The sequence below is a fragment of the Pseudidiomarina aquimaris genome, from assembly GCF_003987395.1.
GTDB classification, from domain to species: Bacteria; Pseudomonadota; Gammaproteobacteria; order Enterobacterales; family Alteromonadaceae; genus Pseudidiomarina; species Pseudidiomarina aquimaris.
On sequence record NZ_PIPT01000002.1, the window covers coordinates 57,672 to 173,014 of the forward strand.

Here is a 115,343-nt window from a genome sequence, read left to right on the forward strand (position 1 = left end):
TCGCCAAAGAACGAGAAACCGCGCACTTCGGTCGAGCCAGGCACTGCCAACATCAAGTTAGCTAACGGCCATGTGACTTGCTCTTCGACTAATTGCGGCGCTTGCCCTGGGTACGGGGTCTTTACGATCACTTGGACATCGGACAAATCGGGAATGGCATCGAGCGGTGTACTGCTCATAGCGCGCCAACCAAACCAAGCGGCGAAGAGTGCGGCAATCAGCACCAACATGCGATTGCCGAGACTCCAATCGATAATTTTAGTGAGCATGGGCGCCTCCGCTTGCCGGCTGTTGACCACCCAGGCGACTCGCTTTTAAGCTCGCTTCTGAATCAAGCAGGAACTGCCCTGAGGTGACCACACGCTCACCTTCTTGTAAGCCGTGCATGATTTCCGCTTCATCGCCAACGATTAAGCCAACATGCACATCACGTTGCTCGAAAGTGTTGTCCGCGGTTTGCACCACGACTCGGTTAGTCGAGCCAGTTAAGATAAGACTACTGACCGGAACGGCCAGCACGTCGCGCTTTGGACCACCGTAGAGCTCAACCCGTGCTTGCATACCGACCTGAATTTCCGTTGCATTGACGCGTTGCGGTAATTTAATGCGCACACGCTGGGTTTTCGCCTGCGCATCAAGTTCAGGATAGATATAGTCGATTTCGGTTTCGTAAGCATTGAGGCCCGCTTGTGGCAGGGTGACATCCGCTGGAGCTTGTGGGCGTAGCCAGTCACTGTAGCGCTCTGGTACGTCGGCAATCAGCCATGCGCTCTCATCGCCGGTAATCGTTAAGAGCTCCACTCCAGGTTCTACATACATGCCCTCGGCAACGTTCAGAGCAGTCACAATACCTGATTGTTTGGCATGCACTGGCAAGCGATAGAAGATCTCTTGGCTCTGTTCGAGTTGCGCGATTTGTTCCGCAGTGAAACCCAAGAGCTCTAAGCGCAAACGGCCGTCGCGTAATAAGCGCTTCGCCTGTTGTGCAGAAAGCGAACTTGCCGCATCAAGTGCTTGCAAAAAGTCCTGCTGAGCGACCACTAGCTCTTTGCTGTAGATGCTATACAGAGGGTCGCCTTTAGCGACACGCTGCCCTTCGCTGCGCACAAATAACTGCTCCAACCAACCCGCAGCACGCGTATGGATGTGCCAACGTGCATCATCATTCCATTGCACCGTGGCAAGGGTTGGGAGGTAACGCCACAGGGTCGTGCGCGCAACGGTTGTGGTGGTGATACCCAGATTTTGTTGCATCTGACCGCTAATTTCGACATGAATCTCTATTGTCGGCTTCTGCGGTTCTAAATCCATCCCACAAATCGGACAGGTTCCGGGTTCATCGCGCACAATATGGCTGTGCATCGGACACACGTATTGCACCTGTTCATCGGCATTTTCTTCACCCATCAACTGCTCTTCAGCTGGGGTCTTTTCTGTCATGTCGGTCGTTTCACTGCCATGTTGGCTATGATCATGATCTTGTGCGTGGGCACTTTGTGCGACGACATTAAACGCCAGTAATAGAGCCAACAGGCTCACCATCCATCGAGATAAAAACATACATTACTCCTGCAAAAACAAACTGAGAAAAACGAGATCAGCTGTTCGCAGGCATCGGTGGACGTTCGAGACGGTCTTTGCGGGTAATGAGGTGAGCAAAAGTAGGCAACCAGCGTCGTTGTTCGGGCAGGACACGGGCTGAAGAGTAATTGGGTAGCAAGGCTAGCGCGCTTGCACCACAAAAGTGCTGGCAGTCACCACAACTGCCATCACAGGACATATGTTCAGCCATGGTCGTTGTATGAACCTTGGTTTCTTCACTGTCTTCACAGCAGGCATGATCTGCCGCCATGTCGTTATGTTGCATACTCATTGTTGCCTCGCTCGCAGGCGCAGCCGCAAACGCTGGAGCCACAAGTGGCACCAGCAAAAGCATCAGAATAAGTAAGCGTGTCATAACGTTCATGGCGACAGTCTAACCCATTTCTTACCAGATAGTCACGCGTTCTTCAGGCGGGATGTACATCTCGTCACCTGGTTTTACGTCAAATGCTTCGTAAAACGCTGGAACGTTGACTACGGTTCCGTTCACACGGTAGTACGCTGGCGAGTGTGGGTCGCTGAGTACTTGGTTACGGGTGTACTCGTCACGTTGCTTGGTCTGCCAAACTTGCGCCCAGCCAAGGAATACACGTTGTTCACCGGTAAAGCCATCAAGAACTGGTGACTCTTCACCATTCAACGAGTCTTTGTAAGCTCTGTAAGCAATAGTCAGACCCGCCAAATCACCGATGTTCTCACCAAGAGTCAGCTTGCCGTTCACAAATACACCTTCGATCGGCTCGTAAGTATCGTATTGGGCCGCGAGCATGGCACCGCGCTCGTCAAAGGCTTCGCGGTCGCTATCGGTCCACCAGCTTTGCAAGTTACCGTCACCGTCATACTTTGAACCTTGGTCGTCGAAGCCGTGACCGATCTCGTGACCGATAACCGCACCGATACCACCGTAGTTAACCGCGTCTTCAGCGTTCAAATCAAAGAATGGTGGTTGCAAGATACCTGCTGGGAACACGATCTCGTTACGCACTGGGCTGTAATAGGCGTTCACCGTTTGCGGCGTCATGCCCCAGTCTTCTTCTTTGACTGGCTCACCGATCTTGCTGATATTCTCTTGATAATCGAACTCAGAAGAACGCTTGTAGTTACCCACCAAGTCGTCTTCGGTTACAACCAATGCCGAGTAGTCACGCCACTCGCTTGGGTAGCCAATATACGGAGTAAACTTGCTGAGTTTTTCCAAAGCTTTTTGCTTGGTTTCTTCACTCATCCAGTCGAGTTCTTTGATTGACTCGCCGTACGCTTTGATAAGGTTATCAACCAACGTTTCCATGCGCTGCTTCGCCGCTGGTGGGAAGTATTCAGCAACGTAAAGTTGACCTAGAACTTCGCCCAGGGCACCGTCAGTCGCATCAACACCGCGTTTCCAGCGAGGTTGCTGCTCTGGTGTACCGTTGAGGACTTTACCGTAGAACGCAAAACGGCGGTCGCTGATGTCTTCGCTGAGTGCGCTGGCAAAACCATTCACCAAACGCAGGCTTAAGTAGTGCTGCCACGTTTCCAATGGCACATCAGCAAACATGCTGCCGAAGCTTTCGAAGTACGACGGTTGACGCACCACTGCATCTTGTACGGTAGCAATGCCTGCGGCTTCGGTATATGCGCCAAGGTTGAAGTCGCCCAATAGTTCCTTCACTTCATCCATGGTTTTCTTGTTGTAGGTTTTATCCGCGTTACGGCTTTCAACCCGGCTCCACTGCACTTCGGCAAGCTTGGTTTCAAGCTCAAGTACGGCTTCTGCGGCCGCTTCTGCTTCAGCGTAGTCAACTAAGCCCAAAACATCTTTGATATAAGACTTGTACGCTTCACGGATTTCAACGAATTTTTCTTCGTCTTTCAGGTAGTAGTCGCGATCCGGCAAGCCAAGACCTGATTGGCTCATGTACATGGTATTCACATCTGGATTTTTCGCATCGGCGTACACGTAGAAGCCGAACGGCGAGCTAATACCAAAACGCGCCATTTGCGCAAAGTGCGCCGCCACTTGGTCGTGGTTTTGCAGATTAGCAATTGCAGCGAGGTCTTCAGCAATCGGCTCATAACCCAAGCTATTCAGACGCTCGACGTCCATGTAGCTGTTATAGAAATCACCAATTTTATCTGCGTTTGAACCGGCTTCAGGCGAGCTCTTTGCCGCATTTTCGATGATCGAACGCAGACGTTCTTGGTTTTCATCACGCAGTTCGTTGAATGAACCAATGCGCGAACGGTCCGCAGGGATCTCGGTTTTCTCAACCCAGCCGCCATTCACATAGGTGAACAGGTCGTCTTGTGGACGTACGCTGGTATTGAAGTCTTGCAGGTCGAGGCCTGAAGTGAGCTGTTGCTGTTGTGCTTCGGCCTGTGGTTGCTCAGTTGAGCTGGTTTCAGTGGATTGCTGTGGCGAACACGCCGCTACACCCAGTGCCAAGGCGACACTAAGCGCTAAAGTACTAACTTTACGCATAACTTCCTCTTAACTAATAAGAGCGATGTTTGCTATTCGCTGTTCGCTGTTTGTTTTTCGAACAACAAATAGCAAACAGCAAACAACGCTTTCCGCTTTAATGGCCTATCACGTCTTCGGTGAATAGGTATTCTTTTAATTCTTCGTCAAACTTTTTATCGCGCCGGCGGATCCACTCCAACGTCATTGCCGCATGTTCTTTTTCTTCATCACGGTTGTGAATCAGAATCTTACGCAGCTCATCGTCTTTACAGACATCAATACGTTGGTTGTACCAATCTACGGCTTCCAATTCTTCCATGAGGGAAATGATGGCACGATGCATGTCGCGGGTATCGTCCGACAACAGTTCGTAGGGTTCATGATAACCTTCGTTTGCCATAACTCGCTCCTTTCTTGTGTAAAAAAGTTTTTCTGCGAAGTACCTCTTTACCTTACGGGATGCGGCGTGGTTGTACAACTGCAATGCGCTGCGGGGTAACGAATGATTGCGGCGGTTGGTCGCAAACAAAAACACCGCGAGGCCGAGGCGATCGCGGTGTTCTTTTACCATCGAGGTGATGGCGAGTTAGACCCGTAGTAGAACTACGGGCTACTTTTTCTTGGCTTTTTTGTTCGGTAGGTCAGTGATTGAGCCTTCGAACACTTCTGCTGCCAAGCCTACTGATTCGTGCAGGGTTGGGTGAGCGTGGATGGTCAAGGCGATGTCTTCTGCATCACAGCCCATCTCGATAGCCAAACAGATTTCGCCTAGCAATTCACCAGCGTTTGAACCTACGGTTGCACCGCCGATGATGCGGTTGTTCTTGTCAAACAACAACTTGGTCATACCGTCGGTTGCACCCTGTGCGATAGCACGACCTGAAGCTGACCATGGGAACACCGCTGCTTCGTACTCGATGCCTTGCTCTTTCGCTTCTTTCTCGGTTAAACCTGCCCACGCAACTTCTGGATCAGTGTACGCGATTGAAGGAATAACCTTAGGATCGAAGTAGTGCTTCTTACCAGCGATAACTTCTGCAGCAACGTGGCCTTCATGCACTGCTTTGTGCGCCAGCATTGGTTGGCCAACCAGGTCACCGATAGCGAAGATGTTCTTCACGTTGGTGCGCATTTGCTTGTCGACTTCAATAAAGCCACGGTCGCTTACGTTTACGCCAGCGTTCTCGGCGCCAACTTTACCACCGTTTGGCGCGCGGCCAACAGCGACTAAGATAGCGTCATACTTGACTGGTTTCTCAGGTGCTTTGTCGCCTTCGAAGGTCACGTAGATGCCGTCTTTCTTAGCTTCAACTTTGGCGGCTTTGGTGTTCAACATGATGTTGTCGAACTTGCCTTTGATGCTCTTCATGAACGGCTTGATGATGTCTTTATCGGCCGGTGGAATCAACTGATCCGTCATTTCCACAACGTCGATTTTCGAACCCAATGCGCTATACACACAGCCCATTTCGAGACCGATGATACCGCCGCCCAAAATCAACATACGGTCAGGAACAAAACGCAACTCAAGCGCTGCTGTTGAGTCCCAAACGCGCTCGTCGTCATGCGGTACGAAAGGCAGCTTGATCGACTGAGAACCGGCCGCGATGATCGCGTGCTCAAAGTTGATAACTGTCTCGTTGCCGTCACTATCTTTTACTTTAAGCTGTTTGTCGCTAGCGAATTCACCAGTACCGGTTACGGTTTTGACTTTACGCATTTTCGACATTTGGCCAAGACCACCGGTCAACTGACCGATGACTTTTTCTTTATACTTACGAATCTTGTCGAGGTCGATTTTTGGCTCACCAAAGGCCACGCCTTCGTCGGCCATGTGCTTCGCATCTTCAATGTGCTTGGCAAGGTGCAACAAGGCTTTTGATGGGATACAGCCAACGTTCAAGCACACCCCACCAAGGGTGTTGTAACGCTCAACCAATACGGTTTCCAAACCTAAGTCAGCGGCACGGAAGGCTGCTGAATAACCACCAGGGCCTGCACCGAGTACGACCACTTGGGCATTAATTTCTTTGCTCATGACGACCTCTTACTTTCGTAGAATCTTTGAGAATTCGATTAAAATTCGCGCGGGGCGGATTATAACAGCCCCAGCGCGATTTGTTTAATTTATAGAACCAGTTTGCGAATATCTGACAACACGTTGCACAGATATACACTAAAGCGTGCGGCTACCGCGCCGTCAATGACACGATGGTCGTATGACAAGCTGGTTGGCAACATCAAGCGTGGCTCAAAATCTTTACCGTTCCATTTCGGTTTCATTTCACTTTTCGAAACGCCCAAAATAGCAACGTCAGGTGCATTCACGATTGGCGTAAACGCGGTACCACCAATGCCACCTAGACTCGAGATTGAGAAACACCCACCCTGCATGTCTTGTGACTTCAGTTTGCCGTCACGGGCGCGAGTGCTAACGTCGACCAGCTCTTCTGACAATTCGTAAATGCCCTTTTTGTCGACATCACGAATCACTGGCACTACAAGGCCTCCCGGAGTGTCCACTGCGATACCGATATGAATGTATTTTTTCATGATCAGATGTTCGCCGTCTTCGTGCAGTGACGAATTGAACACTGGGTACTCTTGCAACGCTTTCGCCACCGCTTTCATGATGAACACCAATGGGGTGATCTTCACGCCGTCTTTTTTCTTCGCTTGCAGTTCGTTTTCTTGCTTACGGAACTTCTCAAGCTCGGTAATATCAGCTTCGTCGAACTGCGTAACGTGTGGGATGGTAACCCAGTTACGGTGCAGATTCGGGCCTGAAATCTTTTGAATGCGCGTCAATGGCACTTCTTCGATTTCGCCGAACTTGCTGAAGTCGACTTTTGGCGGTGCAATCACTTGCAAGCCACCAGCGCCCTGTGCAGCGCCTGCCGAAGCCGTTGCTTTTGGACGTGACAATTCGTACTTCACGTATTCCTGCACGTCTTCTTTCAAGATGCGTTCTTTGCGACCTGAGCCTTTGACTTGGTTAAGGTCGACACCGAATTCGCGTGCTAAACGACGTACCGCAGGTGAAGCATAGGCAAGGCCTTCCGCTTTACCTTTTTTGTCCAACGGATGATCCGGTACCGGCGGAGCTTTGCGCTCTCCAGAAGCGGTCACACGCCCCTCGTCGGCTTTCTCCGATTTCGCATCGTCCTCCAGGGCTGCCCCGGAGCGGGCTGCCCTCTCTGCATCGTCGTCAGACGATGCACCGGCGTCAGCCGGAGAAGATCCCGATTCGTCGGATGCATCGGCGCCAGCCGACGAAGATCCTGAAGCGACCTCCAAGGTAATCACCAACGACCCTTCACTAACCTTGTCGCCAACCTTAACTTCAACCGATTTCACGGTGCCGGCTTGCGGGCTTGGCACGTCCATGGTCGCTTTGTCGGTTTCGAGGGTGATCAGGCCATCTTCTTTCTCGATGCTATCGCCTTCATTTACCAATACCTCGATGACGTCAACTTCGCCGTCTTCGCCGATGTCTGGAACTTTGACTTCGATGGTTTTAGTTTCGCCACCGGTGTTGGTGTCGGCATCGTTGTCAGAGTCGGTGTCAGAATCACCATCGGTGTCGGTGGAGGATTCCCCCGTGGTAGAACCACGGGCTACGTCGTCGTCAGACGATGCATCGGCGCCAGCCGACGAAGATCCCGAATCATCAGATCCCGAATCCTCCGCAGCGCTCAGCATCGCAATAAGATCCCCTTCCGAAATCTTGTCGCCTACGCTCACTTTAATTTCATCCACGGTACCGCCAAATGGCGCCGGAATGTCCATCGAGGCTTTGTCGCTTTCAACAGTGATCAAACCGTCTTCGGCTTCAACGCTGTCGCCCTTGCTCACCAGAATTTCGATGACTTCGACTTCGTCGCCGCCGACATCGGGGGCGAGTACTTCTTTTAAATCTGCCATAGTCGTCTGCGCTCCCGTGGTTTATGCGTAAAGTGGATTGATTTTGTCAGCATCGATGTCGAAATCTTTGATGGCTTGAGCCACCACTTTCTTATCGACATCACCCGCTTTTGCCAACTCAGCCAGCGCAGCAACAACAATATACTCAGCGCTAACTTCAAAGTGGCGACGCAAGTTTTCACGGCTATCAGAGCGACCGAAGCCGTCGGTACCCAACACGCGATAAGGCGTCGGTACCCAAGCACGGATTTGATCAGCGTATTGCTTCATGTAATCCGTAGCGGCAACCGTTGGACCTTTCGCTTTCTCAAGCAATTTAGTCACATAGGCCACTTGTTCTTTCTTGGTCGGGTTCAACATGTTGTAACGATCGACGTTTAAGCCGTCGCGCGCCAACTCGTTGAACGACGTTGCACTGTAGACCTTAGCAGTGATGCCGTATTTTTCAGCCAAGATCTCACCTGCAGCGCGAACTTGCTGCAAAATGGTACCCGAACCGAGCAACTGCACCTCGCCTTTCGCTTTCTTCGCTTTATGCGTTTCGAGCTCGTACATACCTTTGATGATGCCCTCTTCGACACCTTCAGGCATTTCTGGCTGCTGGTAGTTCTCGTTCATCACCGTGAGGTAATAGAACACGTTCTCTTGCTCGCCATACATACGGCGCAAACCGTCTTGTACGATAACCGCAACTTCGTAACCGAAAGTCGGGTCGTAGGTAACGCAGTTTGGTACTGTGTTGAACAAGATATGGCTGCTGCCGTCTTGGTGCTGCAGGCCTTCACCGTTCAGCGTTGTACGTCCCGCAGTACCACCGACCAAGAAACCACGTGCTTGGCTGTCGCCTGCGGCCCATACGAGGTCACCCACGCGCTGGAAGCCGAACATTGAATAGTAGATGTAGAACGGAATCATCGGCTCGTTGTTGGTCGAGTAGCTGGTCGCTGCCGCGACCCATGACGCCATCGCGCCGAGCTCATTGATACCTTCTTGCAGTACTTGGCCTTTCTTATCTTCACGATAATAAGCAACTTGGTCCGCATCTTGCGGCTCGTACTTCTGGCCTTGGCTAGAATAGATACCTACCTGACGGAATAAGCCTTCCATACCAAAGGTACGCGCTTCATCAGGAATAATTGGTACGATGCGCTGACCAATCTTCTTGTCTTTCAACAAAGCCGTCAGAACACGAACGAAGGCCATCGTGGTCGAGATCTGACGGTCACCTGAGCCTTTTAACACCGCATCAAACGCTTTTAATGCAGGCATTTCAAGTTCGACATCAGTGTCGGCGCGACGCTTCGGCATGTAACCGCCAAGCGCTTCGCGACGCTCACGCATGTACTTCATTTCGGCACTGTCGTCTGGGAACTTGTAGAACGGAATGTCTTCAAGATCGCTGTCTTTAATTGGAATGTTAAAGCGGTCACGGAAGTGTTTGATCGCGTCCATGTCCATTTTCTTGACCTGGTGGGCAATGTTTTTACCTTCACCAGCAGCACCCATGCCGTAGCCTTTTACAGTCTTAGCAAGGATAACCTGCGGACGACCTTTGGTATTTACCGCTTTGTGATAAGCAGAATAAACCTTGACCGGATCGTGGCCACCGCGATTCAAACGCCAGATATCTTCATCCGACAAGTTGGCAACCATTTCTTTGGTTTCTTCAGTTTTACCGAAGAAGTGTTCACGGGTGTAAGCACCGCCTTTGGCTTTGTAGTTCTGATACTCACCGTCGACGCTGTCCTGCATAATTTGCGCCAGCTTGCCTTCGGTATCACGGTACAGAAGCGGATCCCAGTAACGACCCCAAATGACTTTGATCACTTCCCAGCCCGCACCACGGAAGGTACCTTCGAGCTCTTGGATGATCTTACCGTTACCACGTACCGGGCCATCAAGGCGCTGCAAGTTACAGTTAACGATAAAGGTCAGGTTGTCCAAGCCTTCGCGGGTGGCAAGGCTAATTGCGCCCAGCGTTTCTGGCTCGTCCACCTCACCATCGCCCAAGAACGCGTAAACGCGCTGGTTCGAGCAATCTTTGATGCCGCGGTCAGTCAAATACTTCAGGTAACGTGCTTGGTAAATCGCTTGGATCGGACCTAAGCCCATCGATACCGTTGGGAACTGCCAAAAATCTGGCATTAATTTCGGATGCGGGTACGAGCTAATGCCCTTGCCGTCAACTTCTTGACGGAAGTTATCGAGTTGCTCTTCGCTGATGCGACCTTCGAGGTAAGCACGCGCATAGATACCTGGTGACGCGTGACCTTGAATAAACAAGAAGTCGCCGCCGTCTTGGTCAGTTGGCGCGCGGAAGAAATGGTTGAAACCAATGTCATACAACATTGCTGAAGAAGCAAAGCTAGAGATATGACCGCCGAGCTCAAGCTCTTTCTTCGATGCACGCAGAACCATTGCCAGTGCGTTCCAACGAATCGCCGCACGCACACGCGCTTCCATGCTCTGGTCACCCGGCATAGTCGGCTCTTGGCTCGCTGGAATCGTGTTCAGATATGCCGTGGTTGCGGCATAAGGCAAGTACGCACCACTACGGCGGGCTTTTTCGATCAGTGATTCCAACAGGTAATGGCCACGCTCCGGGCCATCTTCTTCCAGCACGACTTCGAGGGCGTCTAGCCACTCGCGCGTTTCCTGTGGATCAAGATCGTCTTTCAAATGGTCAGTCATACTCTATCCTTACCCAGTTTACGTTCGGCGTAATGACCGCTGAATCCGAGACTGCTCACGATTCGAGGTCAATAACGCGTGTTCAATAAAGGCTAGCAGCTGATGGCAAGTTTCGCGTGCCTGTTCAGGGTCGCCAGCTTTGATCGCAGTCACAATGTGCTGCCGATGTTCGTGAAGTTCTTGCATGACGCCGGGCTTGTGCGCGAGGTCCTGCAAGTTTTGTTGAATATTTTTCTGCAACAGTGGCTGCATACTGCGCACCAAGTGCAAGAGGATCACATTATGCGATGCTTCGCAGATACGCAGGTTAAATTCGGTGAGCGCTTGCGCTTGTGCGGCAAGTTCCGTACCCGGTTCTTGTTTGATGTCGGCAAAGGCCTGTTCAATCCGTTCTAAATCACTCGGAGTTCCGCGCATCGCCGCATAGTATGACGAAATACCTTCGAGCGCGTGACGAAACTCCAACAAATCGAACTGCGATTCAGGGTGCTGTGTGAGCAGATCGAGCAGCGGTTCCGCCACGCGCTGCTGCATATTATCGCAAACGTAAGTGCCGCCGCCTTGACGTCGCTCAAGTAAACCGCGCGCTTCGAGCTTCTGAATCGCTTCGCGCAAACTTGGTCGTGACACCGAAAATTGATGTGCAAGATCCCGCTCCGACGGCAAGCGCGCGCCAGCTTCGAGGGTGCCGTCGACGATCATGCCTTCGATGCGTTGCATGATGACGTCGGACAGCTTGGTCGGTTGTATGCGGTCAAAAGCCATCTAAAAAACCTTAAGAGCGATGTTTGCTGTTCGCTGTTTGCTTTTTGTTTAAACAAAAAGCGAGCGCAGCGAGTGTGCGAACAGCGAATAGCAAACAACGCTTTTGCACTTGGGTCATTGGTCTTACCAAAACTTGTACGGGCATTTTAGACTAAATAACCCAACAACCCAAACTTTTCTTGCTTACAGCCAGCCCGCAATCGTCATAACAGCAAGTAAAACGATAAAGAACAATAAGTTACGCTTCAGCAATGCAACAGTGGTCAGAGCAGTCGAGGTCACATCATCCTCATGCTTCGGGGTGAGGTCTTCCGCCGCATCGGCAACCTTTGCCAACGCTACAAAGTTGTTTTGCGGTGTGTTCCCGACCGAATTCAGCCACACTGGTAACGCCTTACCAAAATTGCCCACCATCAAGAAGCCAAAACTCATGAGTCGCGTTGGCAGCCAATGCAGTACCAACTGCAGCTGCGTCCAAGCTTTATTGCGTGGATGCTTCATGTCACGCAACGTCGCGTAAACGAGGACTCCGAATACACCGAACAATACATAATAAAGCAGCGGCGCGAAGTAAAATCGTAAATGAATCCACAGCAATAACTCATGCACCGGTGCCTCTTCATGACGACCCGCAGCACGACGCAACTGTCGTAACTGTTCAGCGCAAGCTGCCGAATCACCCTCGTTAGCGGCTGCCAAGTAGGCTTTGTAAGCATCGCGTGCGGCGCGGCATTGCATGGTTGCCAATAACGCCAGCACACCTACCACGAACGCAATCAGGAACGAATCAAACAAGGCCACTACAAAGCTAATGATCAGCGCCGGTAGAATCGCCCACACCACTTCACCCAACAAATGTTGGCGCCATTGACTGATTTTCTCTTGGCTATCGCCCCCCATTTGGGTTTTCTTGGTTTGCCACTGCTGCCAACGCAAGACAACGCGACGCCAATGCAAGTTGCGACTCAAGGTCACCGAGCGTTCTAACGAGTAAGCCAACAAAATCGCCAATAATTGCATGTTTTGTTCCTTAAAGTTCCTGAGCTAACAGAGAACGAAAATAATCCCAGTCAAAGGCCGGACCCGGATCGGTCTTACGAACCGGAGCAATATGTTGATGCCCAACAATCCGCTGCGGCGTTAACGCCGGATACTCGTATACCGCTGCCGCAGCCAGTTGTGCAAGTTGTTGATACTGCTCTTTAGTGTAGGGCTCGGTATCGGTTCCCTCAAGTTCGATACCAATGGCGAAGTCATTACAGCGCTTGCGTCCACAATAATGCGACACGCCCGCATGCCATGCACGTAGGTGGAAGGGAACGTACTGCACAATACGGCCGTCACGATGAATCACGCAATGCGCAGATACCTTTAAGCCCTCTAGCACGTCGAAACTCGGATGCGCCTTGGTATCGATGGTGCCCATAAATAGTTGGTCGATATAAGGTAGGCCAAACTCCCCCGCCGGAAGACTGATGCCATGCACCACCAACACACTGATGTCGCGCGGATCAGGCCGCGCATCATGATGCGGTGAGAGTTTTTGCTCTGCTAAGTCGAGCTTGCCAGCTTTAATTTCCAAGCCTTATTCCTTCATCGTTACCAGAAAAACCTAACCAACATTGTCACCCCCAACGCCAGCCATTACAATACGCAGAACATTGGACCACTAACAAAGAGCCACCGCAATGGACACTCGCGTACAACCCGCCCTGCTCGCTGCCGATCGTGAACACATGGTCACCCGCGCCCTTGAAGAAGATTTGAATGGCTTAAGCGGTGACTTAGACATTACCGCCCAGCTGATTCCCGCCGAGCAGCAATCCTACGGCCGCATCATCACCCGCGAAGATGCCGTGATTTGTGGAGTTGCGTGGGTCAACGAAGTGTTCAAGCAACTCGGCAGCGAAGTAGCCCTGCAATGGCACGTGGCCGACGGTGACCGTGTGAGCGCCGATAGTCTGCTGTGCGAATTGCGCGGTCCCGCCCGTGCCATGTTGACCGGTGAGCGCACCGCTTTAAACTTCTTGCAGACTTTGTCGGGCGTAGCCACCACCACCGCGCGCTATGCAAGCGTACTGGAAGGCTCGAATACCAAGCTTCTGGATACCCGCAAAACCCTCCCAGGCCTGCGCACCGCATTGAAGTATGCCGTGGTCTGTGGCGGCGGTAGTAACCATCGCGTCGGCCTCTATGACGCCTACCTGATCAAAGAGAACCACATCATGGCCTGTGGCTCGATTGCCGCAGCTATCACCGCCGCCCGCACTTTGCAACTAGACAAGCCGGTCGAAGTTGAAGTGGAAAACCTCGATGAGTACCAAGAAGCCCTCGCCGCCGGCGCAGATATTATCATGCTAGACAACTTCAGCTATGAGGATATTCATAAGGCCGTTAAAATGAGGTCAAAAAATGTTCGTTTAGAGGTGTCTGGCAATATTACTTTAGAACATTTGGAAAAACTCGTAAGTACTGGAATTGATTACATTTCTTCGGGCGCCTTAACAAAACATGTGCAGGCAATTGACCTTTCTCTTCGAATTTCAGATGCGTGAGTATTGACGATTCCCTTACATCTGCTATGTTTAATCTGCAGTGCGCAAACCGCAGGCGTAGTTGACGCTGCGTTTGGGGAATGCCAGGCATTTGCTTTAAAAGGCAAAGCCGCTGAGAAGCGGTGACGCAAAACCTCCGGTCCAACCCAGAGTCTTTGCAAACGTAAAGATGCTGGCGGATAGCGGGGATGCAGGCTAAAGTCTGGTGGATGGCGTGGCTTTTCGACTTTCTTTACACGGTCGCTAGCGCAACCACAGTCTTTCGGCTAGTGCAGAGTGAATTGTTGTTGGTGTGACAACCAACAAAGGAATGCCACACCTACAACAATAATAATGGAAATTACTTACGTTACTTTCGGGAGATTAGACATGAAAGCGCAAGTACAAAAAGGTTTTACTTTGATCGAATTGATGATCGTTGTTGCGATCATCGGTATTTTGGCGGCCGTCGCCATTCCACTTTACTCAGATTATACGCAGCGTGCTTTGGCTAGTAATGGTATTTCTGCATTAAGCTCCTATAAAACGGCTGTTTCGTTGTGTTATCAGAGAACTGGAAATATAGCTTCTTGTGACGAGAAAGTATTAGATGACCCAGCTACCACTGAAGTGGATGAATCAACTGCGTCAAATATACCTATCGGAATCGTCGAGTCTGATGGCGTGAGTGGTATTAGAACAGCTAATGTTGAAAATGGTATTATCGAAGCAGTCTTGACTGCTCAGAAAGCAGATGGCTCTGGCGATATAACAATTCAACTAGTTCCTACAGCAGGCTCAGGCTCAGTAATCAACTGGGTAATCGAGTGTGATGACTACGCTTTAGAAGAAGGCTCTCGAGTCGATGGTTGTCAAGGAGCAATTGATTCAGCAACTCCAATCGGAACAACAGCTTCGTAAAACAAGTAAAAGGGACAGTCCATTTGTGACTCTCCCTTTTTAACTAACTATCGGTCGCTCATCATGTCAAGTGATACGTAGCGTATAATGCACTTAAAGAAATTAATAAATGCTACACCACTCCCTTGCGGCTCTGTTGCTGCGTGACAGAAGGATTCCTGAAGCGCAACTGAAAAGTTGTAGCGAATACGCATGGGAAACGAAGCTACCTTTTACCAGTGTGCTGCTGGAACGCAAGCAAATTTCACCCCATGAGCTAGCGGCCTTTTGTTACCAAGAGTCCAATTCACCTTGGCTCGATCTTGATAGTTTTAATCCAGAACAAATCCCTCCCCAATTTATCAATGAGCGTTTGATACGCAAAAACCATGCGGTGCCCTTGTATCAGCGTGGCAATGTGCTCTATATCGCGGTGTCCGACCCGACCCGTATTGAAACTCTCGACGAATTCCAATTCCGTACGCGTTTGCAAGCGGAAGCGGTGCTCGTTGAAGAAGACAAGCTACAAAAGCTCATTGATAAGTTGTTGGAGAATGAGAGCTCGATGCTCGGAGTCACCGAGCAAGATGAAAAAGAGCTGCGTGAAATTGATGCTGACGGCGAGGTGCGTGAAGAGCACGGAGCTGTTAATGTCGATGGTAAAAACGATGCCCCCATCGTTATCTATATCAACAAGATGCTGCTCGATGCTATTAAGCGGGGCGCGTCGGATTTACACTTTGAGCCCTATGAGGGTGAATACCGCATTCGTTTTCGTATTGACGGCGTACTCCACGAGATTGCACGGCCACCATTTGCTCTGTCGGCACGTATCGCCGCTCGTTTGAAGGTTATGTCCCAGCTAGATATTGCAGAGCGTCGTTTGCCGCAAGATGGTCGAATCAAACTACGACTGTCGAAAAACAAAGCCATTGATTTTCGGGTAAGTACCTTGCCCACTATGTATGGTGAGAAAATCGTACTGCGGATACTAGACGCTGCTGCAGCTATGATGGGTATCGAGTCTTTGGGTTATGAGCCTGAGCAACAGAAGCTTTATGAAGACGCTTTAACTCGTCCACAAGGTATGATTCTGGTGACAGGTCCCACGGGATCCGGTAAAACGGTTTCGTTGTACACCGGCTTGAATATATTGAACACGCCTGAAGTCAATATTTCCACGGCGGAAGACCCGGTTGAAATTAACCTGACGGGTATCAACCAAGTCCAAATTAATGTTAAAGCGGGTTTAACCTTTGCTGATGCGTTACGTTCATTCTTGCGGCAGGACCCCGATATCGTCATGGTGGGGGAGATCCGTGACCTTGAAACTGCTGAAATTGCCATTAAAGCGGCTCAAACCGGTCACTTGGTGCTCTCGACACTGCATACGAACTCGGCAGCGGAAACGCTAACGCGTCTAATGAACATGGGCGTGCCCTCTTATAATATTGCAAGTTCAGTCACGCTAATAATTGCTCAGCGTTTGGCCCGTAGACTATGTAACGAGTGTAAAGAACCTGAGGACATCCCTAAAGAAGAGCTCCTGCGTCAAGGTTTTACCGAGGAGCAACTCCCTCACTTGAACTTGCAGCAAGCGGTTGGCTGCGACCAGTGCACTGGTGGCTTTAAAGGTCGTACAGGTGTTTACGAGGTTATGCCAGTGACAGAAGCCATCCAAGAACTTATTATGTCGAATGCAGGTTCACTACAAATTGCTAAACAAGCGCGTAAAGAAGGCTATAATTCACTCAGGCAGTCCGCGTTACGTAAGGTCGCTGACGGCACGATTAGCTTGGCGGAGGCGAACCGCGTCACTAACAACTAAGGCTTGGTTCTATGGCTACTGCAGCAAAAAAAATCAAAAAAATAGAAGACTTCAGTGAGTTCCAATGGCAAGGCCTCAATCGTCGTGGCCAGAAAGTTAAAGGTATTATGCGCGGCGACAACGAGAAAGAAGTCCGCGCAAAATTACGTGACCAAGGCATTAACCCGCGCTCGGTGAAGAAAAAGGCCAAGCCACTATTTGGTCACAAGAAAATTAAAGGCGCCGATATTGCGCTGTTTACCCGTCAAATTGCGACAATGCTCGAAGCTGGTGTGCCATTGCTGCAAGCGCTCGAGATGGTTGCCAAAGGTACCGACCATGTGAAGGTGCGCAATTTGATGCTTACCATTGCCGACGATGTCGGTGGTGGTTCACCTCTAGCTGCCTCATTAAGGAAACACCCTGAAGTTTTTGATCCGCTTTATTGCGACCTCGTAGACTCCGGTGAACAGTCGGGCTCGTTAGAAGCTATTTATGATCGGATTGCGACCTATCGCGAAAAATCTGAAGCTCTGAAAGCGAAAATTAAAAAGGCTTTGGTTTACCCTGCTGCTGTTATCGTGGTGGCCATCGTCGTAACCATGATCCTGTTAGTGTACGTCGTCCCGCAATTTGAGAGCGTGTTTAAAGACTTTGGTGCAGAATTACCAGCCATGACACAATTCGTGGTCAATCTCTCTGAACTGGTTCAAGCCTACGCAATCTATATTATCGCAGGTGCAATCTTCGCTGGCTTCTTGTTTGCTCGAGCGATGGTGAAGAGTGAAAAGTTCCGCGACAAAGTGCAGGCTATGTCGCTGCGAATCCCTGTTGTGGGTATGATTCTACACAAAGCAGCCGTGGCCCGCTTTGCTCGGACACTCTCCACCACCTTTGCCGCCGGTGTACCCTTGATAAGCGCACTCGAGTCGGCCGCTGGTGCGTCAGGCAACTCCATCTACCGCGACGCGATTTTCCGCGTACAAAGCGACGTCACCTCGGGTATGCAGATGCATACCGCGATGGTTAACGCTGATGTGTTCCCTACCATGGCCAACCAGATGGTTTATATCGGCGAAGAGTCGGGTTCACTAGACGACATGTTGGCTAAAGTTGCCGACGTGTATGAACGTGAGGTCGACGACTTGGTGGATAACCTCACGGCATTGCTCGAACCGATGATCATGGTAGTCATTGGTATCCTCGTCGGTGGCTTGATTGTCGCCATGTACCTTCCTATCTTCAACCTTGGCGCAGTGGTGGGTTAATGCCTGAACAATTTGCGGAACTGTACTCGTTTTATCCGGCGTACAGCGGGATGACTTTGGCTTTTGGTTTGGTTTTGGGGCTGGTCGTTGGCAGCTTTCTCAATGTAGTAATTGGTCGCTTACCGGTTATGATGCAGCGTCAATGGCAACGCGAGTGTGCAGCTGTCAATGAAGCTCCGGAGCCCGAACATCCAACCTTCAATATTTCTACGCCCGGCTCGCACTGTCCCAAATGCAAACACGCGATAAAATGGTATGACAACATCCCTGTCATCAGCTGGATTTTACTCAGAGCCAAGTGTCGCAACTGTAAAGCGCCGATCTCTATGCGCTATCCGGCAATTGAAATTTTAACGGGTGTTACTTTTGCCTGCCTTGCTTGGTTTTTCGGCGCAAGTTGGCCAACGCTGTTCTACATGGTCTTTGCCGCTCTGCTGATCGTTATGTTTTTCATCGACTATGATCACATGTTACTCCCAGATCAACTCACCTACTTTACCCTGTGGCTTGGCTTGTTTGTAGCCTGGCTAGGCGGCCCAGTCACTTTACCTGACGCCGTGATCGGTGCAATTGCCGGATATCTGTCATTGTGGTCGATTTTCTGGGCGTTTAAGCTTATTACCGGCAAAGAAGGTATGGGCTACGGCGACTTCAAACTACTCGCTGCGTTTGGCGCGTGGGCCGGCTATCAAATGTTGCCGGTGATTGTACTCGCTGCGGCTTTCAGTGGCGCGGTAATCGGCATCACTTTGCAGTTGGTGAAGCGCAAAGAGCAAGGCCAGCCGATCCCCTTTGGCCCGTTTCTTATTTGTGGCGGCGTGATTGCCATGCTCTGGGGTGAGCAGTTGCTCAATTGGTACTGGGGGCTGGTGCGCATCTAATGTGGGTTCTTGGCGTCACTGGCGGTATCGGCTCAGGAAAAACGACGGTAACTGATCTGTTCGCCAGCTACGGTATCAAGGTAGTTGACGCCGATGTGGTGGCGCGCCACATCATGGACCAAGGCAGTCCGGCACTCAAAGCAGTAGAAGAACGCTACGGCACGCAAGCTCTGCAAGCCGATGGCAGTCTCAATCGCGCTTGGTTACGCGAGAAAATCTTCCAAGAGCCGGCCGAAAAAGATTGGCTCAACGCCCTCACCCATCCCTTGATTCGTGAACAGTTAATCGAGCAACTGCAGCAAGCTGATTCGCCTTATGTGATTCTTTCTGCGCCCCTTCTGGTTGAAAACAACCTAACTCGGTTCTGCGATCGGGTGTTAGTGGTGGATGTCAGTCCCGACACTCAGCGTGAACGCACGGCAAAGCGTGATAATGTGAGTGCTGCGCAGGTAGAGCAGATCATCAAGGCGCAGGCGCCCCGCGAGAAGCGACTTGCAGCGGCCGACGATATCATTAACAATGATGGTGCGATCAACGATTTAACGCCGCAAGTAGCTAAGCTTCACCAGCAGTATTTGAACTTGGCGGCAGCGGCAGAAGCCGACCAACGGTCGAAGAGTTAAGATGAGCTACCAGTCAGACCTGTTTCAAGGCGTTGCAACCGCATCAGAAGCCGCTAAGATAGATCCAATGAGCGAAGCAACTGAAGCGATGAACGCGTCTAACACAAGTGACGCGGAACATGCGTACACGATTGATTATGAATACCCACTCCACGAGCGGGTACGTACTTACTTGCGTTTGGAACACCTGAAACAGTTGCTGAAGCCTGAAGCGGAAGTCAACGATAGCAACTACGGCCGCTATTTTGACGCGCTGTTTGCGATTCTTGAGCTGTGCGAACGCAGCGACGTGCGTACCGACGTACAGAAAGATCTCGACCGCCGTCGTGCACAATTACAGGTATGGGCGCAACATCCAGACGTCAATCAAGACCAAGTCCAGGCGCTGAGCCAACGCGTGCAAAAAGCTATTCAAGCGATTCAGCCCATGTCTCGCATTGGTAGTCACCTCAAACAAGACCGTTTACTCAGTGTCACGCGGCAGCGTTTTGGTATGCCTGGCGGCACTTGCAACTTTGATGTCCCCCAATTGCACTATTGGCTACACCAATCGCAAGAGCGCCGCGATGCTGACTGCGAGCGCTGGTGGAACGAATTTAAGGTGTTGTTTGAAGGGCTTGAACTCGAATTAGAATTGTTGCGCGGTCAATCGCAGTACCAGTGGGTCGTCGCTGAAGGTGGCCTGCTGCAAGAGAGTACTGAACCGCTGAGTTTACTGCGTATTCGTGTGCCGGCGAACGTACCTGCCTATCCGGTGATCAGCGGCCATAAACAGCGTTTTAGTATTCGCTTCTTAAGCAACTGCCCGCAGCAGGGTAAAGCTTCGTTCGAAAGTGACGTTGAATTCGAAGTCGCGCTCTGCCCCTAGGATTACGCTGCGCTTCCCAAAAATTGGTCAGCTGACTGAATTCCTTCACGGTTTTGACAGACCTTAAACAAGCCGAATAATTTCTTTGCGGTCGCATTTCCATTTGGCCCTACCATGCGCCGCAATCCAGACTCTTTCATTTGCAGTTCAGCAGCCACTTCACCAAAAGCTTGCGTGCCGTTCAAATAGTCACGTAATAGTGAATTACCAACCACAATGTCATCTTCTAAGTAGGATTCCAGCGCCTCTAGCAACAAAGCTTTGCGATATTCAGGATCCTTACAAAGTTCCATAACTGTATCTTTGAATTCTTTAGTTAGTGGCATGTTGGTCACCTTCGCTCTTGCGAACTTTGTAGTCGGCTAAGTACATTTTCGCTCGCTCAATTACTCTCTGTTGATCAGATTTACTGCTTCCAGCAAACAGAACAATTAGGCTGTCTCCGTCAATCATGTAGTAGACACGATACCCTGGGCCAAAATTGATTCTGCGCTCATACAATCCGCCACTTTGTTTGATGGACTTATGATCGCCAAAGTTTCCAGTCTCCATTTGAGTGAGCGCTTTGGTGACCTTTGCTTGACCTCGCACGTCTTTTAACTTTGCTAGCCAGTCACTAAATGGCGCCTCGCCATTACGAGTCAGATACTCCTTTGCCTTGCGACTCATGACTTGGCTTAATTTCATGCAGAATCCTTTTGCATTATAAAATAACGTTTATGTTATTACAATATTCGGGTGACCTATAAGCGATTGGAAGTATAGCGCTCATTGCATGACGAGGTTTACAGCTGATTTGAGGCACCGAAAGGGTAATGCGTTAATTCTGATACGAGAACCCCATAAAAGCGCAAATCTGCTTCACATTTAGAGTAATGCGTCATAAATGTCGCAACTATAGTGACGTTTTAATTTTGCGGTACGTACTACAACGGGAAAGATACAACCACCGCACAATGTTCGGATTGGACCCCTGGTAAAACCAGAGGCTTACCCGATGTGCGTAACCGCCGACGATGATTTAGCCGTCGACCAGTAGGTCGATGATAGCTTCGTTGGCTTTGGGGAACTGGTAAGCCTGTAGCGCGTAGGCCGGCACCCAGCGCCATTCCTGACCTTCACGCTGGGCGATGTCGCCGGTAAACGAGATAACCCGCCAGACGTCTAATACGACACGTTTATCGCCGTAGTTATGGTGAATGACGGTGAGTGGCGAAGCCGATTGCACAACAATGTTGCATTCTTCGCGCAATTCGCGCACTAAGGCGTCGTAGACAGTTTCGTCGGCTTCAACTTTACCGCCGGGAAACTCCCACTTGTCGCCTTGATGCAGATCTTTGTGACGCTTACTTATGAAGACATCACCGTCAGCGTTTTCAATCACGCCGACGGCGACATGTACGGGATCAGAGCTTGCCATGGCAATGCTTGTACTTCTTACCTGAACCACATGGGCATGGCTCGTTACGGCCAACGCGGGCGCCGGCGGTTGCTGCAGCTGTTGCCCCGGCGGGTCCACTGGCAGCAGCCTCGCCGGCACCGCTGGTGCTCGAGCTTTCATGCTGGAATTGCTGGCGTTGTGCTAAACGCTCGGCCTGTTCACGACGTTTTTGCTCAACGGCTTCAACGTCCTCTTCGGCACGCACGCGCACTTTACTCAGAATGGTGACGACGTCGAGCTTGAGCGCTTCCAGCATATCCGCGAATAACTCAAAGGCTTCACGCTTGTACTCTTGCTTCGGGTTCTTCTGTGCGTGACTACGCAGGTTGATACCTTGGCGCAAGTGGTCCATCTCGGCCAAATGCTCTTTCCAATGGCGGTCAAGGCTCTGCAGCATGATGGCTTTTTCGAATTGGCGTAACACCTCAACGCCCACTTGCTCTTCTTTCGCGGCGTAGGCTTTTTCCAGCTCTTCAATAATACGCTCACGCAAGGTTTCTTCGTGGAGCTTATCGTCTTCATCCAACCACTGCTGAATCGGTAACGGCAAGTCAAACTCAGAGCGCAAACGCTCTTCTAGACCTTCGACGTTCCACATTTCCTCCAGTGATTGCGGCGGGATGTACTCGCTGATCACGCGGTCCATGACATCGCCACGGATGACTTTGATGGTTTCTGATATATCGCCTTCGTCAAGCAACTCATTACGTTGCTCGTACACGACTTTACGCTGATCATTGGCAACATCATCGTATTCAAGCAGGGCTTTACGCACATCGAAGTTACGGCCTTCCACTTTACGCTGGGCGTTTTCGATAGCACGCGTAACCCACGGGTGCTCAATCGCTTCACCGCGTTGCATGCCCAGGCGCTTCATCAGGCCAGCCATACGCTCTGAAGCAAAGATACGCATCAAGCTGTCCTCTAACGACAAATAGAAACGTGACGAGCCAGGGTCACCTTGACGACCTGAACGTCCACGTAGCTGATTATCAATACGACGTGATTCGTGACGCTCGGTACCGATAATATGCAGACCACCGGCCTCAAGCACAGCATCGTGGCGCTTCTGCCACTCTTGTTTCACTTTTTCAATTTGCTCAGGTGTTGGGTCTTGCAGAGCCGCGATTTCTGACTGCAAGTTACCACCTAAAACGATATCGGTACCACGACCGGCCATGTTGGTGGCAATGGTTACCGCGCCAGGTAAACCGGCTTGCGCAACGATGTCTGCCTCTTTGGCGTGGAATTTCGCATTCAACACGTTGTGTGGGATCTTTTTCTTTTTCAAGAAGTTCGACAACAACTCTGAACTTTCAATGGAAATCGTACCGACCAAGACCGGTTGTTTCTTCGCTCGACATTCTTCGATATCGGCAACAATAGCTTCGTATTTTTCTTCCGCGGTGATGTAAATCAAATCCGGACGATCATCACGAATCATTGGACGGTTGGTCGGGATAACCACCGTTTCGAGGCCATAAATAGACTGGAACTCGAATGCTTCGGTGTCCGCGGTACCGGTCATACCGGCAAGCTTGTTGTATAAACGGAAGTAGTTCTGGAAGGTAATCGATGCCAGCGTTTGGTTTTCGTTCTGGATCTTCACGCCTTCTTTGGCTTCCATCGCCTGATGCAAACCTTCCGACCAACGACGGCCCTCCATCGTCCGCCCCGTATGCTCGTCAACGATAACGATTTGGTCGTCTTTAACGATGTAGTCGACGTCTTTGGTAAACAAATGGTGCGCACGTAATGCCGCGTTCACATGATGCAATAAGGCAATGTTTGAGGCTGAATACAAAGAGTCGTCTTCCGCCAACATGCCGCGCTCTTTCAAAATCGCTTCAACGTTTTCTTGGCCGTTTTCGGTCAAGTGCAATTGCTTGGCTTTTTCGTCGATGGTGAAATCACCTTCACCACGCTTCTCTTCGGTATCTTCTTCATCGGCGCGCTTTAACAGCGGCACGATTTCATTCATTTTCATGTACAGCTCTGAGCTGTCTTCGGCGGCACCTGAAATAATCAATGGCGTACGCGCTTCATCGATGAGGATCGAGTCGACCTCATCCACAATTGCGTAGTTGAGCTTCTTCTGCACCCGCTCTTTCGGTGAGAACGCCATGTTATCGCGCAGGTAGTCAAAGCCAAATTCATTGTTGGTACCGTAGGTAATATCCGCCGCGTAAGCCGCTTGTTTGTCTTGGTGTGACATACCCGGAATATTAAACGCCACGGTCATATCGAGGAATTCAAACAGCGGACGGTTGGTTTCAGCATCACGACGCGCGAGGTAGTCATTCACGGTCACGATGTGCACACCGTTGCCAGTTAAGGCATTTAAGTATGCTGGCAAGGTCGCGGTTAAGGTTTTACCTTCACCCGTACGCATCTCGGCGATACGGTTGTCGTTGAGGATCATACCGCCCACTAACTGGACGTCGAAGTGACGCATGTTGAACACCCGCTTACTTGCTTCACGCACGGTAGCGAAGGCTTCAACTAAAACATCATCAAGACTTTGGCCATCGGCAAGACGCTTTTTGAATTCAGCTGTTTTTTGTTTGAGTTCGCTATCGCTGAGGGCTTCAAATTCTGGCTCGAGGGCATTGATGGCCGCTACTTTCTTCTGCATCCCTTTCAGAATGCGGTCGTTACGACTACCAAATACTTTGCGGAATAGACTACCTAACATGTGATTCTATGATCCTGTGGTTAAAATGGCTGTGGGCGCTCAACGCGCCTCACGATAAACATAATGACTCGGGTCTATGTGACGCTCATTGCGCAACACTTCATAATGCACGTGTGGGCCAGTGGAGCGCCCGGTACTTCCCAATTTGGCAATTTGCTGCCCGCGGGTGACGACATCGCCCTCGTTCACCAGCAACTCAGCGCAATGACCATAGCGGGTTTTAAGGCCACCACCGTGGTCGATTTCAATGAGCTTACCGTAACCGTAACGTTCACCTGACCAGGTCACAACGCCCGCACCAGTGGCAAACACTCCGGCATCTTCAGCTAAGTTCGCAAAGTCGATACCGTTATGCATGGTCGGCGAGCCATTAAATGGGTCTTTACGCACACCATAGTGCGAACTAAGCCAACCGCCATCGACCGGCCGCCCGGCGACAAAACTCTCTGCTGAGATATGATGACGCAAGAGCACAGATTCAAGGGTGGTTAGCTGATTTTGTTTGTCTTCAAGTTCGCCGATAAGGCGTTCAAGATCGGCCATAACGTCGGCAGCAGGAATGCTGGGAGCATCGAGTATCGACACTTCCGGGCCACCCATCGCGTATAGTTCTTGGGTATCGGCGTTGAGCGCTTCCATATCAATACTGGTCGACTGCGCAAGACGCTCGCCTAGCAAATCAAGACGACGCAGTTTCGCACGCATTTCACCCATTTGCATGGTCATCGCTGCGAGCTTCTTCTCGGTTTCGGCTTTGATGCCCTGCACCACTTCTGATTGCGCGGCTAATGCGAGCTGCTCGGCACTAATGCGTTCACGTACGTCACGGGTATCGAGGCCACCCCAACTTTGCCATGGTTGCAGCAGCGCCAACAATGCTACGCCGGCAACACCTGCTAACGAAAGCAAACGACGACGGCTGAGGCGTACACCAAATTTCACTTTGGTGCCTCTGTAGAAGACTGTTAAACTCATGCAACCTCTCGTTGCTTTATTCAATACAAAAGATAAGACGATGCCGCGTAAGCGCCCAAAACAACTTGATCAACTACTTGGCAGTCAGCGCTTACAGCAATTTGCTGACTTTACCGAGCAACACCAACGCTGGCAACAGCAAATGCGCGACTGTTTGCAAGAACAGTCGTTGCGCGAGCTTGTGCCACACTGTGAGGTGATTGCGGTTAGCGCACCGTCATTAATTATTAGGGTTTCTTCGGCTGCTATTGGGCAGCGTATAAAAACCGCACAAGGGCGCATTATAACGTATTTTCAAAGTCATGCTACGCCTGCGGTCACGCAGTTGGAAATTAGGGTGCGGCCGAGCCGTCAAGCCAGCACTACGCCAGCGCCACAAGCTGCGGAAAAGCCTACAAGAAATGAATCGGAAACCGTCAGAAAATTACGTGAACAGGCCGCGTTGTGCGAGGAGCCGTTGCGCTCGCAACTTTTAGCTTTGGCGGATAAATATGACGGTAGCCCGTAGTTCTACTACGGGTCTCATCTAAACATTGTGCGTGGGTTGTAGTTACCCCGTAGTAGAACTACGGGCTACGTCAGTTAAGCAACAACTGGGTTCGCGAAAGCAATAGGTGATTCAGCTGCTTCGTCTTCGAAGGTGACGAATTCCCAAGCTTCTTGGTTTTGCAGCACGGCACGCAGTAACTGATTGTTCAGTGCGTGACCCGATTTAAACGCACGCAAGTGACCCAATATGGCATGTCCACCCATATACAAATCACCTACAGCATCCAAAATCTTGTGCTTCACGAACTCATCGTCGTAACGCAAACCGTCGCTATTTAGGATACGGAATTCATCCAGCACTACGGCGTTATCAAAACTACCGCCAAGAGCCAAATTATTGGCGCGCAGCATTTCGATGTCTTTCATGAAACCAAAGGTTCGCGCACGGCTGATGTCTTTCAAAAAGCTCTGCGTACTGAAGTCCATGCTTACCACTTGGTTGGTATCAGCAATCGCCGGGTGGTCGAAGTCGATGGCAAAGTCAATGCGGAAGCCATCGTGGGGTAGTAGTTCCGCCCACTTGTCACCTTCTTCGACACGAACCGCTTCTTTAATGCGGATAAACTTTTTCGCTGCGCCTTGTTCCTCGATGCCCGCATTCTGTAGCAGGTAAATAAAAGGATGCGAGCTACCGTCCATGATTGGAATTTCATGGCTGTTCACTTCAACAATGAGATTATCGATGCCCATGGCCGCGATCGCGGCGAGCAAATGCTCGACAGTCGATACACGCACATTATCATCATTGATCAAACACGTGCACATACGGGTATCGCGCACCAACTCAGCGTCGGCACGAATATCAACCGCAGGTTTCAGATCGACACGGCGGAACACCAGACCGGTATTTACCGGTGCCGGGCGCAGCGTCAATTGAACCTTGTTGCCTTTGTGCAGACCCACACCTGTGGTCGCAATAGGCTGTTTAATTGTGCGTTGTTTCATCATTCGATTTCGTTCTCACTATCTCGTCTGACCAGTTAAAGGCGCAATAGTTTACCGAAAATTCGCAAATTTCGCAATTTTACCTGCGGCTTTACGAATAATTTACCGGCGATTACTTCTATCGAAGCAACCGATTAGTCCACTTGGCGGCGTAAAAACGCTGGAATATCCAAGTAGTCCATATCTTTGTTGCCTTGGCTCTGCGGCTTGACTGCTGGCTTCTCAGCTTGCACTTCGTATTCTTCTTGCTCCACCTCATCCACTTCGGTGTCAAGTACACGTGCGGTTGCTGCGCTTGCGCCATAACCTGAACTGCGACCACTATAGGCCTGCTCACGCGGCTTTTCGCGGCCGTTATTCACCAATGAGATGTCAGGCTTACGTTCTGCGCCAATACCTGTCGCCACGACAGTTACACGCATTTCTTCTGACATTTCAGGGTCGATAACAGTTCCCACAATCACCGTGGCGTTTTCAGCAGCGAAGGCTTTCACTGTGCTACCCACAGTTTCAAACTCATCGATGCTCATATCCAAACCGGCAGTAATGTTAACCAATACGCCGCGCGCACCAGAAAGATCGATGTCTTCCAGCAGCGGACTGTTGATTGCCATTTCGGCAGCTTCTTGCGCACGCTCTTCGCCACGCGCCACGCCGGTACCCATCATCGCAGTACCCATTTCGCGCATAACCGCACGTACGTCAGCAAAGTCGACGTTGATCAAACCGGTACGGGTAATCAAGTCAGCAATACCTTGCACCGCGCCAAGCAGAACATTGTTTGCTGCGCTAAAGGCGTCAAGCAGGCTCGTGCCTTTGCCGAGAACTTTTAGCAGTTTTTCGTTTGGAATGGTGATGAGCGAGTCAACGTAACGCGCCAATTGGGCGATACCTTCGTCAGCGACTGCCATACGCTTGCGACCTTCAAACGGGAACGGTTTGGTAACCACCGCAACGGTCAAAATACCAAGTTCGCGCGCTACTTCAGCAACCACTGGTGCAGCACCGGTACCGGTACCACCGCCCATACCTGCAGCAATGAAGATCATATCGGCACCTTCCAAGTGCTTTTTGATCTCTTCGCGTGATTCTTCAGCAGCTTGGCGACCCACTTCTGGGTTCGCGCCAGCACCAAGACCTTTGGTGATATCGTCGCCCAGTTGAATGGTCACGTGCGCACCGTGATTGCGCAGTGACTGCGCATCAGTGTTGGCTGCTAAGAACTGCACGCCTTCAATTGATTCACTGATCATGTGCTTAACGGCGTTACCGCCACCGCCACCTACACCGATCACTTTAATGACTGCATCGCTGTCAAAATTGTCGAGTACTTCGAATACTTCAGACATGTTGTTTCTCCTTTTACCTGCTTAGTGTACTACCCCAAAAAAGATTTCCAAAGTGTTTGTTTTTATTAAAATTCACCTTTAAACCAGCCTTGCACGCGTTTCCACATTCCAATGACGTTATTATCCCGACCATCGTCCTGTTTCGCTTGCAAGTCTTGTTGGCCGTAACGGAGCAATCCGACGGCCGTGGCGTATGTTGGGTCTTGCACATAGTCACTGAGACCTTGCATGCCCAACGGCTCGCCTAAGCGCACGGGCATCTGAAATATTTCTTCAGCAAATTCAATCGCGCCTTCCATGCGACCACAGCCACCGGTTAACACGATGCCCGCGGCAATTTGCTCATCCAACCCGCTTTGTTTAATCTCGTCACGGATAAGCTCAAACAGCTCGCCATAACGTGGTTCCACAACTTCTGCCAGAATATGCCGTTGCATGACACGTGAGGGGCGGCCACCCACCGACGGTACTTCGATGTTGTCGTCCTTGCTCACCAACTGACACAAAGCACAAGCATATTTGGTCTTAATCTCTTCCGCGTGATTCAGTGGCGTGCGGAAAATTTTCGCGATATCACTGGTCACTTGGTTACCGGCCGCAGGAATCACTGCAGTGTGACGCAGCACGCCACCGGTATAAATACAGATATCAATGGTGCCGGCGCCCATATCGACCAGCGCCACACCTAAGTCTTTTTCGTCTTCGGTTAGCACTGAATAGCTTGATGCTAGAGCCGAGAAAATCAGACGGTCAACGCTTAGGCCGCAACGCTCGACGGCTTTTTCGATATTCTTTGCCATGTCATTAGCACAAGTGACAATGTGTACTTTCGATTCCATGCGCACGCCCGACATGCCAATCGGGCTCTTGATGCTTTCTTGCGAGTCGATAACAAACTCTTGCGGCAATACGTGCAAAATGCGGCGCTCTTGCGCAATCGGCACTGATTTGGCAGCGTGAATCACGCTATCGACATCGTCTTGTGTTACTTCTGCTTCATTGATCGGCACCATGCCGCTCTCGTTTTGGCAGGCAATGTGACGACCCGAAATATTCAAATACACCGAGGCAATGCGGCAATCGGCCATCAGTTCCGCCTCTTCTACCGCGCGCTGAATCGACTGCACCACAAGGTTCAAGTCGTTGACGCCGCCTTTGTCCATACCGCGCGCAGGTGAGGCGCCAACGCCAATGACGCTGATCTCACCGTCAGGCATGACTTCGCCAATAAGGGCGACGATCTTACTCGTGCCGATATCTAAACCAACAACCATGTTTCGTTCTGTTGCTTTTGACATGCCTCTTAACTCTCTTGTTTTTCGTTCTTATTAGGTTCTTTCCAACGCACCGCGACACCCGTGTCATAGCGCAAATCAATCGCATCGATAGGCGCGTCCTTGTGCTCTTCGAGCTCTGGATACAAGTCGATAAAACGTTGTATCCGTTCTAATAATGCTTCGCGCCCTAAGCGCAGCACCGTTCCTTGTGCGAGCGCTAGTTCCACGGAAAAGCGTTCACTTAACTCCAGTTGGGCAACGCTAAAACCATTCAACTGCAATAACTCGTTTAATTCGCGGTATTGCTTCACTGCTTCTGCTACCGCGTGGTCCGGGCCAGCCAAATAAGGCAAGTCGAGGGTAAGCCCTGACTTATCGGCGTAAAACACCTCACCCGCTTGGTTAAGCAATGCATCATCCCGTTGATTCGCATTCCAATGGGCCAAGGGCACCTGCTCAACCACAAACACTTTTAAAATATCGGGCCACTCCTTGCGAATCGATGCTTTCTCGACCCACGGCATGGCCTCCACTTGTGCGCGCAACTCATTCACATCGGCCGAGAAGAAGCTACCCAATGGCATCCCGTTTGCTTCGACCAGTGCCTCACGCACGTCCGTCGGCGTTACATAGCGCAATTCACCTTGCACAACTAACCGCTTCAACGGTACTTCTTGCGCGTCCATTGCCGTGTAATACAACCATCCAATACCGGCAAACGTCCCCGCCACAACAATTAAAAAGAACGTCAGACCCGCCCAAAACTGCCAACTTAAAGCACGCGCCTGTTCCGCCATAGTAAGCCTCACTAACTCACGCTATGGCGCAGTATTTCGACCACTAACTGCTCAAAACTCAATCCAGCTACCTTGGCGGCCATCGGTACCAAGCTTTTCTCGGTCATCCCCGGTACCATATTGGCCTCAAGCAAGCGATAATTGCCTTGCTTATCGCACATCACATCAATGCGTCCCCAGCCTTTACCGCCAAGACTGCGAAATGCTGCTTCGGCTAACTGACGCAGCGCTTTTTCTTCGACTTCCGATAGTCCAGCGGGGCAGTGATACTGGGTATCGTTGGCTTGGTATTTGGCGTCGTAGTCATAAAATTCATGCGTCGTTTCTAAGCGAATCGCTGGCAAGGCAGTCTCACCTAAAATCGCTACGGTATATTCCGGACCACTCAACCAGCTCTCTAAAAGTGCTTCGGCGTCAAATTGATGCGCCAAAGCTACCGCTTTTTCTAGTCCAGCGGCGGAGTCGGCTGAGCTCATACCAATGCTAGAGCCTTCCTGTGCTGGCTTGACCATTACTTTGCCACCAAGCTCGGCCAATAACTTGTCAAAAGCGAGCTGCTCACCACGGCGTACCACGACACTACGAGCCACCGGCAAACCTGCGGCTTGCCACACCTGCTTGGTTTTTACTTTATCCATCGCTAACGCGCACGCTAACACGCCACTTCCGGTGTACGGAACACCCAAATAATGCAAGGCGCCCTGAATCGTGCCATCTTCACCACCACGGCCGTGCAGCACGTTAAATGCGCGAATAAAGCCTTGTTCTTTAAGTTCTGCCAGCGGATTATGCGCAGGATCAAATGGGTGCGCATCCACACCAGCATTACGTAGCGCTTTGGTCACTGCCTGGCCTGAGCGCAATGACACTTCGCGCTCTGCTGAATCACCGCCCAGCAACACCGCGACCTTGCCAAAATCTTGTGCGTTCAAGGCTGCACTCATAGCTGCGCCTCCTTAAACGCCTGACCCGCTTCACGCAATGCGTCAGGCTGTAATTCTGTTGCGGCGAGATCACGTGCAATCGCACCAATATTGCCGGCACCTTGCGCCAACAACATATCGTTCGGTTGCAAGATGTCAGCTAATACCCGCATGAGTTCACCACGGTCGCCCACGTAAATAGGTTCGACTTTGCCGCGCATGCGCAGCGACTTGGCTAGCGCGCGACTGTCTGCACCTTGCACTGGGGCCTCGCCGGCGCTGTAGACATCAAGCAACAACAGCACATCTACTTCCGATAGCACGGAAACGAAATCGTCATACAGATCGCGAGTCCGCGAAAAGCGATGCGGCTGAAACGCCATCACGATACGGTGCTCTGGCCAGCCCGCTCGCGCAGCAGCAATGGTCGCTGCTACTTCGGTTGGGTGATGTCCGTAATCGTCAATCAGCATCACTTCGCCACGCGCATTGTCGCGCTCACTGGCAAAGTTACCGAGCAATTGAAAGCGACGGCCGATACCACCGAACTGCAACAATGCCGCCTGAATGGCCTCATCATCGATGCCTTCGTCAGTCGCTACCGCAATCGCCGCAAGTGCATTCAAAACATTATGACGGCCCGGTAAATTGACCGTTACGGCGAGCGGCTCGTGACCTTTACGATGCACGGTAAAGTGGCTCTGGCCACTGGCTTGACGATAATCACTTGCGCGTACATCAGCATCTTCGCTAAAGCCATAAGTTAATAATTGACGCCCCACACGCGGTAATAATTCGCGCACGACTGGGTCATCGATGCACATTACCGCCAAGCCATAGAACGGCAGGTTGTGCAAAAAGTCGATGTAGGTATCAAGCAGCCGGTTAAAGTCGCCGCCGTAGGTGTCCATGTGGTCCGCTTCAATATTGGTCACCACGGCAACCATGGGCTGCAGATGCAAGAACGACGCATCAGACTCGTCCGCTTCAGCAATCAGATACTTACTCGAACCTAAACGGGCATTACTGCCAGCGCTGTTGAGTAGACCGCCAATCACGAAGGTCGGATCAAGCTCTGCCTCACCAAAGACACTGGCTAAGAGTGAAGTCGTGGTTGTTTTACCGTGCGTACCGGCAACCGCGATGCCGTGTCGGAAGCGCATCAGCTCAGCCAACATCTCCGCACGGCGTACCTGCGGAATAAAGGCTGCTTTAGCCGCCACTAATTCTTCATTGTCGGCTCGAATTGCGGAGCTCACCACAATCACATCGGCACCTTCAACATTCGCTGCCGCATGCCCGATAAACACGGTTGCGCCGAGCTCTTGTAAACGCTTGGTGTTGGCGTTTTCAGCTAGGTCAGAGCCGCTAATTTCGTAGCCTTGGTTAAGCAATACTTCAGCAATGCCACCCATGCCCGCGCCGCCGATGCCGACAAAATGAATACGCCGTACCCGACGCATCTCTGGCACGCTGACCACAGTAAAAGGCGTTGTTGTCATTGTTGCTGCACTCATAACCACTGCTCACATTTTTCTACCACCGCTTGGGTGGCATTGGGCCGCGCGGCTTTTGCTGCCTGCGCGCGCATTTGTTCAAGTTGACGCGGTTGCGCCAACCACTGCTGTAAAATTTCAACTAACGGCGTAATTTCTTGTAATTGCGTTTGCGGTAACACGACCGCGGCACCGACATCAGCCAACTCCCGCGCATTCGCGGTTTGATGGTCGTCGACCGCATGTGGTAACGGTACGAATATGGCCGGCGTCCCAACGACTGCTAACTCGCTTACGGTCAAAGCCCCTGCTCGACAAATAACGATGTCGGCCGTGGCATAGGCTTCATGCATAGCCTCGATAAATTCGACGACTTTAAGTTCCACCACACCGCTGTCGGCATAGGCTTGTTCGACTTCCGCCACCCGGCCCTGCCCACACTGATGTAAAATTTCGAGTTCAGCGCCCCGCGCAAGCTGTTGAATCGCTCGCGGTACGGCTTGGTTCAGCGCCTGTGCGCCTAGGCTGCCACCGACTACTAACAAACGTATTTTGTCATGTGCTTTGCGCTGCGCTGGCTGCGCCCAATCGGCGCGCAACGGATTACCTACCACTTCGGCATTCGGTAACTGCTGTTGTGCGCCGGAAAAACCGACCATCACCTGTTGTGCAAAGCGCGCCAGCATTTTGTTGGTCATCCCAGCAACGGCATTTTGCTCATGTACCAAGAGCGGGATACCGGCAGCTTTCGCCGCCAAGCCTGCTGGGCCACACACATACCCCCCAAAACTCACCACTAACGCGGTTTTATTCGTGCGGTAAACTTTGCGGCACTGTCCAATAGCCTTCATCATCCGCAGCGGCATCACTAGCTTGCGCAACAGTCCATGACCGCGTAAGCCCTGCATGCTTATCTGTTTCAACTCGAAGCCCGCGGCGGGAACCACGCGTGCCTCAAGGCGCTGCTCGGTGGTGCCGAGCCAAGTAATCTGGTATCCGCGTGCGCGCAGCTCTTCGGCTACGGCAAGCGCTGGAAACACATGTCCGCCGGTTCCAGCTGCAGCAATCACGATATGACTCATGTGCGCACCCTCCGACGTCGCGCGCTCGCAGTTTTACCTACCCCACGAGCGACTTTGATGGTTGCCACGCGCACCTCATAATCGATACGCAACAGCAAACCAAGGGCGACACAACTAACCAAAAGGCTGGTGCCACCATAGGAAATCAACGGCAAGGTCAAACCTTTGGTCGGCAGCATCCCCGCTGCAGCACCAATGTTGACCAGGGCCTGAAAGGCAAACCAAATACCGATACCGTAGGCAATAAAAGCGCCAAAGCTCGCATTGGTACGCAATGCGCGGCGGCCAATCCAAAGCGCCCGCAAGACAATCGCAAATACCGCTAAGAGCACACCGATAATGCCCACGAAACCAAGCTCTTCGCCTACCACAGCCATAATAAAGTCAGTATGCGCCTCAGGCAGATACTGGAGTTTTTGAATACTGTTGCCCAAGCCCTGACCTAACCAGTCGCCGCGGCCGAAAGCCATCAGCGATTGCGTCAATTGGTAACCACTACCGAACGGATCTTGCCAAGGATCGAGGAATGAGGTGACCCGTTTCATCCGATACGGCTCTTGGATGATCAATAACGTCAGCACTGCAGCTAACGCAATTAGCATGGCGAAGAATTGCCATAAACGCGCCCCCGCCAAGAACAACATGCCAATGGCAATACTGACCATAACGGCGACCGAGCCAAAATCGGGTTGCATCAGCAGTAGCACAGCGAAAATGGACATCACTGCCAAGGGCTTAATGAATTCGCGCAGATTTTCCTGTACCGAGTTCATGTACCGCTTCAAGTAACTACTCAGGTAAACCAAGAAGCAAAGTTTCGCGACTTCGGCCACTTGCAGCGTCATTGGGCCAACTTTAATCCAACGACGCGCGCCATTTACTTCATGGCCGACAATCAATACCAGCAACAACGCACCCAAGGCTCCAAACAGCAGCGCATAACTCCCTTTCATCCACCAGTCGACGGGGATCTGCACCACGGTCGCCAGCAGGCCAATCCCTAACGCCAGATACATACTGTGACGAATGACAAAATGAAATGGGTTGTCGGTCAGACGTTCAGCAATTGGGAAAGAAGCCGAGCTGACCATCACAAAACCGAACGCCAGCAAGCCAAACGCGAGCCACACCAAAGTTCGGTCGTAGAGTACATGTTCGACTGGCAACCACCAGTCGCGGAGCTTTTCCCAACTGCTGCGCTCGTTACTTTCGGATTGAATACCGAGTTCAAGCTGCTGTTCGCGGCGTTTTGCTAGTTCAGCCATGCGCCACCTCCGCAACTTGTGCTTCGACCGCAGCTTTAAAACGCTCACCACGCTCTTGGTAGTTACTGAACATATCTAAGCTGGCACATGCGGGTGCCAGCAACACCGTGCTTTCAGGTATTGCTTTTGCCGCGGCAACTTGGACCGCTTCGCGTAAGTCTTTGACCGCGGTGACGACCTTGTGGTGCTGCGCGATACGTGCACCATCGCGGCCCAGGACGATTAATTCGTCGACCAGGCGCAACGCGTCTTTGAAAGTGCTAAAGTCGGCACCCTTGCCGTCACCACCAGCGATAAGAATCAACTTCCCTTTAACTAACGGGCGCAACCCTTGTATCGCTGCTTCAGCGGCACCAATATTGGTTGCCTTCGAGTCGTTAACCCAACGCACGCCGGCGGATTCAGCGACGAGTTCACAGCGATGTGGCAAGCCACGAAACTGACGTAGGCACTCTAATACCGGCGCACTGAATTCAATCCCAAGCGAGTGGACAAGTGCCAAGGCCGCTTGGGCATTCAACAGGTTATGCAAGCCGGCAAGCTGAAGCTCGTCGGCGCGCAGTAATTGCTGCCCAGCAAATTCTATCGCAGGCGCTTGCACATCTTCGCTTAAGCCAAACAGGCCCGGACGCTCTTGCTCTGACACATCACTGCCAAAACTGAGCTGCTGTGCTAGCGGCAAGCGTTGCGGTGCGGTGCTGCGCTGCTCACGATTCCAAATACCCTGCCCAGCTTTTTGATAGATACGCTGTTTACTTGCCGCATAGGCCTCGCGGCTGTAATAACGATCCAAGTGGTCGTCGCTAATATTCAGTAACGCACCGGCATGCAACTCAAGGTCGTGCATGGTGTCGAGTTGGAAGCTCGAGAGCTCCAATACATAAACGTCGACGTCGGCGGCCAGAATATCGAGCATCGGCACCCCAATATTACCGCCAACCGCAACCTTTTTACCTGCCGCTGCCAGCAGGTCTCCGGTCAATTGCGTGACCGTTGATTTACCGTTCGAGCCAGTGATACCGAGTACTGGCGCTTTGGCATACTGAGCGAAAATATCCGTGTCGCCGACCAATGGAATTCCTGCATCTCGCGCCATTTGCAGAGCCGGCATTCGCAAATCAAGGCCTGGACTCACCACCAACAGATCGCAGGCCAGCAGCACACCGAGGTCGAGTGACCCACAGTGAAGTTCAATATCGGCGTCAAGTTCAGCTAATTGCGCCGCTTGTGGCGGTGCCTCGCGGGTGTCGAACACTAACGGTTGAATACCTTGCTGTAATAAGAAACGCACACACGACATACCGGACTGGCCGAGACCGACCACGCCGACTAAATCATATGTGTGTAACGCTGCAAGATAGCTCAACTCAACTCCTAACGCTTCTTAGCGCAACTTCAAGGTCGCTAGACCAATCAGCACGAATACCAATGACAGAATCCAGAAGCGCACGATAACCCGTGGCTCTGGCCAACCTTTCAATTCATAGTGATGGTGAATCGGCGCCATACGAAACACGCGTTTGCCGCGCAGCTTGAATGAACCGACCTGCAACATCACCGATACCGTTTCCATTACGAACACACCACCCATAATGAATAAAATCAATTCTTGGCGAACCATCACAGCAATGATGCCAAGCGCAGCACCAAGCGTAAGTGAGCCGACATCGCCCATGAAAACTTGCGCTGGGTAGGTGTTAAACCAAAGAAAGCCTAAACCCGCGCCACAAATGGCGGTACAGACCACCAATAGTTCACCTGAAAGTGGTAAATGCGGAATATTCAAATATTCGGCAAAGTTCACGTTACCCGAGGCATAGGCGAAGATACCTAAAGCGCCAGCGACCATAATGGTCGGTACAATTGCCAAACCATCGAGGCCATCGGTAAGGTTCACGGCGTTGCTGGTTCCCACAACCACAAAGTAGGCCAGCAAGATATAAAGCATGCCCAACTGCGGCATTATGTCCTTAAAGAACGGCACCAGTAGTTGTGTTTCGGCGCCAACCGTAGCGTTGGCATATAAGAAAACCGCCGCGACCGTGGCAATCACTGACTGCCAGAAATATTTCCACTTGGCGGGCAAACCACGCGAATTTTTCTGCACGACCTTGCGGTAATCATCGACAAAGCCCACCAAGCCAAAACCAACCACGACGCCCAGCACGACCTGCACGTAACGGTTGGACAAATCGGCCCAAAGCAAGGTTGAAAGCACAATGGCGGCAATGATCAGTAAGCCACCCATGGTCGGTGTACCTGACTTACTCAAATGACTTTGCGGGCCATCATCACGCACCGCTTGCCCAATTTGTAACCGTTGCAAGTAGCGAATCATGCGTGGCCCCATCCATAAAGCGATGAGCAGCGCGGTAAGCACACTTAAGATGGCGCGCATGGTCAAGTACGACACGACATTAAAGCCGGTCGCAAATTGCGTTAAATACTCAGCAAGCCAAACTAGCATGCTTGGGTTCCTTCTGCGTTTAGGCTTGGATGTAATTCATCGGTACGGGCCTTTAATGCGTCAATCACGCGCTCCATGTGCGCGCTGCGCGAGCCTTTCACCAAAATCGTGATTGGCGTTGCTGCCCGTTGGGTCGTCGCAATAATCTCGTTCACTAGCGCATCGAGGTCGGAAAAATGCTTGCCGCCGCGCCCGTTAAACACTTCACTAGCGCTTTGACTCAATACACCCAAGGTAAATAAGTTGTCGATACCAGCTTGAATCGCATAGGCGCCAATTTCTTCATGATATTGCCGCGCCTGCTCACCCAGCTCGCCCATATCGCCAAGTACCATAATGCGTAAGCCTTGGTACACGCCCAACATATCTAGCGCCGCTTTTACCGAACCGACATTGGCGTTGTAGCTGTCATCAATCAGTTTGATTTCTGTGCTCAATGGCAACACATGCATGCGTCCAGGTACCGGGGTAAGCGCCGCTAAAGCTTGTTGTGCGTCAGCGAGCGGACAACCTACCGCAAGCGCAGCCGCAATGGCTACTAGTGCATTGTCAACGTTGTGTAAACCTGGCAGATTGAGCTTAATTTCAGCGCTTTGCGCCGTACCAGTTAAGGCTTCGTTCAGATGCACTGTGAATGCTGCACAGCCTTGCGCATCGACCTCTACGTCAGTGGCGTAAATTGGCGCAGCCGGATCTTGGCCAAAAGTCAGGTGCTTACAATGGGTGATTTGCTTTTGCCAACAAGGAGCGAACTCCGAGCGAATCGGCGTCAGCGCCAAGCCGTCGGCATTGAGCCCTTTAAAAATCTCAGTCTTGGCGCGGAATACGCCGTGCACGCTGCCGAAGCCCTCAACGTGAGCCGGCGCTACGTTGTTAATAATCGCGACATCTGGCTGGGTTAAGCGCGTGGTGTAACCAATTTCACCTTGATGATTGGCACCGAGTTCAATAATGGCGAGATCGTGTTCTGGCGTAAGCCGCAACAGCGTCAGTGGTACGCCAATGTCGTTATTAAAGTTACCCGCTGTGGCCAGCACATTACCTTGCGTGCGTAAAATAGCCGCCAGCATTTCTTTGACTGTCGTTTTTCCACTACTGCCAGTGATAGCGATGGTTTTGGGCTGCACGCTGGCTTTTACTGCGGCGCCTAGTAAACCTAATGCGTGGCGCGTGTTCTGCACCACAATTTGCGGCACCTGCGCGCCAGGCAACTCCACCTTGCGCTCAACCAGCAACGCCTTGGCGCCTTTGGCGACCGCATCAGCAACAAAGTCATGGGCATCAAAATTGTCACCTTGTAAGGCGATAAACAAGCAACCCTCAGGTAGGTTGCGGGTATCGGTGCTGACCTCGGTGATAGTGCAATTTTCACCGAACAACTGGCCGTCTACTGCGCGACAAATCCACTGCAAATCAGTCTTAATCATGTGCGCCTCCCACAACTGGAGCTGCCATTAATTGCGCCACAATTGCGCGTTCGTCATAAGCGACCCGCTCATGGCCAATGACTTGATAATCTTCATGACCTTTACCGGCCAACACCACCACATCATTCGCTTTGGCACGCTGAAGTGTCTGCTCGACCGCCTCTCGGCGTCCAGCGATGACGCTAATTTTTGCGTCGTCGCGCGGCATGCCAGCGAGAATATCCTGTACTATGTGCGCCGGATCTTCAGTGCGTGGGTTATCGTCAGTGACCACCACGCGATCGGCATTGGCCGCAGCCACTGCGCCCATTTGTGGACGTTTACCGCGGTCACGATCGCCACCACAGCCAAACACACACCAGAGTTGTCCCTGGCAGTGTCGGCGTAATGCCGTGAGGACCTGCTGCAGCGCATCAGGGGTGTGTGCGTAATCAACAATTACTAATGGTTTGCCAGCGCTGTGGAAGGCTTCCATGCGCCCAGGTACAGGCTTTATCTTGCTTGCTGCCGCGCACAGTTCTGGCCATTGCAAACCCAGTTGCGCCGCCGCGACAAGCGCCGCCATTAAGTTATAAACGTTGAACTCGCCAAGCAGCGGTGACGCTACACTGAGCTGCTGTCGCTGGCCATTGATGGGAACCGACAGCTGAAACTTGGTACCGGCATCTTGATACTCAATTGCGTCAGCATAGACACAGTGCTCGTGCTGCTGCGGCTGTAGGCTAAAGCGCCACGCGTCGGGTCGATCAGGCAACCAAGCGTTCAGCGCTGCATCATCAGTATTCAACACTGCCTTGGCGGTCGCTAAGTCGGTAAACAAACGGCGCTTGGCTCCGGCATAGTTCGCCATGGTGCCATGATAATCTAAGTGATCGCGGCTGATGTTCGTTGCCACGCCAACGGCAAAGTTGACCGCTTCAACGCGGCGCTGCACTAATGCGTGTGACGACACTTCCATCGCCACGACTTCGGCACCCTCGCTATACAAAGCAGCCAAACGTTGCTGTACGGCAATCGGGTCGGGGGTGGTGTGGCTTTCTGGTAATAACGCACCGGGGAAGCCACTACCTGTCGTGCCGATCACTCCGGCTTTCATACCGCAGGCTTGTAACAATTCAGCGAGTAAATAGGTCACAGAAGTTTTGCCGTTCGTCCCGGTTACGCCCACCACTTGCATGGCTTTCGATGGCTCGCCGAAAAAGCGACCCGCGAGCGCAGATAACTGTTCTTTGAGATGCGGTACTTCAATGACTGTGGCGCCGTCATGTGTACTCACGCCGTAACCATCCGACTCGGACAAGATTACGCTGGCACCGGCCGCAATCGCCGCGTCAATAAAATCACGCCCATCAACTTGGTAGCCCGGCACTGCCACAAAAGCGTCGCCCGCGGCGACCGTACGGCTATCTAATTTAAGTCCACCGATACTCAAGGTTGGTAAGGTTAGCGGGTAGTCCGGCAACAGCTGCAGTAAGGTCATCATTGTGCACCTCCTGCGAAACCAGCCACACGCAGTTGCGTATCTTCAAGGTGGTCGGGCGGAATATTCAAAGCACGTAAGGCATCGCCAACGATTTCAGCAAAAATGGGTGCCGAAACGGTGCTGCCGTAATAATCATCACCACCCGGTTCATTAACCGTTACCACCACCGCAATACGCGGGTCACTTACCGGCGCTACGCCGGCAAACAAGGTCACGTACTCGTCACCGTAACCACCAGCGACCGCTTTACGTGCAGTACCGGTTTTACCAGCGACGCGATAGCCCGGTACCCGCGCATTTTTCGCACTACCGTCGGCTACCACCTGCTCGAGCATATGTAATACAGCTTCAGCGTTTTCTCGTTTCACCACTTGCGTGCCCGGCATTAAATTGCCTTCCGCGCGACGCTGAATGGTTAACGGACGATAGACGCCGCCGTTTGCGATAACGCTATAGGCTTGCGCTAACTGTAAAGTAGTTGCTGTTAGGCCGTAGCCAAATGAGAGGGTCGCGATTTCGAAGTCTGACCAACGGGTGCGATGCTGGAGCACCCCATAACTTTCTCCAATCATGCCAATTCCTGTGTCGTTGCCAAGGCCGACTGCGGCATAGGTCGCCAGCAGTTGCTCTACGCCTGTGCGTAGCGCAATCTTGGACGACCCCATGTTGGAGGAGTTCTGTAAAATCTCGGTAATGGTTTGCTCACCACGGTTAATCGGATCGCTCACGCGACGTCCGCCGATGCGCATCCAACCGGGGCTCGTATCAATAACCTCGTCTTTGCTGATGGTTCCAGCCTCTAGCCCTGCTAACACAACCAAAGGCTTCATAGTCGAGCCAGGCTCGTAGGCATCCGTGATGGCGCGGTTACGCATACGGTGCGGTTGTAGGTCCGCACGGTTGTTAGGGTTAAAGGACGGGCTGTTGACCATCGCCAGCACTTCGCCAGTGTCAACATCGACAATCACTGCTGAGCCCGAGGTTGCCTGGTGATAGCGCACGGCTTTTTTTAACTCGGCATAGGCCAGTGATTGCAAACGTTGATCAATACTTAGCGTTAATTGTTGTGGTTGTTCGGCGGCAGTGACGCGCACTTCCTCAACAACCCGTCCTTGTGCATCCTTGCGGTACAGCCGCTCTCCCGGCTTCCCTGTAAGAACCTCGTTATAGGCCGCTTCAAGCCCTTCAATGCCACGGCCATCGATATCAGTAAAACCAACCAAGTGGGCAGCGATTTCACCCACTGGGTAGAAACGCCGCGACTCAGTTTTTAAATACACACCTGGAATGCCTAGTTGGCGCACATAGTCGGCAACCGCTGGCGTCACTTTCCGCTCAAGGTAAACAAAGCGACGCGCTGGATCTTCAACGCGTGCCAGCAGTTCATCGACATCGGTGCGGAACACTTCAGCAAGCGCCAGCCAGCGTTCACGATTAGCTAAACCTTGCTTTTCATGGATACGTTTAGGATCAGCCCAAACTGTTTGCACCGGTACACTGACCGCCAACTCACGCCCATGCCGGTCGACGATAGTACCGCGTTGCACTTCGGTCGGATCGACGCGCAGTGAACGCCGATCACCTTCATAAATGAGCTGTTCCGGTTCCACCACTTGAATGTAGGCAGCACGTGCTACCAAGCTGGCAAACACACCAAACACCACAAACAGAGCAAAGTAGAAACGACCTTGCCCTAAGTGCGGCTGCACAACTTTACGATTACCTCGTTTGCGTGGAGTTACTGCCATGGGATCAGCACCTCCTGTTCACCTTCGGGGCGCACCATTCCCAATCGTTGACTTGCGATACGCTCGACGCGGCTGTGCTCAGTCAACGCGGTTTGTTCGATTTGCAAGTGGCGCCATTCAATATCAATTTGGTCGCGTTGCGAAAGTAGGTCATCACGCTCAATCGTCAATAGACGGTTTGCGTGCGCGACATAAATCACTGCAAACGCAGTTGCGATAATGCAGACAAATAGCAACAACACCAGCTTCTGCCGGCGCAGATCGCTAAACAAAACAGTTAATAGGCTAGGTACGCGACTAGTCGTCATAAGCTAACCTCTCTGCCACGCGCAACACCGAACTACGCGCCCGCGGATTGGCACGAATCTCTTCAGCACTGGGCTTGTGTGCTTTTCCTATCAAACGAACCGTTTGCCCGCGATCGATTTGGTCATCACGCAGCGGCAAGCCGGCGGGGATGGGTTTGCCTTTGCTTTGCGCACGCATGAAGCGTTTCACAAGGCGGTCTTCGAGACTGTGGAAGCTGATGACGGCTAAGCGGCCATGGGGCTTGAGCCCACTGACTGCAGCGCTTAACGCCTGTTCTATTTCTTCCAATTCGCCATTCACGTGAATACGAATACCTTGAAAGCTGCGGGTCGCTGGATGTTTGTGTTTGTCTTTAAACGGCACCGCCTTATCGATTAAGTCAGCTAGCTGTTTTGTCGTTTCGAGTGGAACTTCATCACGCTGCTGCACAATCGCTTGCGCAATGCGCCAAGCAAAGCGCTCTTCACCATACTCTCGAAGCACGAAAGCTATTTCGTCAGCACTAGCGCGCTGTAAGAATTCGGTAGCGGTTTCGCCACGACTGGTGTCCATTCGCATGTCCAATGGCCCTTCGCGCATAAAGCTAAAGCCACGTTCGGCGTCATCGAGTTGTGGGGATGAGACACCAAGATCAAATAGGATTCCGTCGATTTTGCCGCGCAATTGCTGCGCATCTAGCACGTCGTCAAGACGCGAAAAGGGCGTGTGGATAATGGTAAAGCGGGGGTCATCTGCCAATGCCTGCGCCGCTGCAATCGCGGTGGGGTCGCGATCCAGTGCGTATAAACGGCCGTCAGCATTCAGTTGCGCCAAAATTGCACGCGAGTGCCCCCCTCTTCCGAAGGTGGCATCGAGATAAATTCCGTCTGGTCTGATGGCAAGAGCCTCAAGCGACTCCTGTAACAGCACCGAGACATGTTGCGGCGCTTTTGTCATTATAATGAGAAGTCTTGTAGTCGTTCACTAAGTGCCAAGTCGTCTTGTTGTTCCGCTGCCATGTCAGTGGCAACCTGCTCGTGCCATGCCGCTTCAGACCAGAGTTCGAACTTATTCAACTGACCGATGATCATGATCTTTTTCTCCAAATCTGCGTGCTGACGCAGGGTTGGAGCGATCAAGATACGGCCATTTTTGTCCATCTGGCAGTCTTCGGCGTGGCCTAGCAACAGGCGCTGGAGACGACGCTCTGCGGGGTTCATGCTGGATAAGGTGGTAAGTTTTTGTTCAATGATTTGCCATTCTGGCAATGGATAAAGCAGTAAACACGGTTGTTTGATATCGATCGTGCAGACCATTTGCCCATCGCAGTCCAGCATAAGGCTCTTGCGATACTTGGTCGGTATCGCCAGGCGGCCTTTATCATCTAGACTTAATGCTGCTGCACCACGAAACATAAAATTTGATCCACTATTACCCACAAATCCCCACAATGTGACAGTCTAGGTGCCGATCTTTCCCACTGTCAAGAAAAAATAGGTAGTTTGCGGTGTGCGACAGGGGTTGACGCATGCGTCAATGTGACAGATGATGCTTTAGCAACAGATAACAAAAATAAAAGCACAAACAATTGGTTAAATTAATCAGCTACTTAACTAAGGGTTCCCAACCGATGACGCCGCGTCAGGCGCGCTTGCGGCTGTTCCGTGACCTTGTTGGATTATTTCTGATTACTGCTGCCATGCTTTTCGCTGTCGCGCTGGTTGTCGCTAATGAACGTAGTCAAACCGTCGAAACCGAAAAGCGCCGTGCATTCGAGCACCTCAGTTCCATGCGCGCGAGCATTGAGCAACGTATCCAAGCGAATGTTTTAGTGATGCGGGCACTTAAACCGGAAATTCTGTGGCAAGATACGCCCGACCGGGAACGCCTGCAAAATGTCATCAACGAATTTTTAAGCTCTGATCTTGATATCAGCCATCTCGCCCTTGCTCCCGATCTGCGCATCAGTTTTATCTACCCAAGCCAAGGCAATGAGCAGTTGATTGGTGTTGATTACCGCGAGATATCCGAACAGTACCATGAGATTCTCCGTGCCATCGCCAGCCAAGACGTACTATTAAGCCGCCCGGTCGATCTACTGCAGGGTGGCAAAGCTTTTATTGCGCGCTTACCGATCTTCCAACCCGATGGAGCTTTTTGGGGGATAGCGTCTCTCGTCATCAACCACGAACACTTATTTAATGCTGTAGAGTTTTACGATCATCCCGAATACCAATTCCTGCTCCAACGCCAAGAGCTTAACGCAACGGCTTCGGCCATCGCAGGTAGTCTCGATGTGTTAAACAGCGATCCGATGACGACGCAACTAAGAGTACCGGGCGATGTTTGGCAACTCTCAGTGGCACCGCGCCACGGTGGTTGGTTACCGCCGCAACATGAGCTCGGTAAAATTTGGCTTATTGGCTCGATGCTAACGGCTGTCATCGTGTTTGCCTTTGCCATTCTTATTTTCACCCAACACCGTTTACGTCGTGCCGTCCATACCATTAGCTTTCAAGCACGGTTCGACCCGCTTACGGAGCTTGCGAACCGTCAGTATTTTCAGCAACAGCTCGAGCGAAAAATTTTGCATGCCCATAAACACGAGCAAAATTTCGCCTTGGTTATGCTCGATCTCGACCATTTGCGCGACATTAATGATGCTCTGGGTCACGACATCGGTGACCGGTTACTGCAACATGTCGCAGAACGGATCCGTAAGGAATTAAACCCCGGTGATTTACTTGCCCGTGTCGGCGGCGACGAGTTCGCGCTGGTTTTGAGTGACCTGGATGGCCCTCATGTTGCGGAAAGTAGCGCCAAAGCGCTCGTTCACTCGCTTATGAATACCGCCGATATTCAGCAAAACCACATTAATATAACCGCCAGTGTTGGGATCTCGATGTTCCCTACCGATGCGGTCGAAGCGCAACAGCTGATCAAATGTGCTGAACTTGCAATGTATGCAGCTAAATCAACCGGTTCGCTGAGCGTTTCTTTCTTCGACGAAGAGTTACGTCGCAGCACCGAGCAGCATATTGCGCTGCACCACGAAATGATCAACGCACTAGATCAAGACCAATTCCACGTCGAATATCAACCCGTCATAGAAACTGCAACAGGGCTCGTTAAACGCTGTGAAGCGTTGATTCGTTGGCAACACCCTGAGCGTGGTGAAATTTCGCCCCGCGAATTTATTCCGATTGCCGAAAAAACCGGCTCGATTATTGCCCTAGGTGAGTTTGTCATGGCGCAGATCCTCGAGGATTGGCGCGTCATGGGTGACGCCGGCTTCGATTTCACTATTGCCATCAACCGCTCGCCACGTGAGTTTAATGATAAAGATGTCGCCATGAATTGGCTGTCTGCCCTCGACGCCAGTGGCATGCCTGCGGATAAATTGATGATTGAGATTACCGAGTCGATGCTGATGCGCAACAAAGAGCGTCAGTTGTTTAATCTTAAGCGCTTGCGAGCAGCGGGTGTGCACCTTGCCATTGACGACTTTGGCACGGGTTATTCAAGTCTGAATTACTTACGCTCCTACCCGATAGATGTGATTAAAATCGATCGTGGCTTCTTACGGGATGTGCCGCATAGCCGTCAGCAGACAGCTCTAGTCGAAGCATTACTGCGCATCGCACATACATTGGATATGGACATTATTGCGGAAGGTGTTGAAACAGCAGCCCAAGCCAATTTCTTAAAAGACAAGGGCTGTCATTTCCAACAAGGCTTTTATTACGGCCACAGCATGCGCTTAGAGACCTTTATTGCCTTCTGTCAGGAGCATAATCGGCGAGTTAGCCGGTAAGCCGGGTTCTGTCGTGGACAATCATTCGTCTAGCCACTGAATCACTTCAGTGTTCAAGCAGTCTACCCGGGTTCAACGCGGGCCGCGCCAAAGAACCCCTATTTGACCTTGCTCCGAGTGGAGTTTACCGTGCCACGAACTGTTACCAGCCGTGCGGTGCGCTCTTACCGCACCCTTTCACCCTTACCTGATCCTGCAAGCAGGCCATCGGCGGTTTGCTCTCTGTTGCACTAGTCGTCGGCTCACGCCGCCCAGACGTTATCTGGCACTCTGCCCTATGGAGCCCGGACTTTCCTCCCCCCATGCGAACATGGGCAGCGATTGTCTGGCTAACTCTGCGGCGCATTCTACGTGTTATCGTGCTCGAGCGCTAGTTGGTACAGCTGATTTTTGCGCAGGCCATGAATTTCAGCTGCGCAGGCAGCCGCTTTTTTTAGAGGCATGTGCGCGCGCAATAATTGCAAGGTGCGCAAACCGGTTTGCACATCAGCTTGCTGCTCTGTTGCAGGTGCGCCACTTAGCATCAGTACAAATTCTCCGCGTTGCTGGTTGGCGTCCGCGTTGACTTGTGCCGCAACTTCCGCAATCGAACCACTCAAGTAGGTTTCGAACTGCTTGGTCAACTCTCGTGCAAGCACCATTTTTCGCTCTGTACCAAAGACCTCTTCGAGATCTTGTAAGGTGGCGACAATACGGTGTGGTGACTCATAAAAAACCAGCGTTCGCGGTTCGGCTACGAGATCCGCTAAAGCCTTCCGACGTTGTTGTGGTTTGGCCGGCAAAAAGCCTTCAAAGGTAAAACGATCGGTGGGTAGGCCAGCGCCTGACAATGCGGTGGTAATCGCGCAAGGGCCAGGTAAGGCAACAACGCGCAACCCTTGTTCACGGCATTGCTGCACCAATACATAACCCGGATCGCTTATCAACGGGGTGCCGGCATCGCTAATTAATGCCAGTGAATCGCCTGCCTGCAGTCTTGTGATAACTGCCTGCGCTCGTTCACGCTCGTTATGCTCATGCAGGGCAAAAACCTCATTATTGATGGCAAACTGCTGCAATAATTTACGGCTATGGCGGGTGTCTTCGGCAGCTATCGCCGCTACCTCAGCTAAAACTTGTTGTGCACGTGGCGACAAATCGCCGAGGTTACCGATCGGTGTTGGCACGATGTATAAAGTACCCGATGCTATCTGCGACATGTTAACCCCTTGTAAGATTTGGCCCGTTGCGTTGTGTCGGTGCGACCCTAGGTTTATAGTATGAGCATGTTCAACCTAGCGAAACGAGTGTAACTGGTGAACCTTGCTATTGTGCCAAAGAAGTTAACTGCCTGCATGCTTGTTTGCATGTTAGCAGCCTGTGCTGCGCCGAATAAACAGCCGCCGTCAACGGTAGAGCAGAATGAACAGCAGCCCGAAGGCGTTAGCCAAACCGAAGTAAAAAGCTCTGCGCGAACGGTTGCTCAGCTGCTCGCTGAGGTCCGCGAAATACCTACAAAGTCAGCGCAGATTGCGTTTCTGCTCGATGAAGCACTCATGCTGCAAGACTCGAACCAATGGCAGACCAGCGCAACCTTACTCAGTGAAATTGCTGCTTATGCAATGCAACTGGGACCAAGTCAACAACGTCGTTTCACGTTTGCGCAAGCGCGCTGGCTCGCCAGTCAAGGTGAATATAAAGCGGCACAAGCCCAGCTCACGCCAATACAGGATAAGCTGGCACAGCAGGAGCGCTTCGCTGCACTCGCTTTATCCCGAGATCTTGCCTGGCAGTTGGGGCAGTTCCAGCAAGCGGCGCAATTGCAGCTCGACTTATTGGCTGCCGACACAAGCACAGAAAGTTCACCTTGGTCTTATTTAAAATATGCACCGAACCCGCAAGAGCTCAGCGCAGCGAGTGAGTTAGCAAAAGGCTGGCTTGCTCTACTTCGCGCTGCACATACACAAGTCGAAGGTAGTGACAGTTCGGCATTGCAAGGGTGGCAACTCCGTTACGGTGATCACCCGGCTGCTGCGGTCGCTGCGCAGTTACGTGAGAATCTGCAACGGCCAGAGGCACAGCGCGCTATGGTGTTGCTACCGTTAAGTGGTCAATACGCTGACCAAGGTCAGGCCGTGCTTGACGGTATCGTGCTCGCGCTTGAAGGACAAAATGATTTCGAAATTCTTGTGCGCGACAGCAACGGCTATGACTTCAGTGCACTGTCCGAAGACCTGCAACGTACACAAGCAACAACCTTGATGGGGCCATTGTTGAAAGACAACTTGGCGAAGGTTAATGCCGCCGCGCTTGGCGAGGTGAAGTGGGTTGCGCTTAACTCTCTAGAGCAGTTTGCAGTACCACCAACACTCTCGTTTGCGCTAGAGCCAGAAACAGAGTATCAGCAAGTGGCGAAAACCTTTGCTACCCGAGGGTATAATCGACCGCTTGTTTTGGCTGCAGACAGTAACCGTGGTAAACAAGCGATTGACAGCTTCCGCCGGGCATTCTTGCAGGCGGTCCCCACCGGTAATGTTGAAAGTGGTCTGTATCGCACCCCCGACGATATGAAAGCGATTGTACAAGAGAAGCTCGGCGTTACCGACAGTGAAGCGCGTATTTGGCAAGTAAAGATTACCGCGGGTAAGATTTTGGTCGACGCTGAAGCACGCAGTCGAGCCGATATTGACGCCATCTTTTTAACTGGCGGCATCGAACAAACGCGACTTTTAAAGCCTTTCATAGACGTCAATATTTCACCATTTATGTCGCCAATTCCTGTCTATGCGACATCTGCGAGCCATATTCGTCGCGACGCACTGAGTGAGAACGATCTGGATAAAGTCCGTTTCACCGAACTCCCCTGGTTATTGCCGGAGCACCCCAGTTACCCACGTTTGCAACGCATTTTGCAGCAACGCTCGCATTGGAACTATGACCTCGCGCGGTTAGCGGCATTCGGCCATGACGCATTGCTGCTGACGCAACACCAGCAGCAACTTAAGAGCTTACCTGGGCGGCAGTTACAAGGACTCACGGGCAACTTACGTTGGGACGACAACCAAGTGCAACGTGAACTTGGCTGGGCTCATTACGACGGCCACCAAGTAAAACCTGTAACGGAGCCCAAGCAAGCCCGTTAAACGATGTAGAGAGGGAACAAGGATGTTACCTAAAGCTACTGGCAACGCAGGTGAAGACCAAGCTGTTGCTTATCTTGAGACTTGCCAATTAAGCCTAGTCGAGCGTAACTTCAGTTGCGATTTAGGTGAAATTGATATCATTATGCGTGATGGCGAACATTGGGTGTTTGTTGAGGTCAAATATCGTAAGAACGAAGATTTTGCCACGGTGGTCGAACAAATTACTGCAGCCCAGTGTCAACGCATTAGACGCTGCGCACAATTTTATTTACTATCGCACAAACTCGACGAGCATCGGACCTATGTCCGTTTTGATGTCGTCGCTATTTGTGAGCAACCTGAGCAATTGCACTGGTTGCCTGATGCTTTTTAAATGAGGATTTATGGAAGAACCGGTCAAGGCTATTTTCACCGAATGCATTCAAACCCAGATTGCCTCAGCGGACCTATTGCAAGAGCCGTTATTGCGCGCCGGCGAACTTCTTGTGGATTCGCTATTACGTGGTCAAAAAGTCTATTGTTGTGGCGAAAGCATGGCTCACGCAAGCGCACGGCATTTTTCCCATATCATGCTGACAGGCTTGCAGTTTGACCGCCCTCCGTTTCCTGTAAATGCACTACACGCCGACTTTGGTGCCAATGAGCATCAAGCTATCTTCGCCCAACAGATCTCAGCAGTCGGTCAGCCTAACGACTTATTAGTGGTTCTCAGTGCAGGAGCACAAGCGCCACGAGTGAGCCGCGCCATGGAAGCGGCCCTGAGCCGCGGCATGTTAATTGTAGCTTTGACCAATGATGCTGACCAAGATGTTGCCGGCCTACTCGGGCCCGATGATGTCGAAATCCGTATCCCATCACGTAACGCTGCTCGAGTAAGTGAACACTTACTGCAACTGGTCAATATGTTGTGCAGCCTTGCCGAACAACAAATCTTTCCGCAGGAGGATGACGCATGAGCACCCATTTAAAACTTGGCTCGCTAGCGATAGCTGCGCTGTTAACCTTGAGCGGCTGCGCTGCAGCAGTTGTCGGGGCGGCGGCGGTAGGCATTTCGTCTGCCACCGATTCGCGCACCGTTGGGACCCAAGTTGATGACCAAGCAATTGAGATCAAGGTTATCAGTTCCCTCAAAGGCGAAGAGCGTCTCGCCAATAGTCGCATTCAAGTCGTTTCTTTCAACCGTTCAGTGCTGCTGATGGGCCAAGCGCAAAACCATGGCCTGGCGGATCTTGCGGCGCGTATTGCCCGTGACACATCAGGCGTACAACGTGTGCACAATGAAATCCGTATCGGCGAAGTCATCAGCTTTAAGACAAAAAGCAACGACAGCTGGCTCACCAGTAAAATCAAAGCCAAATACGTCACTGACGAAGCCATTGATGCCGCAAAAATTAAGGTCGTAACCGAAAATAGTGAGGTCTTTTTGATGGGCTTGGTCGACCGCGCTATGGCCCGCCAAGCGGTAGAGGTTGCGCGCAATACCAATGGCGTAGAACGCGTCATCGACGCATTTGAAATAAGATAAATCGAAAGGCGTTGTTAGCTGTTTGCTGTTTGTTGTTTGTTTAAAACAAAAAGCAAACGCAAGTTAGCGTGCGAATAGCGAACAGCAAACAACGGGTCTTATTTTATAACTTTGAGGGTTGGGCGTTTGCCCTTGCTTGGCTTCGAAGGTTTCGTGTCGTCTTGCGCCCCATCAATCACTTCTGACGGTCCCTGCTGTGGCGCTTGCGCATCACTCTCAGGCGCATCTTGCAATTGTGGCTCTTCTTCGAAGATAGTGCCTGCACCATTTTCACGTGCGTAGAGCGCTACCACTGCAATCATAGGCACGTAAACACGGTGAGGTTTACCGGAAAACCGCGCATTGAATTCGACGCGGTCATTCGCAAGCTGCAAGTTACCTACAGCAGACGGAGCGATATTCAACACAATCTGGCCGTCTTTCACAAACTCAAACGGCACTTGGCAGCCCGGTTGTTCTGCATCGACAACTAGGTGAGGCGTTAGTTGGTTATCGACGAGCCACTCGTACACCGCCCGTAACATGTACGGACGGCGTGCGGTCATTGCGGTCAACTCACTCACCGGCCAAGATCTCGCTCGATGTCGGTGAGTGATTCTTGGAACGAGTCACGCTCGAATACACGCAGCATGTAAGCCTTAATCGGCTTCGCAGCAGCGCCTTCTAAACTAATACCGTAGCTCGGTAAACGCCACAATAACGGTGCCAAGTAGCAGTCTACCAGCGTAAACTCTTCGCTCATGAAGTACGGGGTATCGGCAAAGATTGGCGCAAGTGCAAGAATTCCTTCACGAAGTTCCTGACGTGCAGCCTCGACACCTTTACCACCTTTCTCAATGGCGTCAGCTAAGCTGAACCAGTCGCGTTCGATGCGGTACATCATTAAACGACTGGTTCCGCGAGCAACCGGATACACCGGCATCAATGGCGGATGCGGGAAACGCTCATCAAGGTATTCCATGATGATATGGGCATTGTAGAGAACAAGCTCACGGTCGACTAAGGTTGGCAGCGCATCCGGATAAGGATTTAACTGTAACAAGTCCTCAGGCATTTGGTCGCTGTCGACGTAAGTGATTTCAACACTTACGCCTTTCTCTGCTAGTACGATTCGGGCTTGATGACTACGCAAGTCATTGCGTCCCGAATACAAGGTCATCACTGACCGCTTATTTGCCGCAACCGACATGTCTTTCTCCATCATTTCTCTTTCACGTCTCTAAAGAATTCGCGCTTGAGTAACCACGCCAAAATAGTAAAGACTAATAAGAAACCGAATACTTTCCAGCCTAGCTGACGCTGTTCTAACAGCATCGGCTCGCCGGTGTAAACTAAGAAGTTGGTTAAGTCCAACATCGCTTGGTCGTATTCAGATTCGCTCAGCATACCGCTGCCGTCGGTTTTGATGCCTACGTAAACATCCTGCATTTCGCCGTCAATCATGCGCTCCTCAGTAGTTTTACGCGGCACACCTTGCAGCTCTTGCAAGACATGCGGCATTCCCACGTTAGGGAACACAGTATTGTTCACGCCAAAAGGACGTGATTCATCGACATAGAAAGAACGTAGATAGGTATAAATCCAATCTGCGCCACGCACGCGAGCTACCAGCGTCAAATCAGGTGCTGCAGTACCAAACCAAGCGCCTGCTGCTTCCGTTGGCATCGCATTCGTAATCAAATCACCCACTTTCTCGCCAGTGAACTGCAAGTTCGCTTCGCCAAGGTCTTCTGGAATACCCAAATCGTTAAACGTGCGGTTATAACGTTGGTACTCCATCGAATGACAGCCGAGGCAGTAGTTCATAAACAACTGCGCACCACGTTGCAAAGAGGCTTTGTCGTGCAGATCCACTTTGGCTTCATCAAGCGGTACCGTTGGGCCAGCTGCAAGACCTGCAACTGACCATAGCGTAGCGGCTACCAGTAGAGTCGTTTTCAGAAACTGTTTCATCACTTAGTAATCCTCTCTGGAACTGGCTTCGTGTTTTCGTTTTTGCTGTAGAAGAACAGCAAGACGAAGAAGGCGAAGTACAAGAAGGTGAAGACCCGGGCAAAGAAGGTATAGACTTCTGTTGCTGGTTTCAGACCTAAGTAACCAAGAGCAATAAAGCTAATGACAAACAGTGTCAGGTTAACTTTATGGAAGCCACAGCGATAACGAATCGAGCGAACTTTGCCACGGTCAATCCAAGGCAACAAGAACAATGCCACGATCGCACCGAACATCAAAATAACACCAAGCAGCTTGTCTGGAACCGCACGCAAAATCGCGTAGAACGGAGTGAAGTACCAAACCGGAGCAATGTGCTGAGGTGTCTTCAACGGGTTTGCCGGCTCAAAGTTAGGTGGCTCAAGGAAGAGCCCGCCCATTGCTGGGGCAAAGAAGATCACGTAGCAGAACAAGAATAAGAAAATACCAATGCCCACCAAATCTTTCACCACATAGTATGGGAAGAATGGGAACGCATCGACGATATCGTACTTGTTAGTAAAGCGCTCATGGAACTTGAACTTTGGCTTCTCTTCTTCAGGTACCGAGCCTTTTGGCTTCTTGATGCTGATACCTTCAGGGTTATTCGACCCTACTTCATGCAGCGCGATAATGTGCAAGAACACCAAGATCACAAGGACCAATGGCAATGCAATCACGTGCAAGGCAAAGAAACGATTCAGTGTCGCGCCCGAAATAACATAGTCACCGCGAATCCAGAGCGTCAAATCATCACCGATAATTGGAATCGCACCGAACAGGGAGATAATAACCTGAGCACCCCAGTACGACATCTGCCCCCATGGTAGCAAGTAGCCCATAAAGGCTTCAGCCATCAACACCAGGAAGATAAGCATACCGAACACCCAGAGGAGTTCGCGCGGCTTCTGGTAAGAGCCGTACATCATGCCACGGAACATATGCAAATAGACCACCACGAAGAACGCTGACGCGCCGGTGGAGTGCATATAGCGCAGTAACCAACCGTAGTCGATATCACGCATGATGTATTCAACAGAGGCAAATGCGCCTTCCGCTGACGGTACATAGTTCATGGTCAACCAAATACCGGTCAGGATCTGATTAACCAGAACCAGCATGGCAAGCACACCAAACAGGTACCAGAAGTTAAAGTTTTTTGGAGCTGGATATTGCGCGAGGTGGATATTCCACGTTTTGGTCATCGGAATGCGTTCGTCAAACCATGCGATTAATTTTTTCATCAGGCTTGCTCCCCGTCTTCACCCACCAAAATAGTGGTGTCGTCAATGTAGTAATGCGGTGGCACCACCAAATTGTACGGCGCAGGTACGCCCGAGAAGACGCGACCAGCGATGTCAAACTTAGAACCATGACACGGACAGAAGAAACCTGCGCTGATCCCTTCAACTTGCTCACCGAAAGAATCTTCAAGATACTGCGGTGAACAACCTAAGTGCGTACAAATACCGACCGCTACAAAGTATTCTTCTTTGCGCGAACGATACAAGTTTGCCGCATATGGAGGCTGTTGAGGTTCTTCTGAATTAGGGTCACGTAATTGATCTGCTAAACCATCAAGGCTGTTCAGCATTTCTGGAGTACGACGCACAACCCAAACAGGCTGACCACGCCATTCCACACGAATCATTTGACCCGGTTCGGCTTTTCCGATGTTCACTTCCACTGGCGCACCCGCGTTCTTCGCTTTCGCACTCGGGTTCCATGACGCAATGAAAGGAACGGCAACACCCACCGCGCCTGCTGCACCAACCACAGAGGTTGCGACAGTCAGAAAACGACGGCGGCCTTTATCTACAGGCGCATTGCTCATCCACTTACTCTCCAGTTTGGACGCTTTACGGGACATTGCCGCAAAGTCAGTAATTAGCTGCTGCGTTAGGATTGTTTGTACTTTTACGCACAGACAATCGGCAAAAAAATGCTTTCAGATGATAAAGAAATACCCTGATTTTTACAAGGACAAAGACAAAAAAGCGAATAAATGTCTAGCCTGATAAACAAACCATGTTGTCCTTGTTAGCATTTATATACTAGGATTCAGGAAAGTATAGGGAGAAGCCTCTTGGGCACGACATATAAGGTCATGGTAAATCTAAATGGACATCTCTTTTTTTGAGCGAAATCTTACACAAAGCTGGAATCTGTTTCGTTCGAACCTGACGGTTTTAGCGGTTTTGCTGGTACTCTTCCTGCTCTTTACTCTTTTAATAAGAAAACGCGAAACGTTAACCTACATCAAGTCAGTGCTTCCTGAGTCACTTTTGAACTTGCAAGCCATGGGGTTCAACCTTTTGGTGATTCCGCTTTGGATTGCAGTTTTGGCTCCTGCTCTACCGAACTTTACGGATGAGATTGGACTCAACTTTGCGACCCCATTTTGGGGTATGTTTCCAAACTGGCTTTTGATCCCGATTACGCTGTTCATCGGCGACTTCATTGGCTACTGGCGCCACAGATTCGAGCATAGCCGTTTCTTTTGGCCTTCTCACGCAATGCATCACTCTGACACACAGATGACGTGGCTGACTTTAGAGAGATTTCACCCGTTCAATCGCATGACGACCTTTTTTGTCGACAGTACACTATTAGCATTGATTGGCTTACCTCCATTAATGCTATTTGTGAATAACACTGTGCGACACTATTACGGTTTTTGGGTTCATGCAAATCTACCATGGGATTATGGAATTCTTGGTCGTATTTTCGTTTCTCCAGCGATGCATCGTTGGCACCACGCACAGGTAAAGAGAGCATATAATGCTAATTTCGCATCTATTTTCTCGGTGTTTGACCAGTGGTTTGGTACTTATTATGTGCCAGGGGTATGCGAAGAAGCACTTGGCAGTCGAAACGTATCCGGCCGTTCATTTACTTACCAGCTCACTTATCCATTCCGACCATCTTCCTATAAGCGAACAGATACTGCGAAGAAGTCTGCGCAACCTGCTTCCGACTCCTTGAACGAGAATACGTAGACAAAAAACCCGGCACAATGGCCGGGTTTTTGATTTTGCTGAAACGTACAGTTTCGTAAACGGTAATTTGCAATTAACGTTTTGAGAACTGTGGACGCTTACGAGCTTTGTGCAAGCCAACTTTCTTACGTTCAACTTGACGTGCGTCACGAGTAACGTAACCAGCACGACGTAAGTCGCCACGTAGAGCTTCGTCGTATTGCATAAGTGCACGAGTGATACCGTGACGCACTGCGCCAGCTTGACCACTTGAACCACCACCTTTAACGGTGATGTACAAATCGAATTTCTCAACCATGTCAACAAGCTCAAGTGGCTGACGAACAACCATTTGTGCCGTTTCACGACCGAAGTATTCTTCTAAAGTGCGGTTATTGATGCTGATGTTGCCGCTGCCTGGACGCAAGAAAACGCGTGCAGTTGAGCTTTTGCGACGACCAGTACCGTAGTATTGATTCTCTGCCATTGTCTTAATGCTCCGTCTTAAATTTCAAGTTGTTTAGGCTGTTGAGCAACATGGTTGTGCTCAGTGCCTGCATATACTTTCAGTTTACGGAACATGGCACGACCTAATGGACCACGAGGTAACATACCTTTCACCGCTTTCTGAATGACCATTTCTGGTTTCTTGGCGATCAACTTCTCGAAGTTGATTTCCTTGATACCACCTGGATACCCAGAGTGTGAATAATACATCTTGTCCTGAGCTTTACGGCCAGTTACGGCTACTTTCTCAGCGTTAACGATGATGATGTAATCACCAGTATCAACGTGAGGAGTGTACTCAGGCTTATGCTTACCACGTAGGCGACGGGCTACTTCAGTCGCCAGACGACCTAAAGTTTTACCCTCAGCGTCAATAACATACCAGTCACGTTGTACAGTTTCTGGTTTTGCAACAAATGTACTCATTGAAACTTACTCTTTATTAAAGGTTCACGACAGTAGTTCCGGGCTTCCCCGCGAACCACAACAACCGTTGTGGCGTTGCCACACACTGGTTAGTTGTACCTGTAACGTGGGCTGCGCGGATTATAGGGAAAACCGCTTAAAAGATCAACGACGATGTTTGCTATTCGCTGTTCGCACGCTCGCTTTGCTCGCTTTTTGTTTAAACGAACAGCGAACAGCAAATAGCGAAGAACGCTTTTAGGTTTTACGGTTTGTGCTCTAGTGCTAGGTATTCTTGGCTTTGCATCTCTTGTAAGCGCGAGATACAACGCTGATACTCAAACTTTAACTTACCGTCGGTGTAGATTTCCTCTAGCGGCACCTCGGCTGACAAGATCAACTTCACGCGGCGCTCGTAAAATTCATCAACGAGCGCCAAGAAGCGCCGCGCGGCGTCATCGTTGTTACCGCCAAGTTGCGGTACGTTGCTTATGAGCACCGCGTGGTATAGCTGGGCAAGCTCAATATAGTCATTTTGCGAACGCGGCCCACCGCAAATAGCATCAAAATCAAATAGGACAACGTCGTCACACTCTTTGCGCACGGTAATGTCGCGGCCATTGATACGAATGGTACCGTCAGTGTTGCGACTGCAATGATCAGGCGCCAACTCGGTAAAGTAGCGTTGTAGATTCTTATCAGCATCCGCATCTAACGGCGAGTGATAAATTTCGGCTTTGGTAAGCGTACGAAGGCGATAATCGATGCCACTGTCGACGTTAATGACTTCACAATGCTTTTTAATGAGCTCTATGGCAGGCAAGAAGCGCGCGCGCTGCAGACCATTTTTATACAAATCATCCGGCACAATATTAGAGGTTGCGACCAAGACCACGTTGCGCTTGAACAATTCCTGCATTAGCGTGCCCAAGATCATCGCATCGGTGATGTCCTGCACAAAGAATTCGTCAAAGCAGACAATTTGCGCTTCACTCGCAAGTTTGTCGGCGATGATCGGTAACGGGTCACTTTTACCTTTGAGTTCTTTCAATTCTTTATGCACCCTATGCATAAAGCGATGAAAGTGTACGCGTAATTTTTGCTCGAATGGTAAGGTGTCGAAAAACGTATCGACCAAATAGGTTTTGCCGCGGCCAACGCCGCCCCAGAAGTAGATTCCCTGCGGTGCTTGGGGTGTCTTACCAAGCCAGCTTTTTAACGTGTTCAGTAGGCCACCACTTTGCTGCTGGCGAAACCGCAGCATGTCTTCATACAAGCGCTGCAATGCCTCAACAGCACGCCGTTGCGCTGCATCTTCAGTGAATCCACCGGAGGCGATGTCCGCTTCATATTTGCTCAATGGGGTGATGTTTTGCGTTGTCACTACCACTTCGACCCTATTCTGGATTATGCTATGGGGAACTAGTTTATCATGTGAAGCGCGTTGTTAAGGAGTTTTTATGAGTGCAATCATTGGCATTCTTTTGGTGTTGGCAGGAGCTGTGGTCGGTTTCTTTGTGGCTCGCTACTGGCTCAAGGAGCACTCTGATGAGGCGCGTTTAAATGAACAAGTGCAGCAAAGCCGCGAGCAACTGGCCGCCTATCAACAGGAAGTTGCTGAACATTTTGCGACGGCGAGCGCGTTGGTTGAGCAGCTTGAAGAAACGCAAGAGAAGCTCAAAGCTTATCTAAGCCACAGTTCAGAGATTCTGCAACAGGAACAAACGCAACCAAGCTTGCCGTTTTTTGCCGAAGACACCATGCGCCAACTGCGCATGGCCAGTCAGCTGCAAAAAGATAGCTCGCAAGCGAAAAAAGAAACGGCAGAAGCGCCTCCGCGCGACTATTCGGATAAAAAAAGCGGAATTTTTTCTAGCTCGAAAGAAAAAACATCTTGAAACATTCTTGAGCTGAACTTATCTCCATAGGGTAGGTCTTTACTTGCACACATGCTGCTGAGCATGAAAGTGTTGATTGAAGGAGTCTGTACCCTATGAGAACAAAGTTCATTGCAGTTCTAGCACTTACTGGCCTGTTAACCCTTGGCGGGAGCGCTCAGGCCAATATCCCTTTTTTCAGCAATAAAGATGAGACGCCGACCCTGGCGCCGATGCTGGAAGAAGTGACCCCTGCTGTCGTCAACATCTCGGTGAAAGGTAGCCGCGAGGTACGGCAGCGTATCCCCGATATGTTCCGTTTCTTTTTTGGCCCTAACGGCCCCCGCGAACAGGTTCAAGAACGACCGTTTCGTGGGCTTGGCTCTGGGGTCATTATTGATGCCGACAACGGTTATGTCGTTACCAACAATCACGTCATCGATGGCGCCAGCGAAATTCTTGTCACGCTTAAAGATGGTGAGCAGTTTGATGCTGAAGTGATTGGTACTGACGCTAACTCTGACATCGCTTTATTGAAAATCAAAGATGGCAAAGACCTTACCGAAATCGAAATCGGCAGCTCTGCTGATCTACGCGTGGGTGACTTCGTTGTTGCCATTGGTAACCCTTTTGGCCTCGGCCAAACCGTGACCTCTGGGATTGTTAGCGCCCTTGGCCGCAGCGGCTTGGGTATTGAGGAGATTGAAAACTTTATTCAAACCGATGCCGCCATTAACAGCGGTAACTCCGGTGGCGCACTGGTAACGCTCGATGGCAAGTTGATTGGTATCAACACGGCTATTTTAGGACCCAATGGCGGCAACATTGGCATTGGCTTCGCGATTCCGTCCGACATGATGGAAGCGCTGGTTCAGCAGCTCATTGAGTTCGGCGAAGTCCGTCGTGGCGTCTTAGGCGTACGCGGCAATGATTTAACTGCCGACATCGCCAAAGCGCTTAATTTAGATGCAAACCAAGGCGCATTCATAGCTGAAGTTGTACCAGATAGTGCCGCTGCTGAAGCTGGCATGCAGTCGGGCGATGTCATAATTGCCGTGAATGGTGAAAAGATTCGCAGCTTTGCTGACTTGAGTGCACGCGTCAAAACCCTAGGTGTGGGTAAACCTTTCGATGTCACTGTGTTGCGTGATGGCGATGAACGCACGTTTGAGGTCACTCTCTCTGCTGAGGAAACCGCAGTTGCAGCGGAGCAACTTCATCCAGCTCTGCAAGGCGCAACACTTGCTCCAAACGAAGGCGGTGGCATTACCATTACCGAGCTTGAAGAAGGCTCCATGGCTGCCCGTTATGGCCTGCGCAAGGACGACATTATCAGCGCTGTAAACCGCCAGCCGGTCAATACCGTAAGCGAACTACGCAGCGCCTTGGATAACGCTGACGGCGTGGTGGCACTCAATATACGCCGCGGTAATTCTTCTTTGTACCTTGTTTTACGTGGTAGTTAACCCCACTAAAGTAAAACAGGCATAAAATCACAGCGCACATTTATAAGGCAGTCTTTAAAGGCTGCCTTCTTTTTTGCAGAAGTGGTATGCTTTTGTTTATTACAATAATTCAAATGGAATCCAGATATGCAGCAACGCTCTTCAAGTAACTGGCTTAGTTATCTCTTGCGCTCTATCGCGCTTGGGCTTGTTGTTGCTGCTGTCGTCATTTGGGCCCAACCTTACATTAGTGATTGGCAGGCTGAGCGAACGGCGCCAGAGCAGCCCATGAGTTTCGCCAAAGCGGTCAATCGCGCGGCGCCTGCTGTAGTAAATATCTATAGCCTCGCCGAAGTTCGCGGTTCTTATTACAATCGTCGACCAAACACCGTATTGCGCTTAGGCTCCGGCATCATCATGGATAATGTTGGCCACGTGCTGACCGCCGCGCACGTGGTGGGGAATGTCAGTAGTATTCAGGTGGCATTGCAAGATGGCCGACAAACCAGCGCACAAGTGATTGGCAGCGACCCTATCACCGACCTTGCGGTACTGCGCATTGAGCTCGATAATTTACCGGTGATTCCGCAAGACCAAAAGCTACGCTCAAATGTCGGCGATGTGGTGCTCGCGATTGGTAACCCGCTGAATCTTGGGCAAACCATCACCCAAGGTATTATCAGTGCAACGGGTGGCCGCATGGGCGTTATCAACAGTCATGCCGACCTATTGCAGATGGATGCAGTCATTAATGAAGGTGCTTCAGGTGGTGCTTTGGTGAATAGCGAGGGCTATCTAGTTGGCATTAACAACGCGCAGTTTCGCGGGCCTGCTGGGCAAGGCGTTGAAGGTATCTACTTTGCGGTGCCTTATGCACTGGCCCACGAAGTCATGACTAAACTCATCGAAGAAGGTGAAGTCGTGCGTGGCTACCTTGGTGTGAACACGGGTGACCGTCCGCAGACCCAACAACAGCCCGGCATCCTTGTTACCGGTGTTGACCCCAATAGTCCTGCCGAGCGCGCGGGGCTGCGTGCAGAAGATTACATTATTGAAATTGCCGGTGAGCCGATTGCTTCTTCGCAAGAGGGGTTAGCGCTGATATCCAATACCAAGCCGGGAACGGAACTACAGGTGCGGTTTATCCGTGGCAATGAGGAACTCACGACCACGGTAACCATTAGTAAACTGCGCTATTAATTATGTCGCTCAATTTTTGCGCCAAGCGCAGTTAACTTTTTCTCGATACCTTCATAGCCGCGGTCGATGTGATAGATACGCTCGACCGTGGTTTGGCCCTTGGCCACCAAGCCGGCAATAACGAGTGATGCGGAGGCGCGTAGGTCGGTACACATTACTTGTGCTCCGGCGAGTTCAGCGACGCCTTTGCAAATCGCCGTATTTCCTTCAAGCTCGATTTGTGCGCCCATACGTTGTAGTTCCGGCACATGCATAAAGCGGTTTTCAAAAATAGTCTCACGCACCCAGCCAGAGCCATCAGCAATGGCGTTCAGCGCACAGAACTGCGCTTGCATGTCGGTAGGGAACGCTGGGTGAGGCGCCGTGATCACATTCACTGGCTGTGGTCGTTGCGGAGCCTCTAGACGGATCCAGTCCTCACCTTTGGTGATTTTTGCACCCGCTTCAGTTAGCTTTTTCATCACCGCATCAATCATTTTAGGGTCAGTGTTTTTACAGGTAACGTCGCCACCTGTTACCAGCGCAGCCACCAGAAAGGTACCGGTTTCAATCCGGTCGGGCTGCACTGAGTAGCTTCCACCATGCAACTTTTCGACACCATGGATTTCGATGGTGTCCGAGCCGGCATTACGAATGTCCGCCCCGAGTGCATTCAAGAAATTAGCAAGATCGACAACTTCTGGTTCACGCGCCGCATTTTCAATGGTGGTAACACCATCGGCAAGGGTCGCGGCCATCATCAAGTTCTCGGTCCCGGTTACGCTAACGGTATCAAGCAAAATTTGTGCACCGCGCAAACGCCCTGCTACTTCCGCATTGATATAGCCATTCTCAACGGTAATGTGTGCACCCATTTTGCGTAAGCCTTCGATGTGCAAGTTAACCGGTCGCGCGCCAATGGCGCAGCCACCTGGCAACGACACCTGTGCTTTACCGTGCCGCGCTAACAAAGGGCCTAAAACCAAAATTGATGCGCGCATAGTCTTAACCAGATCATAACTGGCAATGTGATGACTCAGTTCCTGCGGATGAATCACATAACTGTTTGCATCGCGTTGGGTGTTCCCGACACCGAGATCAGCCAGCAACTTGAGTGATGTACGGACATCTTGCAACGCAGGGACGTTGTTAATTTCGACGTCATCAGTGGCAAGAAGACTCGCCATTAGAATAGGAAGGGCGGCGTTTTTAGCGCCAGAAATGACGACATCACCGTGCAACGCTTGGCCACCCGTAATTACGAATTTTTGCATAACGCGAACTCTCTTTAACTCAACATTGCGAGTTTTTTCTCGCGTTGCCACTCAGTAGGGGTATAGGTTTTGATAGAAACGGCATGCAACTCGCCACTCGCAATGAGATCTTTAAGCGGTGCATAAACCGTTTGCTGTTTTTTTACGCGGCTCATGTCGGCAAAAATTTCGCTGACGGCTGTTATACTCGCGTGACTGCCATCGAGCTTGATGAGCAAGTCATCTAGCTCAAGGGCGTCTTGCAAGCGTTGTTGTATATCGTCTGAAGTCATGAATCTCTGTCTTTTTTTCGTGTCTTAAATGGCTAAGAGCTCAGTCGCGCCACTCACGTCGACAATCGCTCTAAATTGTTGACTCGGTTGCACGATGGTTAGTTCACATTGCTGCTGTAATAAGTGTTTTTTTAATTGCAGCAACATGGCCACACCAGCAGAATCAACATGTTCGAGCCCAGCTAAATCCACTTCGATTTGCTTTTTATCTTCATACCATTGGTCGCGCTCGAGCCATGCCTGCGGCACTGTCTCACGGGTAAGCTCGCCACTAAAGACCAGCTTACCGTCATTATGCTGCCAAGAAAACGCTGCCATGCTAGCTTTGCCCTTCTTGATACGGCTGAATGGGTTCCTGTGACTTCTCACGCAACAGTTCGATAGTACCGTCGATACCACGACTGCGAATGACCGAAGAAATTTCAGCAGCTTTACTGTTCAGCAAGCTAACACCCTCAACCACCAAATCATAGGCTTTCCACAAGCGTTCGTCGTTGTCATAGCGAAGTTTGAAATCAAGACGGATCGGCGGACGACCTTCTTCAATCAGGCGCGTGTTCACTTCCACCATGCGATCTTCTGGACCCAATTCGCGTACACGCTCAAACTGGAAGTCATGTTTGTTTTCATCGTATTGCGTGAAAGCACGGCCGTAAGTCGCAATCAAATACTCACGAAACACTGCATAGAATTGCTGACGCTGCTCAGCGGTGGTGTCTTTTAGGTTACGACCTAGAACACGCTTGGCCGCATAAGTCGAATCTACATATGGCATCAACTCTTCACGAATGATTTCACGCAAGTAGTCGAGGTCTTCATTAATTTTAGAGCGTTCATTAGCGATACGCTCGGCGGTCTTATTTGCCACGCGTTCAAGTAACGCATAAGGATTTTCATCGCGCACCACATCGGAATTCGCTTGCGCAATTCCGGTGACCACTAACAACGCTGTCAACATCAATGCTGATAAAGTTTTCATCAAAACTCCTTAATCATTGCCTTGGCTAAATAAAAACTGACCAATCAGATCCTCGAGTACCAAAGCTGACTTCGTATCGTGGATATAATCACCGTTTTCTAGCATTTCAACGGTGTCATCAATAAATCCAGGGCTCAGACCAATATACTGCTCGCCCAATAAGCCAGAAGTTAGTATTGAGACCGATGAAGAGCTCGAAAATTCATTATAATCCTGACTAATTGTCATCTCGACGAGCGGCTCATAATAATCACCATCTAGGGTGATCTTGCTCACTCGCCCAACCAAAACGCCACCCACTTTAACCGGAGAGCGTTCTTTCAGGCCACCAATGTTGTCGAACTTTGCATATAATTTATATGTCTCGCCATTGCTGTAGAAATTAGTATTCGCCGCGCGCAAGCCTAAAAAGAGCAATGCCAACACGCCAATAATGACAAAAAAACCGACTGCTAACTGCGTATTTCTTGATTCCATAACTATTTATCCAAACATAAGTGCAGTGAGAACAAAATCTAGACCGAGAACTGCCAATGACGCGGTAACCACGGTTGACGTCGTTGCGCGACTGATACCTACTGAGGTAGGCACGCAGTGATAGCCTTTGTGCAGCGCTATCCAGGTCACCACGAAGGCAAAGACCAAACTTTTAATAATGCCGTTAAGGATGTCCTGTCCCCACTCGACATTCGCTTGCATGACGGACCAAAAAGCCCCATCGTCGACGCCTAACCAACGTACCCCGACCAAGTACCCGCCATAAATACCAACGGCTGAAAAGATCATGGCCAACAAAGGCATACTGTAAAATCCTGCCCAGAAACGCGGTGAAATCACGCGGCGCAATGGATCAACAGCCATCATTTCCAAACTTGATAATTGTTCGGTTGCTTTCATCAGACCGATTTCTGCGGTCAGTGCTGAACCTGCGCGCCCAGCAAATAACAACGCGGTAACCACTGGGCCTAATTCACGCAGTAACGACAAAGCCACCATCGGCCCCAAGCTTTGTTCGGCGCCGAAATCGACTAATATGGTGTAACCCTGCAAGCCCAACACCATGCCGATAAACAAGCCACTTACAACAATAATCACTAGCGAAAGCACGCCAACCGAATACATTTGTTGCATTAACAATGGCCAAGACTTACGCAACTGTGGCTTACCTACTAACGCACGTAGCAGCATCACCATGGCTTGCCCAGCGCCAGCAATACTATCCAGAACGTTCTTACCGAGCCCAGCGACTTTATTTAGCATGTTCGCCTCCTTGCGCCGTACCCAGAATTTCTTCGGCTAGACTCGGTGCACGGTAATGGAAAGGTACTGGCCCATCCGCTTCACCGGATAAAAATTGATGCACCAGCGGCTCCTTAGACTGCTTCAACTCTTCCGGCGTACCTTCAGCGACCACTTTCTTGTCAGCAATAATCACTACTTTGTCTGCAATTGTCAGTACTTCCGCCACGTCATGAGTGACCACAACACTGGTTAATCCCAACGAGTTATTTAACGACTTAATCAGTTTGACGATCACGCCCATAGAAATAGGGTCTTGTCCGGCAAAAGGCTCGTCGTACATGATGAGGTCTGGGTCTAACGCAATAGCTCGAGCCAATGCGGCTCGACGCGCCATACCACCAGAGAGCTCCGCAGGCATCAAATGTCGTGCGCCGCGCAAGCCAACCGCTTCGAGCTTCATCAGCACGATGGTTTCGATGATCTCTTCACTCAACTTGCTGTGTTCACGCAGCGGGAATGCAATATTTTCATAGACTGACATGTCGGTGAACAACGCGCCGCTTTGGAACAGCATGCTCATGCGTTTACGTTGCTCATATAAGTCGCTACGTGAGAGCGCTGGAATGTTGTGACCTTCAAACTCAATCGTGCCGCGCTGCGGTTTTAATTGACCACCCATGAGCCGCAATAAGGTTGTTTTACCGATACCACTAGGGCCCATGATGGCGGTAATCTTGCCACGCGGGATCCGTAAACTCAGGTCCTTGTAGACCTGATGCGCACCATAACTGTGCGCAAAGTCCAGACTTTCAATGACAATCAGGTCATCCATCTGAGCGCTTGACATAGCAGGTTCTTCCTTCCGTTTCCTACCGCCTAGTTTACCTGAAAACGAGGGGTTTCCCTAGCTGCTAGGGGTAAAATTTGTGACAAATCGTTTGCTGATAGCAGTTTTACGTCTGCATTTGCAGAATCGATCGGTTATGATTGTACTATTGCTACTTGATAGGCGACATAGGGTTAAGCATGACAGCTGCAAAAACTGACACTTTTACTTCACTCGCAGCGACGGTTCTTGATATTGAGGCGCGTTCAATTAGTGATTTGAAGCGCTTCTTAGACGACACCTTTACCAAGGCCTGCGAATATTTGCTGGGCTGCAAAGGCCGCGTCATTGTCATCGGCATGGGAAAATCCGGTCATATTGGCGGTAAGATTGCGGCAACACTAGCCTCTACCGGGACCCCAGCATTTTTCGTACACCCAGGTGAAGCCAGTCACGGCGACCTCGGGATGATCACAGCTGACGATGTAGTGCTCGCCATTTCGAACTCGGGGGAAACCGGTGAAGTGTTAAGCATTGCTCCGCTGATCAAGCGTCGTGGCGCACATCTAATCAGTATGACGGGCAACCCACAGTCGACTCTGGCTGAACTGGCCGATGTGCATATTTGTATTGCCGTAGAACAAGAGGCCTGCCCGTTGGGTTTAGCACCGACGTCGTCAACCACTGCTACACTTGCTATGGGCGATGCTTTAGCTGTGGCGCTATTGCATGCACGAGGCTTCACCGCTGACGACTTTGCGATGTCCCACCCTGGTGGGAGTCTGGGCCGCCGCCTATTACTGCACATTCACGATGTCATGCACAGTGGCGAGCGGATCCCACTGGTGACCGAACAAGCGACGCTGAGTGAAGCGTTACTCGAAATGTCGCGCAAAGGCTTAGGCATGACCGGAGTTGTCGATGCCGAGCAACGCCTAATCGGCGTATTTACCGATGGCGACTTGCGCCGTATCCTGGATCAACGCGTCGATGTCCACCAAGCGGAAATCCAGCAGGTCATGACTCGCAACCCGATCACGATTAGTGCCGATGTCCTTGCAGCCGAGGGACTGAAGCTTATGGAGGATCGGAAGATAAACGGTCTGTTTGCCGTTGACTCTGATGGCAAGGTGCGCGGCGCACTCAATATGCACGACTTATTGAAAGCAGGGGTGGTGTAATGGCACAGCCGACAGTAAGCACATGGTATGGCGAGATTAGCGAGTCACTTTTTGCTAGTTTACAAGACATTAAACTGGTGATTTGCGACGTCGATGGGGTCTTCTCCGACGGTCGCATCTACCTCGGTAATGCTGGCGAAGAGCTTAAAGCTTTTCATACCCGCGACGGCTTTGGCGTCAAGGCGCTTATTAACAATGGCGTGCAAGTTGCCGTGGTCACGGGGCGTAGCTCAACTATTGTCGAACAGCGCATGCAAGCATTGGGGGTGAAGGATATTTTTCAAGGCACCACCGAAAAGCTCAAGGTATACCAACAACTTGCTGAAAAATATCAACTTGAGGATCATGCCATTGCCAGCATCGGCGACGACGTGCCTGATGTCGTCATGATCCAACGCGCTGGACTCGGTGTCGCTCCGCAAGACGCGCACCCATGGGTACAACAGCAGGCGGACTACGTGACCAGCATGCGCGGTGGATTCGGCGCTGTGCGTGAACTCAGCGATTTGATTTTGCTCAGTCAAGGACACCTGCAGCTGCAAGGCGGAGTGAGTCTATGAACCGACAACTGTCTTGGATTCTCGCGATTTTATTTATACTCGGAGCGTTGCTCATTTGGCGACCGTTTGACAGCCCTGAGGGCGAGTCCGATGATGCGCAATTCCGTGAAGTGCCACCGGACTTCATTGCTGAGGGTCTGCGCACTCGGGTTTACAATGCCGAGGGTGAACTCATTCATCGTATCAACGCAACCAAAATGACCCATTACAGTCCAATTGGCTTAACTGAGCTAATGGCACCGCAATACCAAGTCCGTATGGCGCAGAACCAAAGCGAGTGGCAAGTAGTGGCGGAACAGGGCTCGTTTTATGATGACAAGACCTTGGTGCTAGAGCGCGATATTATCATCACGCATATGACCAACAGTGACTACTTGGAACGGGTCGAAACCAGCTATCTGACCATCGACACACTGGCAGAAACAATGGTCACCGATGAGCCAGTGACGATTTATGGGCGTAACTTTTTAGTGCGCGGCAATGGTATGATTGCCGACTTGAATGCTGAAACTTTGGAATTAAATGAACATGTACAAACCACTTACACACGCACACAGCAGCCTTAAGCTTTTCGTGTTAGCCGCACTGGTATTTGGCGTGGTGCTGAGTCCTACTGCGCTGGCACAAGGCAAAGCTGACTTTCAACAGAACATCGAAATCGTATCCGAGCGTGATTGGTTTGATATTCAAAACAAGATAGCCGTATTCGAGGAAAATGCTGTCATTACTCAGGGTACGCTGCGCATTACTGCCGACCACCTAGAAGTGGCCGAAGACGATGGTACTGGCGCTCGCAGCTTCACCGCTGAAGGAAGCCCTGCGACCTATCAACAAGAATTGGAAGACGGCAGTATCATTCGCGCTGAAGCGCAGGTGATTCGCTACGATGAGAGCGCACAAATTCTTACTATGTCCGGTGGTGTTAAAGTTACCCAAGACGACAGTCTGATTCAGGGGCATGAAATTGTTTATAACTTTGCCACCCAACAAATGCGTGCAGTGCGCGGTGAAGACGAGAACGACCGTGTAACTACTATTTTCCAGCCGAGCAAAAAGAACGAAAACGATAATGAGCCAACTAACCGTTGAACATCTAGCTAAATCCTACAAAAAACGGCAGGTCGTTAAAGATGTCAGCCTGAATGTAGAGTCCGGCAAGGTCATTGGTCTGTTAGGCCCAAATGGCGCCGGGAAAACCACGACTTTCTATATGATCGTCGGGTTGGTTAATCATGACAAAGGCCGAATTTTACTCGATGACGATGATATCTCATTGCTTCCGATGCACGAACGTGCGCGCAAAGGTATCGGCTATTTGCCGCAAGAGTCCTCGATTTTTCGAAAGCTTACGGTACGCGACAATATTCTTGCGATTTTAGAAACCCGCAGTGACCTCGATAGCAATGGTCGCGAAGAGAAGCTCGACGAGTTGCTTGAAGAGTTCCACATTGGTCACATCGCCAATAGCTTAGGTATGAGTCTTTCGGGCGGTGAGCGCCGACGCGTCGAGATCGCTCGGGCTCTGGCTGCAGAACCACAATTTATTCTGCTCGACGAACCCTTTGCCGGTGTTGACCCGATTTCCGTTATTGATATCAAAAAGATTATCGAACATCTGCGCCAACGCGGCATTGGTGTTCTGATTACTGACCACAACGTCCGCGAAACCCTCTCTGTCTGTGAGCATGCTTATATTGTCAGCCATGGGGAGTTGATTGCGCAGGGTGACGCCCATACTATTTTAAGTAACCAGCAGGTGAAAGACGTCTACCTAGGCGACCAATTCACTCTGTAGCCGCGTTGTCCAACCCGTAGGTGGTGCTTAATGAAGCAAGGCTTGCAGTTCAAATTTAGTCAGCAATTGTCGATGACACCGCAGTTGCAGCAAGCCATTCGTTTGTTGCAGTTGTCGAGCTTTGAACTACAACAAGAAGTCCAACAAGCACTCGAAGAAAATCCCCTGCTCGAACAAGAAGAGCATGAAGATCCATTGCGTGAACATGGTGAAGATAGCGTTGAAATAGGCGAAGAGTGGGACCAGAACTACACCGCCGAGCTACTTGGTGCGGTCGGTCAGCACGACGCCGAGCACGACGCTCTCACCTTTGGTTGCGGACAAGAAACGCTGCATGATCACCTGCGTTGGCAGTTACAACTCTCGCACATGACCGCCGTCGATGAGCAGGTGGGTCTCGCGATCATCGATGCCATTGATGACAACGGTTACTTGCAAGCGTCACTTGCCGACCTTACTGCAGCCCTCAATGCTCAGCTTGACGAACCGCTTGAAGAAGACGAAGTTGCGGTGGTGTTGAAGCGTATTCAGCACTTTGACCCAATTGGCGTTGGTGCACGTGATGTTAGCGAGTGCTTACTACTCCAGCTCCAGCAATTACCGGAAGCAACACCACATTTATCAGCTGCGCGAAAAGCAGTAGCAGAACACGTTGAACTGCTCGCTGCACGCGATTATCGCACGCTTTCTCGTCGTTTACGCCTGAACGAAACAGCCTTAGCCGAGGTCCTAACTCTTATACAGCATTTGCAACCACGCCCCGGCGATGGTTTTTCGGCAAACGATGACGCTTACGTGATTCCAGATGTTCTTGTGCGAAAGCAAAATAATCGTTGGATCGTTGAGCTAAATCCGCAAAGTTTGCCTAAACTAAAAGTAAACGACAGTTACGCTGCCCTACTAAAGGATACCCGAGCAAGCGACGACATGAGCTATATCCGTCATCACTTACAAGAAGCTAAATGGTTCATGCGCAGCATCGAGAGCCGCAACGAGACGCTACTGAAAGTTGCGAGTAGCATTGTGCAGCGCCAACAAGCGTTCTTCGAGCACGGTGAAGAAGCTATGAAACCGATGGTTCTCGCGGATATCGCCCAAGCCATTGAAATGCACGAATCCACTGTTTCACGTGTTACCTCCCAAAAGTATATGCATACGCCCCGAGGTGTGTTTGAATTGAAGTACTTCTTCTCAAGTCAGTTGAGCACTGATGCCGGGGGTGAATGCTCTTCAACTGCCATAAGGGCACTGCTGAAAAAGCTAGTTGCAGCCGAAAATCCGAAAAAGCCACTCAGTGATAATAAACTTACGCAACTGATGGCTGAACAAGGAATTCAGGTCGCTAGACGGACGATTGCGAAGTATCGCGAGGCACTCAATATTCCGCCTTCGAGCCAACGTAAACGTCTAATTTAAAACTTGGACAATAGAAGGAAGATGTTATGCAAATTAATCTGACTGGTCACCATATTGAAATTACTGATGCGCTACGAGACTATGTCGACGCTAAGTTTGCCAAGCTTGAGCGTCATTTTGACCATATCAACAATGTCCATGTGATTTTAAATGTTGAAAAGTTAACCCAAAAAGCGGAAGCTACGCTGCATGTAAACGGCGGTGAAATTTTCGCTGATTCAGAGCACCAAGATATGTACGCGGCGATCGACGGTCTAATTGATAAACTCGACCGCCAAGTGATTAAACACAAAGAAAAGATGAAACGTCACTAAATCATGGATTTATCCACTCTATTAAGCCCCGACTGCACCCGCTGTGCAGTCGCGGGCTCAAGCAAAAAGAAAGTCTTAGAACTGATCGGCCAACTGGCTGCGCCACGTCTTTCAGGAACCACAAGTTTCGATGTCTTCGAAAGCCTTCTCAATCGCGAACGCCTCGGTAGTACCGGTATTGGCTTAGGTGTCGCCATACCCCACGGTCGTTTGGGCACGGCGAACAAGCCTGTCGCAGTTTTGCTGACCCTCGAAGAACCGATAGACTTCGATGCTATCGATAATCAACCGGTGGATATTATCTTCGCATTGTTGGTGCCAGAAGAAGAGCATGAGCAACACTTGCAGACGCTTGCCGCTGTTGCGCAACGCCTGAACGAGAAGTCTTGCACGCGAGGGCTCCGCGACGCGAAAAGCGACCAAGAGCTCTACACTCTTTTTACCGACAAAGACTGTCCGTAGTTATGCAACTCATTATTGTTAGTGGCCGCTCCGGCTCCGGCAAAACCATTGCATTACGCGTGCTTGAAGACCTCGGCTTTTATTGCGTCGACAACCTTCCGATTATGCTATTGCCAACACTGGTGCATGCGATTCAAGACCAGTACGAAAGTGTTGCAGTCAGTGTCGATGTAAGAAACTTGCCCGCTTCGCACGATGATCTTAGCGATGCTCTCGATTTTTTACCTGACAAAATCAAGCCAGAGATCCTGTTTCTCGATTCTAACGATAAAGTATTGCTGCAGCGCTTCGGTGAAACCCGCCGCTTACACCCGTTGTCACGCAACGAAATGCCGCTCAACGAAGCCTTACAGACAGAATCACGACTACTTGAACCGCTTGCAGAAAGAGCGACGTGGCGCATTGAAAGTAGCGAATTAAGTGTCCACCAATTAAGTGAGCAAGTTAGTGAGCGGGTGCTCGGGCGTGCGGCATCGCGCCTTATCGTGGTCTTTCAGTCGTTTGGCTATAAGTACGGCTTACCACCGGATCTTGATTACGCGTTCGATGCCAGAATTTTGCCAAATCCGCACTGGGAACCTGAACTAAAGCCACTCACAGGTAGTGACCCTGCGGTGCAACATTTTTTTGCACAGCAGCCGTTAGTTACCAAGTTTATCCATCAAGTCGAAACGTTCCTCGAAACTTGGCTACCGTACTTTCAGCGTAGCAACCGTAGCTATCTCACCATTGGGATTGGCTGTACCGGCGGACAGCACCGCTCAGTTTACATCGCTGAACAACTTGCGGAGCGTTTTGCCGACCACGAATTCAAAGTACAACTTCGTCACCGTGAGAGCCAACGTCGCAAATGAGTCAAGAAGCCCGCAAGCCTGCAGTTATCAAGAACAAGCTCGGTCTGCACGCCCGCGCGGCAACCAAGCTGGTCAAGCTCACTCAACAATTTGATGCTAAGGTTGCGATCGTCCAAGATGGCCGTGAAGTCGACGCATCAAGTGTCATGTGCCTGTTGTTGCTAGCAAGCGGCCAAGGCAAAGAAATCGAAATCGTCGCGCGTGGCGCCGAAGCGCAAGCGGCCGTCGATGCGGTTGCTGAACTTATCGAAGCGCGTTTCGATGAAGATGCATAATTATCTTCGCTACTGACGAATTCCAAGAAATAAGATAAACTCCTCATATTCATAGGAGTTTTCATCATGCTTGCAGAAGTCGCTGAAAAAGAGTTTGCCGAACAACGGCTCCAGGATGTGACCGAAGCGCTAGCCCGTGGTATGTACGTGCAAGCGCGGCGGCAGCTGCATAATTTGCCGGCGTGGGATGTCGCACTCCTCTTAGAATCTTCACCACCTAAAGCGCGTGCCATCATCTGGCAACTCGTCGATGCCGACGAGCATGGTGATATTCTCGAAGAGCTCTCCGAAGAAGTTCAGAAGTCTGTTATCCGACAAATGGCGCCAGAAAAGCTGGCCGCCGCTACCGAAGGCATGGACACCGATGACCTTGCCTACGTTCTTCGTGGCCTTCCGGAACAGGTCTATCAAGAAGTTCTAAAATCGATGGACGAACAAGATCGTCATCGTGCCGAGAAAGCCCTCTCGTACGAAGACGAGACAGCCGGTTCGATGATGAACACCGATACCATCACCCTGCGCCCAGATGTGACGATCGATGTGGTCTTGCGTTATTTGCGCTTAAAAGGCGAGCTACCTGAAGCCACCGACAAACTCTACGTGGTAAGTCGAGACGACCAGTTTATCGGCGAGATCTCAATTTCACGCTTGGTTACCGTGGATCCAGCGAAACTAGTCAGCGATGTCATGGAAGCCGAGGTACAAAGTATTCCGGTCGATATGGACGAAACCGAAGTGGCCAAGCTGTTTGAGCGGCAAGACTGGATTTCCGCGCCAGTTGTCGACTCAGAGAATCATCTGCTCGGTCGTATCACCATCGATGACGTGGTTGATATCATTCGCGAAGACGCCCAGCACTCCATGCTGAGTATGGCCGGTCTTGACGACGACGAAGATACCTTCGCACCGGTCTGGAAAAGTACACGCCGCCGCTCCGTGTGGCTTGCGGTCAACTTGATCACGGCGTTGTTAGCCGCTGCAGTGAGCTCCATGTTTGAGGACATTCTTGCACAAATGGCGATTCTTGCGATCCTCAACACCATTGTACCAAGTATGGGTGGCATTGCTGGCTCGCAAACACTGACCTTGGTGATTCGCGGTATGGCACTGGGTCATATAGGGCCGAGTAACCAACGTTGGTTGATCGGTAAAGAGCTGGCCATCGGTGCGCTCAATGGGGTGATCTGGGCACTGCTAATTGCTGCTGTGGTCGCCTTGTGGAAGCAAGACCTCGTGATTGGCGGCATCATTGCTTTTGCCATGATGGCGAACTTACTTGCGGCAGGACTCGCCGGGGTCACGGTGCCTCTGATCTTGAAAAAATTCGACATCGACCCTGCCCTTGCAGGGGGCGTAATCCTTACCACCGTCACCGATGTAGTGGGTATTTTTGCCTTCCTTGGCACTGCAACCCTTTTGCTTGGCTAGGCGTGCTTAGTTGCCGGCTACGTGCATGTTTTCAAGTAGCACAGAGCCGGTTTGTACTCCATGACGCATGTCGGTGTCGTTACCAATCGCGACAATGGAGCGCAGCATATCTTGCAAGTTGCCAGCAATGGTAATCTCTTCTACTGGGTATTGGATTTCGCCATTCTCTACCCAAAAGCCGGCAGCACCACGTGAATAGTCGCCATTCACCAAATTCACACCCTGCCCCATGAGCTCAGTCACCAACAGGCCGGTGCCCATAGTACGGCACAAGTCAGCGAGACTTTGCTCGCTTTGCGACACCTGCCAGGTATGGATGCCACCCGCATGTCCGGTTGGCGTCATCTGCATTTTTCGCGCGGCGTAACTGGTCAACAGGTAGGTTTGCAACACGCCATTATCGACGATAGTACGGTTTTGCGTCGCAAGTCCCTCATGGTCGAACGGCGAACTTGCCAGTGCCCCCGGTAAATGAGGTGTTTCCTTGATCGTTAACCAATCGGGGAGTACTGCTTCACCAAGCTTGTCCAGCAAGAAGCTCGATTTACGATATAGATTGCCCCCGCTAATGGCCCCAACGAAGTGGCCAAACAGTGTGTTGGCGATATCAGCACGGAAAATCACCGGCACTTTGGCCGTATTGATTTTGCGCGCTCCAAGGCGTGCCAGGGTTTCCTGTGCAGCTTGTTCTGCAACTTGTTCAGGGGTATCCAGACCACCGGTCGCGCGCGCTACGGTATAGGCATAATCGCGCTGCATTGCATCGCCTTGCTTACCAATCAGCGAGCAACTCATGGCGTGCCGTGATTGCAGGTAACCTGCTAAAAAACCATGACTATTACCGTACACACGATAGCCCACATGACTGCTGTAGCTCGCGCCATCGGAATTGACGATGCGTTTATCGAGGCCCAGGGCATGACGTTCGCACTGCAACGCCTGCGCCAGCGCGTAGTCCGCTGATTGGTCACCCGGATGGCACAAATCCAGCTCTGGGATTTCGTTCGCCATTAGCTCTGCTGGGGCTAAGCCAGCAAACGGATCGGGGGAAGTATAACGAGCAATTTCCAGCGCTTTCTCTACACTGGCGCGAATTGCACCCGCAGATAAATCAGTGGTTGATGCTGAGCCCTTTTGTTGCCCTTTGTAAAGGGTTATGCCGAGCGCGCCATCTTTGTTGAACTCAACGGTTTCAACTTCACCTAGACGTGTTTCGACACTAATCCCGCGACTGCGGGTAAGCGCGCACTCCATCGCCGTAGCGCCAAGCGTTTCGCCGTAAGAAAGCGCATCTGCGACAGCTTGTTTCACATCGGCTAACTCGGTTTGTAACTCTGCTAATTCTGGTTTCAAACTAAACTCCATTGGTTGCTTGATGCGTTGCCTGTTAAACTATGTCGGTAGCACAGAGGACATACCATGCACGATAGTCACGACTTCGACCAAGACGACGATCAACTCGTCAGTAAATCTCAATTAAAACGTGAAGCAGAGGCCCAGCAAGCGCTGGGTAAGAAACTTGTCGACTTGCCCGCGGGCAAACTCGAGAAGATTCCGCTCGACGAAGCATTACTCGACGCCATTCAATTGGCGCAACGCATTCGCAATAAGCGCGAAGGCTTTCGTCGGCAACTGCAACACATTGGCAAAATGATGCGTAATCGCGACACGGCTCCAATTGAGCAAGCGTTGTACGAGCTCGAAAACGCACATCATGAGCAAAATGCTCTATTCCACCAACTCGAAAAGCAACGTGATGCTATTTTGGCTGAAGGCGACAGTGCTATCCAAGACTTCTTGGAGGACTATCCGCAAGCGGATCGACAGAAACTGCGTCAGCTCTATCGCCAGGCTCAAAAGCAACAGCAGCAAGGCAAACCACCCGCCGCTGCTCGTGAACTTTTCAAATACTTGCGTGAAGTGACCACCGCTTAGGCGGTGCCACCCACAGTCAGGGCATCCAGCTTCAAGGTTGGCTGCCCTACGCCTACCGGCACACTCTGGCCGTCTTTACCGCATACACCGACACCGGAATCAAGGGCCAGATCATTACCGACCATGGACACCTGACGCATTGCTTCGGGGCCGTTCCCGATCAACGTCGCGCCCTTCAGCGGTGCAGTAATTTTACCGTCCTCAATCAAGTAAGCCTCAGAAGCTGAGAACACAAACTTACCTGAGGTGATATCGACCTGTCCGCCGGCAAATTGTGGCGCATAAATACCGCGCTTCACACTACGAATAATGTCATCTGGACTCGCTTCACCACCCAGCATGTAGGTATTGGTCATGCGCGGCATCGGTAAATGTGCATAAGACTCACGACGACCATTGCCGGTCGGGGCAACACCCATCAAGCGAGCGTTCATCTTATCTTGCATATAGCCAACCAAACGGCCTTTCTCGATCAGCACATTATGGCCAGCCGGCGTGCCCTCATCATCAACTGTCAGTGAGCCACGGCGATCAGCTAAGGTCCCATCGTCGACGATAGTACACAGCTCAGAAGCGACCTGTTCTCCCATTTTGCCTGAGTATGCCGACGCTCCTTTGCGATTGAAGTCTCCTTCAAGCCCGTGCCCAACTGCTTCATGCAGCAACACGCCCGGCCAACCGGAACCCAGCACCACCGGCATGGTTCCCGCTGGAGCAGGTTGCGCTTCAAGGTTCACAAGCGCCTGACGCACTGCTTCTTTGGCGTAGCTTTGCCAACGCGGCAGCGTATCCGCCTGTTCGTTGGCAAAGAAATACTGGTAGTCGACCCGCGCACCACCCCCAGCACTACCGCGCTCACGGCGGCCGTTTTGCTCAGCTAATACCGTGCAATTGACGCGTACCAAAGGGCGAATATCGGTTGCTAAAGTCCCATCAGTGGCAATCACGAGGACTTCGTCATAACTACCGCTGACACTGGCAATCACTTCGACGATACGGCTGTCTAACGAGCGCGCATAGGCATCAATCTCGCGTAGTAGCGTGATCTTTGCGGCTTCGTCGAGGCTGTCAAGCGGATCCAAGCCGGCATAACGCGGCGCACCTTTTACTGTGCTTGCGATGGCAATTTTTTTATCATCACCAGCGGCGACGATACCGCGCGCCGCCGCAGCCGCCTGCTCGAGCGCCGCCGGCGTTACTTCGTCAGCGTAGGCAAAGCCAGTCTTATCTTCATGCAAAGCCCGTACGCCAAGCCCCGTTTCAATATGGAAACTCCCCGACTTGACGATACCGTCTTCGAGGACCCACGACTCATTGCGACTGTGCTGCAGGTAAATATCGGCATAGTCGATGGCTCCGCTGTAGAGCCCTGCTAAACGCTGCTGTAATGCTTCAAGATCTAGCTCATTCGCGGTCAATAAATTTGCAATGACCTGATTGTGTTCACTCATGAATAACCTTCTTACTGCGGGCAAAATGTTTTGCCACTGGAATATTGCTGCGGATCGACGTCAAACTCTCGAGATCGACATGCGTCGACGCTAAGCATGGGCTGGTCGCCCCATCACACTCACTAACTACGTTACCCCAAGCGTCAATGATCAGCGCGTGGCCATAGGTTTCGCGACCATTGGCATGCTCACCAACCTGTGCGCCAGCAACCACATAGCATTGCTGCTCAATCGCGCGAGCACGCGTCAGCACGTGCCAATGAGCATTGCCTGTCACCTTGGTAAAAGCTGAGGGTAACGCGATGATTTCTGCACCTTTACTGCGTAATGCCCGAAATAGCTCAGGAAACCGCACATCATAACATACCGCTAAACCCAGCGTGCCAAACTCTGTTTCGACAGTGACCACCTGCTCGCCGGCTTCGGTCCATTGTGACTCGCGATAGGTCTTGGTGTTGTCGGCGACATCCACATCGAATAGATGAATTTTATTGTAACGAGCTAGGCACTCTCCATCAGGGCCAAATAATAAAGACGCGGCGGAGAATTTTTCCGCCTTAGCATCGTCAATGATTGGCATGGTCCCGACCAGCAAGTAGATACCATGCTGGCGAGCAAGTTCAGCTAGGCGCCCTTGCAGCCCTTGCAGAGGGGCGGTAGGCTCATAAAGTTCGGCATAGCTGCGTTGCTTTTTGTCGCCCGCACCGAAACACAAACAGGCTTCGGGTAACACGACCAACTGCGGCCGTGCGGCCGGAAGCTGCTCAAGTAGTTGCTCAATTATTTTCAGGTTCTGCTGCGGCTCCGGCAGGCTGGTCATTTGTACCGCTGTCACTTGAACTTTCTTGTGCTGCTGCATTAGGCTCCTCCTGCGGTAATTGGTCAACCGGAATTGGCACTTCACGACTCGCCCGTGACACCTCTTCCACAACAGGCTCATCCATGGTTCCGGTAATCTTGTATTCTAGCCGACTTATGACTTGGGCATCTTGTAACATCCGATCAATCAGTAAGGCTGCAAGTCCCGACGGCGGGTTCACCATCCAAGCCAAAATAACCGGCAAACTCGAGGTAACTTTCGGCACAAAGAAAAGCTGATAATCAATGGCGCTGTTAACAAGGTTTGTGGTGCCGGTTATTTCCATATCGCCAGCCGAGCCGTTCATCCGTGCTTGCTCGGTATTAACTACGCCGTCATCGATGGCAAATTGCCCCGCAAACTCGGTAAAGAACATGCCATTGGCAAAAATATCGCGGAAATCAAATTGTAGCTTTCGCAAGATGCTCTCGAGGCTCAAAACTGAGAACAAGCGGGCTCCGCCATCACTGACATCATTTAAATAGCCTTGCCCGAGTCGCCAATTCATGGTGCCATCTAAACTCGCTACGTTAAAGGCATTTGGCGTGCCCTGCCAAGCCAACTCAAAGTCAAATTCGGCGGGGCTGTCTTGCACAATCGACGTTATGTCATAGTCGTTTAAGAAATTACCGAGATCTTCACTATTAAAGGTGCCGGTTACCGCGGTCACCGCGGCCTGTTCGGGTGTAGCTAAAAGCCAGCGTAGCTGTGCGTTCAATTCATGCTCGCCATTGCGCAAACGAATGTCGTCAATTTGCACCTCCTGCGTTGCAGGAATAAGGCGGAATGCGACTTCGCCCAGCGCATATTCACCATAGCTACAGCGCTTGCAGTTAAATTGAAACTCCGGCCAACGGCTAAAGTCTTGGCTTGTCTCGACCGCTTCTACCTCGGCGACGAGTTCATCGGCAACCTGCTCAGCGGCCACAGGTGCGGCCAGCTCCATAAAGTCTGCATTGATTTCCACGCGCTCGGCAAGATCACCATTGGCCGGCCAATAACTACCGCGCATGAGTGCTTCTTGCGCACGCCAGCTAAAACGCCATGTATCGATAATCGTCTCACCGCTAGGTTCTTCTTGCGGCCATAACACAATCGCATTGTCATGCATTCGGTGGTCGCCAAACGTTAACTCAGCCACCTGCACTTCAATAACATCCGGAATGGGTTCAGCGAACTCGCGCGATTCATTTTCTGCGCTTTCACCCGCACTCTGACCCGCACTTTGGCCTTCGCCCCACCATTGTTTGAGGTTGGCAATCGTATCCAGCCAAGCTGCTGCGTCTGCTTGCTCAAGCCCAACCTCAAGTGGAAATGTTGGATTGAGGCCGAGTAAATCGGGATTAGGTAATTCCCCGACCCGATCGCCGATACGTCCGTAGCCCTGTTGTAACACACTGGCGTCGCCATTGTACTGCAACTCAACCAAGCTATGTTCACCCAAGGTGCTATTGATGAGCAGGCTTTCGGGGCCGCCAGAAACCTGCAATTGCCAAGGCATAGTCGCGCCCTGTTCGAGGGCAAAAGGAGCTGGGAGTAATAGTTCAAGAGCATTGAGATCGGACTGCTGTTGCCAATGGAAGGAATACCCTCCGGCTTCTGGCAACGACAGCGCTAAACGCCCCTGCCAAGCAAACTCGCCCTGTACTAATAATGGGGTGGTCGGCTTTTGCTGACTTAACTCCGTCATCGGCCATAGCGCCTCAACACCGACCTGAACATGATAATCGTCTTCACGTGCTTGGCCACTGAGCGAAGCACTGACCGGAAGTTGTTGCCAGCGAAAGCTTAAATCTTCAGCCTCAATAACATCGTTGCGATAATGAATACGCCCCTGAACATCGCTAAACTGCTCGCCTAAGCTCGCCACATAGAGATCATTGTTTTGCAGATCCGCATAGCCTTCAGCGACCACCTGTTGGCTGTTATCCAGCGGAATGGTGAGTGCCAAGGTGCCATTCATGGGCCCTGAAAGTTGTACTTCGGCAAGCGTCGTGCCCAATGACTCCGCCAACGGACTTGCCGCAAACAATGGCTGCAGTCGTTGGCTGGGTCCAAACAGTTCGCCGTTAACGGTGAGAACCGCAGGCTTCGCCAAGATATCGGCAATAACGGTGTCGACTCGCGGTAAAGTGACGCCTTCGATGTTAGCGTCCGTGGTCAGAATATGCATGCGCTCATTGCCAAAATGCACGAACGCTTTGGCCTCGCTTACAACCGGCCAATTTGGCTGAAAGCGATACACCAGATCCGCAATCGAAGCTTGCGCACGGAAGACGCCAGTCTGCTGCTGGTAAGGGAAGTCCGCCAAAGAGCCTCGCCATACCATAGCTAAATCTGTTGCCGCACCTTCGAGCAGGGCTGTCTGTAGATAGTCATGCAGGTCAGCGCCCATAATTTGGGGTAGGTACTGACGTAATACATTGGCCGGAATCGGTTCGGCCGCAGCGCTCACGACTTTTGCGTCGATAGTTAACTCATCGGTATAGCGCAGGCGCGCTTGTGCACGCAGTGGTAGTCCGACTAAATCAATCCGACTACTGTCCGCAATGGATAGCTGCCAGGCGTTGGCGTCGGCACTAAAGTGGCCGTCCACGCTCAGTTGAGCAAACCGCCACGGTTGGCGATCATTTAGGTGAACGCTACTCATGGTGCTATCAGTGCCACGTAATGCCCACTGCGCCTTTCGATCTGTACCACGTACCTCGAGATTAACGCCGGTGACACCGGGAATGCCGGCGACGTCCTGCCATGCTATTTCGCTGCCTGAAAGTTGCCATTGCAACGGCTGTTTTAGGGTTTGCTCGACACGAACATCAACTGTACCGCTTAGCTCGGCCTCACTAAACGTATCAACCCATTCCTGGCCTTTGGTACCGGTCAGCGTGGCCAATTGCAACAGTGGCGCAAGCGGCAGTTCATCGGCACTTAAGGCATAATGCTCAGGCGTTTGCAGCCAACTTAGCGTCGGCACCGTCCAGGTCGTGTCATCTTGTACCACAGTGACTGGATTGTTATTCACTAACCAGCCGTTTTGATAGGGGCGTAATTTCAATAAGCCTTTCGGTACCACCAACTGATGCCGACGCTCGCCGACTTTCCAATGGAGCTCGTTGCGACCTAACTCAAGAATTCCATTGCGGAAGTCGCTGGCGGCGAAGTTGAGCCACATGGTGAAATTGAATTCCGCTTGAGAAATCTGCGCATCAACGACCTTCTGCTGCAAATAGCCAGCGATATCTAAGTTTTCTGCACGTACATAGATTTGCCCAGCGAGGTCACTCGGCTCGTTGCCCTCAATGTCGATAATGATATCGAGTGAATTTGAGGCAAGGTCGGCAAGTTTCAAACTACCGAAGCCTTGGTGCGAGCTGCCTTGGTTACCCCAACTAAGCCGTTCAATGTCAATGGCATGGCGCACGCCCAACAAATTAATCAACTCCAGGCGACTGTCTTCAATGGTAACTTGGTCTAACTGATTGAGAAAAAAGCGCGGCAGGGTGTCAGTCAGGTCGGCGTTATCACCCAACGAAGGGTTGCGCAGGTCATAGGTCAGTTGCAAATTCGCCAGCGTTACCTGCTCAAATTTTAGCGACCAAGTTCGCAGGCTTTGCCAGAAATTGAACACAACACGGGCTTCATTGAGCTGAAATTGTGTGGTTTCCCCGGCCAAACGTTGTACTTCGATATCCTGCAATATCAGTTGGGGACCGGCGCTGTTCCAGTCGGCGCCCAGCTGCCCGACAACGATCTCAGCCGCGTAATTATCGGCAAAAAAGCGTTCAACCTGAGTGGTAACATCAGGAAGTTGTGGCAAGAGATACCGCAACACGCTTAACAACACCGCAAACAACACGAGTGCTGTTGCAACGCTATAAAGCATGGTTCGATAAGCTACTTTGAGAGAGACTCGCCACATAGGCTTACAACACCTACTACATCATCACCACATCGAACTGCTCTTGATGATAGAGCGGCTCAACAGAAATTTTGACTTGCTTGCCGATGAAAACCTCGAGCTCGGCCAATGCATGCGACTCTTCGTTCATCAGCGCATCAGTGACAGTAGCTGAAGCATAAATGACGAAATGATCGGCAGCGTAGGCCCGATTAACGCGGACAATTTCGCGCATGATTTCGTAGCAGACCGTTTCAACCGTCTTCATGGTGCCACGGCCGTTACATACCGGGCACTCCGAACAAAGCACATGCTCTAAACTCTCGCGCGTGCGCTTACGCGTCATCTCCACTAAGCCAAGCGAAGTAAAGCCGTTTATGGACGTCTTCGCACGATCTTTCGCGAGTGCCTGCTCGAGACTGTGTAGCACGCGACGACGATGATCGGCGTTCTGCATGTCGATGAAATCAATAATGATAATACCGCCCAAGTTGCGTAGACGCAGTTGCCGTGCAATCGCTTGCGTGGCCTCGATATTGGTATTGAAAATAGTTTCCTCGAGGTTGCGGTGCCCGACAAAGCCTCCAGTATTGATATCAATGGTGGTCATCGCTTCTGTTTGATCGATGATAATCGAGCCACCCGACTTCAGTTCCACTTTCCGATCAAGCGCTCGCTGGACCTCATTTTCGACATCGAACATATCAAAAATAGGCCGTTCGCCAGCGTAGTATTCAAGTGCCGGCTCGAGTTCGGGAATGAATTCATGGACAAACTCTTGCAAGACTTCGAAGGTGATCTTTGAGTCAACGCGGATACGTTCAATTTCATCCCCCACAAAGTCACGCAGAATACGGCAGGAGAGATTCAGATCTTCATAAACAATACCGATTTTGCGCATCCCTTTGCGGCGCTTTTGTAAGGTATCCCAAAGACGCCGTAAAAAAGCTGCATCGCGACGCAGCTCGGTGTCACTTGCCCCTTCGGCTGCGGTACGGACAATAAAACCACCGTCATCATCACAATAGGGCTGCGCTGCCTGTTTCAAGCGTTCACGTTCACTCTCATCCTCGATACGCTGTGAGATTCCCACGTGCGGTGATTGCGGCATCAGCACCATATAGCGCGAAGGGATGGTGATATCGGTGGTCAGACGCGCGCCCTTAGTGCCCAGCGGATCTTTCACTACCTGCACTAAGATATGCTGCCCCGGACGTACCAGGGTTGCGATATCCGGCGCTAAGTCTGGACGCGGCGCGACGCCTTCGGCTGCTGATAACGGCGAGACAATGTCAGACGCGTGCAAAAACGCAGCCTTATCGAGCCCGATATCGACAAACGCCGCTTGCATCCCAGGTAGCACCCGAGCCACCTTACCGACATAAATATTCCCCACCAAGCCACGTTTGGCTTGGCGCTCGATATGAATCTCTTGCAAAATACCGTTTTCAATTAGCGCCACCCGTGTTTCGGTCGGGGTGACATTCATTAATATCTCAGCGCTCATTTCGCTTTACTCTCAACGGCTTGAATTAATTGTTCGGTTTCATATAACGGTAGTCCCACCACCGCTAAATAGCTACCTTCAATCCGTACAACAAATTTCGCAGCATGGCCTTGGATACCATAGCCACCAGCTTTGTCATGCGGCTCTCCAGTTGCCCAGTAGCTGGCAATTTCAGCATCACTCAGCGTCTTGAATTGCACCATTGTGGTGACCAATACGACGTCTGTTGCACCATTATGGTGCAATGCAACTGCCGTCATCGCTTCATGACGACGGCCCGAGAGCATCCGCATCATTGCCCTGAAATCGGTTGCATCAGCAGGCTTCTCTAACACTTGATCATCGCACACAACAATGGTGTCGGCGCCGAGTACCATAGCGTCGCCATCTACCATTGCAGCTCCGGCTTCGGCTTTGCTTTGCGCGAGGCGCTGTACATAAGCTGCCGGTGATTCGTGCGGCTGTTGTTGCTCAGGTACCTCGGGACGCACCACCGTAAAAGGTCGATCAAGCAATTGCAGTAGCTCATAACGACGTGGTGAGCCGGAGGCTAAAACCAGTTGCATAGCAAACTCCTGAGGGGATTAGCGGATCAAGTAGCGACGACGATAGCGGCGCAAAATCAAAAACAGCCATGGCCAAATAATGGCCGAAGACAGAACCGGATAAAGATACGGCAAATTGAACACAGCATCATTGAGCACGTGCTCTAGCTCGTAGACAATCACACGCTTCATAAGAATTAAGACAGCGACAATAATTAATTGTTGCGTCAGCGAGTAATTACGAATGCGCTGAAAATGACGCAAGGCTGGATACGCCATTACGACCAGTGCGATGGCATAGATGCCAAAAGTACTGCCCATCAAAATATCGGTCAGCAACCCCATCACGAGCACCGTACCGAAGCCGACGCGATGCGGAATGGCAATCAGCCAATACAACAAGACAAGACTTACCCAGTCGGGACGCCACGGCTCCAACACCGAAGGAATCGGCATGATGGTTAAGACCAACGCCAATAAGTAACTGAATAGCAATGGTAGCAGTCCAGACTTAACCCACATCGTTAACCTCACTGGCTTCCATGTCTTCCTCAAAAATCGGTTGCTCTTGGGCGTTCGCCGGCCATAACAGCAATAACGTGCGCACTCGATCCAGCTGAGCATATGGCGTGACAAAAACTTGTGCGTACTGCAAGCGCTCATCACGGTTAATTAGGTTAATCTCGGCGACAGGGTAGCCTTCCGGAAACACCCCACCCAGACCAGAGGAAACTAACACATCACCTTCTTGCAATTCGGCACTGTGCGGGATGAAATTCAATTCAAGTTGCGTCAATGAGCCTGTACCTTGGGCGATGACTCGAATGTCATTACGTTCGGCACGTAACGAAATGGCATGACTTTGGTCTGAAATGAGCAACACGCGCGCCGTATTGCGGGCCACACTGACCACCTGACCAACAATACCGCGGTTATCAAGCACGGGTTGCCCCTCGTAAACACCGCTTTGATAACCTTTGTTGATGACCACTTGATGAGAAAACGGATCGGTAGCGACCGATACCACCTCTGCCGCCATACGACGACTCGCTGCGCGAACTTCAGACCCTAAGAGCTGGCGTAAACGTGCATTCTCGTTCTCTAGAAAGTTGAGACGTTGCACCGCCATTTGCAGGCCTAACAACTCGTCGCGTAAACGTTGATTGTCTTCGCGCAGGGCCGAGCGCGTGGTAGCGAGATAAACCAAGCGGTCCATAACTTCTTCAGGAAGTACCGCGAGGTACTGTACCGGGGCTGTAGCGGTACTTAAAAACGAACGCACCGGCTGCATGGTTTGCAACCGGTGGTCGAGAAACATCAGCGCGCCAGCTACGATGAGCGCCAGTAGCAAGCGCGTGCGTAATGAAGGGCCGTGTTCAAACAGCGACTTCATGGCGTATTACTCATAACTGAACAGGTCACCGCCGTGCATATCGATCATTTCTAATGCTTTACCGCCACCGCGCGCCACACACGTCAGTGGATCATCGGCGATAATCACCGGAATTCCAGTCTCTTCAATCAACAAGCGGTCGAGATCACGTAACAACGCGCCACCGCCGGTCAGCACCATACCGCGCTCTGAGATATCTGAAGCCAACTCTGGCGGCGATTGTTCCAGCGCAACCATGACGGCACTCACGATCCCCATCAATGGCTCTTGCAAGGCTTCGAGAATTTCGTTGCTGTTCAAGGTGAACGAACGCGGCACACCCTCTGCAAGGTTACGACCACGCACTTCAATTTCGCGGACTTCGTCACCTGGGAATGCCGAACCAATTTCGTGTTTGATGCGCTCAGCAGTCGCTTCACCAATCAGTGAGCCGAAGTTTCGACGAATGTAATTGACGATTGCTTCATCAAATTTGTCACCACCGATGCGTACCGAAGATGAGTACACCACACCGTTCAATGAGATAATCGCAACTTCGGTCGTACCACCACCGATATCGACAACCATTGAACCGGTGGCTTCGGATACTGGTAAGCCAGCGCCAATCGCGGCGGCCATTGGCTCATCAATCAAATACACTTCGCGTGCGCCAGCACCGAGTGCTGATTCGCGAATCGCACGACGCTCCACTTGTGTTGAACCACAAGGCACACATACCAAGACACGCGGGCTTGGACGAAAATAATGGCTATCATGAACTTTTTTGATGAAGTGCTGAAGCATCTTCTCAGTCACATAAAAGTCGGCGATAACGCCGTCTTTCATCGGGCGAATTGCTTTTATGTTACCCGGCGTACGACCAAGCATTTGTTTCGCTTGATGACCGACCGCTGCGACGCTTTTCGGGCCGCCTGACTTTTCTTGACGAATCGCCACCACCGACGGCTCGTTAAGCACGATGCCTTCGTCTTTCACGTAAATTAGTGTATTTGCTGTACCCAAATCGATGGAGAGATCGTTTGAGAAAATTCCGCGCAATTTCTTAAACATCAGGGGTGTTCCCGTAAACTTTGCAAGGTGGATAATCTAACCGCGTAACTTTACCAAGCGACACCAAGGCGGGCAAGCGACTAATTACATGCGCCTTTGCGAATATAGCCTTGGCTTTGCACACAAACGGTTTTGCTGTTCGGTCCTGTCAATGTAATCTCGACCGCACTTTGCCCACAAAGTTCAGGCGTGCTGGTACTATGATTTGTTGAAACTGGACAACCCAAACTATTGAAACGCAGACCATTACTAATGTTTGCAAGGCTCGCGTTGACACTTAAACCATTTACATTCGGTACTGCAATGACGCGCTCGGCTGATACCGCAGCACCACATAGGGAAGGTGTTATTTGTGTCGCTTGAAAATTAACGCCATAACACGCTTGTGTAGCGTCTTGCATTGCCCGTTGCTGCGTCAACCGTAAGGCACTGATCAGTTCAGCTTGAAACGTTTGTTGTTCAAAGCCCCCGCGATTTAAGAACGCCGGCGCTGCAGTCACCGAGATAACGCCAATAATGATGATAACAATTAGTAACTCTACAAGCGTCATTGCTTGCATAGATTTAACACTATTGTTAGGCAGCCTTATAGTGACGTCACGCATGGTAAAGTCATCGGTCTCTGTCATTGATTTAATAATATGCAGTGTAAAGTAATTTCGTATACTATGGAACGTATTAAAAAAGTTATAAATTCAGAACGACAAAGGTTTTCATGCTTACTCCGAAAGCAGTCGCCCACGCACAGCGCAACAGTGGATTTTCACTGATTGAACTCATTATTGGCATCGTGACCCTCGCGATTGCCTTAACGCTAGTCTTTACACTCCTCTATCCTCAGGCATTTCGGAGTGCTGAGCCGGTGCTGCAATTACGTGCGGCAACGCTTGGACAAGCTCTCATGGACGAAGTTATCGCCAAGTCTTTCGACGAGCAAAGTTCACGTAGTGGTGGTTTGCAGCGTTGTGATGGCGTGGGCGGTCCTAGCTGTACCAATGCGAGTAACTTCGGCCCAGAAGGTGAGACACGCACGACCTTTGACGATGTCGACGACTATCACCTGTTGCAAGTCACCTTCCCACAGCTTGCCAACGCTGAGGGCGACAATCTCTCGGTACGTTATCCGAACTTCGGTTTTGCAGTCGACGTCTGTTACAGCGACGCGGTTGGCTCTTGTACGGCGAGTCGCACCGCCTTTAAACGCGTTTTGATTACCGTGACGACACCGCTCGGGCAGGATTTCGATTTTTCCATCATTAAGGGGAATTATTGATGGGACAACGACGTACAAATGGCTTTACTCTAATCGAGCTCATTATCGTGATGGTCATCCTTGCGATCTTGGGCGTCTTTAGTTTTGCCTACGTGACTTTCGGCGCGCGTATATTTGCCGACACCTCAGCGCGGCAGCAATTGGTAGCCGAATCACGTTTCGCCATCGAGCGCTTGACCCGTGAGTTAAAGTATATCGTGCCACGTTCGGCGCGGGTAAGTAATGGCTGCATCGAGTTCGTTCCTCTACTAGCCAGCAGTCGTTACCTTGAACTACCACTGACCAGTACCGGCGCCAGTGACGACTTTGTTGCCATCGCGCCGCAAGCGCAGAGCAGCCTCGTCGGGCAATGGTTGTTTGTTTACCCTACGCAACCTCAGCATGTCTACGCTTTGACCAGTGCACGGCGCCAACAAATCCAAAGCAGCAGCGCTGTCAGTGGCCAACCCAACCTAATTGAAATAACTTTCAACGGTGCTAACGCCGAATTCAGTCAACAAAGTCCTGGACGACGCTACTATGTAGGTTCAAGCCCCATTAGTTGGTGTTATGATGCAGCCAATGCGCAACTCCTTCGCTTTGAAAACTATGGCATCATTGCCACACAACCCAATCATACAACCTTGCTCGGCACTGCCGGCAGTGCTGAAGTCATGTTAAATGGATTAGTCAACGACTTGGGAGCAGGCCAATTCCCCTTTACGGTGAGCCCCGCATCGCTGCAGCGCAATAGCCTGATCTTATTCGACTGGTCACTGCTTAGCCCAAGCGGAGAACGCATGCAAATCAACCATGAGGTTCATCTCCCCAATGTGCCCTAGGACAGCTCTAACATTACCAACTCGGCAGCGCGGTGCGGCACTTGTTATCGCGATCTTCGTGATCGTAGTGCTGGCACTGATTGGCCTCACGGTGGTGAAGCTTATCCGCGATAGCAGCGATAGCACGATAACAGAGGTTTACGGAACACGTACCGAGGCGGCAGCTCGGAGTGCTGCGGAAGTTTTTTTAACCCAGTTATTTCCTTTGACCAGCAATACAGCAAACAGCAGTTTGTGCCCAGCTCGCGTCAACAGCGTCCCGCAAAGTCTTGTACTACAGCAAAACTTGAATGCTGTCGGCCTCGACCGTTGCACAATCAACGTCTACTGTGACCGACTGAGTCTAACAGCGCCTTATGCTGGCGACCATTATCGCATTCTCGCGCAAGCGCAATGCAACGCAGGTGATTTTGTCTTTTCGCGACAGCTTTTATTGGAGGCAAGCGATGGCATTGACTAGATATCTTCTCGTAGCCCTCGTTCTCTTTAGCTCTCATGCTATGGCGGCCACCTATGACTTGCGAAAAAACCTGCCGCCGGGATGCTCGCAACAAGGGAATAACCCTGCTCAATGCCCAAACGGCTTGACGCTCGGCTGGAATGACGTGCTGGTATTCGACAAAATTTCCGAGGTAAATGTAACAGGGAACGTGCAACTACAAAATGCACAAGTTTTTATTGGTGCCAGCACCCCATTGACCATTAATGCGTCTGGATCGATTCAAAGTGATTCCGGTATGAACCTATACGGCAACTTAAATGCTACGGGCTCGATTACTTTGGGGTATGCCAATCAAGTTGAAGGCAATATCACCAGCCAAAACCAAATCACTTTAGCAGATAGTGTCAATGTCATCGGTGCGCTCTCTGCCCCGCAACTCAGTCTGACCTCCAATAATTCCGTCACAGGTACACTCACTGCAGACCAGGCTAATATTGGCTCAAATAGCGACATAAATGGCGACATATTCGTCGACAATGACCTAACTCTGCAAAGTGGTAGTTCGATTACAGGAAGTATCAACGCTGGCGACTTCAACACAAATTCTCCGGTCGACCTCAGCGGCCCTATCAATGTGATAAATGACTTCTTTCTGGCAAGCGGCAGTAATGTCGACGGTGACATCACTGCCGGAGCTGTGACCCTCGCATCGTCTAATAGCCTGGTGCAAGGCAATATCAGTGCCAGCGGTGATGTCATCCTTGGTTCGAGCACTACCGTCGACGGCAACGTGGCCGGTAGTTTTATTCGCCTCATTTCGAGTAATGCCAGTATCACTGGTAACGCCACGGCAGCGGGAAACATTGTTATCGAATGGGCTGGGCAAATAGGTGGCGACGCCACCGCCGTAAATATCACCAACAATGCTGGCAGCACGTCGTCGGTGGCGGGGACAGCCTATTGTGAAACATCGGACGGCGATAACCCTCTCGACTGCCAGACTGGTGCTGGTGGCGGTAGCGGCGTGAACCAATGCGATGCGCTAAATAACCTTGCAGATTACGGCTTCGTTGGCGAAACTGGATTTGAGTACGGCAATAACTCGGAAATTAATGGCACTAATATTACGGACCCAAATAATACCGATGGCAATACACCTACACCCACTGGTGTTGTCGAAGATGCTGCCGTCACCTTCCCACCGTTAACACCGAACGCTTTTCCAGCTTTTAGCGGCGGTAGCTCGCAAACTAATCCAAACGGTCTTGCGCCTGATACCTATGCAACGATTGCGCTTAGTGGCAACAATGCGACCGCGTCATTAACTGGCGGCGGGACTTATTTCATCGATGCAATTACCTTTGGCCCACAAACGCAGACCCTTACTTTAGGGCCTGGCGATTACTTCGTGCGCTCCATTAGCATGAATAACGACTCGAGCATCGAGATCAACCCTACGGGACAAGTGCGGATCTTTATTCAGGACGCCCTAACAGGCGGAAACAATCTCTTTTTCAATAGCAACGGCGCGGTGCAAAACCTAGTCATCAATTTATACGCCGGTGCCGAATTTGAGATAGGTAACTTCAATCAAGCTAGCTCTACCTACACTTTTAACGGCATACTTTACGCGCCATACAGCGATAACACGATTGAATTTGGTAACAATACCAATTTACAAGGTGCGGTTCTCACTGCGGGTACCCTTGATATCGGCAATAATACTGAGATTAACTATTCCGATGCAGTACAGGACGCGGTGCGTGAAGGGTTTGGTTGCGACACTGAAGTTACTGATATCCACCACTACCGAATTCAGCACCCACTGTCGGTAGTTAGTTGTTTGGCCGCACCCGTGCGGGTGATCGCCTGCTTAGATGCAAGTTGCGCTAGTCGTTACACTGACACTGCGAGTGTGACTTTAGCCAGTTCTGCCAATGCCAGTTCGTTCGAAAATGGCGGTGCGCTCAGCTTTACTGGCGGCGAAGGTCTGCTTGGCTTGAGTTACGTCGACGGCGGCACCACCACCATTAGCTTAAACAATGCCGCCCCAGCAGCGCTTAATGCAACCGAGTGTTATGACAGCGCTGGCAGCACAGCGACCAATTGCGCAATAGAGTTTTCGACGGCAGGGCTTATTTTTACTGCTGCTGATGGTATCAGCCCTATCCCACCAAGCTTTGCGGGTAATAATTTCAATGCTGCTGTTCGCGCAGTAGAGACCAATACGCAAACCGGCGCTTGTGAAGCTCGTTTAACAGGAGCGCAAACGCTTGAGTTGGCAGCATCGTGTCGCAATCCCCTGACCTGCCAAGTAGGTCAGTCGTTCGCCGCAAATGGTACCCCAGTTCCGTTGAACGATGCCGCGGCGATGCTTACTTACAATGCTATACCGGTTACTTTTGATAGCAATGGCAGTGCGCCACTCACGCTCAACTATTCCGATGTTGGCGCCATGCGCTTGCACGGTCAGGTAGGACTGAGTGAGTCACCAAATAACACGGAGCCGACGATCAACGATCCAAGCGTCACACTTAGCGGTACCAGCTTAAATGATTTCGTCGTCAAACCACATACGCTGAGCGCCATCGCCGTTGACGCAGCTGATCAACCTGTCAGCGCAACGACGAACAGTGGTGCGGCCTTTGCTAGCGCCGGCGCAAACTTCTCACTGGTGGTGAGCTCCCGCAATGCCAATGGCGACCCCACACCTAATTTTGGTCGTGAAGTGCCAAACAGTGAAGTACAAACCAGCTATGTACAGACCATCTACCCCACAAATGCAAGTGCTCCAGCGAGTGACTATATCGGTGATCAGGGCTTCGTGCTTGACCCGAACCGTCTCGGCAGCCTGCGAACCGATAGTGCACGCTGGTTAGATGTGGGAACCATAGAGGTCGCACCTGCATTGAGTAACAATAGTTACCTGGGTGCCGGTGACGTTGCGGTCAAGCAGAACACTACCGTCGGTCGCTTTGCTCCGTTTAGGTTTGCTATCGACAGTTCTGCAGTGACAAATAGTTGTGTGCCCGGCGATTACTCTTACATGTCCGAACCCGCGCTCAACGTCATTTACCAACTTTACGCAGTCGATAGCGATGGGAATGTTACCGAAAACTATAGCGCTGCGGATTATGTGGGTACGGCTCAGGTAGACATCGTCGCGGCGAACCTCTCCCCTGCAGATAATTCGAGTGACCGTTTCGCCGATCGACTTATCAACTTGCCAACGCAGCAAAGCTGGTCTGCCGGCATACTTAATTTCACTACGGGGATTGCTGGCTTTGCTCGCCATCCTGACGGCATCGTTGATGGACCTTTCGCTAATTTGCAACTGGGCTTGCAGATAACAAGCGAAATCGATAATCGAAACTTTTCCGCAAGTGACCTCGACCTAAGCACAGTCAGTGGCGATGCAGCATCACTCAACGGTATGTTGCAGTTGCGCTATGGTCGTTTTGTCATTGAGAACACCTATGGACCTGAAACTGAAGACCTAAGCGTGCCCTTACGCGCCGAATTCTTTGACGGAAGCCGCTTCATTACTCACGTAGCAGATAGCTGCACCACGGCTCAGGTGAGCGCTCTTGCGGTTCTTAGTGACCCAGCAAGCCTGACTCCAAGTGCGACCGGCAGTGATACCCCACTGGTTGATGGTGTCGTGCCCTTTAATGCTCTACGTTGGCAGGCAACGGGAACGGGCAATGTCGGCGAGTTTATCTATGAATATGACGCGCCAGCATGGTTAGAGTTTAATTGGCTCGACGACTCAGGTAGTAGCTATCAAGACCCGCGCGGCATTGCGGGATTTGGGCAATATAGGGGCAACAACCGCGTGCTGTTCTGGAAAGAATTGCAGTAATAGCTAACTAATAAAAAAGGGCGCGATGCGCCCTTTTTTGTTGCACTGAAATCAGCTTAACAGCCTGAAGTGTCAACCGTCACACTTGCCGGTGTAGAAGCGTCAGTAGCTTCGGTATAGACCACAGCACAAGTTGCATTAACTGTTGCGCCTGGTGTGAAGCTGATCACGTTTGGCGTCGCACCAGTTGCACTGCTTGCCCAGTCAGTACCTAAACCAGCTGCGGCCGCGATCCCCCCAGTAGTAGCACTAGCAGCTTCCGCTGCTGGGTAGCCATAAATAATATCGATGGTATCGTTTTCAGTCACGACGGTGCCTGTCGCCGCTGCGTCTGAGCCATCAATCAATGATTTGGCATAAACCAATTGCATCGCGCCTTGGATAGAAGCCTGTGCACCTTTCACGGTTGATTCACGTGCGTCTGACTGAAAGTTGATAAATTGTGGCGCTGCCGTAACCGCTAGGATACCTAGTACAACGATCACAATAATTAATTCGATTAAGGTAAAACCCTTTTGTTGTTTCATAACAATGTTCTCCATCTAAAAACTTAAGCAACCGCGCACAGTCACCATTGAGTCGTCAGTCCCACTTGTTAGACTAGGACAGCTTCCACTTGCCTAGCTTAACAAATCCCCTAACGTTATTGCTATCCGAAAGTCCTGACCTAGCTGCTTTTCGGATAATACGCCTACCTGAAACGAGTAACCACTCCAGATAGCTCGCATGCTGTTCCTAGTGTTAAGCGTAACACTAGTTATTGCTAAAAATACTTACCCCACCCGTTCTCGGGTTATACACAAACACGTTGCCGATACTCAAATAATCGTTACCACTTGGCGCTTGCGCGCGGCCCTGGATGGTACTTGCTAAATAATATACACAAATATCATTGGTGCCGTTATTTTCACGCGTAACGTAATAGCGATTTTCCGCTAATAAGCCATAACTCGTGGTCGCTGTTGGTGCCCCCTGCAAAACCGCTTGCATAATCGTGCGGCAATCTTCTGCCGCCATATTCTGATCATGCGCTTCACTGTTATTATTGCCGCTAACCGGGTACCCCGTGTTGCCATCGACATTCACCGGTACTCCGTCCATGATAACCACAGCCCCAGAGCCATCTGGATTACCTTGCGGTCGACCGCGCAGTTCCCACTCCGCACGGACCAAACTCACCGCACTCGCGAAACCACCGGCAACGCCTTCAACTGCGGCATCTTCAGCATCAGCACTCACACGCGTGAAGCGCGGAATCGCAGAGGCAGCGAGTAACCCCAGAATGACAATAACAATAATCAATTCAATAAGGGTGAAACCGCGTTGCTTGAATTGTTCAGGGTACATAATTATTTCCTCATCCTATCCTTTAGCCTTGATTGCCCAGCGGTGTGTATTAACGCCCTTTATAAGCATCCATCATATCCCACATCGGAGTAAATATGCCAAGTGCCATAATCGCCACCATGACCGCAACCAGCACCAATAAGATGGGCTCGATACGAGCAGTGAGGCTTTTGAGATCATAGTCTACTTCGCGCTCATAATAATCTGCCACTTCATTTAGTAACTCATCGACTCGACCCGTTTCCTCACCCACACTGATCATCTGCATCACCAGAGGTGTGAACAAATGCGTACTCTGTGCGGCACGGGTAAGACCTTCGCCACGTTCGATAGTGCGGCGCATATCGTCAACTCGCTGCGCCATCCAGTAGTTATCAACAGCATCCGCTACTAAGTGCAGCGCTTGCGTCAAAGGTACGCCGGCGCGTAGCATCACAGCAAAGCTTCGCGAGAAACGAGAGAGCAAACTACGTTTTACGATATCACCGAATATCGGCATTTGTGTTTTCCAGCGGTCCCAAACTACACGGCCGTCTTTACTTGCTTTAAAACGGTTAAACGTGATCCAGCCAAGTACCATCACCACTAACATCAGTGGCCACCAGGTTACGAAAAAATCTGACGTGCCGAGCAAAATGCGCGTTGGCAAAGGTAGTTCTGCGCCAAATTGCTCGAACATTCTGGCGAAAGTTGGAATGACCCAGATATTCAGAATGAACATCGCAACAACAAGCGCGCTAACGATAAACATTGGGTAGCGCAATGCAGCCTTCACCTGTTTGCGCGTATCCTGTTCTTTCGCTAGATACTCGGAGAGCTGTTCGAAAGCTTCTTCTAACTGGCCGGTGTTTTCACCAACATGCACTACCGCTACCAAAAGTCGCGGGAAGACTTTGGGGTGACCCGCCATGGCGGCGGACAGCTCGCGACCACGTTCGAGTTGTTCGCCCACATCCTTGAGCACCTGCCGCATGCGCTTTTTTGGACTGTTCTCAGCAAGCCCGTCAATGGCTCGTAAAATCGGTATCCCAGCTTTGGTCAGTGAGTACATTTGCCGCGTAAAAACAATGAGATCATCAAGTGTGATTTTTTCACTGAAAAATGAAACAGTTGGCTCATCTTGCTTGTCACGGCGCACAGTAATTGAAAGCGGCGTCACCCCACGGCGGATCAACGTGTCTGCAGCGGCTCGCTCGGAATTGGCCTCGAGCCCACCGGTAATCAGTTCGCCGCTGGCATCTCGGCCGCGATAGGTGTACTCAGCCATGTTCGGCCTCACTGGACATATCTAACTCAACATCGGTTGGGTCTTCTTCTTCAATGGTTTCGGCTAAGAATAAAACTTCGTCAGCCGTGGTGATTCCTTGTAAAGCATAATCGAGCGCCGATTGCGCCAGCGGGCGGAAATGAGGTGATTGTTTCGCGACGGTTGCAAACTCACGCATGTTGGCATCACGGAGCGCATTAATCATTGGCTCGTCAAGCTCCAATAATTCAAATACACCCACACGGCCACGATAGCCTGTTTCATTACAATTACGACAGCCTCGTCCTTTGACAAATCCTGAGCCATCGGCAGGAATGTTTGCGCGCATCCGCCGCAACAGTGCTAAATCAGCGGCCTCGATGGTTGCCTTTTCCTTGCAATTTTCACACACACGACGAATCAGGCGCTGCGCCAGAACACCCTTCACTGCCGCCCCCACTAGATAGGGAGCTGCGCCCATATCGATCAAACGCAACGCACTGGTAATAGAGTCATTCGTGTGTAATGTGGTCAGTACCAAGTGACCGGTAATTGCGCCTCGCAGGCCAATTTCAACGGTTTCACTATCGCGCATCTCACCGACCATTATTATGTCGGGATCTTGTCGCAATGTGGTCCGCAGTACGCGCGAAAACGTGAGGCCAATTTTGCTATTCACTTGGACTTGAGAAATCCGTGGTAAGCGATATTCGACTGGGTCTTCAACGGTAATAATCTTCTTCTCGGAACGATTAAGTTCATTCAACACGCCGTAAAGGGTGGTCGTCTTACCGGAGCCGGTAGGGCCGGTAACGATAATCATCCCGTAAGGTTTATTAAACAAGACTCTTAGGCGCTGTAAAATGGGCTTAGGTAATCCGGTTTGCTCTAATTGCAGCAAGCCTGCGGATTGGTCAAGCAAGCGCATCACGCACGACTCACCATACTGCACCGGCATAGTTGATATCCGCACGTCAATGGCATGGTCGCGGACTTTAATGTGAAAACGCCCATCTTGGGGTAAGCGCTTTTCGGAGATATCCAAGCCAGCCATCAATTTTAGACGCAATACCAAAGCGCTTGCGATATTGGTTTGTTGCAAGATGTTCTCTTGTAACGAGCCATCCACGCGCATACGGATCCGCAGCGCTTGATCGTCAGGTTCAAGGTGAATATCCGAGGCCCTTACCTGTACCGCATCAGCAAAGATGGATTGCAATAGCTTCGCTACGGTTGCGTCATCGCTATCGTCTTCCAGCGTCAGGCTAGATAGATCAACCGCTTCATCTTGCTGGTATTCAGTTTGCAGTTGGCTGGCAAACTGAGCGATATCTTTGGTACGACGATAAAGGTTATCAAACGCATCCAATAGCTGTTGATCCGGAGCCACTGCTAATTTGACATCGCGCGGTTGCAAAAACTGGCTGATCGCATCTACCGCCGCAAGATCAGCGGGATCACTCATCGCTACCAGGGCTTCTTTTGCGTCGGCTTCAATGACTAAAGCTCGGTGGCGACGCGCTTGTACTTCCGGTACAAGGTTCGCAACATCGGCAGCGATCTTCCGCTCAGCTAAATCGATAAAAGGGATACTTAATTGCTTGGCTAAAAACTCAAGCAACTCATGCTCACTTAAGAAACCTAAATCAACGAGCGTAACACCCAGCTTGCGGCCATTTATTCGTTGTTCACTCAGCGCCTGCTGGAGCTGTTGTTCAGAAATAATATTTTCTTGTACGAGCAAGTCGCCAAGGCGCATTTTTAAACGTGGGCGCATAAACTAACGACCTCCCAATGCTTGTAAGCGCTGGTTAGCATAGGCTCGTCCATCGCTATTTAGACTTGTGGCTTGCAGCGCTTGGCGATAAGCAGTGATCGCGCGTTGCGGTTGTTGGGCATCCTCATGAGCAACCGCCGCAGCCAGCCACCAATGCCCCTGCTGAGTTAATTCTGCGAGCCACTGATAATCGTCTGCTGCGCTATCAAATTGCCGACTTTGATTCGCCGCACTCGCGCGCAACTGCACTAATTTCTCAGCCTCTGCCGAGCCTAACGGTAAATCTCTGTAAGCCATGAGCAATTCATCATAGGCGCCAGCATTAAATAAAATCCGGCCGTACAACAACAACCAGCGTGGCTGTTGCGGCTGTCGTTCTAACCCCTCTGCGAGTATCGCCAACGCTGTGTTTTGCTGATTTCGGCCGTACCAGTAGGCGGCAAGCTCACTGCGTGCAGCAATATGATCAGGAGCTAAAACAATGACTTGCTCCAATAGCTCTTGCGCACGCTGACGCTCACCACTTTTTAACGCTTCCTGTGCCTTTTGGAACTTCGCTAATGCGAGTTCTTCAGCTGTCAGAGCTACTGGCTCAACTTCCATACTGCCCTGGCTTTCTGGCTCGGGCTCAAGAACTTCAGCTTCGCTTTGTTGTGGCGTAACGCTCGCTTCACTAACTGCAGACTCTGAAGGCGTTGCCGCCACTTCTGCGGGTACTACAGGCGCAGTTTCTTGTTGCTGTGGCTGGTTGTCGACTTGCGCTAATTGCGCTTCAGGTTCAACAGGCTCATTAACTTTCGTTTCGGTGACTGGTTCAGTCACCGCGCGAGTGTTAGGTGCATCAACAGTTTCGACTGCAGAAGCTGCTTGTTCTTGCGAGCTCTGCGGCCAAAATAACCAGCCTATGATCACTACTAAGACCAAAAACAGTAGCCCCGCCAACCAAAGCAACCAAGGCTTTTGTTGCGGCATCGCCGCAGCTGGAGCCGCCGATTTCTGTTGAGTTTGCTGCTGGCGTTGGTCAAGGTCGCGTAACATGCGATTAATTACACTCACGGCATATACTCCTGTAACCAACCGCTTTGCCAACTCCATAACAAAGCAACGGAAACAATACCAAGAGCCGCCAACACCCAAACATAGCTTCGACGTGGCAACTGTACGTCTTCAGTATCAGCAACAGCGAAGCGCACATGCTTTGGTTGGACTTGGTAAACGCCTTCACCGTAACAAAGCAATAAGCACTTGTGGGTTAGAACATTGGCCAATCGTGGGATACCACGACTGGCCTGAAACAGCATTTTTACCACTCTCGCCGAGAAAATGGGCGCCCCTTGGTACCCAGCAACATACAAGCGATGTGACAAATAATGTGCGAGTTCAGTTAAGGTCATAGCCTGTAAGCGATAACTAAACGTGATACGTTGCCTTAATTGGCGATGCTCTCGCGTCGCAAGTCGCTCATCAAGCTCGGGCTGCCCAAACAACACAATATGAAGGAGCTTGCGTGACTCCGTTTCTAAATTTGAAATCAGTCGTAATGCCTCAAGCGTTTCGCTCGGCAGTGCTTGCGCCTCATCCACAACGATGACGGCTACCTTACCTTCTCGGCTAATTGCCACCAGCCGCTCTTGAATCGCCTGCGTAAGGATCTGCTCACTGGTAATATCACTGGTTTCAATTTGCAACTCGCGCGCGATGTGCCCCCGCATCTCGCTTGGCGTCAGATACGGATTCGGAATATAAGCCGTGACATAAACCGGTGGCAGCTCATTCAATAACTTGCGGCACAAAAGGGTTTTTCCGGTGCCAACTTCGCCGACTACTTTTATAAATCCTTCACCGGCATCGAGTGCGGTAACGAGCACCTCAAAGGCATTACGATGACTTTCCAAATCGCAGTAAAAACTGGTATTTGGAGTCAGCGTAAATGGCAGTTCGGTGAGCCCGTAATGACTTTGATACATAACCAGATTATTCTTTATACCAGCCGTTAAGTAATTCGCTTGAGCGTTGCAGTTCTTGCTGCCAAGTATTCACACCCACCACAACAGGACGAATCAAAATCACCAGCTCTTTCTTTTGCTCCGAGCGGCGTTTATTTTTGAAAAGGTTGCCAACTACAGGAATATCGCCCAGTAACGGCGCTTTTGATTCAGTATCGTTGTAGCTGGTCTGCATGAGTCCGCCTAGGACAACGATTTCACCGTTGCGCGCACGCACGATGGTATCGCTCTCACGAATGTTGCTCTGTGCCAACGGCAACACAAACGACTCTTGATTGAGAGTGATGGTTTTGTTTTGCTCGGTGGTTTCAACAACGGATGGATGAACATGGAGAATCACTTCACCGTCATCACTAATTTGCGGTGTGATATCCAAACTTATACCAGAGAAAAACGGAGTTAATTCAATATTCGGTGTCGACGTAGTCGCCGTGCCTGTTACCGTAGTGGTTGAAACATCCGTGACGAAATATTCATCTTCGCCAATTTTAATCACCGCCTTTTGGTTATTCGCAGCACTCACACGTGGATTCGAGAGCACCTGAACGTTGCCTTGATTCTGCAACAAATTGAGGACGCCGCTGAAATCTCCGACATCAAGTGATACGCCGAAAACACCATTGCTGTTATCGACCGAACCGCCACTGAAACCGATACTTCCGTTCGCATTTCCAAGCTGGAACAAATCGCTCCAATTAATACCTTGTTGATAGTTGTCGTTTAGGGCGACTTCAACGATACGCGCCTCTAAAATGACTTGACGTTGTAGCCGCTCTTGCGCGGAACTGAGAAAGTCGCGTGCTGCGCGCAGTTCATCAGGAAAGGCGGTAATCGTCACAAGACCTGCTTGCGGCGAGACGACTACGCGACGCCCCTCACCCTCGCCCACAACGCCTTCAAGGATCTCTTTCAAATCACCCCACAGATCGGTACGGGATTGTGTTGAAATTGAGGAGCCATTGGTTTGCATCCCATTGTTCAAACCATTCAAGCCACTTTGTCCCAAGGCGCCTTGTCCAGGGATACCTGCTTGATTGCCCAATAAGGCATTATTAAAGTTGCTAGCCCCGCCATTGTAGAGGTTATTCTGTTGGTCACTCTCTTTGACCCCGCCTGAACTAACACTCGTTTGGGATAGTCCCATGCGCTGTAATGCCAAATAATCAAGCGCGATCGTCTCAGTCCGCAAGCCAGCGGGAAACACCCGAATGATTTTACGTTCTTTCTGGATATCGTACCCGTAGATATCACTAATCACTTCAAGGGTTTCAGCTAATGTGACGTCTTTAAGACTTACCGTAATTTGCCCTTCCACTTGTGGATGAACAACGATGTTATACGGGCTATCTGCCGCTAAGCCAGCGAAGAATTCACGCGCTTGGATGCCATTTGCGTTTAATGAAAAGCGCGGCTCAGCCAACAAGGTTTCACTCAGCGCTTGTTGATCCGCCAAATCTGGCCGCAAACTCGCACGCACCGACTCGGGAAGTGGTGGCCGCTCTGCCTCTTGTTGTTCCTGCACTGCAAGCGCCTGTTGCATTTCTGTCGGCATGCGTTCAGGTTGATGCGCACAGCCCATCAACACCATCACACCTAGCCCAATTAGTCCGCTACGCATCATTCTTTGCTTCCCCCTGAGCTCTCGTTCGTGTTCTCAATGAACGAGCTCTGATTAAATATCGCAAGTGTTAGCTCATTATTCTTCTGTCGGTGCTTTAAAGTGACCGTTGCCATTGTTATGTCTGTTATCTCATAAGGTTCAATGCGATCACCTAAGCGATAGTTGGCGCCGTTGATCGTCGCAATACGCCCCGTGCCATCGGTACGAATGGCTACCAAACGTAGATTTTGTTGTTCTACAGCAGTTTGCTCCGGCGCTTGGTATTGCGGCGGTGCAGTCGGGTCATTCAGTTGCTGTTGTGCAGATGCACTGCAAGATAACAGCAATAGAGCCAAGCTAGCTCGCCACATAATCTCGCTCCAAGCTGAGTGTATAAATTTCCAAAGTGACCTCGGCTTGCGGATAGTTCACTACGCCGTAATCCATTTTTTGCCAATAAAATGACCAAGGTAACTGTTCGAGACGACGAAAATAGTCAAAAATTTGCTGATACGACCCTCGCACTACAAGTTGCAACCGATGTTTGTAGATCGCACCTTGCTGTGACTCATTGTCACCGTAAATCCGCTCCGCTGGTTTCGCTTGCGCTGATACCACCGTTAGTTGGCTTGCACTCACAAGTAATGCCTGTAATAAGCGACGATTATCGGCGGCACTCACATAATTGGTTTCATTCTGCAGGCGCTGATTAATCGCTTCTAACTGCTGTTCAAAATTCTCCAAGCGGCGCTTTAACGGGGCTTTGGGATCACCGGACAAGCGAATCTCAACCGCCTGAATTTGTTGTTCTAACAGGTTGAGTTGGTTCTCTTGCTGTTGCAGTTGCGTCGCATCGCTTTGATAGCTCTGCCACGCTGGCAGGAGTAAGACATAAAGGCCTAGGTAAGCGACAAATATAAGTGTCAGAACGAACCAGAACTTACGCCGTGACAAGCTCAGCGCATTAAACTTCTCTTGGAGCTCAAGCCATTGTTGCTTCATCGGCGCGCCTCCGGAGTGTTCTGATTACTACCAGCATTATTTAGATGCCCAACCACAAAGCGCAATCCTTGCTGCTCATCTTCGACCAGCTCGAAGACACCAAACGGTCGGTCTTGTAGCGATGGGTAACGGCTGAAGCTCGCCAACCAGTCTGGCAGCCCTTGTGGCTTTAAGGTCCGTCCTTCAATGCTTAAGGCGTTATCGACGACCAAAATTCGCTGCAACCAAACCGAGTTTTGATCCGCGGCCGCAAGATCGGTAAGCAGCTGCGAGTAGCTCTGCTGGTTTCGTTGTGTGTGCGAGTACATCTGTTCGAGCAGCTTGTTGCGAAGTGCCAAGGTTTGCTCCACCTCACGTAACGCATCGTTAAGTTCAGGATCATTGAGTGCATTATCTAGCTGTGCTTGGCGTTGTTGTAATTGTGCCTGCGCTGCCGCCAGCTGTGCACGCACCTGTTCGCTTTCCCGCTGCTGTTGTGCGTTTATATAATTGATAACAACCCACATTAGTAGGAAGACGACGAGCAACACGGCACTTGTCTTCAGAAACCGAGTTAACGTCAACCATTCACGGCTAGGCTGTAATTCGTCGAGGTAGAGGTTTGCAATCCGTTTCATGACGACACCTCTGGTTCATTACTGCTATCGGCCAATGCCAAAAGCGCTCCGCCGAGAACAGGAAAGTCACTATAATCACCTGCAGCTAATTCCTGTGCCCAGGTCGGATAAGACGCCCAGACCACATCTAAGCCAAGATCCTCGTGAACGGTGCTCAGCACTTCTTGATTTTTCTCTATTCCGATTGCCAACCACACAACCGCCAGGGGGCGTTGTCGCAACTGTCGCTCGAAATAATCAGCTGATCGCTGAATTTCGATACTGAGAGGTTGCAACCCACCTAGCTTGATTTCATCAAGTGTCAGCTCACTGATTTTTTCTAATGAACGCACTGCACGGGTAACTTGCAGTTCCGCATTACTGTACACCTGCACTAACGCTGGTTGCTGATTTTGCTGATAAACCAATGCACCCGCTTCGGTATTTTCGGAATGGAGTTTCTCCAGTGCCTGTTCTTCGGCGTATATGCCTTGCACACGTTCAGTTAGTTCATGTGCCACTTTTAATAAGGGAGCTAACTGCGAGCGACTCGCGGCGATGGCATGGATTTTTTGCTGCCCTTGAACTTGCAAGGGAAGCTCATAGTAATCGGCAAGACAGTCGTCCGGCTCAAAACTAACCAGATCCGTCAGTTGATAACGCAAACTACTTGCGAGTTCAGCATCACTTAATTGTGGTTTATCCAAGGTTACGCTCTGGTAGAGCCCACTGCCGAGCACCAGCGCCAAACGCGGATCGTGTTTACCATAGCGAGAGTATTTATCGAGGAGTGCACGCATCGATGCCGCAGCATCGTCTTGTGTGACAACGTGTTCGTCGGAGACAATCAGTTGTGGCTGACTCGTGTCACGCACATCGACAACAACGAAATGCACCACGTTTCGGTGAATACCAAAAACGAGCAAGTAAGGGCTTTTGGAGCGCGCACGTAATAAATTCAACAATTTTCGGTCCCTGCTACTTTATAATTTTTATTAGAGGCCGGACGAGGCTTCTTAACGCAAGTTTGACACTTTTTGCGTGAAAAACAAGCACTGCAAGAACTCACAGTGCTTTGTTTCGGGAATGTTAATTAGCCCTCAAACCGCCATTGTAACGCTTCATTCGCCCAATAAGGCACCATTGGCCCAATGGCAGTATCGACCGTGGCCGGCACCGTCCATTCACTCCGTACCAGCTTAATTTGCTCCTTGGCACGCTCATAACCGTAGAAATCGGCACCAAAGTGGCTAGCGAAGTCAGCTAATTTATCCAAAGCGTTCATACGCTCAAAAAACTCGGCATAAAGCTCAATTGCGGCAGGCGCTGAATAGCAACCGGCACAACCACAAGCCGCCTCTTTCTTGGATTGACCATGCGGCGCTGAGTCAGTACCGAGGAAAAACTTCGGGCTTCCGGATACGGCGGCTCGCTGCAAGGCTTCTTGATGCTCGCGTCGCTTGAGAATTGGTAAGCAGTAGTTATGTGGGCGGATGCCGCCAACTAATAGATCGTTACGGTTCATCAATAAGTGCTGCGGGGTAATTGTCGCGGCAACATTACTGCCTTGCTCGAGTACAAAATCGACTGCATCACCGGTGGTGATATGCTCAAGCACCAACTTTAACTTCGGGTGACGCGCCAGCAGTGGCCGTAACTTAGTATCGATAAAAACTTTTTCGCGATCGAAAATATCAATTTCTGCGGCAGTGACTTCACCATGCACCAGCAACGGCACTTGCAGCTCTGCCATGGCCGCAAACACTTCATCAAGCGCTTCGATATCGGTTACCCCAGCGGCCGAGTTCGTTGTGGCGCCTGAAGGATACAGTTTAAAACCAATCACTTCAGCGTTTTCAGCCGCTGCGCGCACAGTATCGACACTGGTTTGTTGCGTTAAGTAAAGCGCCATCAATGGGCGGAAAGCGCTGTCTGCAGGACGTTGCGCTAAGATACGTTGGCGATAGTCTAGCGCTTGCTCCACGGTGGTTACTGGCGGGACTAGGTTAGGCATAATCACCGCCCGACCAAACACCTTAGCAGTTGCAGGCACTGTCGTCGCCAGCAACTCTTCATCACGTAGATGTAAATGCCAATCATCAGGGCGTGGAAGCGTAAGCTCTTGCATGGGTACCTCTTAGCAGCAATCAACAAAATGAATAGTAGCCGTTATTATAACGCAGCTGACTTAAGCCGTAACGCTCTGATTACGACCTTTCTCTTTGGCGTGGTAGAGCGCTTCATCAGCGCGCGCCATCCAGTCATCGATTTTTTGATCCTCGGCTCTTAATTCGGTGAGACCGACACTGATCGTCACCTCGATGACTTCGTCGTCGAACTGGAAAGGCTGCGCAGCGATAGCTTTGCGAATCCGTTCTAGCGCGAGCAGAGCGTCAGCAGCTTCGGTGTAGGGTAGTAAAATCGCAAACTCTTCTCCGCCAAGACGGCCAAGCAAATCAATCTCGCGCAACTGTTGCTTACTACGACGACAAAACTCACGTAATACCTCATCTCCCGCCGCATGCCCATAGGTATCGTTTACCCTTTTGAAGTGGTCGAGATCGATAATCGCCACGGTGACAGGTGTCTGATAGCGCATAAATTCGTCATAACGTTGCTCAATCGCCTCCCAAAACACGCGTCGGTTAACGACCCCCGTGAGCTCATCGGTGGTCGCAAGACGACGCAACTCGTTCACCGCCGCGACGCGCTCTTGGTCCATTCGACGCATATGCATGAGCGTACCGAGGGTATCAAGCATCGGCCGCAGCAGACTCAGTAAACGACGCTCAAAGGTATGGGTGGTATTTGCTAGCACCATTAAGCCGACCACTTCGCGTTTAAAATAAAGTGGCAGGATGAGTCCATTTTTCAGTGGCGGTAGCGTCACGGGTTTGAAACTTAGCTCTAACTCGGAAATCGGCTCATGGCAAAACTCAGGTTCACCACGCAACAACACCTTTTTGACGACATCTCCAGCGACTTCGACCTCGAGCCCTTGCCGAATTAATTTGCTATAAGTGTCGTCGCCATCAATCCCCAACTGCAGCCCGTGCACTAGCAGTAAATTGCATTTTCGTGATTCCGCTGGCAATTCGCCAACAAAGCCAACACTGGTATGGGTCATTTTCATCAGTCTCGGCAGCGCATAGTCACACACTTCACTGAAATCTTTGGCGAGCATAAACTCATGCTGCACGTGCGAAACCAACTCCAAAATGGCCGCTTGCTGATGTAAAAACTCTTCGTTGGCCACCTGCTCAGAAATGTCGTGGTGGATGCCTGTCATTTTTACCGCACGCCCCTGTGCGTCGCGCTCGATCAGACGACCGACACTATGTACCCATGCATAATGGCCATCTTTATGCCGCAAACGAAAACGTGCATCAAAGCGCGATGCAGGCCCTTTAATGTGGTCGTTTAATTTCGCTTGCAGGAAAGCCAAATCTTCTGGGTGTACCAAATCACTCCAGTTGAACTCCTTCTTATCACCGACCGTGTATCCCAAAAACTCTTGCCAGCGGTGACTTACTTCAAGATGATTGCTTTGAATGAGCCACGACCAGGTAAAAAAACCACCGGCGGTGAGGGCAATATCGAAATTATCATTCGCTTCTTGCAACTTTAGTTCGAGCTCTTTTCCTTTGCTGTCATCCAGCAAGTAGCCTCTTACCCGCAACACGTTTCCTAGGTGATCTTTATCGGCCCGCGCGTAATGGTGAACCCAGCGAGTCACAGATTTACCTTGGTGTTTTGCCAGCACGCGATAATCCATTTCAAGGGCATCTTGCTCGCCGTCAATTAAGCGTTGCATTCGGTCAAGCAACTCTTGGCGTTCATCGGGATGAACGATGGACTCATAATTGACATCGTCGCGTAATAGGTAATCGGGTTCGTACCCTAATACGCGCGATGCATTTTCAGCCACATAGCTTAAGTGAACATTGGGTTCGATACGCCAGACCACAGCACAGACCGGCCCTTGGGCTAGGACTTCACGCTCAGCACGGTGGTTATCGATTTCAAAACGTTCGGCGATCGTAACGGCAATCCAGTCGGCAAACGTTTCAAGGTAACGTAATTCTGCGGCAGTGAATTGCCGCGGTTGGTTGCAAATCACACAAAGGGTTCCGAGGTGGAATTCACCGTAGAGGGTGATGGGCGCCCCGGCATAAGCTCGAATGCCATCTTCGGACACTACATAGGGATTATTGCAGAAGCGTTCATCTTCGGTGGCATCTTCGACCACCATCGTTTTTCCGGATGCGACTACATGTGTACAAAAGGAAACTTTGCGGGGGGTTTCCGCTTCATTAAAACCGACTTTCGCCTTGAACCACTGGCGTTGGTCATCTATTAGGCTAATCAGCGCTGCATCGGCGCTCATCAACTCTTTGACAAGTAAAGTAATGCGGTCAAAAATCGGGTCAGCTTCGGTATCAAGCAACTCCAGCTCATGCAACAGCCGTAAGCGCGCAGCTTCATTGCGTGGCACTGGAAATTGCTGCATATAACCCCCTGATTTTGGTGTTCAAATCTAAGCGTAGCAGACATTGCGCAAAAACGAAGTTAAATCATCGTAGTTAACGCAATCCTAATTTTTCTTTCCAGTGCTTACGACAGCATGAGATATATCGATCGTTACCGCCGATGGCAATTTGCTCACCCACTTTTACCGCATCACCCTTCTCGTCAATGCGCAGGTTCATGGTGGCCTTGCGACCACAGAAGCAGATGGTTTTCATTTCACTCACTTTGTCGGCAACCGCCAATAAGACAGCACTGCCTGGGAAGGCCTGCCCAAACGCGTCCGTTCGAATGCCATAACACATCACTGGAATATCAATGCGGTCAACCACGTCAGTCAGTTGCCAAACCTGCGTTTCAGTTAGGAATTGTGCTTCATCGATTAACACACAGTCGATTGGCTGCTGGCCATGGCGCGCTTCGATGAGTGCGGCTAGGTCGGTGCCGCTGGTAAACGCCAGCGCAGAACGGTCAATACCCAGACGTGAAGCGATCATGCCTTTGCCAGCCCGATCGTCAATTGCGGGTGTCAACAACAGCACTTTTTGTTCACGTTCTTCGTAGTTATGCGCAACCTGTAATAAAGAAGTGCTCTTGCCAGCGTTCATTGCCGAGTATGTAAAATAAAGAGAAGCCATGATTATTCGATTCGCTTGATTGAACTATCTGCTTGAGGTTTATACTGAGTTTGAACACTGAATGCAAAGGCAAATTTTGCTATCATGGCGCAAGTCAACTGGAGGATCATCAATGTCAGAACGTTATACTCACGCATTTTTAAAGGCCATGCCGAAAGCGGATTTGCATTTACACCTCGATGGCAGCTTACGCCCCGACGGCCTCATCGAAATGGCAAAGCGCAGTGGCGTGGAGTTACCTTCGTACACCGTCGATGGCCTCTATGACCAAGTTTTTAAAGAGAGCTATAACGATCTTGGCGAATACCTGAATGGCTTCCAATACACCTGTGCGGTCTTACGCGACATGGAAAACTTGGAGCAAGCGGCGTATGAACTGGCGATGGATAATCTTGCCGAAGGCGTTATCTATATCGAGGTTCGCTTTGCGCCACAACTCATGATGGATCCCAGTCGCGGGATCGATTTTGACCGCGTCATGCATACCACTAACGCCGGTTTGAAGCGCGCAAAAGATGAGTATAACAGCCAAGCGGCTGTGCAAGCTGGTGAAAAGCCTCCATTTGACTATGGCATTATTAATTGCGCCATGCGCATGTTCGGCAAAAAAGGATTCTCGCCTTATTACACCCAGCTGTTTCAGACTTTGCGCGACCACGAACCGAAACATGTGATCAAAATCGCTGCCATGGAAATGATCCGCGCCAGCATTCGTTTGCGCGACGAAGAAGGATTGCCGATTGTTGGCCTAGATATTGCCGGTCAAGAAATGGGGTATCCGGCACATGACTTCAAAGAAGTCTATGAATATGCCCACCAAAACTTTTTACTAAAAACTGTCCACGCCGGAGAAGCTTACGGTGCTGAGAGTATTTTTGAAGCACTCACCCAATGCTATGCCGACCGCCTTGGGCACGGCTACTCACTCTTTTCTCCAGATATGATTCAGGATCCAAAAATCACTGATAAAGAAAGTTATGCCAGCCAACTGGCGTCATTTATCGCTGATCGACGCATCGCTATTGAAGTCTGTATTACCAGTAACCTACAAACCAATCCGACTATTGGTGAGGTTACCAATCACAACTTCAAGCACATGTTTGACCACCGCTTAGCGACAGTTATTTGTACCGATAACCGTTTGGTGTCGCGGACGACAGTGACCCGCGAATATGAATTGGCAAATCAAGCCGCAGACATTCCACTCAAACGCTTAAAAGATATGGTTGCCTACGGCTTCAAAAAGAACTTCTTCCCGCAGGACTACTTAGCTAAGCGTGCTTACGCCAAGCAAGTCCTGCAGTATTTCGACAAGGTCGCAGCAGAACACGGCGTGCGTTAGTCGCCCGCCGTGCTATCAGCTTGTCGTAAGTATTGCTCTAAGAAATTCAAATAGGCTTCTTGCGCTTCGATACGATTCTCTTTGTTGCGGAAGCCATGTCCTTCATCATCGAATAGCACATACTCTACTGGCACGCCGTTTTCACGAATAGCGGCAACCATCTCGTCACTTTCGACTTGAAGAACGCGCGGATCATTAGCGCCTTGCACAATCAATACGGGTGCTTGCACCTGAGCGGCATGGAACAGCGGTGAAATACGACGTAAGCGTTCAGCATGCTCCGCAGGATCGCCAAGCTCATCGTAAAGCGATTGGCGGAAGCTCGCCCACCATGGTGGAATGCTTTCCAGGGTGCGCACCCAGTTAGTGACGCCGAAAATGTTAATACCGGCATCAAACTCGTCGGTAAATGCTAAGGCTGCCATGGTCAGATAACCACCATAGCTGCCACCCATAACGGCAATCTTGTCGGCATCCACCCAAGGTAAGCTTTGCAGGTACTTCTTCGCATAAACCACATCTTGCAAGTCATCTTCGCCATGGCGACGGTCGTCTAAGTGGTAAAACGTTTTACCATAACCCGACGAGCCGCGGTTATTGATCCCCAGCATGGCGTAACCGTGGTTGACCAAATGCTGCACCATCGGGTTATAACCTTTGCGGGTTTGCCCGCCAGGTCCGCCGTGGATGTATATAACTGCAGGCACCTTGTTCGTCACACTCGCTTGCTGTGGACGATAGAGAATATTAGGAATTTCCAGTCCATCAAAGCTCTCGAAACGCACGACTTGGCTTGCAACAAGGTCGCTCTTATCAATTTTTGGACTTAAAGCATCGGTGACTTGCACCAATTGTTCTTGACCTACCTGCCAAGTATAAAGATTTGATGGTGAGGTATCTGAATTAACATAGAATGCTAGCACTGACTCATCATCCGAGAAGTTAACCCCACGTAAGTCACCGGCTGGATAACCAGGCATCGCAATAGGCTCGCCCGTTGTCGTGTTTAATATTGTAAGCTTGGTGCTGGCGTCGCTGTTCACTCCGATCATCTGGTAGCCACCCTGCTCGGAGAAGTAAACAAACATAACATCCCAGTTATCTGTGTACTCTTCGCTATGGTCGCCGCTAGCTATGTCATAGCGCCAGGCTTGCACAAACTCGCCATGGGCATTGGTGCCATAAATTAGGCTCTGACTATCTGGGCTAAAACTGAAAATACTATTGCTTACCGCATTGGTATCATCGGTAATGAGCAGCGGCTCTTCAGCAGCATCGGTGAGGTCAAGTAAATAGAGGTCGGTATCTTTGTTGCTATTAACCTTTGCCAGCGCTAACCACTCGCCATTCGGTGCCACTCGCATGTCAGCCCAACCTGCGTCGTTTTGGAAAATCAGCTCACGACTGTAGTTATCGGTGCGGTAACGATAAATATCAAAATTCGCAGGATTTCGCTCGTTGGTCATGACATAGAAGAATTCATCATTCGCATGCCAGCCCAGAAACGCCGCTTTTAACTCCTCGCCGGGCGTGAGATCTTGCACACTCCCGTCGAGTTCACGCACATAAATGTGATCGAGCTCGTTACCACCTTGGTCGGCGCTATACAGGAACCGTTTGTCATTGGGGAACCAACTGAGCCCAGCAAAAGCATCGCTGGTAGACCGCGTAAGCTGAGCGGGCTCGCCGCCACCCACTGGATAGCTATAGACATTAAAAATGCCATCGGCATCACTGGTAACCAGCACCTCGGCGTTGTCGTGACTCAAAGACGAACCAAACAAAGTTGTGGTCGCAAAAAACGTCTCTGCGGGATACTCCTGTACCGCAGCAGTCGATTCTGCCGCTGCCTGCGGCTCTGCGGTCGCAGCGGTTTCTTGTGCTGGGCTACAAGCCACCAAAACCGCACTCAAAAATAAAGTTAACGCTAGTTTGTGATTCAGCATCGCTGGGCTCCTCGAAAATTCATCCGAGGCAAAGTGTAGCGCAAATTTTTAAACTTGCGCTGCGAGCTTGGTTCTGTCTCTTGGTTCCTAGCTAAAATAACGCCGATGGAACTCAGCGGTGGGGAGTGGTTTATCGAATAAATAGCCCTGTAGGACCACTTTGTCATCTCGGCTTGCCAAATAATCGGCTTGGGCTTGTGTCTCGACGCCTTCTGCGACAATTCTTAGGCCCAGCGTCTTCGCAATGGCGATAACCGAATCGACAATCGTGCGCTGCTCGGCGTCATCGATAGCTTGCACAAAACTCTTATCGATTTTCAATTCCTGTAACGGCAATTTCCGCAGATACGATAGCGAAGAGTACCCCGTACCAAAGTCATCAATCGAAAATTGCACACCGCTTTGTTGCAATGCCTTCATTTTCAAAACAATGTCTTCGGTGTCATCGACAAACAAGTTCTCAGTGACCTCCAGTACGAGACGCGAGGGGTCGGCTCCCGATTCTTCCAGCGCCCGCTCAATACAATAAACGAAATCGTATTTACGGAATTGCCGCGGGCTTATATTAATAGCCAAGGTCAATGGTGCCGGCAAACGTTTGAGCTCGAGCAACGCATGGCGCACGATCCATTTGCCTAGGTCGACTATTAAGTCGGTTTGCTCAGCGACAGGAATAAATTCCGCAGGCGATATCATGCCCTTTTCTGGATGCTGCCACCGCAGCAGAACTTCAACTCCGAGCAAGGTTTTATCGGCCCCCACTTGCGGCTGCAAGTGCAGCTGTAAGCCCTCGCCATTGATCGCCTCGCGCAGTTCCCGTTCGATTTCATAGCGCTTTTCTAATACGTCGCTGTAGGACACATCGTAAACTGCGGTCTGATTACCGCCAGCGTCCTTGGCTGTATGCACCGCTGTTTCAGCGTGACGTATAATGGCATCCGCAGACTCGGCATCCTGCGGATAAATAACGATACCAGCGCTTGCGGTGACCGAGATCTGCTCATCTTGCACCCGTAACGGCTGACTCAATTCGGCAAGGATCAATTTGACGAGGATTTGGGCGTCCGCGAGAACATCTTTCTGCTCTAGCTTACGAGGTGTCAGGACCACAGCAAATAAGTCGCCACCGAGGTTCGCCACAAACGCATTTTGCTCATTAGCCACCACGGCACGCAAGCGACGCGCCGTCGCTTTTAGAATTGCATCACCGAATTCAAAACCACGAACATCGTTGATGCGTTGCAAGCCGTCAAGATCGAACAGGATGACCGCACCATGCTCACCTTTATGGGCGGCGGTGACTAAGCTAGCAATGTGCTGGATACAACTGGTGCGATTCGGTAATTCCGTCAGCGCATCAAAATACGCTAAATATTCAAGTTTCGCCTCAGCCTCGACACGCTGAGTAATATTCAGTTTACTTGCCAAATAATGCGTGACGTTTCCATGTTCATCGCGGAGTGGCGAAATGGTTGCCCACTCACGAAACTCCTGTCCGGATTTAGTTTTGTTATAGAACTCACCTTGCCATGTCTTGCCCTCGCTCAAACATTGCCACAACGCTTGGTACTCGCTGGCGGGCGTACGGCCCGAGGCCAATAGACGCGGGTTCTTACCGATAACTTCTTCGCTGCTGTACCCCGTGGTCGCGCAGAAGGCAGGATTCACATATTCGATGTTGCCGGCGAGATCGGTAATCATGATACTTTCATTCGCCTGCTCAACCGCCGCTGATAACTGCCGCAGTTTCGCTTCACGGTGGCGGCGTTCTTTGGCAGCCAGTCGTACATTGTGTGCCAGAATGCCAAACTCGTTTGGGAGTCGCAGTGGAAGACGGCTGTCATTAACAAAACCATGTCGGCCGAACTGCGTCACAGCGGCGACTAACTTGTTCGCTGGACGCGCAATGAAGCGCTGCAGCGAAAACCACAGGCCAAAGCCAATCAGGAAAAATAGCAGAAGCAACAAACCGAGTGGCAACCAGGGTACGCTGGCAAGTTGATACCAATGCGGCGCGTGTAAATATTCGACTAACAGCACATTTCGCTGGCTTTGTCGGTTAACTGAGAGACTTTCAATGATCGGGACTGCCGCGACCAAATGGCTGTGTTCCGGATGATACTCAATGAAGGTTTTGCCAGTATTACTCGCTTGCTGGACTGGGTCAGTACCAACAGTATCTAAAAAGCGCTGCAAATCACCTTTGATTAAATGTGGTTCATAAGCTGCTACTAAGTCTTTGCGCACACTTACGATCACCGCATTCCGGATACGCGGATGCACATGCATCTCACTGATAAGTTCAGGTATCGTTTCGGTGCTATCCGCTGTATACATGCGGTTGAAGGAGCCCTGTGCTACCGCCACACTGCTGCGCAACTCAAGCTGAGCGCTATTAAGCGCTGCTTGCTGCTGGGCGGCAATCATGAAATAGGTGAGCCCCAGCAAAATAGCCAGCATTGCAACGAATATCGGTATGGTAATCTGCACACTTAAGCGTTGCCACCAACGAAGCCTTCTCACTCAACCACCTCACTTAGCTGGTCACAGCGGCTGAGTGGGGTAACTTGGTCATAGACATTTGACTGAATGAGATGCTCAGCCACTTGTGGGATATCTTCCTGCAACAACTTCGCCAAGGCCCTTTCTTGCTCGGCCGCAGAAACAAACTCTACGTCCGCTAACCCTGTAGTTAGCTCAGCCTCGCCAAGATCAGTCAGCGCTTGTAACGCTTGCCAAAATTCTATTTGACGTTGTTCAAGCAAACTCATGATGTGCGGCCAACTCTGATCGCGCAACGCCATTACGGCCGGCGCAAGCGCTGGCCAGCGTTGCTTGTTGATAATCAGCACATCGGTGATTTTCAGCTCGGTGTGACGCGAGTCAAAAATGACCTGTCCGCCTCTTTGTTTCAGTCGTTCCACGAAAGGTTGATAAGTTACCACCAAATCGGTTTTTTTCTCTGCCCAAGCTGACAAGTGTTCCGTCGGGACTAACACTTGCGTGGTTACGCGTTCAGGCGTAATCCCATTCACCTTCATCCATTGACTCAAGACATAGCGAGCCAAGGTACTGTCCTCCAATCCGACATGGATAGGCTTTTCGGGGTCATCACGCCAATCCTCATGGGCGATGATCGCATCAGCTCCGAGCGAGCGGTCGATAACCATTGCCACGCAATAACCACCCTGAGTCATGGTATTAATACCAAGTGCATTATCTAACGAGACAAATGCGCCTACCGCCGCATCATTGCTCAGCATCCGCAACACACTGATATCGGAAACGAGCATTACTGGCTTTAATTGACGTGGGAGCACTGCAGGATGGGTGGCGGCAGCACTAAAAATGGGGGCGGCGCCTAACCATGCGTTACCCACAAGTACCGCTCGCTCCGCTGGCCGATCACAGCCCGAAACAGTAAGCATGACTAGAGGTATGAGCAGAAAAAATCTCAGCATGAATCGTGTATGTGTCTCGAATGAGTACCTGATGCCCTACATTCTAGCAGTTTCCTCGAGACTGTTAATTGAACTTTCGAGTTTACTAAATAAAAAACCCTGCCAAATGGCAGGGTTTGTTCAATCGTTATTCGTTTTGCGCTTCACGCTTAAAACGGTAGTTCACATAAAGTAGCGAACAAACCATACAAATTATTGAAATTATTGGATTTTATCATAAAGAAATCCAAAATCGTAAAGTTAAGCCCAATATTATCAACTTTCTGGGCAGGTACTTTGGGAGTATTAGCCACCAAGCGTAAAGGTACAATTTTGACATTTTCAGCGACAGCACCTGATCAACTCAGGCGGCTCCAACACCCAAAATCAAAAAGGCGAGTATTGGAAGGCTGGTTGTTTCTACTAAACATTTAATCGTATTTTAGCAAGATCTCGGCGAATTAAAATCCATTTCCCGCTCTTGCTATCAAGTCTATCTCAAATTACGCGCCACATACGTAATCACGCAAACCATACAAACTCCGCATAATTTTCCTAGTAAACCCAGTCGTTGTGTGCCAAGGGCATTCTGTTCAGCAAATCTCTGCGCTCTCGCCAATCGGGAA

At 50.8% G+C, this 115,343-nt stretch carries 110 protein-coding genes, 1 other RNA gene, 1 pseudogene and 1 riboswitch (2 of these 113 cut by a window edge); of the genes and pseudogenes, 34 read left to right on the forward strand and 78 right to left on the reverse strand.

Features of this window, described 5'->3' with window-relative positions; genetic code table 11:
* From CWE21_RS03250 to ampD, 11 genes are all read right to left on the reverse strand, one after another.
* On the reverse strand, window positions 1-269 hold the 5' portion of the coding sequence (locus tag CWE21_RS03250) for an efflux RND transporter permease subunit (RefSeq protein ID WP_126833042.1). 2,851 nt of this gene lie to the left of the window's left edge; the window shows 269 of its 3,120 coding nt (coding positions 1-269); its start codon is at window positions 267-269; its stop codon lies beyond the left edge, outside the window.
* Window positions 259-1,560, reverse strand: coding sequence for an efflux RND transporter periplasmic adaptor subunit (locus tag CWE21_RS03255; RefSeq protein ID WP_126833043.1), 1,302 nt, complete (start codon window positions 1,558-1,560; stop codon window positions 259-261). The genes CWE21_RS03250 and CWE21_RS03255 overlap by 11 nt, the downstream gene beginning before the upstream one ends.
* Before the next feature lie 37 nt (window positions 1,561-1,597).
* Window positions 1,598-1,957 carry a hypothetical protein gene (locus CWE21_RS03260; RefSeq protein ID WP_198675051.1) on the reverse strand — a complete coding sequence of 120 codons (360 nt, stop codon included), beginning with the start codon at window positions 1,955-1,957 and terminating at the stop codon, window positions 1,598-1,600.
* 30 nt (window positions 1,958-1,987) lie between these two features.
* Window positions 1,988-4,063, reverse strand: coding sequence for a M13 family metallopeptidase (locus CWE21_RS03265; protein ID WP_126833045.1), 2,076 nt, complete (start codon window positions 4,061-4,063; stop codon window positions 1,988-1,990).
* A 97-nt stretch (window positions 4,064-4,160) separates the two neighbouring features.
* The gene (locus tag CWE21_RS03270; protein ID WP_126833046.1) at window positions 4,161-4,445 is read right to left on the reverse strand and encodes an encapsulin-associated ferritin-like protein; all 285 of its coding nucleotides are present in this window, start codon (window positions 4,443-4,445) and stop codon (window positions 4,161-4,163) included.
* Window positions 4,446-4,655: 210 nt separating this feature from the next.
* Entirely contained in the window at window positions 4,656-6,083 is a 1,428-nt protein-coding gene (gene lpdA, locus CWE21_RS03275; protein WP_126833047.1) for a dihydrolipoyl dehydrogenase, read from the reverse strand.
* A gap of 89 nt (window positions 6,084-6,172) precedes the next feature.
* Window positions 6,173-7,969 (reverse strand): dihydrolipoyllysine-residue acetyltransferase, encoded by a 1,797-nt coding sequence (aceF, locus tag CWE21_RS03280; protein WP_126833048.1) that lies wholly within the window; start codon window positions 7,967-7,969, stop codon window positions 6,173-6,175.
* Between the two features lie 21 nt (window positions 7,970-7,990).
* Window positions 7,991-10,660, reverse strand: coding sequence for a pyruvate dehydrogenase (acetyl-transferring), homodimeric type (gene aceE / locus CWE21_RS03285; protein WP_126833049.1), 2,670 nt, complete (start codon window positions 10,658-10,660; stop codon window positions 7,991-7,993).
* Between the two features lie 18 nt (window positions 10,661-10,678).
* Window positions 10,679-11,425: a pyruvate dehydrogenase complex transcriptional repressor PdhR gene (gene pdhR, locus CWE21_RS03290; protein WP_126833050.1), complete on the reverse strand. Its 747-nt coding sequence runs from the start codon at window positions 11,423-11,425 to the stop codon at window positions 10,679-10,681.
* A gap of 183 nt (window positions 11,426-11,608) precedes the next feature.
* Window positions 11,609-12,445: a regulatory signaling modulator protein AmpE gene (gene ampE, locus CWE21_RS03295; protein WP_126833051.1), complete on the reverse strand. Its 837-nt coding sequence runs from the start codon at window positions 12,443-12,445 to the stop codon at window positions 11,609-11,611.
* A gap of 10 nt (window positions 12,446-12,455) precedes the next feature.
* Complete coding sequence (gene ampD / locus CWE21_RS03300) at window positions 12,456-13,001, reverse strand: 1,6-anhydro-N-acetylmuramyl-L-alanine amidase AmpD (protein WP_420821124.1); 546 nt, start codon at window positions 12,999-13,001, stop codon at window positions 12,456-12,458.
* Window positions 13,002-13,113: 112 nt separating this feature from the next.
* On the opposite strand from ampD, the gene nadC reads away from it, so the two are divergent.
* The 7 genes from nadC (at window position 13,114) to zapD (ending at window position 20,306) form a co-directional block, all read left to right on the forward strand.
* Window positions 13,114-13,980, forward strand: a complete 867-nt coding sequence (nadC, locus tag CWE21_RS03305) for a carboxylating nicotinate-nucleotide diphosphorylase (RefSeq protein WP_126833053.1) — start codon at window positions 13,114-13,116, stop codon at window positions 13,978-13,980.
* A 92-nt stretch (window positions 13,981-14,072) separates the two neighbouring features.
* Window positions 14,073-14,176, forward strand: a riboswitch (cyclic di-GMP riboswitch).
* 173 nt (window positions 14,177-14,349) lie between these two features.
* Window positions 14,350-14,880 (forward strand): pilin, encoded by a 531-nt coding sequence (locus tag CWE21_RS13530; RefSeq protein WP_126833054.1) that lies wholly within the window; start codon window positions 14,350-14,352, stop codon window positions 14,878-14,880.
* Between the two features lie 109 nt (window positions 14,881-14,989).
* Window positions 14,990-16,687: a type IV-A pilus assembly ATPase PilB gene (gene pilB / locus CWE21_RS03315; RefSeq protein ID WP_126833055.1), complete on the forward strand. Its 1,698-nt coding sequence runs from the start codon at window positions 14,990-14,992 to the stop codon at window positions 16,685-16,687.
* Window positions 16,688-16,698: 11 nt separating this feature from the next.
* A complete protein-coding gene (locus tag CWE21_RS03320; RefSeq protein ID WP_126833056.1) occupies window positions 16,699-17,934 on the forward strand; it encodes a type II secretion system F family protein in 1,236 nt (411 codons plus the stop codon).
* The gene (locus CWE21_RS03325) at window positions 17,934-18,815 is read left to right on the forward strand and encodes a prepilin peptidase (RefSeq protein ID WP_126833057.1); all 882 of its coding nucleotides are present in this window, start codon (window positions 17,934-17,936) and stop codon (window positions 18,813-18,815) included. Before CWE21_RS03320 ends, CWE21_RS03325 begins: the two co-directional genes overlap by 1 nt.
* Entirely contained in the window at window positions 18,815-19,438 is a 624-nt protein-coding gene (coaE, locus tag CWE21_RS03330; RefSeq protein WP_126833058.1) for a dephospho-CoA kinase, read from the forward strand. The genes CWE21_RS03325 and coaE overlap by 1 nt, the downstream gene beginning before the upstream one ends.
* A gap of 1 nt (window position 19,439) precedes the next feature.
* Window positions 19,440-20,306 (forward strand): cell division protein ZapD, encoded by an 867-nt coding sequence (gene zapD, locus CWE21_RS03335; protein ID WP_126833059.1) that lies wholly within the window; start codon window positions 19,440-19,442, stop codon window positions 20,304-20,306.
* Window positions 20,307-20,308: 2 nt separating this feature from the next.
* Here zapD and CWE21_RS03340 read toward each other — a convergent pair whose 3' ends face one another.
* The 5 genes from CWE21_RS03340 to CWE21_RS03360 all read right to left on the reverse strand — a co-directional run bounded on the left by CWE21_RS03340 (window position 20,309) and on the right by CWE21_RS03360 (window position 25,417).
* Window positions 20,309-20,632, reverse strand: a complete 324-nt coding sequence (locus CWE21_RS03340; protein WP_126833060.1) for a hypothetical protein — start codon at window positions 20,630-20,632, stop codon at window positions 20,309-20,311.
* Entirely contained in the window at window positions 20,619-20,993 is a 375-nt protein-coding gene (locus CWE21_RS03345) for a type II toxin-antitoxin system RelE/ParE family toxin (protein WP_126833061.1), read from the reverse strand. The genes CWE21_RS03340 and CWE21_RS03345 overlap by 14 nt, the downstream gene beginning before the upstream one ends.
* A gap of 334 nt (window positions 20,994-21,327) precedes the next feature.
* Window positions 21,328-21,726 carry an 8-oxo-dGTP diphosphatase MutT gene (mutT, locus tag CWE21_RS03350; protein WP_126833062.1) on the reverse strand — a complete coding sequence of 133 codons (399 nt, stop codon included), beginning with the start codon at window positions 21,724-21,726 and terminating at the stop codon, window positions 21,328-21,330.
* Window positions 21,713-24,442 (reverse strand): preprotein translocase subunit SecA, encoded by a 2,730-nt coding sequence (gene secA / locus CWE21_RS03355; protein ID WP_126833063.1) that lies wholly within the window; start codon window positions 24,440-24,442, stop codon window positions 21,713-21,715. The genes mutT and secA overlap by 14 nt, the downstream gene beginning before the upstream one ends.
* A gap of 39 nt (window positions 24,443-24,481) precedes the next feature.
* Complete coding sequence (locus CWE21_RS03360; protein WP_126833064.1) at window positions 24,482-25,417, reverse strand: M23 family metallopeptidase; 936 nt, start codon at window positions 25,415-25,417, stop codon at window positions 24,482-24,484.
* A 40-nt stretch (window positions 25,418-25,457) separates the two neighbouring features.
* Here CWE21_RS03360 and CWE21_RS03365 point away from each other — a divergent pair, with 40 nt between their 5' ends.
* Window positions 25,458-25,925: a DciA family protein gene (locus CWE21_RS03365; protein ID WP_157982722.1), complete on the forward strand. Its 468-nt coding sequence runs from the start codon at window positions 25,458-25,460 to the stop codon at window positions 25,923-25,925.
* A gap of 74 nt (window positions 25,926-25,999) precedes the next feature.
* Here CWE21_RS03365 and lpxC read toward each other — a convergent pair whose 3' ends face one another.
* From lpxC to CWE21_RS13535, 17 genes are all read right to left on the reverse strand, one after another.
* Window positions 26,000-26,914 (reverse strand): UDP-3-O-acyl-N-acetylglucosamine deacetylase, encoded by a 915-nt coding sequence (lpxC, locus tag CWE21_RS03370; RefSeq protein WP_126833066.1) that lies wholly within the window; start codon window positions 26,912-26,914, stop codon window positions 26,000-26,002.
* Window positions 26,915-27,045: 131 nt separating this feature from the next.
* Window positions 27,046-28,260, reverse strand: coding sequence for a cell division protein FtsZ (ftsZ, locus tag CWE21_RS03375; protein WP_126833067.1), 1,215 nt, complete (start codon window positions 28,258-28,260; stop codon window positions 27,046-27,048).
* 65 nt (window positions 28,261-28,325) lie between these two features.
* Window positions 28,326-29,558, reverse strand: coding sequence for a cell division protein FtsA (gene ftsA / locus CWE21_RS03380; RefSeq protein WP_126833068.1), 1,233 nt, complete (start codon window positions 29,556-29,558; stop codon window positions 28,326-28,328).
* Between the two features lie 5 nt (window positions 29,559-29,563).
* A complete protein-coding gene (locus CWE21_RS03385) occupies window positions 29,564-30,334 on the reverse strand; it encodes a cell division protein FtsQ/DivIB (RefSeq protein ID WP_126833069.1) in 771 nt (256 codons plus the stop codon).
* Between the two features lie 11 nt (window positions 30,335-30,345).
* Window positions 30,346-31,266 (reverse strand): D-alanine--D-alanine ligase, encoded by a 921-nt coding sequence (locus CWE21_RS03390; RefSeq protein WP_126833259.1) that lies wholly within the window; start codon window positions 31,264-31,266, stop codon window positions 30,346-30,348.
* A gap of 8 nt (window positions 31,267-31,274) precedes the next feature.
* A complete protein-coding gene (gene murC / locus CWE21_RS03395; protein ID WP_126833070.1) occupies window positions 31,275-32,774 on the reverse strand; it encodes a UDP-N-acetylmuramate--L-alanine ligase in 1,500 nt (499 codons plus the stop codon).
* Window positions 32,771-33,835 carry an undecaprenyldiphospho-muramoylpentapeptide beta-N-acetylglucosaminyltransferase gene (gene murG / locus CWE21_RS03400; RefSeq protein WP_126833071.1) on the reverse strand — a complete coding sequence of 355 codons (1,065 nt, stop codon included), beginning with the start codon at window positions 33,833-33,835 and terminating at the stop codon, window positions 32,771-32,773. Before murG ends, murC begins: the two co-directional genes overlap by 4 nt.
* On the reverse strand, window positions 33,832-35,100 hold the full coding sequence (gene ftsW, locus CWE21_RS03405) for a cell division protein FtsW (RefSeq protein ID WP_126833072.1): 1,269 nt from the start codon (window positions 35,098-35,100) through the stop codon (window positions 33,832-33,834). The genes murG and ftsW overlap by 4 nt, the downstream gene beginning before the upstream one ends.
* Complete coding sequence (gene murD / locus CWE21_RS03410; protein WP_241970210.1) at window positions 35,093-36,466, reverse strand: UDP-N-acetylmuramoyl-L-alanine--D-glutamate ligase; 1,374 nt, start codon at window positions 36,464-36,466, stop codon at window positions 35,093-35,095. The genes ftsW and murD overlap by 8 nt, the downstream gene beginning before the upstream one ends.
* Before the next feature lie 18 nt (window positions 36,467-36,484).
* Window positions 36,485-37,567 (reverse strand): phospho-N-acetylmuramoyl-pentapeptide-transferase, encoded by a 1,083-nt coding sequence (gene mraY / locus CWE21_RS03415; RefSeq protein ID WP_126833073.1) that lies wholly within the window; start codon window positions 37,565-37,567, stop codon window positions 36,485-36,487.
* Entirely contained in the window at window positions 37,561-38,994 is a 1,434-nt protein-coding gene (locus tag CWE21_RS03420; RefSeq protein ID WP_126833074.1) for a UDP-N-acetylmuramoyl-tripeptide--D-alanyl-D-alanine ligase, read from the reverse strand. The genes mraY and CWE21_RS03420 overlap by 7 nt, the downstream gene beginning before the upstream one ends.
* Window positions 38,987-40,477: a UDP-N-acetylmuramoyl-L-alanyl-D-glutamate--2,6-diaminopimelate ligase gene (murE, locus tag CWE21_RS03425; protein ID WP_241970211.1), complete on the reverse strand. Its 1,491-nt coding sequence runs from the start codon at window positions 40,475-40,477 to the stop codon at window positions 38,987-38,989. Before murE ends, CWE21_RS03420 begins: the two co-directional genes overlap by 8 nt.
* Complete coding sequence (locus CWE21_RS03430; protein WP_126833075.1) at window positions 40,474-42,225, reverse strand: peptidoglycan D,D-transpeptidase FtsI family protein; 1,752 nt, start codon at window positions 42,223-42,225, stop codon at window positions 40,474-40,476. The genes murE and CWE21_RS03430 overlap by 4 nt, the downstream gene beginning before the upstream one ends.
* Window positions 42,216-42,533, reverse strand: coding sequence for a cell division protein FtsL (ftsL, locus tag CWE21_RS03435; RefSeq protein WP_126833076.1), 318 nt, complete (start codon window positions 42,531-42,533; stop codon window positions 42,216-42,218). Before ftsL ends, CWE21_RS03430 begins: the two co-directional genes overlap by 10 nt.
* Window positions 42,523-43,473: a 16S rRNA (cytosine(1402)-N(4))-methyltransferase RsmH gene (rsmH, locus tag CWE21_RS03440; protein WP_198675057.1), complete on the reverse strand. Its 951-nt coding sequence runs from the start codon at window positions 43,471-43,473 to the stop codon at window positions 42,523-42,525. Before rsmH ends, ftsL begins: the two co-directional genes overlap by 11 nt.
* Window positions 43,470-43,928 (reverse strand): division/cell wall cluster transcriptional repressor MraZ, encoded by a 459-nt coding sequence (gene mraZ / locus CWE21_RS03445; RefSeq protein WP_126833078.1) that lies wholly within the window; start codon window positions 43,926-43,928, stop codon window positions 43,470-43,472. Before mraZ ends, rsmH begins: the two co-directional genes overlap by 4 nt.
* Window positions 43,929-44,425: 497 nt before the next feature.
* Window positions 44,426-44,554, reverse strand: coding sequence for a hypothetical protein (locus CWE21_RS13535; RefSeq protein WP_276567300.1), 129 nt, complete (start codon window positions 44,552-44,554; stop codon window positions 44,426-44,428).
* Between CWE21_RS13535 and CWE21_RS13575 the strand changes: the two are divergent.
* Window positions 44,513-46,201 (forward strand): annotated as a pseudogene (locus CWE21_RS13575) (putative bifunctional diguanylate cyclase/phosphodiesterase); the annotation flags it as partial. The gene CWE21_RS13535 and the pseudogene CWE21_RS13575 sit on opposite strands and share 42 nt — an antisense overlap.
* Before the next feature lie 107 nt (window positions 46,202-46,308).
* Here CWE21_RS13575 and rnpB read toward each other — a convergent pair.
* Together rnpB and rsmI are read right to left on the reverse strand one after the other, a co-directional pair.
* Window positions 46,309-46,664: RNase P RNA component class A (gene rnpB / locus CWE21_RS03465), an RNA gene on the reverse strand.
* A 10-nt stretch (window positions 46,665-46,674) separates the two neighbouring features.
* Complete coding sequence (gene rsmI / locus CWE21_RS03470; protein WP_126833080.1) at window positions 46,675-47,526, reverse strand: 16S rRNA (cytidine(1402)-2'-O)-methyltransferase; 852 nt, start codon at window positions 47,524-47,526, stop codon at window positions 46,675-46,677.
* A 96-nt stretch (window positions 47,527-47,622) separates the two neighbouring features.
* Between rsmI and CWE21_RS03475 the strand changes: the two genes are divergently transcribed.
* From CWE21_RS03475 to dolP, 4 genes are read left to right on the forward strand one after another with little or no spacing between them, the layout of a single operon-like run.
* Complete coding sequence (locus CWE21_RS03475; protein WP_126833081.1) at window positions 47,623-49,449, forward strand: penicillin-binding protein activator; 1,827 nt, start codon at window positions 47,623-47,625, stop codon at window positions 49,447-49,449.
* Window positions 49,450-49,471: 22 nt separating this feature from the next.
* Window positions 49,472-49,822 (forward strand): YraN family protein, encoded by a 351-nt coding sequence (locus tag CWE21_RS03480; protein WP_126833082.1) that lies wholly within the window; start codon window positions 49,472-49,474, stop codon window positions 49,820-49,822.
* 10 nt (window positions 49,823-49,832) lie between these two features.
* Window positions 49,833-50,405, forward strand: a complete 573-nt coding sequence (locus CWE21_RS03485; RefSeq protein ID WP_126833083.1) for an SIS domain-containing protein — start codon at window positions 49,833-49,835, stop codon at window positions 50,403-50,405.
* Entirely contained in the window at window positions 50,402-50,974 is a 573-nt protein-coding gene (dolP, locus tag CWE21_RS03490) for a division/outer membrane stress-associated lipid-binding lipoprotein (protein WP_126833084.1), read from the forward strand. Before CWE21_RS03485 ends, dolP begins: the two co-directional genes overlap by 4 nt.
* A 98-nt stretch (window positions 50,975-51,072) precedes the next feature.
* On the opposite strand, the gene sspB is transcribed toward dolP, so the two are convergent.
* The 5 genes from sspB to petA are packed head-to-tail and all read right to left on the reverse strand — an operon-like array spanning window position 51,073 to window position 54,779.
* Window positions 51,073-51,519, reverse strand: coding sequence for a ClpXP protease specificity-enhancing factor (gene sspB, locus CWE21_RS03495; RefSeq protein WP_126833262.1), 447 nt, complete (start codon window positions 51,517-51,519; stop codon window positions 51,073-51,075).
* Between the two features lie 14 nt (window positions 51,520-51,533).
* On the reverse strand, window positions 51,534-52,163 hold the full coding sequence (gene sspA / locus CWE21_RS03500; RefSeq protein ID WP_126833085.1) for a stringent starvation protein SspA: 630 nt from the start codon (window positions 52,161-52,163) through the stop codon (window positions 51,534-51,536).
* An 11-nt stretch (window positions 52,164-52,174) separates the two neighbouring features.
* Window positions 52,175-52,927, reverse strand: coding sequence for a cytochrome c1 (locus tag CWE21_RS03505; RefSeq protein ID WP_126833263.1), 753 nt, complete (start codon window positions 52,925-52,927; stop codon window positions 52,175-52,177).
* On the reverse strand, window positions 52,927-54,189 hold the full coding sequence (locus tag CWE21_RS03510) for a cytochrome b (RefSeq protein ID WP_420821123.1): 1,263 nt from the start codon (window positions 54,187-54,189) through the stop codon (window positions 52,927-52,929). The genes CWE21_RS03505 and CWE21_RS03510 overlap by 1 nt, the downstream gene beginning before the upstream one ends.
* Window positions 54,189-54,779, reverse strand: a complete 591-nt coding sequence (gene petA, locus CWE21_RS03515; RefSeq protein ID WP_126833087.1) for a ubiquinol-cytochrome c reductase iron-sulfur subunit — start codon at window positions 54,777-54,779, stop codon at window positions 54,189-54,191. The genes CWE21_RS03510 and petA overlap by 1 nt, the downstream gene beginning before the upstream one ends.
* Window positions 54,780-55,065: 286 nt before the next feature.
* Here petA and CWE21_RS03520 point away from each other — a divergent pair, with 286 nt between their 5' ends.
* On the forward strand, window positions 55,066-55,944 hold the full coding sequence (locus CWE21_RS03520; RefSeq protein ID WP_126833088.1) for a sterol desaturase family protein: 879 nt from the start codon (window positions 55,066-55,068) through the stop codon (window positions 55,942-55,944).
* Between the two features lie 73 nt (window positions 55,945-56,017).
* Here CWE21_RS03520 and rpsI read toward each other — a convergent pair whose 3' ends face one another.
* The 3 genes from rpsI to zapE form a co-directional block, all read right to left on the reverse strand.
* Window positions 56,018-56,410 (reverse strand): 30S ribosomal protein S9, encoded by a 393-nt coding sequence (gene rpsI, locus CWE21_RS03525; protein ID WP_034731302.1) that lies wholly within the window; start codon window positions 56,408-56,410, stop codon window positions 56,018-56,020.
* A gap of 17 nt (window positions 56,411-56,427) precedes the next feature.
* The gene (gene rplM / locus CWE21_RS03530) at window positions 56,428-56,856 is read right to left on the reverse strand and encodes a 50S ribosomal protein L13 (protein ID WP_126833089.1); all 429 of its coding nucleotides are present in this window, start codon (window positions 56,854-56,856) and stop codon (window positions 56,428-56,430) included.
* Between the two features lie 244 nt (window positions 56,857-57,100).
* The gene (zapE, locus tag CWE21_RS03535) at window positions 57,101-58,204 is read right to left on the reverse strand and encodes a cell division protein ZapE (protein WP_126833264.1); all 1,104 of its coding nucleotides are present in this window, start codon (window positions 58,202-58,204) and stop codon (window positions 57,101-57,103) included.
* 91 nt (window positions 58,205-58,295) lie between these two features.
* On the opposite strand from zapE, the gene CWE21_RS03540 reads away from it, so the two are divergent.
* The 3 genes from CWE21_RS03540 (at window position 58,296) to CWE21_RS03550 (ending at window position 61,357) form a co-directional block, all read left to right on the forward strand.
* Window positions 58,296-58,733, forward strand: a complete 438-nt coding sequence (locus CWE21_RS03540; protein WP_126833090.1) for a Z-ring associated ZapG family protein — start codon at window positions 58,296-58,298, stop codon at window positions 58,731-58,733.
* Between the two features lie 95 nt (window positions 58,734-58,828).
* Window positions 58,829-60,178, forward strand: a complete 1,350-nt coding sequence (locus CWE21_RS03545) for a DegQ family serine endoprotease (protein WP_126833091.1) — start codon at window positions 58,829-58,831, stop codon at window positions 60,176-60,178.
* A 126-nt stretch (window positions 60,179-60,304) separates the two neighbouring features.
* The gene (locus tag CWE21_RS03550; protein WP_126833092.1) at window positions 60,305-61,357 is read left to right on the forward strand and encodes a trypsin-like peptidase domain-containing protein; all 1,053 of its coding nucleotides are present in this window, start codon (window positions 60,305-60,307) and stop codon (window positions 61,355-61,357) included.
* Here CWE21_RS03550 and murA read toward each other — a convergent pair.
* Genes murA through CWE21_RS03585 form a run of 7 tightly spaced genes read right to left on the reverse strand, consistent with a single transcriptional unit; the run spans window position 61,354 to window position 65,935 of the window.
* On the reverse strand, window positions 61,354-62,610 hold the full coding sequence (gene murA / locus CWE21_RS03555; protein WP_126833093.1) for a UDP-N-acetylglucosamine 1-carboxyvinyltransferase: 1,257 nt from the start codon (window positions 62,608-62,610) through the stop codon (window positions 61,354-61,356). The genes CWE21_RS03550 and murA overlap by 4 nt on opposite strands.
* 14 nt (window positions 62,611-62,624) lie before the next feature.
* Window positions 62,625-62,882, reverse strand: coding sequence for a BolA family protein (locus CWE21_RS03560; protein ID WP_126833094.1), 258 nt, complete (start codon window positions 62,880-62,882; stop codon window positions 62,625-62,627).
* 24 nt (window positions 62,883-62,906) lie between these two features.
* Entirely contained in the window at window positions 62,907-63,200 is a 294-nt protein-coding gene (locus CWE21_RS03565) for an STAS domain-containing protein (protein ID WP_126833095.1), read from the reverse strand.
* A 1-nt stretch (window position 63,201) separates the two neighbouring features.
* Complete coding sequence (locus tag CWE21_RS03570; protein ID WP_126833096.1) at window positions 63,202-63,861, reverse strand: MlaC/ttg2D family ABC transporter substrate-binding protein; 660 nt, start codon at window positions 63,859-63,861, stop codon at window positions 63,202-63,204.
* A 9-nt stretch (window positions 63,862-63,870) separates the two neighbouring features.
* Entirely contained in the window at window positions 63,871-64,338 is a 468-nt protein-coding gene (mlaD, locus tag CWE21_RS03575) for an outer membrane lipid asymmetry maintenance protein MlaD (protein WP_126833097.1), read from the reverse strand.
* A gap of 6 nt (window positions 64,339-64,344) precedes the next feature.
* Entirely contained in the window at window positions 64,345-65,121 is a 777-nt protein-coding gene (gene mlaE / locus CWE21_RS03580; protein ID WP_126833098.1) for a lipid asymmetry maintenance ABC transporter permease subunit MlaE, read from the reverse strand.
* Complete coding sequence (locus CWE21_RS03585; protein ID WP_126833265.1) at window positions 65,111-65,935, reverse strand: ATP-binding cassette domain-containing protein; 825 nt, start codon at window positions 65,933-65,935, stop codon at window positions 65,111-65,113. Before CWE21_RS03585 ends, mlaE begins: the two co-directional genes overlap by 11 nt.
* A gap of 194 nt (window positions 65,936-66,129) precedes the next feature.
* On the opposite strand from CWE21_RS03585, the gene CWE21_RS03590 reads away from it, so the two are divergent.
* From CWE21_RS03590 to mgtE, 11 genes are all read left to right on the forward strand, one after another.
* Complete coding sequence (locus CWE21_RS03590; protein ID WP_126833099.1) at window positions 66,130-67,110, forward strand: KpsF/GutQ family sugar-phosphate isomerase; 981 nt, start codon at window positions 66,130-66,132, stop codon at window positions 67,108-67,110.
* Window positions 67,110-67,670: a 3-deoxy-manno-octulosonate-8-phosphatase KdsC gene (gene kdsC / locus CWE21_RS03595; protein WP_126833100.1), complete on the forward strand. Its 561-nt coding sequence runs from the start codon at window positions 67,110-67,112 to the stop codon at window positions 67,668-67,670. Before CWE21_RS03590 ends, kdsC begins: the two co-directional genes overlap by 1 nt.
* Window positions 67,667-68,236: an LPS export ABC transporter periplasmic protein LptC gene (lptC, locus tag CWE21_RS03600; RefSeq protein ID WP_126833101.1), complete on the forward strand. Its 570-nt coding sequence runs from the start codon at window positions 67,667-67,669 to the stop codon at window positions 68,234-68,236. Before kdsC ends, lptC begins: the two co-directional genes overlap by 4 nt.
* The gene (gene lptA, locus CWE21_RS03605; RefSeq protein ID WP_157982723.1) at window positions 68,199-68,759 is read left to right on the forward strand and encodes a lipopolysaccharide transport periplasmic protein LptA; all 561 of its coding nucleotides are present in this window, start codon (window positions 68,199-68,201) and stop codon (window positions 68,757-68,759) included. Before lptC ends, lptA begins: the two co-directional genes overlap by 38 nt.
* The gene (lptB, locus tag CWE21_RS03610) at window positions 68,740-69,465 is read left to right on the forward strand and encodes an LPS export ABC transporter ATP-binding protein (RefSeq protein WP_126833103.1); all 726 of its coding nucleotides are present in this window, start codon (window positions 68,740-68,742) and stop codon (window positions 69,463-69,465) included. The genes lptA and lptB overlap by 20 nt, the downstream gene beginning before the upstream one ends.
* Before the next feature lie 30 nt (window positions 69,466-69,495).
* Entirely contained in the window at window positions 69,496-70,881 is a 1,386-nt protein-coding gene (locus CWE21_RS03615; protein WP_126833104.1) for an RNA polymerase factor sigma-54, read from the forward strand.
* 26 nt (window positions 70,882-70,907) lie between these two features.
* Entirely contained in the window at window positions 70,908-71,195 is a 288-nt protein-coding gene (gene hpf / locus CWE21_RS03620) for a ribosome hibernation promoting factor (RefSeq protein ID WP_126833105.1), read from the forward strand.
* Between the two features lie 3 nt (window positions 71,196-71,198).
* Window positions 71,199-71,657 (forward strand): PTS IIA-like nitrogen regulatory protein PtsN, encoded by a 459-nt coding sequence (gene ptsN / locus CWE21_RS03625; RefSeq protein WP_126833106.1) that lies wholly within the window; start codon window positions 71,199-71,201, stop codon window positions 71,655-71,657.
* Window positions 71,658-71,659: 2 nt separating this feature from the next.
* On the forward strand, window positions 71,660-72,511 hold the full coding sequence (rapZ, locus tag CWE21_RS03630) for an RNase adapter RapZ (RefSeq protein ID WP_126833107.1): 852 nt from the start codon (window positions 71,660-71,662) through the stop codon (window positions 72,509-72,511).
* Complete coding sequence (locus CWE21_RS03635) at window positions 72,508-72,786, forward strand: HPr family phosphocarrier protein (RefSeq protein WP_126833108.1); 279 nt, start codon at window positions 72,508-72,510, stop codon at window positions 72,784-72,786. Before rapZ ends, CWE21_RS03635 begins: the two co-directional genes overlap by 4 nt.
* Before the next feature lie 66 nt (window positions 72,787-72,852).
* Window positions 72,853-74,214 (forward strand): magnesium transporter, encoded by a 1,362-nt coding sequence (mgtE, locus tag CWE21_RS03640; protein WP_126833109.1) that lies wholly within the window; start codon window positions 72,853-72,855, stop codon window positions 74,212-74,214.
* Window positions 74,215-74,220: 6 nt separating this feature from the next.
* On the opposite strand, the gene pmbA is transcribed toward mgtE, so the two are convergent.
* Window positions 74,221-75,567 carry a metalloprotease PmbA gene (gene pmbA, locus CWE21_RS03645; protein ID WP_126833110.1) on the reverse strand — a complete coding sequence of 449 codons (1,347 nt, stop codon included), beginning with the start codon at window positions 75,565-75,567 and terminating at the stop codon, window positions 74,221-74,223.
* Between the two features lie 66 nt (window positions 75,568-75,633).
* Between pmbA and yjgA the strand changes: the two genes are divergently transcribed.
* Window positions 75,634-76,149 (forward strand): ribosome biogenesis factor YjgA, encoded by a 516-nt coding sequence (gene yjgA, locus CWE21_RS03650; RefSeq protein ID WP_126833111.1) that lies wholly within the window; start codon window positions 75,634-75,636, stop codon window positions 76,147-76,149.
* Here the strand turns inward: yjgA and tldD are convergent.
* From tldD to CWE21_RS03695, 9 genes are all read right to left on the reverse strand, one after another.
* On the reverse strand, window positions 76,146-77,600 hold the full coding sequence (gene tldD, locus CWE21_RS03655; protein ID WP_126833112.1) for a metalloprotease TldD: 1,455 nt from the start codon (window positions 77,598-77,600) through the stop codon (window positions 76,146-76,148). The two genes, yjgA and tldD, sit on opposite strands and share 4 nt — an antisense overlap.
* Window positions 77,593-78,459, reverse strand: a complete 867-nt coding sequence (locus CWE21_RS03660; RefSeq protein ID WP_241970213.1) for a carbon-nitrogen hydrolase family protein — start codon at window positions 78,457-78,459, stop codon at window positions 77,593-77,595. Before CWE21_RS03660 ends, tldD begins: the two co-directional genes overlap by 8 nt.
* Window positions 78,377-82,378 (reverse strand): YhdP family protein, encoded by a 4,002-nt coding sequence (locus CWE21_RS03665; protein ID WP_126833113.1) that lies wholly within the window; start codon window positions 82,376-82,378, stop codon window positions 78,377-78,379. The genes CWE21_RS03660 and CWE21_RS03665 overlap by 83 nt, the downstream gene beginning before the upstream one ends.
* 16 nt (window positions 82,379-82,394) lie before the next feature.
* The gene (gene rng, locus CWE21_RS03670; RefSeq protein WP_126833114.1) at window positions 82,395-83,864 is read right to left on the reverse strand and encodes a ribonuclease G; all 1,470 of its coding nucleotides are present in this window, start codon (window positions 83,862-83,864) and stop codon (window positions 82,395-82,397) included.
* Window positions 83,861-84,430 (reverse strand): Maf family protein, encoded by a 570-nt coding sequence (locus CWE21_RS03675; RefSeq protein ID WP_126833115.1) that lies wholly within the window; start codon window positions 84,428-84,430, stop codon window positions 83,861-83,863. Before CWE21_RS03675 ends, rng begins: the two co-directional genes overlap by 4 nt.
* An 18-nt stretch (window positions 84,431-84,448) precedes the next feature.
* Window positions 84,449-84,931, reverse strand: coding sequence for a rod shape-determining protein MreD (gene mreD, locus CWE21_RS03680; RefSeq protein WP_126833116.1), 483 nt, complete (start codon window positions 84,929-84,931; stop codon window positions 84,449-84,451).
* Complete coding sequence (mreC, locus tag CWE21_RS03685; protein WP_126833117.1) at window positions 84,921-85,802, reverse strand: rod shape-determining protein MreC; 882 nt, start codon at window positions 85,800-85,802, stop codon at window positions 84,921-84,923. The genes mreD and mreC overlap by 11 nt, the downstream gene beginning before the upstream one ends.
* 6 nt (window positions 85,803-85,808) lie before the next feature.
* Window positions 85,809-86,852 (reverse strand): rod shape-determining protein, encoded by a 1,044-nt coding sequence (locus CWE21_RS03690; RefSeq protein WP_126833118.1) that lies wholly within the window; start codon window positions 86,850-86,852, stop codon window positions 85,809-85,811.
* Between the two features lie 80 nt (window positions 86,853-86,932).
* The gene (locus CWE21_RS03695) at window positions 86,933-87,412 is read right to left on the reverse strand and encodes a prepilin-type N-terminal cleavage/methylation domain-containing protein (RefSeq protein WP_157982724.1); all 480 of its coding nucleotides are present in this window, start codon (window positions 87,410-87,412) and stop codon (window positions 86,933-86,935) included.
* Between the two features lie 155 nt (window positions 87,413-87,567).
* Here CWE21_RS03695 and CWE21_RS03700 point away from each other — a divergent pair, with 155 nt between their 5' ends.
* Genes CWE21_RS03700 through CWE21_RS03715 form a run of 4 tightly spaced genes read left to right on the forward strand, consistent with a single transcriptional unit; the run spans window position 87,568 to window position 93,250 of the window.
* Window positions 87,568-88,125, forward strand: a complete 558-nt coding sequence (locus CWE21_RS03700; protein ID WP_126833120.1) for a type IV pilus modification PilV family protein — start codon at window positions 87,568-87,570, stop codon at window positions 88,123-88,125.
* Window positions 88,125-88,946 (forward strand): PulJ/GspJ family protein, encoded by an 822-nt coding sequence (locus CWE21_RS03705; RefSeq protein ID WP_126833121.1) that lies wholly within the window; start codon window positions 88,125-88,127, stop codon window positions 88,944-88,946. Before CWE21_RS03700 ends, CWE21_RS03705 begins: the two co-directional genes overlap by 1 nt.
* Entirely contained in the window at window positions 88,936-89,406 is a 471-nt protein-coding gene (locus CWE21_RS03710; RefSeq protein WP_126833122.1) for a type II secretory pathway component, read from the forward strand. Before CWE21_RS03705 ends, CWE21_RS03710 begins: the two co-directional genes overlap by 11 nt.
* The gene (locus CWE21_RS03715; RefSeq protein ID WP_157982725.1) at window positions 89,393-93,250 is read left to right on the forward strand and encodes a DUF6701 domain-containing protein; all 3,858 of its coding nucleotides are present in this window, start codon (window positions 89,393-89,395) and stop codon (window positions 93,248-93,250) included. The genes CWE21_RS03710 and CWE21_RS03715 overlap by 14 nt, the downstream gene beginning before the upstream one ends.
* A gap of 56 nt (window positions 93,251-93,306) precedes the next feature.
* Here CWE21_RS03715 and CWE21_RS13540 read toward each other — a convergent pair whose 3' ends face one another.
* The 14 genes from CWE21_RS13540 to CWE21_RS03785 form a co-directional block, all read right to left on the reverse strand.
* Window positions 93,307-93,777 (reverse strand): prepilin-type N-terminal cleavage/methylation domain-containing protein, encoded by a 471-nt coding sequence (locus CWE21_RS13540; RefSeq protein ID WP_126833124.1) that lies wholly within the window; start codon window positions 93,775-93,777, stop codon window positions 93,307-93,309.
* Window positions 93,778-94,003: 226 nt separating this feature from the next.
* Window positions 94,004-94,597, reverse strand: a complete 594-nt coding sequence (locus tag CWE21_RS03725; RefSeq protein ID WP_126833125.1) for a prepilin-type N-terminal cleavage/methylation domain-containing protein — start codon at window positions 94,595-94,597, stop codon at window positions 94,004-94,006.
* Between the two features lie 49 nt (window positions 94,598-94,646).
* Complete coding sequence (locus tag CWE21_RS03730; RefSeq protein WP_126833126.1) at window positions 94,647-95,864, reverse strand: type II secretion system F family protein; 1,218 nt, start codon at window positions 95,862-95,864, stop codon at window positions 94,647-94,649.
* On the reverse strand, window positions 95,857-97,620 hold the full coding sequence (locus CWE21_RS03735; protein ID WP_126833127.1) for a GspE/PulE family protein: 1,764 nt from the start codon (window positions 97,618-97,620) through the stop codon (window positions 95,857-95,859). Before CWE21_RS03735 ends, CWE21_RS03730 begins: the two co-directional genes overlap by 8 nt.
* A 3-nt stretch (window positions 97,621-97,623) precedes the next feature.
* The gene (locus CWE21_RS03740; protein WP_126833128.1) at window positions 97,624-98,676 is read right to left on the reverse strand and encodes a tetratricopeptide repeat protein; all 1,053 of its coding nucleotides are present in this window, start codon (window positions 98,674-98,676) and stop codon (window positions 97,624-97,626) included.
* Window positions 98,673-99,587 carry an ExeA family protein gene (locus tag CWE21_RS03745; RefSeq protein WP_126833129.1) on the reverse strand — a complete coding sequence of 305 codons (915 nt, stop codon included), beginning with the start codon at window positions 99,585-99,587 and terminating at the stop codon, window positions 98,673-98,675. Before CWE21_RS03745 ends, CWE21_RS03740 begins: the two co-directional genes overlap by 4 nt.
* Window positions 99,588-99,594: 7 nt before the next feature.
* Window positions 99,595-101,247: a pilus (MSHA type) biogenesis protein MshL gene (gene mshL / locus CWE21_RS03750; protein ID WP_126833130.1), complete on the reverse strand. Its 1,653-nt coding sequence runs from the start codon at window positions 101,245-101,247 to the stop codon at window positions 99,595-99,597.
* Window positions 101,244-101,597, reverse strand: coding sequence for a hypothetical protein (locus CWE21_RS03755; protein ID WP_126833131.1), 354 nt, complete (start codon window positions 101,595-101,597; stop codon window positions 101,244-101,246). Before CWE21_RS03755 ends, mshL begins: the two co-directional genes overlap by 4 nt.
* A complete protein-coding gene (locus CWE21_RS03760; RefSeq protein ID WP_126833132.1) occupies window positions 101,584-102,228 on the reverse strand; it encodes a hypothetical protein in 645 nt (214 codons plus the stop codon). Before CWE21_RS03760 ends, CWE21_RS03755 begins: the two co-directional genes overlap by 14 nt.
* Window positions 102,225-102,845, reverse strand: a complete 621-nt coding sequence (locus CWE21_RS03765; RefSeq protein WP_126833133.1) for a hypothetical protein — start codon at window positions 102,843-102,845, stop codon at window positions 102,225-102,227. Before CWE21_RS03765 ends, CWE21_RS03760 begins: the two co-directional genes overlap by 4 nt.
* On the reverse strand, window positions 102,842-103,789 hold the full coding sequence (locus CWE21_RS03770) for a hypothetical protein (protein ID WP_126833134.1): 948 nt from the start codon (window positions 103,787-103,789) through the stop codon (window positions 102,842-102,844). The genes CWE21_RS03765 and CWE21_RS03770 overlap by 4 nt, the downstream gene beginning before the upstream one ends.
* A 128-nt stretch (window positions 103,790-103,917) precedes the next feature.
* Entirely contained in the window at window positions 103,918-104,952 is a 1,035-nt protein-coding gene (gene pyrC, locus CWE21_RS03775; RefSeq protein WP_126833135.1) for a dihydroorotase, read from the reverse strand.
* 60 nt (window positions 104,953-105,012) lie between these two features.
* Window positions 105,013-107,334 (reverse strand): sensor domain-containing diguanylate cyclase, encoded by a 2,322-nt coding sequence (locus tag CWE21_RS03780; protein WP_126833136.1) that lies wholly within the window; start codon window positions 107,332-107,334, stop codon window positions 105,013-105,015.
* Window positions 107,335-107,407: 73 nt separating this feature from the next.
* Window positions 107,408-107,989: a thymidine kinase gene (locus CWE21_RS03785; protein WP_126833137.1), complete on the reverse strand. Its 582-nt coding sequence runs from the start codon at window positions 107,987-107,989 to the stop codon at window positions 107,408-107,410.
* 112 nt (window positions 107,990-108,101) lie between these two features.
* Here CWE21_RS03785 and CWE21_RS03790 point away from each other — a divergent pair, with 112 nt between their 5' ends.
* On the forward strand, window positions 108,102-109,331 hold the full coding sequence (locus tag CWE21_RS03790; protein ID WP_126833138.1) for an adenosine deaminase family protein: 1,230 nt from the start codon (window positions 108,102-108,104) through the stop codon (window positions 109,329-109,331).
* On the opposite strand, the gene CWE21_RS03795 is transcribed toward CWE21_RS03790, so the two are convergent.
* From CWE21_RS03795 to CWE21_RS03815, 4 genes are all read right to left on the reverse strand, one after another.
* Entirely contained in the window at window positions 109,328-111,277 is a 1,950-nt protein-coding gene (locus tag CWE21_RS03795; RefSeq protein ID WP_126833139.1) for an alpha/beta hydrolase family protein, read from the reverse strand. The genes CWE21_RS03790 and CWE21_RS03795 overlap by 4 nt on opposite strands.
* A gap of 87 nt (window positions 111,278-111,364) precedes the next feature.
* Entirely contained in the window at window positions 111,365-113,800 is a 2,436-nt protein-coding gene (locus tag CWE21_RS03800) for a putative bifunctional diguanylate cyclase/phosphodiesterase (RefSeq protein WP_126833140.1), read from the reverse strand.
* A complete protein-coding gene (locus CWE21_RS03805; protein WP_126833141.1) occupies window positions 113,797-114,657 on the reverse strand; it encodes a type 2 periplasmic-binding domain-containing protein in 861 nt (286 codons plus the stop codon). Before CWE21_RS03805 ends, CWE21_RS03800 begins: the two co-directional genes overlap by 4 nt.
* 615 nt (window positions 114,658-115,272) lie before the next feature.
* On the reverse strand, window positions 115,273-115,343 hold the 3' portion of the coding sequence (locus tag CWE21_RS03815) for a M48 family metallopeptidase (protein ID WP_126833143.1). It continues 643 nt past the right edge of the window; 71 of the gene's 714 nt are visible here — the last part of the coding sequence; the start codon falls outside the window, past its right edge; its stop codon occupies window positions 115,273-115,275.

What these genes read in the sequence shown, in the direction of transcription:
- CWE21_RS03585 (WP_126833265.1), bottom strand. Translation starts at nt 65,935, where the DNA reads ATGGATGACCTGATTGTCATTGAAAGTCTGGACTTTGCGCACAGTTAT.
- rsmI (WP_126833080.1), bottom strand. Translation starts at nt 47,526, where the DNA reads ATGTCGCAGATAGCATCGGGTACTTTATACATCGTGCCAACACCGATC.
- CWE21_RS03695 (WP_157982724.1), bottom strand. Translation starts at nt 87,412, where the DNA reads ATGCAAGCAATGACGCTTGTAGAGTTACTAATTGTTATCATCATTATT.
- CWE21_RS03660 (WP_241970213.1), bottom strand. Translation starts at nt 78,459, where the DNA reads ATGCAGCAGCACAAGAAAGTTCAAGTGACAGCGGTACAAATGACCAGC.
- ampE (WP_126833051.1), bottom strand. Translation starts at nt 12,445, where the DNA reads ATGCAATTATTGGCGATTTTGTTGGCTTACTCGTTAGAACGCTCGGTG.
- CWE21_RS03550 (WP_126833092.1), top strand. Translation starts at nt 60,305, where the DNA reads ATGCAGCAACGCTCTTCAAGTAACTGGCTTAGTTATCTCTTGCGCTCT.
- CWE21_RS13535 (WP_276567300.1), bottom strand. Translation starts at nt 44,554, where the DNA reads ATGGTACTGTTCGGATATCTCGCGGTAATCAACACCAATCAACTGCTC.
- CWE21_RS03690 (WP_126833118.1), bottom strand. Translation starts at nt 86,852, where the DNA reads ATGTTTAAGAAATTGCGCGGAATTTTCTCAAACGATCTCTCCATCGAT.
- CWE21_RS03325 (WP_126833057.1), top strand. Translation starts at nt 17,934, where the DNA reads ATGCCTGAACAATTTGCGGAACTGTACTCGTTTTATCCGGCGTACAGC.
- CWE21_RS03765 (WP_126833133.1), bottom strand. Translation starts at nt 102,845, where the DNA reads ATGAAACGGATTGCAAACCTCTACCTCGACGAATTACAGCCTAGCCGT.
- CWE21_RS03430 (WP_126833075.1), bottom strand. Translation starts at nt 42,225, where the DNA reads ATGGCAGTAACTCCACGCAAACGAGGTAATCGTAAAGTTGTGCAGCCG.
- CWE21_RS03505 (WP_126833263.1), bottom strand. Translation starts at nt 52,927, where the DNA reads ATGAAACAGTTTCTGAAAACGACTCTACTGGTAGCCGCTACGCTATGG.
- CWE21_RS03480 (WP_126833082.1), top strand. Translation starts at nt 49,472, where the DNA reads ATGTTACCTAAAGCTACTGGCAACGCAGGTGAAGACCAAGCTGTTGCT.
- mraZ (WP_126833078.1), bottom strand. Translation starts at nt 43,928, where the DNA reads ATGTTTCGTGGTGCAGCAGCATTAAGTCTAGATGATAAAGGCCGCCTG.
- mlaD (WP_126833097.1), bottom strand. Translation starts at nt 64,338, where the DNA reads ATGGAATCAAGAAATACGCAGTTAGCAGTCGGTTTTTTTGTCATTATT.
- ftsA (WP_126833068.1), bottom strand. Translation starts at nt 29,558, where the DNA reads ATGTCAAAAGCAACAGAACGAAACATGGTTGTTGGTTTAGATATCGGC.
- CWE21_RS03725 (WP_126833125.1), bottom strand. Translation starts at nt 94,597, where the DNA reads ATGTACCCTGAACAATTCAAGCAACGCGGTTTCACCCTTATTGAATTG.
- sspA (WP_126833085.1), bottom strand. Translation starts at nt 52,163, where the DNA reads ATGTCGGTTGCGGCAAATAAGCGGTCAGTGATGACCTTGTATTCGGGA.
- ptsN (WP_126833106.1), top strand. Translation starts at nt 71,199, where the DNA reads ATGGATTTATCCACTCTATTAAGCCCCGACTGCACCCGCTGTGCAGTC.
- CWE21_RS03345 (WP_126833061.1), bottom strand. Translation starts at nt 20,993, where the DNA reads ATGAAATTAAGCCAAGTCATGAGTCGCAAGGCAAAGGAGTATCTGACT.
- CWE21_RS03365 (WP_157982722.1), top strand. Translation starts at nt 25,458, where the DNA reads ATGCCGCGTAAGCGCCCAAAACAACTTGATCAACTACTTGGCAGTCAG.
- CWE21_RS03780 (WP_126833136.1), bottom strand. Translation starts at nt 107,334, where the DNA reads ATGCAGCAATTTCCAGTGCCACGCAATGAAGCTGCGCGCTTACGGCTG.
- sspB (WP_126833262.1), bottom strand. Translation starts at nt 51,519, where the DNA reads ATGACCGCACGCCGTCCGTACATGTTACGGGCGGTGTACGAGTGGCTC.
- CWE21_RS03565 (WP_126833095.1), bottom strand. Translation starts at nt 63,200, where the DNA reads ATGGCAGCGTTTTCTTGGCAGCATAATGACGGTAAGCTGGTCTTTAGT.
- CWE21_RS03270 (WP_126833046.1), bottom strand. Translation starts at nt 4,445, where the DNA reads ATGGCAAACGAAGGTTATCATGAACCCTACGAACTGTTGTCGGACGAT.
- CWE21_RS03715 (WP_157982725.1), top strand. Translation starts at nt 89,393, where the DNA reads ATGGCATTGACTAGATATCTTCTCGTAGCCCTCGTTCTCTTTAGCTCT.
- CWE21_RS13530 (WP_126833054.1), top strand. Translation starts at nt 14,350, where the DNA reads ATGAAAGCGCAAGTACAAAAAGGTTTTACTTTGATCGAATTGATGATC.
- CWE21_RS03265 (WP_126833045.1), bottom strand. Translation starts at nt 4,063, where the DNA reads ATGCGTAAAGTTAGTACTTTAGCGCTTAGTGTCGCCTTGGCACTGGGT.
- CWE21_RS03510 (WP_420821123.1), bottom strand. Translation starts at nt 54,189, where the DNA reads ATGAAAAAATTAATCGCATGGTTTGACGAACGCATTCCGATGACCAAA.
- nadC (WP_126833053.1), top strand. Translation starts at nt 13,114, where the DNA reads ATGGACACTCGCGTACAACCCGCCCTGCTCGCTGCCGATCGTGAACAC.
- CWE21_RS03700 (WP_126833120.1), top strand. Translation starts at nt 87,568, where the DNA reads ATGCTTACTCCGAAAGCAGTCGCCCACGCACAGCGCAACAGTGGATTT.
- lpdA (WP_126833047.1), bottom strand. Translation starts at nt 6,083, where the DNA reads ATGAGCAAAGAAATTAATGCCCAAGTGGTCGTACTCGGTGCAGGCCCT.
- kdsC (WP_126833100.1), top strand. Translation starts at nt 67,110, where the DNA reads ATGGCACAGCCGACAGTAAGCACATGGTATGGCGAGATTAGCGAGTCA.
- CWE21_RS03760 (WP_126833132.1), bottom strand. Translation starts at nt 102,228, where the DNA reads ATGAAGCAACAATGGCTTGAGCTCCAAGAGAAGTTTAATGCGCTGAGC.
- CWE21_RS03745 (WP_126833129.1), bottom strand. Translation starts at nt 99,587, where the DNA reads ATGTATCAAAGTCATTACGGGCTCACCGAACTGCCATTTACGCTGACT.
- ftsW (WP_126833072.1), bottom strand. Translation starts at nt 35,100, where the DNA reads ATGGCTGAACTAGCAAAACGCCGCGAACAGCAGCTTGAACTCGGTATT.
- mreC (WP_126833117.1), bottom strand. Translation starts at nt 85,802, where the DNA reads ATGAAGTCGCTGTTTGAACACGGCCCTTCATTACGCACGCGCTTGCTA.
- murG (WP_126833071.1), bottom strand. Translation starts at nt 33,835, where the DNA reads ATGAGTCATATCGTGATTGCTGCAGCTGGAACCGGCGGACATGTGTTT.
- dolP (WP_126833084.1), top strand. Translation starts at nt 50,402, where the DNA reads ATGAGCACCCATTTAAAACTTGGCTCGCTAGCGATAGCTGCGCTGTTA.
- CWE21_RS03795 (WP_126833139.1), bottom strand. Translation starts at nt 111,277, where the DNA reads ATGCTGAATCACAAACTAGCGTTAACTTTATTTTTGAGTGCGGTTTTG.
- mreD (WP_126833116.1), bottom strand. Translation starts at nt 84,931, where the DNA reads ATGTGGGTTAAGTCTGGACTGCTACCATTGCTATTCAGTTACTTATTG.
- CWE21_RS03360 (WP_126833064.1), bottom strand. Translation starts at nt 25,417, where the DNA reads ATGAGTTTAACAGTCTTCTACAGAGGCACCAAAGTGAAATTTGGTGTA.
- mgtE (WP_126833109.1), top strand. Translation starts at nt 72,853, where the DNA reads ATGCTTGCAGAAGTCGCTGAAAAAGAGTTTGCCGAACAACGGCTCCAG.
- pyrC (WP_126833135.1), bottom strand. Translation starts at nt 104,952, where the DNA reads ATGCAAGAGCTTACGCTTCCACGCCCTGATGATTGGCATTTACATCTA.
- CWE21_RS03570 (WP_126833096.1), bottom strand. Translation starts at nt 63,861, where the DNA reads ATGAAAACTTTATCAGCATTGATGTTGACAGCGTTGTTAGTGGTCACC.
- lptC (WP_126833101.1), top strand. Translation starts at nt 67,667, where the DNA reads ATGAACCGACAACTGTCTTGGATTCTCGCGATTTTATTTATACTCGGA.
- yjgA (WP_126833111.1), top strand. Translation starts at nt 75,634, where the DNA reads ATGCACGATAGTCACGACTTCGACCAAGACGACGATCAACTCGTCAGT.
- mshL (WP_126833130.1), bottom strand. Translation starts at nt 101,247, where the DNA reads ATGATGCGTAGCGGACTAATTGGGCTAGGTGTGATGGTGTTGATGGGC.
- pilB (WP_126833055.1), top strand. Translation starts at nt 14,990, where the DNA reads ATGCTACACCACTCCCTTGCGGCTCTGTTGCTGCGTGACAGAAGGATT.
- rpsI (WP_034731302.1), bottom strand. Translation starts at nt 56,410, where the DNA reads ATGGCAGAGAATCAATACTACGGTACTGGTCGTCGCAAAAGCTCAACT.
- hpf (WP_126833105.1), top strand. Translation starts at nt 70,908, where the DNA reads ATGCAAATTAATCTGACTGGTCACCATATTGAAATTACTGATGCGCTA.
- CWE21_RS03790 (WP_126833138.1), top strand. Translation starts at nt 108,102, where the DNA reads ATGTCAGAACGTTATACTCACGCATTTTTAAAGGCCATGCCGAAAGCG.
- aceF (WP_126833048.1), bottom strand. Translation starts at nt 7,969, where the DNA reads ATGGCAGATTTAAAAGAAGTACTCGCCCCCGATGTCGGCGGCGACGAA.
- murC (WP_126833070.1), bottom strand. Translation starts at nt 32,774, where the DNA reads ATGAGTGCAGCAACAATGACAACAACGCCTTTTACTGTGGTCAGCGTG.
- rng (WP_126833114.1), bottom strand. Translation starts at nt 83,864, where the DNA reads ATGAGCGCTGAGATATTAATGAATGTCACCCCGACCGAAACACGGGTG.
- CWE21_RS13540 (WP_126833124.1), bottom strand. Translation starts at nt 93,777, where the DNA reads ATGAAACAACAAAAGGGTTTTACCTTAATCGAATTAATTATTGTGATC.
- CWE21_RS03785 (WP_126833137.1), bottom strand. Translation starts at nt 107,989, where the DNA reads ATGGCTTCTCTTTATTTTACATACTCGGCAATGAACGCTGGCAAGAGC.
- CWE21_RS03320 (WP_126833056.1), top strand. Translation starts at nt 16,699, where the DNA reads ATGGCTACTGCAGCAAAAAAAATCAAAAAAATAGAAGACTTCAGTGAG.
- CWE21_RS03615 (WP_126833104.1), top strand. Translation starts at nt 69,496, where the DNA reads ATGAAGCAAGGCTTGCAGTTCAAATTTAGTCAGCAATTGTCGATGACA.
- coaE (WP_126833058.1), top strand. Translation starts at nt 18,815, where the DNA reads ATGTGGGTTCTTGGCGTCACTGGCGGTATCGGCTCAGGAAAAACGACG.
- CWE21_RS03730 (WP_126833126.1), bottom strand. Translation starts at nt 95,864, where the DNA reads ATGGCTGAGTACACCTATCGCGGCCGAGATGCCAGCGGCGAACTGATT.
- secA (WP_126833063.1), bottom strand. Translation starts at nt 24,442, where the DNA reads ATGTTAGGTAGTCTATTCCGCAAAGTATTTGGTAGTCGTAACGACCGC.
- lptB (WP_126833103.1), top strand. Translation starts at nt 68,740, where the DNA reads ATGAGCCAACTAACCGTTGAACATCTAGCTAAATCCTACAAAAAACGG.
- rplM (WP_126833089.1), bottom strand. Translation starts at nt 56,856, where the DNA reads ATGAGTACATTTGTTGCAAAACCAGAAACTGTACAACGTGACTGGTAT.
- rapZ (WP_126833107.1), top strand. Translation starts at nt 71,660, where the DNA reads ATGCAACTCATTATTGTTAGTGGCCGCTCCGGCTCCGGCAAAACCATT.
- murE (WP_241970211.1), bottom strand. Translation starts at nt 40,477, where the DNA reads ATGATGACCTTACTGCAGCTGTTGCCGGACTACCCGCTAACCTTACCA.
- tldD (WP_126833112.1), bottom strand. Translation starts at nt 77,600, where the DNA reads ATGAGTGAACACAATCAGGTCATTGCAAATTTATTGACCGCGAATGAG.
- CWE21_RS03675 (WP_126833115.1), bottom strand. Translation starts at nt 84,430, where the DNA reads ATGCAACTGGTTTTAGCCTCCGGCTCACCACGTCGTTATGAGCTACTG.
- CWE21_RS03255 (WP_126833043.1), bottom strand. Translation starts at nt 1,560, where the DNA reads ATGTTTTTATCTCGATGGATGGTGAGCCTGTTGGCTCTATTACTGGCG.
- CWE21_RS03485 (WP_126833083.1), top strand. Translation starts at nt 49,833, where the DNA reads ATGGAAGAACCGGTCAAGGCTATTTTCACCGAATGCATTCAAACCCAG.
- CWE21_RS03635 (WP_126833108.1), top strand. Translation starts at nt 72,508, where the DNA reads ATGAGTCAAGAAGCCCGCAAGCCTGCAGTTATCAAGAACAAGCTCGGT.
- CWE21_RS03710 (WP_126833122.1), top strand. Translation starts at nt 88,936, where the DNA reads ATGTGCCCTAGGACAGCTCTAACATTACCAACTCGGCAGCGCGGTGCG.
- CWE21_RS03590 (WP_126833099.1), top strand. Translation starts at nt 66,130, where the DNA reads ATGACAGCTGCAAAAACTGACACTTTTACTTCACTCGCAGCGACGGTT.
- CWE21_RS03520 (WP_126833088.1), top strand. Translation starts at nt 55,066, where the DNA reads ATGGACATCTCTTTTTTTGAGCGAAATCTTACACAAAGCTGGAATCTG.
- pdhR (WP_126833050.1), bottom strand. Translation starts at nt 11,425, where the DNA reads ATGGCTTTTGACCGCATACAACCGACCAAGCTGTCCGACGTCATCATG.
- CWE21_RS03260 (WP_198675051.1), bottom strand. Translation starts at nt 1,957, where the DNA reads ATGACACGCTTACTTATTCTGATGCTTTTGCTGGTGCCACTTGTGGCT.
- CWE21_RS03735 (WP_126833127.1), bottom strand. Translation starts at nt 97,620, where the DNA reads ATGCGCCCACGTTTAAAAATGCGCCTTGGCGACTTGCTCGTACAAGAA.
- zapD (WP_126833059.1), top strand. Translation starts at nt 19,440, where the DNA reads ATGAGCTACCAGTCAGACCTGTTTCAAGGCGTTGCAACCGCATCAGAA.
- mutT (WP_126833062.1), bottom strand. Translation starts at nt 21,726, where the DNA reads ATGGCAAGCTCTGATCCCGTACATGTCGCCGTCGGCGTGATTGAAAAC.
- ftsL (WP_126833076.1), bottom strand. Translation starts at nt 42,533, where the DNA reads ATGACGACTAGTCGCGTACCTAGCCTATTAACTGTTTTGTTTAGCGAT.
- murA (WP_126833093.1), bottom strand. Translation starts at nt 62,610, where the DNA reads ATGCAAAAATTCGTAATTACGGGTGGCCAAGCGTTGCACGGTGATGTC.
- CWE21_RS03755 (WP_126833131.1), bottom strand. Translation starts at nt 101,597, where the DNA reads ATGTGGCGAGCTAGCTTGGCTCTATTGCTGTTATCTTGCAGTGCATCT.
- ftsZ (WP_126833067.1), bottom strand. Translation starts at nt 28,260, where the DNA reads ATGTCTGAAGTATTCGAAGTACTCGACAATTTTGACAGCGATGCAGTC.
- CWE21_RS03560 (WP_126833094.1), bottom strand. Translation starts at nt 62,882, where the DNA reads ATGACTTCAGACGATATACAACAACGCTTGCAAGACGCCCTTGAGCTA.
- lpxC (WP_126833066.1), bottom strand. Translation starts at nt 26,914, where the DNA reads ATGATGAAACAACGCACAATTAAACAGCCTATTGCGACCACAGGTGTG.
- aceE (WP_126833049.1), bottom strand. Translation starts at nt 10,660, where the DNA reads ATGACTGACCATTTGAAAGACGATCTTGATCCACAGGAAACGCGCGAG.
- mlaE (WP_126833098.1), bottom strand. Translation starts at nt 65,121, where the DNA reads ATGCTAAATAAAGTCGCTGGGCTCGGTAAGAACGTTCTGGATAGTATT.
- CWE21_RS03540 (WP_126833090.1), top strand. Translation starts at nt 58,296, where the DNA reads ATGAGTGCAATCATTGGCATTCTTTTGGTGTTGGCAGGAGCTGTGGTC.
- CWE21_RS03705 (WP_126833121.1), top strand. Translation starts at nt 88,125, where the DNA reads ATGGGACAACGACGTACAAATGGCTTTACTCTAATCGAGCTCATTATC.
- mraY (WP_126833073.1), bottom strand. Translation starts at nt 37,567, where the DNA reads ATGCTAGTTTGGCTTGCTGAGTATTTAACGCAATTTGCGACCGGCTTT.
- CWE21_RS03665 (WP_126833113.1), bottom strand. Translation starts at nt 82,378, where the DNA reads ATGTGGCGAGTCTCTCTCAAAGTAGCTTATCGAACCATGCTTTATAGC.
- lptA (WP_157982723.1), top strand. Translation starts at nt 68,199, where the DNA reads ATGTACAAACCACTTACACACGCACACAGCAGCCTTAAGCTTTTCGTG.
- CWE21_RS03545 (WP_126833091.1), top strand. Translation starts at nt 58,829, where the DNA reads ATGAGAACAAAGTTCATTGCAGTTCTAGCACTTACTGGCCTGTTAACC.
- petA (WP_126833087.1), bottom strand. Translation starts at nt 54,779, where the DNA reads ATGAGCAATGCGCCTGTAGATAAAGGCCGCCGTCGTTTTCTGACTGTC.
- CWE21_RS03420 (WP_126833074.1), bottom strand. Translation starts at nt 38,994, where the DNA reads ATGATTAAGACTGATTTGCAGTGGATTTGTCGCGCAGTAGACGGCCAG.
- CWE21_RS03340 (WP_126833060.1), bottom strand. Translation starts at nt 20,632, where the DNA reads ATGCCACTAACTAAAGAATTCAAAGATACAGTTATGGAACTTTGTAAG.
- CWE21_RS03385 (WP_126833069.1), bottom strand. Translation starts at nt 30,334, where the DNA reads ATGGCGGAACAGGCGCGTGCTTTAAGTTGGCAGTTTTGGGCGGGTCTG.